Below are 112,843 nucleotides of genomic sequence, written 5' to 3'. Positions count from 1 at the left end.
TCGGCGAGGCGGTCGGCATCATCGCCGCCCAGTCGATCGGTGAGCCGGGTACGCAGCTGACGATGCGTACCTTCCACACCGGTGGTGTCGCGGGTGAGGACATCACCCAGGGTCTGCCGCGTGTCCAGGAAATCTTCGAGGCTCGGGTCCCGAAGGGTAAGGCGCCCATCGCCGACACCCCGGGTCGGATCCGGATCGAGGACGGCGAGCGTTCGCGGAAGATCATCGTGGTGCCGGACGACGGCAGCGACGAGATCGTCTACGACAAGATCTCCAAGCGGGTTCGGCTGCGGACCCACGACGGTGGTCACGTCGAGGTCGGCGAGAAGCTCACCGAGGGCACCATCGACCCGCACGAGTTGCTGCGCATCCTCGGTCCGCGCGCGGTCCAGGTCCACCTGACCCAGGAGGTCCAGGAGGTCTACCGCTCGCAGGGCGTGCTCATCCACGACAAGCACATCGAGATCATCATCCGCCAGATGCTCAAGCGGGTGACGGTCATCGACTCCGGCTCGACCGAGTTCCTGCCGGGTGTGCTGGTCGACCGGGCGCTGTTCGAGTCGGAGAACCGCCGGCTCGTCTCGGAGGGCGGCGAGCCCGCCGCCGGTCGTCCGGTGCTGATGGGTATCACCAAGGCCTCGCTGGCCACCGACTCCTGGCTCTCGGCGGCCTCCTTCCAGGAGACCACCCGGGTGCTGACCGACGCTGCGATCAACTCGCGCAGCGACTCGCTGGTCGGCCTCAAGGAGAACGTGATCATCGGCAAGCTCATCCCGGCTGGTACCGGCATCAGCAAGTACCGCAACGTCCGGGTGGAGCCGACCGAGGAGGCCAAGGCCAAGGTCTACTCGATGACCGGGTACCCGGAGACCGACTACGGGTTCGGGCCGGCCAGTGGGCAGGCCGTGCCGCTGGACGACTTCGACTTCGGGTCGTACCGCTAAGCACCAACCACACGACGAGGCCCCCGGCGAATGCCGGGGGCCTCGTCGTGTCCGGAGCGGCGCACCCGCGGACCGGGTTCGGCATGATGGAGGCATGACGACCGCACCCGGTCAGGTGTCCGTCGCGCAGCAGGGCCTGCGCCACCCGCTTGACCCCGACCCGGTCCGCGCCAGCAAGGCGCGGGCGGTCTTCGCGCTGGGGCTGCTCGGCATGCTGACCGGCCTGTTCATCGGCGGGGTGGTGCCCGCCACGGTGGCACTCCACCTGGCACGGCAGGCGCGCCGGGAGGCGTACGCCTCGGGGGGTTTCCTGACCGGTGGCGCCTGGCTGCGGCGGGGGGAGCGGCTGGCCTGGGCCGGTCTGGTGCTGGTCGCGGTCAGCGTGGTGGCCGCGGTGGTGATCGGGGTGGTCCGGTTGGCCGGCGCGCCGTTCGGTCACGACTACCCCGCGAACATGGACTGAGCCGCCCGCGGCCGCGCCCGGCGGGGGCGACTGCGCCTCCGGCGGTAGCCTGGCGGTGTCCGCCGCCCGGCGGTGGCTGCCCTGTCGACAGGAGGACCTCGTGACGGAACCGGCGCGGCCCCCGGCGGACGATCCGGCCGGGCACCCTGGCGCGTCGGCCGCCGGCCCGGGCGGGTCCGAGCCGAGCGGCTGGGCGCGACCCGACCCGAGCAGGCAGCCCGGTTCGCCGCCCCCTCCCACGTCGTCCTCCGGTTGGGGCGCACCAGAGCCCGGCTGGGGTGCGACCCCGCCTGGTTCCGTCCAGCCGTACCCGGCGTCGGCGCCGCACGGCTGGGGGCAGCCGTCATCCGGCCCGGCGGGCGGGCATGGTGCGCCGGCGGGATGGGGGCCTCCGATGCCGGGTCATGGCCCCGGCTGGGGCATGGTGCCGGGGCGGCCGGTGCCGCCACCGCCCACCGACGACCAGCGCCGGCCGCCGACGCGGGTGGAGTCGGTGTCGGGCACCCCGTTCGGTGTCGTCTACCTGGACGTGCCCCCGGTCACCTCGGGTCTGGCCGTCGGGGCGCTGGTGGCCGGGATCGCGTCGATCCTGGTCTCACTGCTGGTGATCTGTTTCGGGGTGCTCGGCGCGAACGCCGGCGGGGTCTGGGCGTCCGGGGCGTTCACCGTGCTCGGCGTGCTGGCCGGGGTGGCGGCGACCGGCGCCGGCCTGCTCGGTCAGCGGCAGATCCGCCGGCCAGCGCGACCGCCTGCGGTCCGCTTCACCGGCCGGGGCCTGGCGGTGGCGGGGATCAGCTGCGGCGCGGCGGGGGCGCTGCTGAGCCTGCTGGGACTCTGCCTGGCACTGGTGATCTCCCTGGCGTGAGGCCGATCACCTCCCGGGCGGGCACCTGGCCTGGTCGACGCAGGTCGCGCACCGGGTCGTGGGGTGCCCTCCCCGGGGGCGACGGGTGGTCCGCTGGCGAAGCCGGTACACTTGCATCCGTAGGTGCCCATCGCGGGCGACGGGGCAGGACGAGATCCGACCGGCGGGTGTGAGACGTTCGCCGGGCCATTCCGTTTTGACCTGGGCGGCTCTGGTAGGTATTCTTTCCCCTTGTGCCCGGGCGTGCCCGGGCAACTCGTGCGTGCGCTGGATCCGGAGTGCGGACGGCGGCACGACAAGCCAAAGATCCGGGGCGGGGCGACTCGCGCGCCGGTGACAGAACCTGGTGCGTCCGCGCAAGCGTCCGCACCGGGACCGTGAGTTGGGCGACACGCCCGACCGCGGGTGCCGGGACCTCCGCAAGGTGGCCCTGGTCGGAATGTAGGAGAGCCGGTCATCAGGCCGGCTAACGAGCAGACGGCGCGGCCGCAGGACTGCGGCCGAAGGGAGCGGAGAAACCCGGTGCCCACGATCCAGCAGCTGGTCCGAAAGGGCCGCCAGGCGAAGACGAGCAAGACCAAGACCCCGGCGCTGAAGGGTTCCCCTCAGCGGCGCGGCGTGTGCACCCGCGTGTACACCACCACCCCGAAGAAGCCGAACTCGGCGCTGCGCAAGGTCGCTCGTGTGAAGCTCAGCAGCCAGATCGAGGTGACCGCCTACATCCCGGGCGTCGGTCACAACCTGCAGGAGCACTCGATCGTGCTCGTTCGCGGCGGCCGGGTGAAGGACCTCCCCGGCGTGCGTTACAAGATCGTTCGCGGCTCGCTGGACACCCAGGGTGTCCGCAACCGCAAGCAGGCGCGCAGCCGTTACGGCGCGAAGAAGGAGAAGAGCTGACATGCCGCGTAAGGGACCCGCTCCGCGGCGGCCGCTGGTCGCTGACCCGGTGTACAACTCGCCGCTGGTCACCCAGCTGGTGAACAAGATCCTGCTGCGCGGCAAGCGCCAGCTCGCCGAGTCCATCGTGTACGCGGCCCTCGAGGGCTGCCGCGAGAAGTCCGGCACCGACCCGGTCGTCACCCTCAAGCGGGCGATGGACAACGTCAAGCCGACCCTCGAGGTGCGTAGCCGTCGTGTCGGTGGCGCCACCTACCAGGTCCCGGTCGAGGTTCGCCCCACCCGGGCGACCACCCTGGGTCTGCGTTGGCTGGTCACGTACTCCCGCGCCCGGCGCGAGAAGACCATGGTCGAGCGGCTGATGAACGAGCTGCTGGACGCGAGCAACGGCCTCGGTGCCGCCGTCAAGCGGCGCGAGGACACGCACAAGATGGCCGAGTCCAACAAGGCCTTCGCGCACTACCGCTGGTAACACCCTGGTTCCGGCGCCCTCGGGCGCCGGAACCGCCACCAGTTGAGTCGAGACGACGATAAGTAGGGATTGAAGTGGCCGCCGCAGACGCGCTCGCCAACGTACGCAACATCGGCATCATGGCGCACATCGATGCCGGTAAGACCACGACCACCGAGCGGATCCTGTTCTACACCGGCATCACGTACAAGATCGGTGAGGTCCACGAGGGCGCTGCCGTCATGGACTGGATGGAGCAGGAGCAGGAGCGTGGTATCACCATCACCTCCGCTGCTACCAAGTGTGAGTGGAAGGGCCACACGATCCAGATCATCGACACGCCTGGCCACGTCGACTTCACGGTCGAGGTCGAGCGGTCGCTGCGGGTGCTGGATGGTGCGGTCGCGGTCTACGACGGTGTCGCCGGCGTGGAGCCGCAGACGGAGAACGTCTGGCGGCAGGCCGACAAGTACAACGTCCCGCGGATGTGCTTCGTCAACAAGCTCGACCGGACCGGCGCCGACTTCTTCCGCTGCGTGCAGATGATGATCGACCGGCTCAACGCCACCCCGCTGGTGCTCCAGATCCCGATCGGGCTCGAGGGCGACCACATCGGCGTCGTCGACCTGATCGGTATGCGCGCCCTCACCTGGCGCGGGGAGACCCAGAAGGGTGAGGACTACGCGATCGAGGAGATCCCGGCCGAGCTGGCCGACTCCGCGGCCGAGTGGCGCGAGAAGCTGATGGAGACCCTGGCCGACGTCGACGACGCGGTGATGGAGAAGTACCTGGAAGGCGACGAGGTCTCCCCGGAGGAGATCAAGGCCGCCATCCGGCGCGCCACCATCGCCGGCAAGGCCAACCCGGTGCTGTGCGGCTCGGCGTTCAAGAACAAGGGCGTCCAGCCGATGCTCGACGCCGTGGTCGACTTCCTGCCGTCGCCGCTGGACGTTCCGGCGATCGAGGGTACGGCCACCGACGGCGAGACCCCGCTGCTGCGGAAGCCCTCCAAGTCGGAGCCGTTCTCGGGCCTGGCGTTCAAGATCCAGACCGACAAGCACCTTGGCAAGCTCACCTACGTCCGGGTCTACTCGGGCGTGGTCGAGACCGGCACCCAGGTGGTCAACTCCACCAAGGACCGCAAGGAGCGGATCGGCAAGATCTACCAGATGCACGCCAACAAGCGGGAAGAGCGCAGCTCGGCCCAGGCTGGCGACATCATCGCGGTGCAGGGTCTCAAGCAGACCACCACCGGTGACACCCTGTCCGACCCGGCGAACCCGGTCATCCTCGAGTCGATGACCTTCCCCGAGCCGGTCATCGAGGTGGCCATCGAGCCGAAGACCAAGGCCGACCAGGAGAAGCTCAGCACCGCCATCCAGCGGCTGGCCGAGGAGGACCCGACCTTCCGCGTCAAGCTGGACGAGGAGACCGGTCAGACGGTCATCTCCGGCATGGGCGAGCTGCACCTGGACATCCTGGTCGACCGGATGCGCCGCGAGTTCAACGTCGAGGCCAACATCGGTAAGCCGCAGGTGGCGTACCGCGAGACCATCCGCCGCAAGGTGGACAAGGTCGAGTACACCCACAAGAAGCAGACCGGTGGTTCCGGCCAGTACGCCCGCGTCATCGTGAGTGTCGAGCCGCTGCCGCTGGACAACGACTCGCCGACCTACGAGTTCGCCAACGCCGTCAGCGGTGGCCGCATCCCCCGGGAGTTCATCCCATCGGTGGACGCGGGCGCGCAGGACGCGATGCAGTACGGCATCCTCGCCGGCTTCCCGCTGGTCGGTGTCAAGCTGACCCTGCTGGACGGCCAGTACCACGAGGTCGACTCGTCGGAAATGGCATTCAAGATCGCCGGCTCGATGGTGATGAAGGACGCGGCCCGCAAGGCCGACCCGGCATTGCTCGAGCCGATGATGGCCGTTGAGGTCACCACTCCTGAGGAGAACATGGGTGACGTCATCGGCGACCTCAACTCCCGCCGCGGCCTGATCCAGGCGATGGAGGAGCGCAGTGGCGCCCGCATCGTCAAGGCTCTGGTGCCGTTGTCGGAGATGTTCGGCTACGTCGGCGACCTGCGGTCGAAGACCCAGGGCCGGGCTAGCTACAGCATGCAGTTCGACTCCTACGCCGAGGTTCCGCAGAGCGTCGCGAAGGAGATCATCGCGAAGGCAACGGGCGAGTAACGTCCCCGAGCAGGTGATTCGTGGTCGGTCGCGGGAGGTTTCACCCGCCCGCGGCCACCACGATCGGATTGCGTGAGACCGGGCCTGTAGGCTTCATCGCCGCAGAACCCACAAAAGCTCTCCGGCCGTCAGGCCGGAAAGGCTGTCGACAGAGTCCTAAGCGCCGACCGGCGCGCCGGGCGTACGAACCAAGAAGTCCACAGGAGGACACCAGTGGCGAAGGCGAAGTTCGAGCGGACTAAGCCGCACGTCAACATCGGCACCATTGGTCACATCGACCACGGTAAGACGACGCTGACGGCGGCCATCACCAAGGTCCTGCATGACCAGCACCCGGACCTGAACCCTTACACGCCGTTCGACGAGATCGACAAGGCGCCGGAGGAGAAGGCCCGCGGCATCACGATCTCGATCGCGCACGTCGAGTACCAGACCGAGGCGCGGCACTACGCGCACGTCGACTGCCCCGGCCACGCGGACTACATCAAGAACATGATCACCGGTGCCGCGCAGATGGACGGCGCGATCCTGGTGGTCGCGGCGACCGACGGCCCGATGCCGCAGACCCGCGAGCACGTGCTGCTGGCCCGTCAGGTCGGTGTGCCGTACATCGTCGTGGCGCTCAACAAGAGCGACATGGTCGACGACGAGGAGCTCCTGGAGCTCGTCGAGCTCGAGGTCCGCGAGCTGCTCTCCTCGCAGGAGTACCCGGGTGACGACCTGCCGGTCGTTCGGGTTTCGGCGCTGAAGGCCCTCGAGGGTGACCCCGAGTGGACCGGCAAGCTCCTCGACCTGATGACCGCGGTCGACACCTCGATCCCGCAGCCGGAGCGCGATGTTGACAAGCCGTTCCTGATGCCGGTCGAGGACGTGTTCACGATCACCGGTCGTGGCACCGTCGTCACCGGTCGCGTGGAGCGCGGCGTTCTCCTGCCGAACGAGGATGTTGAGCTCGTTGGCATCCGGGAGAAGAGCTTCAAGACCAAGGTCACCGCGATCGAGATGTTCCGGAAGACCCTGGACGACGCCCGCGCAGGCGAGAACGTCGGCCTGCTGCTGCGTGGCACCAAGCGCGACGAGGTCGAGCGCGGCATGGTCGTGGTGAAGCCGGGCTCGAACACCCCGCACACGGAGTTCGAGGCGACGGTCTACATCCTCTCCAAGGAGGAGGGCGGCCGGCACACCCCGTTCTTCCAGAACTACCGTCCGCAGTTCTACTTCCGGACCACGGACGTCACCGGTGTCGTCACTCTCCCCGAGGGCACCGAGATGGTCATGCCGGGTGACAACACCACCATGACGGTGAAGCTGATCCAGCCCATCGCCATGGAGGAGAACCTCAAGTTCGCGATCCGCGAGGGTGGCCGCACCGTCGGCGCCGGGTTCGTCACCAAGATCATGAAGTGAGCTAGGTAACCCCGATTAGACCCGCCGCCGGTCGTGCGGCATACTAGTCAGGTTGCGTAACGACAGTTCGTCGCCTGTGTTCGGCTTCCGCTGAACCTCCGGGTGACAGGACAGTCGAGCGTGGGGTGGTTGGCGGCTCGCCGCCAACCACCCTCGCACGGCGTTCCGGTCGCGGTAATGCGATCGGCGCCTTGACCCACCGCGCGGTCAGCACCGTTCTGGAGTCCCAGGGCGGAGCCCGGCCCGAGGGCGCGACACGCCCGACCGCGGGGGTCGGCGAAGTGGGCCTGTGCCAGCCGGTACAGGCGCCCGCAACACAGCGGCATCGAGAGAAGGAACAGAAGCCACCATGGCGGGACAGAAGATCCGCATCCGGCTCAAGGCCTATGACCACGAGGTCGTCGACTCCTCGGCTCGGAAGATCGTCGAGACGGTGACGCGCACCGGGGCGCAGGTCGCGGGCCCGGTGCCGCTGCCCACGGAGATCAACCGTTTCTGCGTTATCCGCTCGCCGCACAAGTACAAGGACTCGCGCGAGCACTTCGAGATGCGCACGCACAAGCGGCTGATCGACATCATCGACCCGACCCCGAAGACGGTCGACTCGCTCATGCGCCTCGACCTGCCGGCTGGCGTCGACATCGAGATCAAGCTGTAGGGACCGGACAAATGGACAGGCAAGTCAAGGGGATCCTGGGCGCCAAGCTCGGCATGACCCAGGTCTGGGACAACAACCGTGTTGTTCCCGTGACCGTGGTCGAGGCCGGCCCGTGCGTCATCAGTCAGGTTCGTAGCGCCGAGAAGGACGGTTACTCCGCGGTCCAGCTGGCGTACGGCAACATCGACCCGCGCAAGGTCAAGAAGCCGATCAGCGGGCACTACGCGAAGGCGGACGTGGCGCCGCGCCGGCACATCGTCGAGTTGCGCACCACGGACGCGGGGGAGTACTCGCTGGGCCAGGAGGTCACGGTCGAGGAGTTCCCGGCCGGCGTCGCGATCGACGTCACCGGCAAGACCAAGGGCAAGGGCTACGCCGGCCCGATGAAGCGGCACGGCTTCCACGGTCTGCGCGCCAGCCACGGTGTCGAGCGCAAGCACCGCTCGCCCGGCTCCATCGGCGCCTGCGCCACTCCGGGTCGTGTCTTCAAGGGCACCCGGATGGCCGGCCGGATGGGTGGCGTGCGGTACACCGTGCAGAACCTCACCGTCCAGGCGGTCGACACCGAGAACAACCTGCTGCTCGTCCGGGGTGCCATTCCTGGTCCCAAGGGCGCGCTGGTTCTGGTCCGTACCGCGGCCAAGAGCAAGGTGAAGAAGGGCGGTGCGGCCAAGTGACCACCGTTGACGTGCGCACCGTCGAAGGCAGCACCAGCGGCTCCGTCGAGCTGCCGGCTGACATCTTCGACGTGCAGGCCAACGTCGCGCTGATGCACCAGGTCGTGGTGGCCCAGCTCGCGGCGGCCCGACAGGGCACGCACAAGACCAAGACCCGCGGCGAGGTTGCCGGCGGCGGCAAGAAGCCGTACAAGCAGAAGGGCACCGGTCGCGCCCGGCAGGGCTCGATCCGCGCGCCGCAGTTCGCCGGCGGTGGCGTGGTGCACGGTCCCGTGCCGCGCGACTACAGCCAGCGGACCCCGAAGAAGATGAAGGCCGCCGCGCTGCGGGGTGCCCTCTCCGACCGGGCCCGCGCCGGGCAGGTGCACGTCGTCGAGGCGTTCGTCTCGGGCGAGAAGCCGTCGACCAAGGCGGCCCTGGCCACGCTGACCAAGCTCACCGAGGCCCGTCGGGTCCTGGTCGTGCTGAGCAGCACCGACGAGCTGAACTGGGTGTCGCTGCGCAACGAGCCGCGGGTGCACCTGATCGAGTCCGGCCAGCTGAACACGTATGACGTGCTGGTGGCCGACGACGTGGTCTTCACCAAGGACGCCCTGGACGAGTTCCTGGGCGTGCCCGCCGAGACCACCGAGGAGGGTGGCAAGTGAGCACGATCGCCGACCCGCGCGACATCATCGTGGCGCCGGTCGTCTCGGAGAAGAGCTACAGCGAGCTGAACCGGAACTGGTACACCTTCCTGGTGCACCCGGACGCGAACAAGACCGAGATCAAGATCGCTATCCAGCAGATCTTCAACGTCCGCGTCCTGACGGTCAACACGCTCAACCGCCAGGGTAAGCGCAAGCGCACCAAGACCGGCTTCGGTCAGCGCAAGGCGACCAAGCGGGCGATCGTGAAGCTGGCTGACGGTGACCGCATCGAGGCCTTCGGCGGCCCGGTCAGCTGAGGGGTGTAGACAATGGCTATCCGTAAGTACAAGCCGACGACGCCGGGCCGACGTGGCTCCAGTGTCGCCGACTTCGCCGAGATCACCCGGTCCACGCCGGAGAAGTCGCTGCTGGCTCCGTTGCCGAAGAAGGGCGGGCGTAACGCCCACGGCCGGATCACCACGCGGCACCACGGTGGCGGTCACAAGCGCCAGTACCGTCTGATCGACTTCAAGCGGGTCGACAAGGACGGCGTGCCGGCGAAGGTCGCTCACATCGAGTACGACCCGAACCGCACGGCGCGCATCGCGCTGCTGCACTACGCCGACGGCGAGAAGCGGTACATCCTCGCGCCGAAGGACATGAAGCAGGGCGACCGCGTCGAGTCCGGCCCGGGCGCCGACATCAAGCCGGGTAACAACCTGCCACTGCGCAACATCCCGGTCGGTACCACCATCCACAACGTGGAGCTGCGTCCGGGTGGCGGGGCCAAGCTGGCCCGTTCCGCCGGCGTCGGCATCCAGCTGCTCGGCCGTGAGGGCGCATACGCGACCCTGCGTATGCCGTCCGGTGAGATCCGGCGGGTGGACGTGCGCTGCCGCGCCAGCGTCGGCGAGATCGGCAACGCCGATCAGTCGAACATCAACTGGGGTAAGGCCGGCCGTATGCGGTGGAAGGGCAAGCGCCCGACCGTCCGTGGTGTCGCCATGAACCCGGTCGACCACCCGCACGGTGGTGGTGAGGGTAAGACCTCCGGTGGTCGCCACCCGGTCAACCCGCAGGGTAAGCCCGAGGGCCGCACCCGCCGTAAGGGCCAGCCGAGTGACCGGCTGATCGTTCGCCGCCGCTACGCCACGCGTAAGCGCGGCTGAGGGAGATAAGACATGCCTCGCAGCCTGAAGAAGGGCCCGTTCGTAGACGACCACCTGCTCAAGAAGGTGGAAGTGCAGAACGAAAAGGGCTCGAAGAACGTGATCAAGACCTGGTCGCGGCGCTCGACGATCATCCCGGAGATGCTCGGGCACACGATCGCGGTGCACGACGGACGCAAGCACGTCCCGGTGTTCGTGACCGAGGCGATGGTCGGGCACAAGCTCGGCGAGTTCGCGCTGACCCGCACGTTCAAGGGTCACGAGAAGGACGACCGGAAGAGCCGTCGGCGCTGACGCCGCGGGCATACGGATAGAGGGAACAAGGGGTTACAGCGATGCCAGGAAAGGGCGACGCTCCGGTGCTTCCGGGCGCGCGGGCGGTTGCGCGGCACGTGCGCATCTCGCCGATGAAGGCGCGCCGGGTGGTCAACCTCGTCCGCGGCCTGCCCGCGAAGGAGGCTCTCACGGTGCTGCAGTTCGCGCCGCAGGCTGCGAGCGAGCAGGTGTACAAGGTGCTCGCTAGCGCGATCGCCAACGCGGAGAACAACGAGCGGCTGGACCCCGACGCGTTGCTCGTGAGCGAGGCGTTCGTGGACGAGGGCCCGACGATGAAGCGGTTCCAGCCGCGGGCGCAGGGCCGGGCGTACCGGATCCGCAAGCGCACCTGCCACATCACCGTGGCGGTCGAGGCGGTCGCGCCGGCAGCGCCGAGGAAGGCCGCGGCGAAGAAGGCCGCCCCGGCTACGGAGGCCGCACCGGCCGAAGCGCAGAGCAAGACGGAGGACGCCGAGTAATGGGTCAGAAGGTTCACCCCACTGGGTTCCGGCTCGGCATCTCGACCGACTGGAAGTCCCGCTGGTTCGCGGACAAGCTCTACAAGGACTACATCGGCGAGGATGTCAAGATCCGCCGCATGATGTCCAAGGGCCTCGAGCGCGCCGGCATCTCCAAGGTCGACATCGAGCGCACCCGCGACCGGGTCCGCGTCGACATCCACACCGCCCGGCCGGGCATCGTCATCGGCCGTAAGGGTGCGGAGGCCGACCGGATCCGCGGCGAGCTCGAGAAGCTCACCGGCAAGCAGGTGCAGCTGAACATCATCGAGGTGAAGAACCCCGAGTCGGACGCGCAGCTCGTCGCGCAGGGCGTGGCCGAGCAGCTGTCCAGCCGGGTCAGCTTCCGTCGGGCGATGCGCAAGGCCATGCAGTCCGCGATGAAGAACCCGGTCTGCAAGGGCATCCGTGTGCAGGTCTCGGGTCGTCTCGGCGGCGCCGAGATGAGCCGGACCGAGTTCTACCGCGAGGGCCGGGTTCCGCTGCACACGCTGCGGGCCAACATCGAGTACGGCTTCTTCGAGGCCCGTACCACCTTCGGCCGGATCGGCGTGAAGGTCTGGATCTACAAGGGCGACGCGGTTCCGGGCCGGGAGGCTCCGGCCGAGGCCGGTCCGTCCCGCCCGCGTCGTGGTGAGCGTGGCGACCGTCCGGAGCGGCCGCGCCGTGGTCGGTCCGGTTCGTCCGGCACGACCGCCGGTGGCACCGAGGCCGGCCGGGCTGCCGCGACCACCATCGCGCAGCAGGCCGAGACGCCGAGCGGCGAGCCGGTCGACAGCGCTGCTGTCGCCGCCACGGCTTCCGCTCCGGCAGAAACGCAGCAGGAGGGCTGACAGATGCTGATGCCGCGCAAGCCCCCGAAGGGCTTCCGCAAGCCGCACCACCCGGACCGGAGTGGCGCGTCCAAGGGTGGTAACCGGGTGGTGTTCGGCGAGTTCGGGATCCAGGCTCTCGAGCCGGCGTACGTGACCAACCGCCAGATCGAGTCGGCGCGTATCGCGATGACCCGTCACATCAAGCGTGGTGGCAAGGTCTGGATCACGATCTTCCCGGACCAGGCCCTCACCAAGAAGCCGGCCGAGACCCGGATGGGTTCCGGTAAGGGCTCACCGGAGTGGTGGGTCGCCAACGTCAAGCCGGGGCGGGTTCTCTTCGAGATGTCCTTCCCCAACGAGCAGATTGCGCGAGAGGCCATGCGTCGCGCGATCCACAAGCTCCCGATGAAGTGCCGCATTGTTACGCGCGAAGTGGGTGAATCCTGATGGCAGCGGGCGTTAAGGCGACCGAGCTGCGTGAGCTCTCCGAGGAGGAGCTGGTCACGAAGCTGCGGGAGGCCAAGGCGGAGCTGTTCAACCTCCGCGTGCAGGCCGCAACCGGGCAGCTGGACAACAACCGGCGGCTGCAGGTCATCCGTCGGGAGATCGCCCGGATCTACACGATCATGCGTGAGCGTGAGCTGGGGCTCTCGGCCGCGCCGACTGAGGTGACTGCATCATGACCGACGAGAACACCACCGCCACCGTGCGGGCTCGCCGCAAGGTCCGTGAGGGCCTCGTGGTGAGCGACAAGATGGACAAGACCGTCGTGGTCGAGGTCGAGGACCGGGTTCGGCACGCGCTGTACGGCAAGATCATGCGCCGTACCAGCAAGCTGAAGGTGCACGACGAGCAGAACGCCGCCGGCACCGGTGACCGGGTCCTGATCATGGAGACCCGGCCGCTGAGCGCCACCAAGCGTTGGCGGATCGTGGAGATCCTGGAAAAGGCCAAGTAGCGAAGGCTCGAGCTCGCCCGGCGTTGCGTCGGGCGTAGGTTCCGCCAGGCTCCGGCCGGCCGCTACGGCGGCCGGAGAACCGGCAGACATAGGAGATAGACGTGATTCAGCAGGAGTCGCGACTGCGCGTCGCCGACAACACGGGTGCTCGGGAGATCCTGTGCATCCGGGTTCTCGGTGGCTCCGGTCGGCGCTACGCGAGCATCGGCGACGTCATCGTGGCCACCGTCAAGGACGCGATCCCGGGTGCCGGTGTGAAGAAGGGCGACGTCGTCAAGGCGGTCATCGTCCGCACCGCCAAGGAGAAGCGGCGTCCGGACGGCTCGTACATCCGCTTCGACGAGAACGCCGCCGTCATCATCAAGGACGGTGGGGACCCGCGCGGTACCCGCATCTTCGGCCCGGTGGGCCGGGAGCTGCGGGACAAGCGGTTCATGAAGATCATTTCCCTCGCGCCGGAGGTGTTGTGACCGTGAAGGTCAAGAAGGGCGACACGGTCGTCGTCATCGCCGGCAAGGACAAGGGTGCCAAGGGCAAGGTCATTCAGGCCTACCCGCGGCAGGACAAGGTCCTGGTCGAGGGCGTGAACCGGGTCAAGAAGCACACCCGCATCAGCACCACCCAGCGTGGCGCCAAGACCGGCGGCATCGTCACCCAGGAGGCCCCGATCCACGTCTCGAACGTGCAGGTCCTGGACTCCGACGGCAAGCCGACCCGCGTCGGTTACCGGATCGACGACAACGGCCAGAAGGTCCGCATCGCGCGTAGCACCGGTAAGGACCTGTGATGACCACGGCTACCGAAAAGACCATGCCGCGCCTCAAGGAGCGGTACCGCAACGAGATCGTGGCCCAGCTGCGTGAGCAGCACAGCTACGGCAACCCCATGCAGGTGCCGCGGCTGGTCAAGATCGTCGTCAACATGGGTGTCGGCGAGGCTGCTCGCGACGCCAAGCTGATCGACGGCGCGGTCCGCGACCTCGCCACGATCACCGGCCAGAAGCCGCAGGTGCGGCGGGCGACCAAGTCCATCGCGCAGTTCAAGCTCCGCGAGGGCATGCCGATCGGCGCGAAGGTGACCCTTCGCGGCGACCGGATGTGGGAGTTCCTGGACCGGCTGCTGTCCATCGCGCTGCCGCGTATCCGCGACTTCCGCGGTCTGGACGGGCGCAAGCTCGACGGGCACGGCAACTACACGTTCGGTCTGACCGAGCAGTCGGTGTTCCACGAGATCGATCAGGACCGGATCGATCGCCAGCGGGGCATGGACATCACGGTGGTCACCACCGCCACGACTGACGACGAGGGCCGGGCGCTGCTCAAGCTCCTGGGCTTCCCGTTCAAGGAGAACTGAGATGGCCAAGAAGGCGCTGATCATCAAGGCGGCCGCGAAGCCGAAGTTCTCGGTTCGCGCGTACACCCGCTGCCAGCGGTGCGGGCGTCCGAAGGCGGTCTACCGCAAGTTCGGTCTCTGCCGGGTGTGCCTCCGGGAGATGGCCCACCGCGGTGAGCTGCCGGGCGTGTCCAAGGCTTCCTGGTAAGGGCGACCGCGTCCCGGCTGTCGGCCGGGAACTCCTGCACCGATTAGGTATTGCTCTTCGCCGTAGGCCCGGGGCTGATGCCCCGGGAACCCCGGCGAGAAAGGCTGACGAAATCCATGACGATGACCGACCCGATCGCAGACATGCTCACGCGTCTGCGTAACGCCAACCAGGCGTACCACGATCAGGTGAAGATGCCCTACTCCAAGATCAAGGCGAACATCGCCGAGGTCCTGAAGGCCGAGGGTTACATCGCCACCTGGTCGGTCGAGGAGCCCGAGGAGGGCGCCGTCGGCAAGCGACTGGTCGTCGAGCTGAAGTACGGCCAGAACCGGGAGCGGAGCCTGGCCGGCATCAAGCGCGTGTCCAAGCCCGGGCTCCGGGTGTACGCCAAGTCGGACGGGCTCCCGCGGGTGCTCGGCGGGCTGGGCGTGGCGATCATTTCGACGTCCCAGGGGCTGCTCACCGACCGGCAGGCCCGCAAGCGGAGTGTTGGCGGGGAAGTCCTCGCCTTCGTCTGGTAACGGGAGACAGGTAGAAATGTCGCGAATTGGACGTAAGTCGATCCCGGTACCAGCCGGCGTCGACATCACGATCGACGGGCAGACCGTCAAGGTCAAGGGCCCGAAGGGCCAGCTCCAGCACACCATCGCCGAGCCGATCACGATCGAGCGGGCCGAGGACGGGCAGCTGAGCGTCAACCGCCCGAACGACGAGCGCAAGGCCAAGGAACTGCACGGCCTGAGCCGTACGCTGGTAGCCAACATGATCGTTGGCGTGACCGAGGGCTACCGCAAGAGCCTGGAGATCGCCGGCACCGGTTACCGGGTCACCGCCAAGGGCGCGGATCTCGAGTTCGCGCTCGGGTTCTCGCACCCGGTGCTGGTTCCCGCACCGGCGGGCATCACCTTCACGGTGGAGCGGCCGACCCTGTTCCACGTGGCCGGCATCGACAAGCAGCAGGTCGGTGAGGTCGCCGCCAACATCCGGAAGATCCGCCCGCCGGAGCCCTACAAGGGCAAGGGCGTGAAGTACCAGGGCGAGGTCATCCGCCGCAAGGCTGGAAAGGCAGGTAAGAAGTGACCGCCACGCTGCTCAAGCGCCGCCGCGGCGTCGCCGCCAAGCGCGCCGTCGGGCGGGCGCGTCGGCACTTCCGGGTCCGCAAGAACGTCAGCGGTACGGCCGAGCGTCCGCGCCTGGTCGTCACCCGTTCGCTGCGGCACATGGTCGCCCAGATCGTCGACGACACCAAGGGTCACACCCTGGTGTCGGCGTCGACCCTGGACGCCTCGCTGCGCGGTGCGGAGGGCGACAAGAGCGCCCTCGCCGGCAAGGTGGGCGCGCTGCTCGCCGAGCGGGCCAAGGCCGCCGGCGTCTCCAAGGTCGTCTTCGACCGCGGTGGCAACCGGTACGCGGGGCGAGTCGCCGCGCTTGCCGACGCCGCCCGCGAAGCCGGGCTCGAGTTCTAACAACCCCGTCACGAGAGATAAGGAAGGCTGCTGATGCCAGGTCAACAGCGCCGTGGCGGCGGGTCCGGTGGCAACGAGGGTGGTCGCCGCGACAACCGCCGTGAGGGCGGCCGCGGAAACGCGCCCGTCGAGAAGACCCCGCACCTCGAGCGGGTCGTCGCGATCAACCGCGTCGCCAAGGTCGTGAAGGGTGGTCGTCGCTTCAGCTTCACCGCCCTGGTGATCGTTGGTGACGGCGACGGCACGGTCGGCGTGGGCTACGGAAAGGCCAAGGAGGTGCCCGCGGCGATCGCCAAGGGTGTCGAGGAGGCCAAGAAGCACTTCTTCAAGGTCCCGCGGATCGGCCAGTCGATCCCGCACCCGGTGACGGGGGAGGACGCCGCTGGTGTGGTGCTGCTCAAGCCGGCCTCCGCCGGTACGGGTGTCATCGCCGGTGGTCCGGTGCGCGCCGTGCTGGAGTGCGCCGGTATCCACGACGTGCTCTCCAAGAGCCTCGGCTCGTCGAACCCGATCAACATCGTGCACGCCACCGTGGCGGCCCTGAAGGGGCTTGAGTCCCCCGAGCAGGTCGCGGCGCGTCGTGGCCTGCCGGTGGAGGACGTCGCGCCGGCCGCCATGCTGGCGTCGCGTGCGGGGGTGGCGCACTGATGGCACGTCTGAAGGTCACCCAGGTCCGATCCGGCATCGGGACCAAGCAGAACCAGCGTGATTCGCTGCGTTCGCTCGGTCTCAAGCGGATCAACGACGTGGTGGTCAAGGAGGACCGGCCCGAGATCCGCGGCATGATCTTCACTGTGAACCACCTCGTGAAGGTCGAGGAGGTCGAGTAATGACGATCAAGGTGCACCACCTGCGCCCGGCGCCCGGTTCCAAGACCGCGAAGACCCGTGTGGGTCGCGGTGAGGGTTCCAAGGGCAAGACCGCTGGTCGCGGTACCAAGGGTTCCAAGGCCCGCAAGAACATCTCGGCGGCGTTCGAGGGTGGGCAGATGCCCATCCACATGCGCCTGCCGAAGTTGAAGGGCTTCAAGAACAAGTTCAAGGTGGTCTTCCAGGTGGTCAACCTGGACCGGCTCGCCGAGCTGTTCCCGAACGGCGGCCAGGTCGGCCCGCTGGAGCTGGTCGAGTCCGGCGCGGTCCGCAAGGGTCACCCGGTCAAGGTCCTCGGCACCGGGGACCTCGGCGGGGTGGCGCTCCAGGTGTCGGCGCACGCGTTCAGTGCGTCGGCCAAGGAGAAGATCGCCGCCGCCGGTGGCTCCGTCACCGAGCTGTAAGGAGTACGACCCATGGCGCCCGTCCAGTTGTGACCAACTGGCGGGCGCCATGGTCTGCCTGGGGCGTGTGCGCCCGGTAATATCGGAATCGGTTTATGTAGCCGGGCGCATCTGCCCGGACCGGGATGGGGCTGTTAGAGTCCCATCCCAGCCATGGATTCCGGGCGCTCGCCCGGGATCCACCCCGACCCGCCAGGGATCACCGGCGGCCCGCCTCGCGCAGGAGGAAGAAGTTGCTGTCCGCCTTTCTCAGTGCGTTCCGTACGCCTGACCTGCGCAAGAAGCTGCTGTTCACAGTAGGCATCATCGCGGTCTACCGGCTGGGTGCCACGCTCCCCAGCCCGGGCGTCTCGTACGGCAACGTGCAGAAGTGCCTCGACAGCATCCAGGGTGACACCACCGGGGTGCTGAACCTGCTCAACCTCTTCTCCGGCGGAGCGCTGCTACAGCTCTCGGTCTTCGCGCTGGGCATCATGCCCTACATCACCGCGTCGATCATCCTGCAGCTGCTGACCGTCGTGATTCCGCGTCTGGAGCAGCTCCGCAAGGAGGGCCAGGCCGGCCAGGCGAAGATCACCCAGTACACCCGCTACCTGACCCTTGGTCTCGGTGTGCTGCAGGCGTCGGCGTTCGTGGCGCTGGCCCGTTCGGGCCAGCTCTTCCAGAACCGCTGCGACGAGTTCCCGATCATCCCGCGGGGCACCGGCATCCCGGACTGGCTGACCCTGAGCATCCTGGTGATGACCATGACCGCCGGTACCGGCATGGTCATGTGGCTCGGTGAGCTGATCACCGACCGGGGCGTCGGCAACGGCATGTCCGTCCTGATCTTCACCTCGATCGCCGCGCGACTGCCCAGCGAGGGCTGGCAGATCAAGACCAGCAAGGGCTGGGACATGTTCGCCCTGGTCATCGCGCTGGTCCTGGTGGTCATCACCGCGGTCACCTTCATCGAGCAGGCGCAGCGCCGCATCCCGGTGCAGTACGCCAAGCGGATGATCGGCCGGCGGATGTACGGCGGCACGTCCACCTACATCCCGCTCAAGGTCAACCAGGCTGGTGTGATCCCGGTCATCTTCGGCTCGTCGCTGCTCTACCTGCCGCAGCTGGCCCTGCAGTTCTTCGACCAGACCGACCCGGGCAAGACCCAGGCCTGGATCCAGAACAACCTGGTCAACCCGAGCAGCCCGATCTACATCTCGGTCTACTTCCTGCTGATCATCTTCTTCACGTACTTCTACGTCTCGATCACGTTCAACCCGACCGAGGTCGCGGACAACATGAAGAAGTACGGCGGGTTCGTGCCGGGCATCCGCCCGGGCAAGCCGACGGCCGACTACCTGGACTTCATCCTCAGCCGGATCACCCTGCCGGGCGCGCTCTACCTCGGCGTGATCTCGATCCTGCCGAACTTCTTCTTCATCTGGCTGGACAACCAGCAGTACCAGAACTTCCCGTTCGGCGGCACCGCTGTGCTCATCATGGTCGGCGTCGGTCTGGAGACCGTGAAGCAGATCGAGAGCCAACTCATGCAGCGGAACTACGAAGGGTTCCTGCGGTAGATGAGACTCGTTCTGGTTGGCCCGCCGGGCGCGGGCAAGGGCACGCAGGCCGAGTTCGTCGCCGCGCACCTGTCGGTGCCCAAGATCTCGACCGGGGACATCTTCCGGTCGAACGTCACCCAGGGCACGCCACTCGGTGTCGAGGCGAAGCGGTACATGGACGCCGGCGAGCTGGTCCCGGACGAGGTCACCATCAACATGGTCCGGGACCGGCTGGCGGAGCCCGACGCCAGCGAGGGATTTCTGCTCGACGGTTTCCCGCGGACCACTCCGCAGGCCGCCGCACTGGACAAGCTCCTCGCCGACCTGGGCACCGCGCTGGATCTGGTCCTGGAGCTGGTGGTCGACGACGACGAGGTGATCCGGCGACTCTCCGGCCGGCGTACCTGCCGGGGCTGCGGCAAGATCTGGCACGTCGAGTTCGACGCCACCACCCGGCCCGGCATCTGTGACCGGTGCGGCGCCGAGCTCTTCCAGCGCGACGATGACAAGCCGGAGACCATCGCCACGCGGCTGCGCGAATACAGCGAGAAGACGGCTCCGCTGGTCGACTACTACGGTGCCCAGGGCAAGCTGGTCGGGATCGACGCCACCGGCCCGGTGGAGGACGTCACCACCCGGGCCATAGACGCGCTGCGGTCGTACGGCGGCTGAGGTCCGGCCGGGCCACGGCGGATAGAGTGCGATCAGCGGGGTACGTGCGACGTGCCCCGCTGATCGGCAACGAAAGGTAATCGCTCCATGCGTCGTCCCCAGCTGGACATCCAGCTGAAGACCCCTGACCAGATCGAGAAGATGCGGGCCGCCGGGCTGGTGGTGGCCGAGGCGCTGCGCCGGATGCGCGAGGCGGTTGCCCCCGGCGTGAGCACCGCCGACCTGGATGCCATCGCCGAGTCGACCATCCGCGAGGCGGGCGGTGTCCCGTCGTTCAAGGGCTACCACGGCTTCCCGGCGTCGATCTGCTCCTCGGTCAACGAGCAGATCGTGCACGCCATCCCCTCGCCGAAGCAGGTGCTGCGGGACGGCGATCTGATCTCCATCGACTGCGGTGCGGTGCTGAACGGGTGGCACGGCGACTCCGCGATCTCCGTCGCGGTCGGTGACGTCGATCCGGCGCTGCTCAAGATGGCCGAAGTGGCCGAGGACGCGATGTGGGCGGGCATCGCCGCCGCGGCGCGCGGCTCGGCCAGCGGCAAGGGGCGGCTCACCGACATCTCGCACGCGGTGGAGAGCGCCGTTCGCAAGGGCGGCCGGTACGGCATCGTCGACGGCTACGGCGGGCACGGCATCGGGACGGAGATGCACCAGGACCCGCACGTGCTCAACCACGGCCGGCCCGGTAAGGGCCCGCGGCTAGTCCCCGGCATGGCGCTGGCCATCGAGCCGATGATCACCATGGCCTCGCCGCGCACGGTCGAGCTGGCCGACGGCTGGACGGTGGTCACCCGGGACGGGTCGGTGGCGGCGCACGTCGAGCACTCGATGGCACTGCTGCCGGACGGCGTCTGGGTGCTCACCGCGTTCGACGGCGGCCGTGCCCGACTCGGCGACCTGGTCACCGCGCGGCAGCCGGCCGCCTCGACCGCGTCCTGACCGCCTCCGGCGCATTCCGGCCGGAGCAGGGCGTGTTTCAGAAGTGCTGGCCGGAATGGTCGACCGAAGCGGGTCAGCCCGGGGTGGATCAAGGCTGAAAGATCGGGGCCGACGCGGCTGGCGTGACGGTGGCATGCTTGCCGGCATGGACGGGCGCGACGGGATGCGAGCCGCGGACGCGGACCGTGAGGCGGTTGCCGACCGGTTGCGGGTGGCCCTCGGTGAGGGCCGACTGGACCTGCACGAGTACGACGAGCGGTTGCAGCGGGCCTATGCCGCGCGCACGTACGCGGAGCTGGACGCCCTGCTCACCGACCTGCCACCGGTGGCGCCCCCGGAGCGCTCGACGCTGGCGCCGGTCACCGCGCCGGCTGCCGGGCCGCTGGACGGCGGTGCGGGGGTCCGGCTCGCCCCGGGCAGGGACGGGGGCGTCGCCGCCCACTGGCTGGCCGAGGTGTGGCTGCCGTACCTGAAGGTGATCGCCATCGTGGTGACCATCTGGGCGGTGACCTCGCTGCTCAGCCGCGACCTGCTCTACTTCTGGCCGGCCTGGGTGGCCGGGCCGTGGGGCGCGGTGCTGGCGGTCCGCACGGTCACCGGGCTGGCCGGGGGAGAGCCCCGGCGTCAGGCGATCGAGCGCGAGCGCAGGCGGGCGAAGCGGGAACAGCGGCGCGAGTTGCGCGCCGGTGAACCGGACGAACGGGACGACCCGCGACCGGCCGGCTGACCCGCGGGGCAGGGCGGAGCCGACCGACCGGACCAACCGGCGATGCTCGGACCGAGATCATCGGGAGCCCGGACGGGGGAACGGCACCCGACACGGCGGCACGGTGGGTGGCCGGTTTGGCGACCGCCCGCAGGCCGGCGTACACTTTCTGATCGGCGCACAGCGTCCACTCCGGCATGCCCACCCTGCGCTTCGGTGGGAGCTGGAGCCGCGGCTGGCGCGGGCTTTCTGACCTTGGTCAGACACCCGTGTAAGACGTTGTGGGCCGCCCGGAGCAATCGACGTCAGGACAGCGGAGGACATGCCGAAAAAAGACGGAGCCATTGAGATCGAGGGTCGGGTCATCGAGCCCCTGCCGAACGCCATGTTCCGGGTGGAGCTCGCGAACGGCCACAAGGTGCTGGCTCACATCAGCGGCAAGATGCGGCAGCACTACATCCGCATCCTGCCGGAGGACCGGGTCGTCGTCGAACTCTCGCCGTACGACCTGACCCGCGGGCGCATCGTCTACCGCTACAAGTAGTCCTGACGGCGGCCGGGAAGTCCCGTGTCCGTCTTCGACGTCCGGTCTCGCGCTGCGCGCGTCCCCGGGCCAGATGGGAAGTAAGGCAACCGTGAAGGTCAAGCCGAGCGTCAAGAGGATCTGCAACAAGTGCCGGGTGATCCGCCGGCACGGCCGGGTCATGGTCATCTGCACCGACCCGCGCCACAAGCAGCGCCAGGGCTGATTCAGCTCACCCGGTCGGAACGCGGCCGGGTGACGTTGGCCCGGGCAGATCCCCAGCGCGACACACAACACACATGCTCGTCCCAGCCACGAGCGGTACGCGAGACGTACTCCTGCGTGGCTGACCCCCGGTCGGAGGCCGGGGCCCGCTCGGGCAGCGACCGATCCCGGTCGCCGGCGCTGACAGCGTCGGAAAGACGGGACGGCCGGTAGCGGGATGGGACGGGTCCACACCTCCGCCACACATGACGAGGAGTACGCCCGCACATGGCACGTCTAGCCGGCGTGGATCTCCCCCGCGAGAAGCGGATGGAGATCGCGCTCACCTACATCTTCGGGGTCGGTCGTACCCGCGCCCTGGAGACACTCGCCGCCACCGGCATCTCGCCGGACAAGCGCGCTCGGGACCTCACGGACGAGGAGCTCGTGCAGCTCCGCGACCACATCGAGGGCAACTACAAGGTTGAAGGCGACCTGCGCCGCGAGGTCGCCGCTGACATCCGCCGCAAGGTTGAGATCGGCGCCTACGCCGGCATCCGGCACCGCCGGGGCCTGCCCGTGCGTGGCCAGCGGACCAAGACCAATGCGCGGACCCGCAAGGGCCCGAAGCGGACCGTCGCCGGCAAGAAGAAGCCCGGCAAGAAGTAGTTCTTAACCGGATGACGGGTCGGCCGCCGCCGAGCTAGGCGAGGCCGCAACCTGATCCGGAAAGTCAACTAGGAGCGCACAGACTTATGCCACCGAAGGCTCGTGCCGGAGCCGCTGTCAAGAAGGTCCGGCGCAAGGAACGCAAGAACGTCGCCCACGGGCAGGCGCACATCAAGAGCACGTTCAACAACACCATCGTGTCCATCACGGACCCGACCGGTGCGGTCATCTCCTGGGCCTCCGCGGGCCAGGTGGGCTTCAAGGGCTCCCGTAAGTCGACTCCGTTCGCCGCGCAGCTGGCCGCTGAGGCCGCCGCGCGTCGGGCCATGGAGCACGGCATGCGCAAGGTCGACGTGTTCGTCAAGGGCCCCGGCTCCGGCCGGGAGACCGCCATCCGTTCGCTGCAGGCCGTGGGCCTCGAGGTCGGGCAGATCTCCGACGTCACCCCGCAGCCGCACAACGGGTGCCGTCCGCCGAAGCGTCGCCGGGTCTGAGAGGTAGAGAGAGATGGCTCGTTACACCGGTGCTGACTGCCGCCGTTGCCGGCGGGAGAAGATGAAGCTGTTCCTCAAGGGCAGCAAGTGCGATGGTCCGAAGTGCCCGTTCGAGTCCCGGCCGTTCCCGCCCGGGCAGCACGGCCGCGGCCGCACCAAGGAGACGGAGTACCTGCTCCAGCTCCGTGAGAAGCAGAAGGCCCGCCGCGTCTACGGCGTGCTGGAGAAGCAGTTCCGCGGTTACTACGAGGAAGCCGTTGGCAAGCAGGCCAAGACCGGTGAGGTCCTCCTGCAGATCCTCGAGTCGCGGCTCGACAACGTCGTCTACCGGGCCGGCTACGCCCACTCGCGGGACATGGCCCGCCAGCTGGTCAAGCACGGTCACTTCACGGTGAACGGCAAGAAGGTCGACATCCCGTCGTACCGCGTCAAGGAGCACGACATCATCGAGGTCCGGGGCAAGAGCAAGGAGCTCACCCCGTTCATCGTGGCGCAGGCTCAGGCGGGCTCGCGCTCGGTCCCGGCCTGGCTCGAGGCCATTCCCAGCCAGATGAAGATCCTGGTGCACTCGCTCCCGGCCCGGCAGGTCATCGACACGCAGGTCCAGGAGCAGCTGATCGTCGAGCTCTACTCCAAGTAGTCGGAGCTCGTTGCGGTGGCCCGCCCCGCGGGGCGGGCCACCGGAACAGTTTGTGTCGTGGGCGTCAAATAGCGGGCGTCCCGGAAGAGAAGAGAAAACATGCTCATCAGCCAGCGACCCTCCCTCTCCGAGGAGTCGATCAACGAGACCCGGTCGCGGTTCGCCATCGAGCCGCTGGAGCCGGGCTTCGGCTACACCCTGGGCAACTCGCTGCGGCGCACGCTGCTGTCGTCGATCCCGGGTGCGGCGGTCACCTCGATCAAGATCGACGGCGTGCTGCACGAGTTCACCACGATCCCCGGTGTCAAGGAGGACGTGGTCGAGCTCGTCATCAACATCAAGGAGCTGTGCGTCAGCTCCGAGCACGACGAGCCGGTCAGCATGTACCTGCGCAAGCAGGGCCCGGGCGACGTGACCGCGGGTGACATCCAGCCCCCGGCCGGCGTCTCGGTGCACAACCCGGATCTCAAGCTCGCCACCCTCAACGGCAAGGGCCGGCTCGACATGGAGCTGACCGTCGAGCGGGGTCGGGGCTACGTGACGGCCGCGCAGAACAAGCAGTCCGGCGCCGAGATCGGCCGGATCCCGGTCGACTCGATCTACTCGCCGGTGCTGAAGGTGACCTACCGCGTCGAGGCGACCCGCGTCGAGCAGCGCACCGACTTCGACCGGCTGATCATCGACGTCGAGACCAAGCCGTCGATGGGCCCGCGTACCGCGCTGGCCTCCGCCGGTTCGACGCTGGTGGAGCTGTTCGGTCTGGCCCGGGAGCTGGACGAGACCGCCGAGGGTATCGACATCGGGCCGTCCCCGCAGGACGCCCAGCTGGCGGCGGACCTCGCCCTGCCGATCGAGGAGCTGGACCTCACCGTCCGCTCCTACAACTGCCTCAAGCGCGAGGGCATCAACACCGTTGGTGAGCTCATCGGGCGTACCGAGGCCGACCTCCTCGACATCCGCAACTTCGGTCAGAAGTCGATCGACGAGGTCAAGATGAAGCTCGCCGGGATGGGTCTGGGGCTGAAGGACTCGGCCCCGAACTTCGACCCGGCGCACGTCGTGGACACCTTCGGCGAGGCCGACTACGACACCGACGACTACCGCGAGACCGAGCAGCTCTAGTCCGCGCTGCCGCCACAACTGAGGAGCACCAAGCATGCCCACGCCCACCAAGGGCCCCCGCCTCGGCGGCAGCCCCGCGCACGAGCGGCTGATGCTGGCCAACCTGGCCACCGCGCTGTTCCAGCACGGCAAGATCAAGACCACCGAGACGAAGGCCCGGCGGCTGCGTCCGCTGGCCGAGCAGCTCATCACCAAGGCCAAGCGCGGTGACCTGGCCGCGCGGCGGCGGGTGCTGGGCGTCGTCAAGGACAAGGACGTCGTCTACGCCCTGTTCGACCAGATCGCGCCCCGGTACGCCAACCGCCCCGGCGGTTACACCCGGATCGTGAAGACCGGTCCGCGCAAGGGTGACAACGCGCCAATGGTGGTCATCGAGCTGGTGGAGGAGCTTCAGGTCGCCGAGCCGAAGGCGAACAAGAAGACCGCCGCCCGCAAGGCCGCGCAGCAGGACAAGGTCGAGGCGCTCGCCCCGGACGAGGAGACCCCGCAGTCGGCCCCGGCCGACCAGGATTCCGAGCCGCCGGTGTCGGTGTCCGGTGACACCGACGCCGCCCGCGAGGACAGCGACGAGGCCACCGAGAACAAGGCCTGATCAAAGGGCAACTCGGGCCCGGCACCCCATCGGGGTGCCGGGCCCGACCCGTAACAGGAGGTACGAGGTGGACGAGCGGATCCGGCTGCGGCTGGATGTGTCGTACGACGGCACCGGCTTCTCCGGCTGGGCCGCCCAACCGACCCGGCGCACCGTCGCCGGGGTGCTCGTCGAGACCCTGGACCTGGTCCTCGGCGCCGGCACGGCCACCGGGTTGACCGTGGCCGGGCGGACCGACGCGGGGGTCCACGCCACCGGGCAGGTCTGCCACCTCGACCTTCCCGTCGAGGTGTGGCGGCAGCACGAGGGTCGGCTGCTGCGACGGTTGGCCCGACTGCTCCCCACCGACGTCCGGGTGCGGGAGATGACCGAGGTGCCGGCCGACTTCGACGCCCGGTTCTCGGCCACCTTCCGCCGCTACGAGTACCGGGTCACCGACGCCCGGTACGGCGCGGAGCCGCTGCGCCGGCACGAGGTGCTGGCCTGGCCGAAGCCCCTGGACCTGGCGGCGCTGAACGCCGCGGCGGCCGGCCTGGTCGGGGAGCACGACTTCGCCGCGTACTGCCGGCGCAAGGAGAACGCGACGACGCTGCGCGAGGTGACCCGGCTGGACTGGCGCCGCGACCCGGACGGCATCCTGGTCGCCACCGTGCAGGCGGACGCGTTCTGCCAGGCGATGGTGCGCAGCCTGGTGGGGGCGATGCTGGTGGCCGGGGACGGCCGCCGCCCGGTGGAGTGGCCGGGCAGCCTGCTGACCCGTCGGGAACGGTCCAGCGAGGTGACCGTGGCCCCGGCGCACGGGCTGACCCTGGTCGAGGTCGGCTACCCGGCCGATCCGACCGGGTACGCCCGCCGCGCCGACCTCACCCGCCGGCTGCGGGTCCCCGTCGAGGGCTGACCGCGCCGAGCGCCGCCTTCCGTTCGATGGTGACCGCCGCCGGCGGGTTGAGGTCAGTCGCCCGGTAGTTCGTCGTCGCCGGTGGTGCCGCTCTGGGTGCCGCTGCCCTCGGTCGGCGCTGCCGTCGGTTGCCCCGCCGTGCCGCCGTCGGCCCGCCGTTGCAGCACGCCCCGGCTGAGGTGCAGCTCGATCATGTCGAACAGGATCTCCCGGATCGTGGTGTCGCCGGACTTGACCGCCACCCCGTCCGTGCGGACCACCAACGCGTACGCCAGGTAGTGGCCGCGGACCTGCCAGCCGACCCGGGCCGGGGCGGTGGCAACCACCTCGGTGTCGTCGCCGTCCTTGCCGACCAGGCCCCGGAACCGGCCCTGCCGCTCGTCGAGCAGTTGCCGGATCCGGTCCCGGGCCCGTTCCGCGCTCACCTTGTCGGTGAGGTTGAACAGCCCGGTGGTGACCAGGTGGTCGCCGCTGGGAGCCCGCAGCGTGGCCCGGACCACCTGGTTGCAGCCGAGCCGGACCAGCAGGTCGGCCACCTCGCCGGTGGCGGCGACGGCGCAACTGCCGCTCGAGTGTGTCGTGAGCACCTGGTAGCCGGGCTGGCCGTCGGTGACCTTCAGCTCCTTGCCGGGGAAGAGTTCCTTGGCGGTGAGCGGGGCCTGGTCGGTGTCCCGGGAGTCGAGGTCCTGCCGTTCATCCGCGGGGGCTGACGCGGCGGCGTTCGGCTGGTACGTCGGGGTGGCCTCCGGCTGTGGGTCGCGGTCCACCAGCAGCGCGGCGGCGCCCAGGCCGCAGAGTGCGAGGAGGACGAGGACGGCCGCGCCGCCGATCAGCACCTGCCAGAGCCGGCCGCCGCCGCGCCGGGTGGGCGCCTCGATCGGCTCCGCCGAGCTGTAGACCTGGTCGCGGGGCGCGGCGGGTGGCGTGGCGGGCGGGATGTCTGCACGGGCCGGCGGCGGAGCGGACGACGGCAGTGCGATCTGGTTCGTCCGGCCCAGCGACGGGGTGGGGAAGCGCGACGGAGAGGGCCCGGCCGGCGGAGGCGGACCGGCACCGGGCACGGACAGGTCGGACCCGTCATCCGGGTACTCCGCGAATGCGTCCTCATCGGACTCGTACCGATACACCATGTCGCCCAGAGTAGGAGGCATTGTCCCTTTAGGGGGTAATAACAGGAAATGTAGGTGTGGGCCGTGTCGGGGCGTGCCTCGGTCGATGCGAGAATTGCCGGCGTGACCGGCGACCACTACTTCACCGCTCAGCCCGCCAGCGACGCCCCGCCGCGCGAGGTCGAGTTCTCCGTCGCCGACCGCGACTACCGGCTCGCCTCGGCCGGCGGGGTCTTCTCCGCCAGCCGCCTCGACCCGGGCACCGCCGTGCTCCTGCGCAAGGCCGAGCTGCCCACCGCCGCCACCACCGGCGACCTGCTCGACCTCGGCTGCGGGTTCGGGCCGATCACCTGCGTGCTGGCCGATCTGGCGCCGGCAAGCACCGTCTGGGCGGTCGACGTCAACGTCCGCGCCCGCGAGCTGACCACGGCCAACGCGACCCGGGTCGGCGCCGGCGAACGGGTCCGGGTCCGCCCACCGGACGACGTGCCGGCGGAGATCCGCTTCGCCCAGCTCTGGTCCAACCCGCCGATCCGGATCGGCAAGGACGGGTTGCACGACCTGCTGCTGCGCTGGCTGCCCCGGCTCGCCCCGGACGGCGTCGGCTGGCTGGTGGTCGCCCGGCACCTCGGTGGCGACTCGCTGCACCGCTGGCTCACCGACCAGAGCTGGCAGGTCGAGCGGCACGCCAGCCAGAAGGGCTTCCGGGTGCTGCGGGTCACCCGGTAATTGGATGTACCGCCCGGCCCTCGCTGGGCAGGATCCCGGCGTGGGATACGTGGACGTGGCAGCGGTCGGGCACATCCTGCCCGACGGTCGGGAACTCTTCGCCGACGTGTCGTTCCGGGTCGGGGAGGGCGGCAAGATCGCCCTGGTCGGCCCGAACGGCGCGGGTAAGACGACACTGCTGCGGATGGTCGCCGGTGACCTGCCGGTGCGTACCGGCGCTGTCGCACGGGCCGGCGGGCTGGGCGTGATGCGCCAGTTCATCGGCATGATCGGCGACGAGTCGACACTCGCCGACCTGGCGCTGTCGCTGGCCCCACCGCCGCTGCGCGAGGCCGGCCGCCGGCTCGGCGAAACCGAGGCGGCCATGCGGGCGGCCGAGGTCCGCGGCAAGTACAGCACCGCGGCCGGCAAGGCCCAGCTGGCGTACGCCGACGCGCTGGGCGCCTGGGGCGAGGCCGGCGGGTACGACGCCGAGGTGCTCTTCGACACCGTCTCGACCATCGTGCTCGACCAGCCCTGGGACGCCGTCCGGGACCGACCGGTCCGCACCCTCTCCGGTGGACAACAGAAGCGCTTCGCGCTGGAGCTGCTGCTGCGCGGCCCGGACGAGGTGCTGCTGCTCGACGAGCCGGACAACTTCCTCGACGTGCCCGGCAAGCGCTGGCTGGAGGCGCGGCTGCGCGAGTCGACCAAGTCCGTGCTCTACGTCTCGCACGACCGCGAGCTGCTGGCCCAGACCGCCGACCGGGTGGTCGCCGTGGAGGGCGGCAGCGCCTGGGTGCACCCGGGCGGCTTCGCCAGCTGGCACGAGGCGCGGGTGGCCCGGCACGCCCGCCTCGACGAGCTGCGCCGGCGCTGGGACGAGGAGCATCAGAAGCTGCGTGAGTTGATGCTGATGTACAAGCAGAAGGCGGCGTACAACGACGGGCTCGCCTCGCGGTACCAGGCCGCGCAGACCCGGCTGCGCAAGTTCGAGGAGGCCGGCCCGCCGCCCGTACCGCCGAAGGACCAGGACATCCGGATGCGGCTGACCGGCGGGCGGACCGGCAAGCGCGCGGTGGTCTGCGAGCAGCTGGAGCTGGACGGCCTGACCTACCCCTTCGACCTGGAGATCTGGTACGGCGACCGGGTGGCGGTGCTCGGGGCCAACGGCACCGGCAAGTCGCACTTCCTGCGGCTGCTGGCCCGGGGCGGCAGCGACCCCGACCCGGCCAACGGGCCGGTCGACGGGGCGGGCGCGCTCGCCCCGGTGGCGCACGACGGTATGGCCCGCCTCGGCGCCCGGGTGCGCCCGGGGCACTTCTCCCAGACCCACGACCGGCCCGAGCTGATGTCGAAGACACTGGTCGAGATCCTCTGGCGGGGCGACGAGCACCGGACCGGGATGGACCGGCACGCGGCGATGGGGGTGCTCAGCCGCTACGAGCTGGCCGGGCAGGGCGACCAGCGCTTCGGCACCCTCTCCGGCGGGCAGCAGGCCCGGTTCCTGGTGCTGCTGCTGGAGCTGTCCGGGGCGACCCTGCTGCTGCTCGACGAGCCCACCGACAACCTCGACCTGGCCAGCGCGGAGGCGTTGGAGGCGGGCCTGAACGCGTTCGAGGGGACGGTGATCGCCGTCACCCACTACCGCTGGTTCACCCGGTCCTTCGACCGGTTCGTGCTGTTCCGGGGCGACAGCGAGGTGGTGGAGACCCCGGAGCCGGTCTGGGACGTCAAGTGATCCCCGCCGATCTACCCGACCGGCTCTGCGCCGTCGACGGGGTGGCGCCGTTCAGGGGGACAGCGGGTACGTCGCCGGCTGTCTCTTCCGGGCGGTCGGCGTGCTCGCCCAGGTGCTGCACGCCCGCGCCGGACGATGGCTGATCAACGAGAAGGGCATGGTCGCGGCGACGGGCCGGCTGCCCGGCGCGCCACCGGACTTCAGCCGCCGGGCACAGGCACTGCTCGGTGCCGTCGGAGGTAGCCCCGCCGAGTTGGGTGTCACCCTCGCCGCCGCTCAGGAACTGGTCGGAGAGGTGGTCGGCTTCCGTGGGCATAGGGTGGATCTCGTGACTGAGATGACCTATCGCCGGCTGGGCGACTCCGGGCTCGTGGTGTCCGTGGTCGGCATCGGCTGCAACAACTTTGGCCGCAAGCTCGACCTCGACGGCACCCGCGCCGTGGTGGACGCCGCCCTGGACGCCGGGATCACCCTGTTCGACACCGCCGACATCTACGGCGAGCCGCAGGGCAGCTCCGAGGAACTGCTCGGGCAGGCGCTCAAGGGACGCCGGGACGACGTGGTGGTGGCCACCAAGTTCGGCATGGACATGAACGGCCTCAACGGGCCGGACTTCGGTGCCCGGGGGTCGCGGCGCTACATCGCCCGGGCCGTGGAGGCGTCGCTGCGCCGGCTCGGCACCGACCACATCGACCTGTACCAGATGCACGAGCCCGACCCGGGCACGCCGATCGACGAGACGCTCGCCGCCCTGGACGACCTGGTCCGCGACGGCAAGGTCCGTTACCTGGGCAACTCCAACTTCACCGGCTGGCAGATCGCCGACGCGGACTGGGTCGCCTCGTCCAACGGCCGGGCCCGTTTCATCAGCGCGCAGAACCACTACAGCCTGGTTGAGCGGTCGGTGGAGACCGAGGTCATCCCGGCCTGCGAGCGGTTCGGCCTCGGCATGCTGCCGTTCTTCCCGCTCGCCAACGGCCTACTCACCGGCAAGTACAAGCGCGAGGCGCAGCCGCCGGCCGGCAGTCGGCTCTCCGGCGGTGGCCGGTACGCGGAGCGACTCGCCGCGGCCGACTGGGACACCATCGAGGCGATCGAGGCGTACGCGGCCGAGCGGGGGGTGACCCTGCTCCAGGTGGCGATCGGCGGGCTGGCCGCCCAGCCGGCGGTGACCTCGGTGATCGCCGGCGCCACCACGCCCGAGCAGGTGCACGCCAACGCCGCCGCCGGCACCTGGGAGCCGTCCGAGGAGGACCTGGCCGCGCTGCGCGCCATTCTCTGAGCGCGGTGGGCATGATCCACTCGCGTTTCTTGAAGTTGGGGTGACTGTGGTCCGGGAAGCCCCGACTTCAGGGATGTCGAGTCGATCACGAGCCGACCAGACGACACGGGCCGGGCCGCTCGTCGCGGCCCGGCCCGGTCGCTGGATGGGTGCCGGAGCGCCGGTCGGTCAGCCGGTGCGGCGGCGGCCGAACAGCATGGCCACCCCCATCGCCGCGGCGACGAGCACGAGACCGGCCGCCGCGAACGGCCACCAGCCGGCATCCGCCCCGCGTGGTCTGTCCGCCGGCTTGGTCACAGCGACCGGTGCGGGCGCTGGCGGAGACTGTGCCGCCCGGGCCTGCACCGTGGCGGTGGCCTCGCTCTGAAGCGGAGCGGGGGAGTTCACCGTCACCTTCCACCTGCCGGCAGAAAGCACCGGGCCGCTGCTGTAGAAGCCCTGCCCCTCAGGTTGCGGTTCCAGCTGCGTCGGTCCGACCTTCTGCCCGTCCGGGCCGACGGCGGTGAGGGTCAACCGCACCACCTTGTCCAGCCGGCGACCATCGGCGTAGGTGGCCTGGATGGTGACCCCCTCGGCCCCGTCGCCGGCCACCGTCAGTTTGAGTTTGTCGGCCTGAGCGGCCGCCGGGGCAGCGGGAAGCAGGGTCAGTGCCAGCCCGACGACGACGGCGGCCAGCACCTTGCGGATACGCGTCACGGACGTCTCCTCACTACGGACGAGGGAGGCCCCTCCACGACGCCGGAGCGTCGGGGAGGGGCCCCGTCGGATCAGAGCTGGCGACCGGGGGCGAGCCGGGTGGCGTCGCCACCGAGCCGTCCGGCGCCCTTGACCGGCTCGCCGTCGTTCGCCCGTACCCCGGCCTTGCTGGCCGTGCCACCGAGCCGGACGATCATGGCGTCGGCGTCCCGGATCAGGACGTCCCGGATCTCCGCCTCGCCCACCAGGGTGGCGTCGGCGGCGAGCGTCCGGAACTCGGTCAGCTGCTTGACCGCCTTCTGGTCGTTGCCGGCCGCCTCGGCCTTACGGGCCGCGTCGAGCTTCGCCGTCAACTGCTTGTGCGCCTTGGCCGAGAGCCGCCCCGTCGCCTTGAACCGGTCGAGCAGGTTCTGCATGTCCCGGAAGGAGGTGGTGACGAAGAACCGGACCGTCGAGGTGGTCTTGTTGCCCGCCTTGTCGGTCGCGGTCACGGTCAGCTCGTGCAGGCCGAGCGGCAGCTCGTACATGGCCTGCAGGGTGCCGCTGGCGTACGCCCGGCCGTTCAACTGACCGACCACGGTCGCGATGCCCGAGGTGGGGTCGACGGCCTGCCAGGACACCCGGACGTCCTGGCTGTCCCCGTAGAGCTGGCCGTCGGCGATCCCGGAGACCAGCAGCGTCGGCCTGGTGCCGTCGATCCGCAGCACCGCCGACTTGAGCGTCTCGGCGTTGCCCGCCTTGTCGGTGGAGCGGAACAGCAGCTCGTGCTGCCCGTCGCCGGTCACCTCGACCGGCGTCGAGTACGGCGTCCACGCGCCGCCGTCCAGTGACCACTCCACCGTCTTGACCCCGGAACCGGCGTCGGTCGAGGTCAGCACGACGGGGATGGTCCCGTCGTGCCAGCCGTCGTCGTTCGCCGGAGCGAACGTCGCCGAGGTGACCGGCGCGGTGGTGTCGATCTTGACCGCGACGGTCTTCGTCGACTCCACGTTGCCCGCCTCGTCGGTCGAGCGGAACCGCAGCTCGTGCTCGCCGTCCCCGCTGACCGCCACCGGAGCGGTGTAGTCCGTCCAGGTGGTGGCCCCGTCCAGCTGGTACGCCGTGCCGGCCAACCCGCTGCCGCCGGCCTCGTCGGCAGCGGTGAGGGTGACCGTCACCGGCCCGGTGTACCACCCGTCGGTCGGGGTGCCCGAGACCGCCGCCGTGGTGACCGGCGCGGTCTCGTCGGCCACCTCGGTGCTCAACCGGAAGTAGTCGAACGCGGCGGTCTTCGAGGCGGTCTGGTTGGCGCCGAGGGTGAACAGCCCGACCTTCGGGGTGGCCCCGACCGCGCTGTTGGTGAGCGTCGTCAACGCGGTCCAGGTCGTCCCGTCAGCCGAGTACGACGCGGTGAAGGTGTCGCCGCTGCGGGCCAGCCGCAGATGCCACACCGCACTGGTCAGGTTGCCGGCCTCCGGCTGCGGGTTCTGGACCGCCCCACCGATCTCGCTGCGGAACTCGATCCGCCGCGTCACCGGCTGGCCGGCCTGGTTGTCCGCGATGTAGTCGAACTTCAGGTAGTTGTCGTCGTCCGCCTGCACGATCAGGCCGGCCTGCTGGTACTGCTCGTCCAGCAGGCTGCCGTCGACCTTCGTCTCCAGGGTCCAGTCGCCCGACGGCGCGGTCTGGAGGATGAAGTTCTTCGGCCCGGTGTTGTCGGCGCCGTAGATGTCACCGTTGGGCACGTCGACCCGCAGCGCGCCACCGGTGACCCGGTAACCGTTCGGGTCCTCCCGCAGGATCGCGTTCCACCGGCACTTGTCCAGCGTGTCGCCGGTGAACTCGTCCGACGGTACGACCGGCCGGGCCGGGGCGTCCGGCGTGATCTGGAACCAGTCGAAGCTGGCGTCCACCACCGGCGCCTCGGTGCCGCCGTTGAGCGCGAAGAGCCCGATCCGCGGGTTGGTGATGCCGTCGAGCGCGGCCGACCGGCCGACCGGGGTGAAGGTCTGCCCGTCGGCCGAGACGGCCGCGGTCAGGTTCGTCCCGTCGCTGGTGATCCGCAGGTGCACGGTGTCACCCGCCGGTGCGGCGGTGCTGTCGGCGGCCTCGTTGCGCGGCGTGCCGGCCGTCTCCCGGATGAACTCCACCCGCCGGCTGCCGTTGTACAGCAGGTCCAGCTTCGCGTAGTTGTCGTCGTCGCCGTACACCAGCAGGCCGGCCTGCTGGTAGTTGGCCGTCACCGGCAGGGTGAACCGGGTGGTCGCCTGCCAGGCCCCGGTCGGAGCCGGCTGGAGCACCAGGTTGCTGGCGTCGTTGCGGGCGCCGTAGAGGTCGCCCACCGCGGTGGGCAGCCGCAGCGCGCCGCCGGAGACCGAATAGAGCTGGTTCTCCCGCACCACGCTGGACCATCGGCCCTTGTCGAGGCTGGTGCCGTTGAAGTCGTCCGAGCGCGCCCCCAGGCAGGACGTGTTCGGCGCGTCCACCCGCACCGGCACCGTGGCGTACGACTTCGCGCCCTTGCTGTCCGTCACCGTCAGGGTGGCGGTGAAGGTGCCCGGGCTGGTGTAGGTGTGGCTGGCGTCCAGGGTGGTCGCCGTGCCGCCGTCACCGAAGTCCCAGGCGTACGTCAGCGGGGTGTTTCCCTCGGCGTCGGTGGCCGTGCCGTCGAAGGTGACGGTGACCGGCGCGGTGCCGCTGGCCGGGTTGGCGGTGGCGCTGACCACCGGCGGCGCGTTCTCGGTGACGCCGCGGCCGAGGAAGTCCATCCAGTTGACGTTGAACAGCGACCCCGCGCCGCCGTTCGGGTCCCGGGCCACGAAGTACAGCGTGCCGCTCGTGGCGCCGGTCACCGGCGCGGTCACGTCCGTGTACGTCTGCCACCCGCCGGTGCCCGGCACGGTGGCCGTGGCGACCACCGGTCCGTCCACCGCGCCGGCACGGACCTCGACCCGACCACCGGCGACGGCCGAGGCGGCCCGGAATCGGATGTCGGTGACATTGGTCAGGTTCGCCGGGGCGAGTGACCACCAGTCGCCGTCCTCGATGAACCCGATGTTCTGGCCACCGCCGGCGCTGTCGCCGCCGGTCTCCCGCTGCACGCCGGCGTCTCCGCCGCCGGTGCTCACCGGCGCCCGCCCGGTGGCCGTGAAGTACTCGGCCTGCTTGCGCTTGGGCTGCAACTGCTCGATCGCCCGACCGGTGAGCGGGCCGGCCCCGCCAGCGCCGCCCTCGTCGGTGTAGGTGGCCTCGAAGACCGCGAAGACGTTCGCCTCGGCGCCGTGCCCGGAGGCGAGCGACGTCTGGACGGTGCCGGTGCAGCCGGTGTGCTGCTCCAGCGGGTGGGCGTGCTCGTCGTGACCGAGCAGCACCTGGAGCTGCACCTGGTCGCAGTCGATCTGCCCGTCCTCCGGGTCGGTGACCGTGACGGTGTAGCGGACCTGGTCACCCCAGTCGAAGAAGCCGCCGTCCGGCGGGAACTCGATGGTCACCGTCGGCGCGGTGTTGCCCACGGTGACCGGCACGTTGGCCACCGCGGTGCGCCCCTTCGGGTTGGTGACGGTGAGCTGGGCGGTGAAGCTGCCCGCCGTGGCGTAGGTGTGCGTCGGGTTGGCCTCGGTGGAGGTCTGCCCGTCGCCGAAGGCCCAGGCGTAGGTGAGCGTGCCACCGTCCGGGTCCCGCGAGCCGGCGCTGGAGAAGGTGACCGTCAACGGCGCGGGCCCCGACGTCGGGGTGGCCGCCGCCGCCGCGATCGGTGCGCGGTCACCGGCGATGTAGTCGATCCGGTAGACGCCGGAGTTGTCGTTGTTGCCGCCGAAGCCGCTGCCCCACTCGATCAGGTAGAGGGCGCCGTCCGGGCCGAACTCGAAGTCCATCGGCCGGATCATGCTCATCCCGGTGAGCAGCTGGTTGATGTCCACCAACGACCTGCCGTCGACGGTCACCTGCATGGTGTACATCTTCGACTGGTTCCACTCGCCGAGCAGCGCCTTGCCGTCGTAGTACGCCGGCCACTTCCGGTCGGAGGCGAGGTCGGCGTCGTACCGGTAGACCGGGCCACCCATCGGGGCACCGCCGCCGCCGATCTCCGGGTACCGCGCGTCACCGGCGTAGCCGTAGTCGACGGTCGCCGGGACGACCGGCGGGAGGCTGGTCAGGCCGGTGTTGTTGGGTGAGTTGTTCACCGGAGCCGCGCAGTCGAACTTCGCCCCGCTCGGGCCGGACGGGAACGTGTAGTCGTTGTACGCCTCGTTCGTCCCGGTGCAGTACGGCCAGCCGTAGTTGCCGGGGGTGACGATGTTCCACTCGACCAGGCCCCGGGGACCCCGGTTCGGGTTGTCCGCGTTGGCGTCCGGCCCGTAGTCGGCGACGTACAGGGTGTTGGTGCCCGGGTCGGTGCCGATCCGGAACGGGTTGCGGAAGCCCATCGCGTAGATCTCGGGACGGGTCTTCTCGGTGCCCGGCGCGAAGAGGTTGCCCGCCGGGACGGTGTACGTCCCGTCGTCCTCCGGGTGGATCCGGATCACCTTGCCGCGCAGGTCGTTGGTGTTGCCGGAGGTGCGCTGCGCGTCGAAGTCCTGGCGTCCCGGCCGCTCGTCGATGGGCGTGTACGCGCTCGACTCGAACGGGTTGGTGTTGTCACCGGTGGCCAGGTAGAGGTTGCCGTCGCCGTCGAACGCCATGCTGCCGCCGGCGTGGCAGCAGGTGTTGCGCTGGGTGTCGACCCGCAGCACCTGCTTCTCGCTGGCCGGGTCGATGGTGTCGCCGGTCACCGTGAACCGGGACAGCAGGTTGCGCGCGACGCCGTCGTTCGGGGCGTGGTAGAGGTAGACCCACTTGTTGGTGGCGAAGTCCGGGTCGAGCCGGATGCCGATGAGGCCGTCCTCGTTGCCGGTGAAGACATCCAGGTCGACGGCGGTGACGGTGCTGCCGGTGTCCGGCTTCACGATCTGCACCCGGCCGTCGCGCTCGATGTAGAAGACCCGCCCGTCCGGGGCGATGTCCAGCTCCATCGGGTTGCTGGTGTTGCTGTCCAGGGCGACCTTCTCGAAGCTCGCGGTCTTCGAGGCGCCGCAGTCGGCGTCCGCCACGCCGGCGGCGGTCCGGATGCCGCCGAGCAGGTGGTTGAGAAACTCCGGCTCGGCGTACGACTCCCGGGTGTGCCCGCCCCCGGTGTACCAGGAACGGCCGCCGTCGAAGTCCTGGCACCAGGCGATCGGGTGGTCGGCGCCCATCGCGCCCGCGCCGGGGGTGTAGCTCTTCTCGTCCAGGGTGGCCAGCACGTGCACGTCCGGCCGCGGGTTGGTCTGGTAGTTGTACCACTCGTCGAACCGGGACCAGCGGTCCGGCAGTTCGGCGGTGGACGGGTGGGCGTGGTCCTCCACCTTGACCGTGGCCTGCTGGTTCGCCGGGTGGTTGGCGAAGTACGCGCCCACCAGGTCGCCGTACCAGGCCCAGCTGTACTCGGTGTCCGAGGCGGCGTGGATGCCGACGTAACCGCCGCCCGCCCGCACGTAACGCTCGAACGCCGCCTGCTGCTCGGCGTCCAGGACGTCGCCCGTGGTGGAGAGCCAGATCACCGCCTTGTACTTCGCCAGATTGGCGTCGGTGAACGCGCCACCGTCTTCGGAACTGTCCACGGTGAATCCGTTGGCCGCGCCGAGTTGTTGGATGGCGGCGAGACCGGTGGGAATGGAGTCGTGCCGGAAGCCGGCCGTCTTGGAGAACACCAGGACGGAGAAGGGCTCGTCGGCGGCCTTCGCCGCCTTCGGCACCACCTGGGTGACCGGGGCGGCGGCTTGCGCCTCCCGCGGGGGGACCTGCGCGGCTGCGGGTGCCGCCTGCGCGGGCAGACCGAAGAGGGTGGTCGAGGCCAGGGCCAGGGAGATCAGGGTCGCGGTGATGGGTACGCGGGCACGACGAGAATGGTGCACGCCGCCTCCTATGTCGCGGTGGACAGGGATCGCGGGGGCCGGCTCGCCGAAGACCGTCCCAGATGGAGCCGGTGGGGATGCCGTGCCAGGGCCTCCACGCCAGCATTTTGTCGAATCGCTGAACAAATTAATTCGGTTGGATCAATGTCCGGCAAGATGCCGACGGGTAACGGTTCTGCAACGGGGGGCGACATTCCGAACAGGACCGCATGAAGCGCCCAGCGGATCTCGCCGAGCGGAGGGGTTCTCGCCCGTCGGTCGCCGCCTTGGCACGCGGCCGGATCTGTCGTACGGTGACACGCAAGTAACCCACGGGAGCCCGGTGTACCGGGCTGAGAGGGGGGCTGACAGCCCCCGACCGTCGAACCTGATCCGGGTAATGCCGGCGCAGGGAGGAGCGTTGCCGTGCCTTTCCTTGGGCGACTGCATCTGATCACCGACACCCGACGCGGGCGGGACCCACTCACCGTGGTCCGGGCCGCCCTCACCGCGGCCCGCGCCGACCTGGTGGTGCAGGTCCGGGTCGAGGACTCCGCCACCGACCGCGAGGCGCACGACCTGGCCCGCCGGGTGCTCGCGCTCTGCGCGCCGTACGGGGCGACGTGCCTGGTCAACGACCGGCTGCACGTGGCGCTGGCGGTGGGCGCCGCCGGTGGGCACGTCGGTGCCGACGACCTGCCCGTCGCCGCCGCCCGCCGGGTGCTCGGCCCCACCGGCGTACTCGGGGCCACCGCCCGGGCCCCGGAGACGGCGATCCAGGCGGTCGCCGCGGGGGCCAGCTACCTGGGCGTCGGGCCGTGCCACGCCACCAGCACAAAGTCCGGGTTGCCGGACCCGATCGGCCCGCCGGGGGTACGCGCGGTCAGCGGCGCGGTCGACGTCCCGGTCATCGCGATCGGTGGGGTGAACGCCGCGCGGGTGCCGGCGCTGCGGGCCGCCGGGGCGTACGGGGTGGCGGTGGTCGGGGCTATCTCCGCCGCCGCCGACCCGGCCCGGGCCACCGCCGAGCTGCTTGGGGCCCTGACGTGTTGACAGGGGGCCCTTCCACTACAGAATCCGTTAACAAGGTGCCCTTCCTTGCAGACGTGGCGGTGGTGGGGGCGGGGCCGATCGGGTTGGCGATCGCCTGGCGGTGCGCCCTCCGCGGGCTTCGGGTGGTGGTGCACGATCCGGCACCCGGCTCGGGGGCGTCGGCCGTGGCCGCCGGAATGCTCTCCCCGGTGGCCGAGGCGTACTTCGGTGAGCGGCACCTGACCGGACTGCTGCTGGCGTCCGCCGCCCGCTGGCCCGCGTTCGCGGACGAGCTGACCGAGGCGAGCGGCGCCGATCTGGGCTACCGGACCGAGGGCACCCTGATGGTCGGGCTGACCGCAGACGACCTGGCCGAGGCCCGCCGGCTCTGGGCGTACCAGCAGGGGCTGGGTCTGCCGGTCACCCCGCTGCGCCCCACCGAGCTACGCGACCAGGAGCCGGCGCTCGCGCCGCGGGTGCGCGGCGGTGCCCTCGCGCCCACCGACCACCAGGTCGACCCACGGTTGCTGGTGCCGGCGCTGCGCACGGCCGCGCAGCGGGCCGGCGCGGTGCTCGTCCCGCAGGCGGTCGGTCATCTCTCCGAGGTGGACGCACGGGTCACCGTGGTCACCGCAGGCTGCGGCGCCGCCGCCCTCACCGGCCTGCCCGTGCGGCCGGTGAAGGGCCAGATCCTCCGGCTGCGCGCGCCCGGTGGCGCCGCGCCGGGCTTCCGGCACGTGATCCGCGGGTACGCCGACGGCGAGCAGGTCTACGTGGTGCCCCGCGCTGACGGGGAGGTGGTGCTCGGCGCGACGGTCGAGGAGCGGTCGGACACCACGGTCACCGCCGGTGCGGTGCTGCGACTGCTCCGTGCCGGCGTCGACCTGCTGCCCGAGCTCGCCGAGTACGACCTGGTCGAGACGGTCGCCGGGCTGCGCCCGGGCACCCCGGACAACGCGCCGATCCTCGGGCCGCTGCCCGACCGGCCGGATGTGCTGGCCGCCACCGGGCACCACCGGCACGGCATCGTGCTCACCCCGGTCACCGCCGACCTGATCACCGACCTGGTCACCACCGGCATGGCCGACCCGCTGCTCACGCCCTTCGATCCCGGCCGGTTCGTCGCTGCCGCCCCGGATCCGAGCAGCGCGGCCGGTCCCGGCGCCGACGGATCCGGCGAAAAAGGTGGTGGCCGGGTGGCCGGTCCTGGTCCTGACGGGTCGGCCGGGCACGGCACCGGATGGCGGGCCGCGCCCGGTGCGGCCGATGTCGGTGGAGCCGATCGGACGACGGAGGAGGACCGGTGGAGCTGACGGTGAACGGGACTGGACGCAGCGTCCCCGGTGGCGCGTCGGTGGCCGACCTGGTCAGCGACATCGCCCCGCAGCAGCGCGGGGTGGCGGTCGCGGTCAACGGCGAGGTGGTGCCCCGGACCAGCTGGTCGACCACGGCGCTGCGCGACGGCGACCGGGTCGAGGTGCTCACCGCGGCGCAGGGCGGGTGAGGGGCGTGCCGTTCGAACTGGGTGGGGCGACGTTCACCTCACGGCTGATCCTCGGCACCGGCGGCGCCGCGAACCTGCACGTGCTGGAGCAGGCGATCCGGGCGTCCGGCACCGAGCTGGTCACTCTGGCGCTGCGCCGGGTGGACACCGCGCCGGGCTCCGCCGGTGGGCTGCTGGAGCTGCTGGACCGGTGCGGGGTGCGGCTGCTGCCGAACACCGCCGGCTGCCACACCGCGACCGAGGCGGTGAAGGTGGCCCGGCTGGCCAGGGACGCGTTCGACACCGACTGGATCAAGCTGGAGGTGATCGGTGACGAGCGGACCCTGCTGCCCGACGGGGTCGAGCTGCTCCGCGCCGCCGAGGAACTGGTCGCCGACGGCTTCACCGTGCTGCCGTACACCAGTGACGACCCGGTGCTCGCCCGCCGGCTGGCCGACGTGGGCTGCGCCGCGGTGATGCCGGCCGGCGCGCCGATCGGCTCGGGGCTCGGCATCGGCAACCCGCACCACATCCGGCTGATCCGGCAGACCGTGGACGTGCCGGTGATCCTGGACGCCGGCATCGGCACCGCCTCCGACGCGGCGCTGGCGATGGAGCTCGGCTGCGACGCGGTGCTGCTGGCCAGCGCGGTCACCCGGGCAGCCGACCCGGTCGCGATGGCGACCGCGATGCGGTACGCGGTCGAGGCCGGTCGGCTGGCCGCCGGCGCAGGCCGGATAGCCCGCCGCTTCCACGCCCTCCCGTCCACCCCCGACGAGGGAAGACCCGACCTGTGACCCCGCCGTCCGGGGTTGTCCTGTTGACCGATCGACTGGTCGCGCGGGGTGGGCTCGACCGGGTGGTGGCCGCAGCCGTGGCCGGGGGAGTGCGCTGGGTGGTGTTGCGGGAGAAGGACCTGCCCCGCGCCGACCGCGCCGCCCTCGCCGCCGACCTGCGCGCGATCCTCGCCGGGGTCGACGGGACCCTCATCGTGGCCGGCCCCGACGCGCTCGGCGGCGACGCCGTGCACCTGCCCGCCGCCGGCCCGTACCCGCCGCCAACCCACGGCCTGGTCGGCCGCTCCTGCCACCACCAACCCGAGCTGAACCGCCTGACCACCGAGCACTACGCCACCATCTCCCCGGTCTGGCCCACAAAAACAAAGCCGGGCTACGGCCCACCCCTGGGCATTGCGGGGCTGCGCAGCTTGATCCGCGCCAGTCCGGTGCCACTGCTGGCGCTAGGCGGAGTGGAGACCCCAGACCAGGTAACCGCCTGCGTCCAAGCCGGAGCCACCGGGGTGGCGGTGCTGGGCGCACTCATGCGAGCAGAAGACCCCACCGAAACAGCCGCCACCCTGACCAGCGCTTATGTCGAGGCGGTCACCCCCAAGCTCGCCGCCCCCAACCGCAACCAAGGAAAGAAAATGACCCCGCGAACACTGCTGACCATCGCCGGCTCCGACTCCGGCGGCGGCGCCGGCATCCAGGCCGATCTCAAGGTCTTCGCAGCGCTCGGCGCGTACGGCACCAGCGTCCTCACCGCGATCACCGCGCAGAACACCCGGGGCGTCGACGCCGTCCTGCCGCTGCCCCCGCGCACGGTCACCGAACAGCTGGACAGCGTGCTCGCCGACTTCACGGTCTGCGCGGTCAAGACCGGGATGCTCGGCAATCCCGCTGTCGCCGACGCCGTGGCCGAGGCCGCCCGGGACGGCCGGCTGCCCCAGCTTGTCGTCGACCCGGTGCTGGTCGCCACCAGCGGCCACCGGCTCGGCGTGGTGGGTGCGGTCGAGCGGCTCCTCCCGTACGCCAGGGTGGCGACGCCGAACTGCGCGGAGGCCGCCGCCATCACCGGGCGCCCGGTGGACGACGTCGCCGGGATGGTCTCGGCCGCCGAGGCCCTCGCGGCGGGCGGTCCGGAGTACGTGGTGGTCACCGGCGGCGACCTGGACGGGGGCGAGGCGGTCGACGTGCTGCACGGCGGCGGCAGCAGCACCCTGTTGCGCGCGCCTCGGGTGGACACCCGGCACACCCACGGCACCGGGTGCTCGTTCTCGGCGGCGATCGCCGTGCGGCTCGCGCTGGGCGATCCGGTGCCGGCGGCGGTCGGGGTCGCCAAGGAGTACGTGCTCCGCGCACTGACCGGAGCGCGGGGTTGGGAGCTGGGCGCGGGCCGCGGACCGCTGGATCACTTCGGCTGGTCCGCTTGATCACCAGGGAGGCTGTCATGCAGGCACGAGGCAAGGTGTACGTCGAGGGGTCGCGGCCGGATGTCCGGGTGCCGTTCGCCGAGGTGGCGTTGACCGGTGACCATCCGCCGGTGCGGCTCTACGACACGTCCGGTCCCGGCTCGGACCCGGAGGTGGGGCTGCCGCCGCTGCGCGGGCCGTGGATCGCCGAACGGGGTGACGTCGCCCCGGCGCGGGGCGCGGGTACGCCGCTGGCCGGGGTGGCCGGGCGCCGGCCGACCCAGCTCGCCTACGCGCGGGCCGGCGTGGTGACGCCGGAGATGGAGTTCGTGGCGATCCGGGAGAACGTCGACCCGGAGCTCGTCCGGGCCGAGATCGCCGCCGGTCGGGCGGTGCTGCCGCTCAACGTCAACCACCCGGAGTGCGAGCCGGCGATCATCGGCAAGGCGTTCCTGGTCAAGGTCAACGCCAACATCGGCACCTCGGCGGTCAGCTCGTCCGTCGCCGAGGAGGTGGAGAAGCTGACCTGGGCCACCCGCTGGGGTGCGGACACGGTGATGGACCTGTCCACCGGCAAGCGGATCCACGAGACCCGCGAGGCGATCGTGCGGAACTCGCCGGTGCCGATCGGCACTGTGCCGATCTACCAGGCGCTGGAGAAGGTCGGCGGCGACCCGGTGAAGCTGAGCTGGGAGGTGTTCCGGGACACCGTGATCGAGCAGGCCGAGCAGGGCGTGGACTACATGACGGTGCACGCCGGGGTGCTGCTGCCGTACGTGCCGCTGGCGGTGGACCGGGTGACCGGGATCGTGTCCCGGGGCGGCTCCATCATGGCGGCCTGGTGCCTGGCGCACCACGAGGAGAACTTCCTCTACACCAACTTCGCCGAGCTGTGTTCGCTGCTCGCGAAGTACGACGTGACGTTCTCCCTCGGCGACGGGCTGCGCCCCGGCTCGATCGCCGACGCCAACGACGAGGCGCAGTTCGCCGAGCTGCGCACCCTCGGTGAGCTGACGAAGGTCGCCTGGGAGCACGACGTCCAGGTGATGATCGAGGGCCCGGGCCACGTGCCGATGCACAAGATCAAGGAGAACGTGGACCTCCAGCAGGAGTGGTGCCACGAGGCGCCCTTCTACACGCTCGGCCCGCTGACCACCGACATCGCGCCGGCGTACGACCACATCACCTCGGCGATCGGCGCCGCGATGATCGGCATGTTCGGCACCGCGATGCTCTGCTACGTCACTCCGAAGGAGCATCTCGGCCTGCCGGACCGCGACGACGTCAAGGCGGGCGTGATCGCGTACAAGATCGCGGCACACGCGGCGGATCTGGCCAAGGGGCACCCCGGCGCGCAGGCGTGGGACGACGCGCTGTCCAAGGCGCGGTTCGAGTTCCGCTGGGAGGACCAGTTCAACCTGTCGCTGGACCCGGAGACGGCGCGCTCGTACCACGACGCCACGCTGCCCGCCGAGCCGGCGAAGACGGCGCACTTCTGCTCGATGTGCGGCCCGAAGTTCTGCTCCATGAAGATCACGCAGGAGCTCAAGGAGTACGCGGCCCGGGGCATGAAGGACAAGTCGGAGGAGTTCGTCTCCGGCGGCGGCCGGGTCTACCTCCCGCTGGCCTGATCCGCCTGCCCTGCGCCGGCCTACCCGTGCGCGGGTGAGCCAGCGCAGGGCTGCGGATCAGTCGCGGTGGTGTCGCCCGGTGGAGCGCAGCGAGCGGCGACCGTTCTCCTGCTCCGGTTCGTTGTCCGCCACCGGCTTGCTCAGGCCGGAGACCCAGTCGACGAACTCCTCGTCCTGTGCAGGCAGCGGCTCGGTCGCATCCGACGCGGTCTGGCTCTCCTCCTCGGCGCGGGACCGGTTGCGGCGGAACAGGCCGCCGAGCCGTCCCCGGCGGGAGGGCTGCTCCGCGTCGTTCCCAGCAGCCGGTGCGGCCGGTACGGCTTCGGCGCTCGCCGGACCGCCGGTATCGGTGCCGGCCTCGGTGCCAACGGGGGTCTGCTCCGGCACCAGCGGAGCGGTCGGGCCGGCCGGTCCCGGCGGGGCGGCCGGGCCAGCCTCGGCGGCCGGGTCCGGCGTGCCGGCCGCCCGTCGCCATCGGGTGGCCGCTCGGGCCGATGCGCTGCGCGGGCCGGTCGGTGTGGCGGGGCCGGTCGGGCTCGATGATCCGGTGGAAGATGCCGGGTCGTCGGCCGTGGGCGAGTCGGTCGACGCCGGCCGCGCGGCGCCCGTCGAGCTCCGCTGCGGCTCTGCCGCCCCCTCGCGGCGTGCGGTGGTGAAGGCGTCCCAGGTGCTGGCCCGGCTCAGGTCCGGCAGGGGTGCCCGGTGCCGGGGGCGGGGTGTCCGCTCGGTCGGCTCCTCCGGACCGGTCGGGGCGTCCGATGCGGTCGGCTCCGGGTCACCGGCCTGTGCGGGTGCCGTCCACGCCGGGGTGACCGGCCAGGCCGGCGCGGCCGGCGTCCAGCGATCCGCCTCCGGGGCGGCGGCTGCCGCCACCCCGAACAGAGGCCCGGCGGGACCACCCGCGGTAGCGGGGCGCTCGGTGTCGGTGGTCCGGTCGGTCCCGGGCGCGACGGCCGTTGCGGAATCGGCAGCCGGCTCGGCCGCTGCCGGTTCGGTGGTGGCGGCGGGGGTCGCCGCAGGCGTGCTGGGTCCCCGACCGGGCCCGGCACCCGGGGCGTCCTTGCCCTGGCGGGATCCGTCGGTGGCCGTACCGGACCCGGTGCCGTCGGTGACCTTGGCGGGCCGGGTGGTCCTTCTGGCGCGTCCGGCCGTCTTGGACCTGGCCGGGTCGGCGGCGGCCTCCGGGCCGGACGGCGTCGCGCCGTCGACCAGGTCCGTGGTCGTGACGGCCGGGGCCGACTTCGGCTTGCGGGTCCGGCGCGGCTTGGGCGCTGGCGCGTCGGCCGGGCCGTTACCGGCCGCGCCCGCGCTCTCGCTGGTCGTTTCCGCGCTGGTCGTTTCCGCGCTGGTCGTTTCCGCGCTGGTCGTGGCCGCGCTCTTGCTCGCCGTGCCCGCGCTCCCCGTCGCCGTGCTCGCGCTGGTCGCGGTGGCCGTGCCGTCGTTGGTCGGGCCGATGCTCGCGGCGTCTCCGCCGGTCGGCTGGGCCGTCCCCGTCGTGGCCGTCGCCGCGGTGCTGGTCGAGCCCTCGTCGCCCGGGCCGCCCGTCGGAACGGCGGGGTCGACGCCGGTCCGGAGGGAGTCGCTCGGGCCGGTGCCGTCGGTGGTGGCCGCCCGGGTCGGCTCGGCGGGACCGGCCACGTCGGCGGCGGACCTGCGGGTGCCGCGTACCGGCCGGGCGGCATCGGCCGGCCCGGTCTCGCGGTGGTCGACGCCGACCGGACCGTCCTGGGCCGGCCCGCTGGTGCTCGGCCCGCCCGTGGCGGCGGTCGTCGCGGGGTCACCTGGGTCGTCGGTGTGGTGGCGGGAGCGGCCGGCCGGTCGGGGCACGGGGGTGCCGGTCGGGTGGGCGGGCACCGGGCCGTGCTGGCCGATCCCCGAGGCCGCCGGCCAGTCCCAGTGGGCCGGGACGGTGCGGACGGCACCGGTGCCATCGGCGGTCCGCAGGTCGTGCCCCGCGCCGATGCTGTCGGCGGCGCGCGGGTCGTGCCCGGCGCTGGTGCCGGCCAGGTCCGAGCCGGTGGGCTTGGCGCTGGTGCCGGCCAGGTCCGCGCCGGTGGGCTCGGCGGCGTCCCGGTCGTCCGCCGAGTTCGCCGGGTCGGCGCCGGGTAGGGCCGGTCCGGTGGGCAACGGGCGCAGGATGTCGCTGGGCTCGATCGCCCGTGGACCGGCGGTGCGGGCACGCACCGGCCAGCGCAGCAGGGCCGCGGCAGCCGCGCCGAGCGCGCCGGCGAGGATCGCGATCAGCGCGCCGTAGTAGGGGGTGGTCTGGTAGCGGTCCACCGCGTCGCCGGGGCCGGCGGTCAGGTAGGCGAACGCCACCAGCACCGGGCCGGCCACCCCGGTGGCCCCGCTGACCAGTGGGACCTGGCCCCGCCAGCGGGCCAGCCCGGCGGTCGCCGCACCGGCCAGCAGCGCCGTGAGGGGCAGCAGCACCAGCGCCAGCCGTTGTGCCGCGCCGTCGTCCAGCCAGCTCGGCTCGAGGACGCCGAGCCGGACCGTGGGCAGCGGGCCGACCGTACCGAGCGACGGCAGGACGGAGATCAGTGCCAGCACCCAGATCGCGCCGGCCACCGCCGCCATGTTCCAGCCCAGCTCGGGCCGGAGCAGTACGGCGGTCGCCGCGCCAGCCCCGATCACCGCGCCGAGCACGGCGCAGATGCCGACCGCCCAGACCGGGTCTACGGAGATCAGTTCGGCTGCCCGGGCGGGCTGCATGCAGAGTGGGGCGACGACGGTGGCGCCGAGCGCGGCCGCGGCGCCGATGGCCAACTGCCGGCCGGTGCTGGCCGGCACAGCGTCCCGGCGGGCCAGGCGTCCGGTCAGGACGGCACCGGCAACGGCGGCGTTCGCGGCGAACCAGCCCACCCAGACGAGCTGGGCCGGCCACTGATTGACGGTCGTGCCGGTGAAGGCGCCGGTGAGCCGGACGATGCCGAATCCGTACGCGACGCCGAGCTGGCCGGCTCCGGCCAGCACGCTCACCCCGAGCGCCGTGAGCAGCAGTCTGCCCCAGGTCCGAAAGGCCATGTCCGGCACGTTACGCACCTGGTACACCCGATCGCCACCGGCGCGCCGCGCGGCGCGCCGGCCCGCTCCCGGCGCGTCTACTTGAGTTCGACCAGCCGAGCCAGGTACGTCGTATCCCCGACATTGGTGAGCATGTGTACCGCTCCCGGGTCCCGGTAGACGACTCCGGCGGTGGGTTCGTCGGCGTCGATCCGGGTGCCGTCGACCGTCTGCACGACGTTCTTCGCGCCCTCGATCGCCACCACCAGGTAGGGGTGGTCGTGCCGGTGCAGCGGCTGCCGCTCGCCCGGTTCGAGCCGGATGTGCCAGACCCGGACCCGGTCGTTCTCGTACACGATCTCCTGGCCCACCGGCCCGAGTTCGGTCCCGTCGAACACGTCGGTCATCGTTCTCCGTCCAGTTGCGGAAGCACCTCGGCGGCGATCAGCTCGAGGTGGTCGAGGTCAGCGAAATCGATCAGGCGAAGGTGCACCCGGGTGGCGCCAACCGCGGCGAACTCGCCGATCCGCTGCACGAGCTGCGCGGGCGAGCCGACCACCGGGTCCTCCGGAGGCAGCGCGCTCTTCTCGTGCAGTGGCGCGGCCCGTCGCTGCGCCTCCGCGTCGGTCCGTCCGATGGCCACCACGATCCCGGCGGAGAGCACCAGCGGCGCCCGCCCGGACTCCGTCCGGCCGCTGCGGTCGCACGCCTCGCGCACCCGGTCGTACGCCTTGGCGGTCTCCGCCACGGACTTGAACGGCATGTTGAACTCATCGGCGTACCGGGCGGCCAGCTCGGGGGTGCGCTTGGGGCCGCGCCCGCCCACGATGATCGGCGGCCCGGGCACCTGCGCCGGCTTGGGCAGGGCCGGCGCGTCCACCAGCCGGTAGTGGTCGCCGGCGTAGCTGTACGTCGCGCCCGGCGGCGTCCGCCACAGCCCGGTGATCACCTCGAGCTGCTCGGCCAGCCGGTCGAAGCGTTCGCCGACCGCCGGGAACGGGATGCCGTACGAGGTGTGCTCGCGCTCGTACCAGCCGGCGCCGATGCCCAGCTCGACCCGGCCGCCGCTCATCTGGTCGACCTGCGCGACCATCACCGCCAGCGGGCCGGGAAGCCGGAAGGTGGCCGACGTGACCAGGGTGCCGAGCCGGATCCGCTCGGTCTCCCGGGCCAGCGCGGCGAGGGTCAGCCAGGCGTCCGTCGGGCCGGGCAGGCCCGGGTCGGTGCCCATCGACTGGTAGTGGTCGGCGCGGAGGAAGCCCTCGAAGCCGCCCGCCTCGACCATCCGCGCGAACCGGAGCTGGTCGTCGTAGCTGGCGCCCCGGTGCGGCTCGGTGAAGACCGACACCCGCATGCTCATCGTCCCTCCGCGCCGGCCGCGGCCGGCTGGTCGCGTTCCATCAACAGCTCATGCAGGTCGGCGCTGACGCGTGCGACGTCGGCGAGGTGGGCGTTGCGGCCCAGGGTGCGGGGCCGGGGGATGGTCACGTCGACGATCTTGCGGATCCGACCGGGGCGGGGGCTCAGCACGACCACCCGGTCGGCGAGCAGCACCGCCTCGTCGATCGAGTGGGTGACGAAGACGATGGTCGGCTTGTTCTCCATGTGCACCCGCTGGAGTTCGCCGGAGAGTTCCTCGCGGGTGAGCGCGTCCAGCGCGGAGAACGGCTCGTCCATCAGCATCACCCGGGGGTCGCCGATCAGCGACCGGCACAGCGACACGCGCTGCTGCATGCCACCGGACAGCTCGTGCGGCAGGCGCTTCTCGAAGCCGGCCAGCCCGGCCACGTCGAGCAGCTGCCGGGCGCGCTCGCGGTGCTTCGCGCGGCTCCAGCCGAAGATCTCCGCGGGCAGGAGCACGTTGTCCAGGACGGTGCGCCAGGGCAGCAGCGCCGGCTTCTGGAACAGCATGGCGATGTCCCGGCGGGGCCGGGTGATGGGCGTACCGGCCACGGTGATCTCGCCGGCGGTCAGCGGGAGCAGCCCGGCCACCAGCCGCAGCAGGGTGGACTTGCCGCAGCCGGAGCGGCCGAGCACGGCGACGAACTCGCCCTCGGCGACGTCGAGGTCGATGCCCCGCAGCGCCTCCACCCGGCCGGATCGGCCCTCGAAGGTACGGGACACCCCGGACAGTCGGATCATCTCCGGCGGACCTCCGCTGAGTGGACGGTCAGGAATCCGGCAAAGGCTAGCCCGGTCGTCTCCTAAACGCACCGTCCGGGGTGGTCGTCAGGTTGTTTCCGTTCCGCAACCCGATACGCCTGGCGTCGCAAAGGTGGGTTTCTCGTACGCTGTGCCCGCGAAGAGTCCCCTCACGATGGCGGTGCCCGGCTTCCACCCCTCCCGCCGGTTCCGCCGCGACAACCCCCTCCGGTGGCCCGCCGGCCCCGGTCGGAAAGGACATGGTGCACTGATGAGAAGGCTGACCCGTACGGTCGCTACGGCCGCGCTGGCCACTGCCCTCGCCCTTGTCTCCGCCTGCAGCAGCGGGTCGGACTCGTCCGACGACGCCAAGGGTGGCAACGGCGCGGCGCTGGAGAAGGTGACCTACCTCACCTCGTTCGGCAACTTCGGCCGTGACTCCTACGCCTGGGTGGCGAAGGAGAAGGGCTTCTTCAAGGAAGCTGGCTTCGACGTCGAGATCAAGGCCGGGCAGGGCACCGGTGGTGTGATCCAGACCGTCGTCGGCGGCCAGGCCGACTTCGGGCCGATCGACCTCACCGGCGGTCTGCTCCAGCTCGGCAACGGCCAGGCGCGGGACTTCGTCGCGGTGGCCGCGATCCAGCAGCGCACGATGGCCGGCATCGCCACCGTCGAGGGCAAGAACATCGCCTCCCCGAAGGACCTGGAGGGCAAGAAGCTCGCCGACACCCCCGGGTCCGTGGTCCGCAACCTGTTCCCGACGTACGCCCGGCTCGCCGGAGTGGACGCCAGCAAGGTGACCTGGGTCAACGGTGAGGCGCAGGCGCTGATCGGCACCCTGGCCTCCGGGTCGGTGGACGGCATCGGTCAGTTCGTCGTCGGCCAGCCGACCATCGAGGCGGTGGCCAAGAAGAAGGCCGTCATGCTGCCGTACAGCAACGTGATGCAGGACCTCTACGGCAACGTGCTGATCACCTCCTCGAAGATCGCCAAGGAGAAGCCCGAGATGGTGAAGCGGTTCACCGAGGCGCTGCTCAAGGGCCTGGAGTACAGCCTGGCGAACTCCAAGGAGGCCGCCGAGATCCTGAAGAAGAACGTGGACGCCACCAACCCGGCGTCCGCCTCCGCCGAGCTGGAGCTGATGGCCGCGTACGTGCGTTCCGGCAACTCCGGTACCGCCATCGGCACGCTGGACAGCGGCCGGGTCGCCAAGAGCATCGCGATCCTGCAGGGTGCTGGCGCGCTGAAGCAGAACATCACCCCCGAGCAGATCATCGACTTCAGCCTCGCGCCGAAGGCCTGATCGTCCGGTCGTCACCAGGGGGTACGTCCCGCCGACTCCGGTGGGGCGTACCCCCGTCGCTCGTCGGCCCCGTGGGGGCCGTGGCCTATCGAGGAGGACAAGATGACCGACGTCCGGTCAGCGGAGCCGGTGGCGGAGGTGCCCGCACCCCCGGGTGCCGGCACCGGGGCGGGGCGAGCGGGGCGGGGCGCCGGCCTGCGTACCGGGGCCGGAGCGGCGCTGTTGCCCGTGGCCGGCCTCCTGGTGGCCCTGGCGGCCTGGTGGCTGATCGCCAAGCTGGAGCTGGTCCACCCGGCCGCCCTGCCACCGCCGGGCGACGTGCTCACCGCATTCGTCGACAAGCCGGCCCGGATGCTGGAGCACACCTGGGACACCCTGTTGGAGATCGTGATCGGCTTCGCCCTGTCGGCGGCCGCCGGTGTCCTGATCGGACTCTCCCTGGCCAGCTCCCGCACCGTGGAGCGGATGTTCACCCCGCTGCTGGTCGCCGTCAACGCGGTGCCCAAGATCACGCTGGGTCCGCTGCTGGTGGTCGCGCTCGGTTGGGGTCAGAAGCCCATCCTGACCATGGTGTTCCTGCTCTGCTTCTTTCCGATCGTGCTCTCCACCGCGACCGGGCTGACCACGACCCCGGCCGACCTGGCCGAGCTGGTCCGCTCCTGGAACGCCTCCCGCTGGCAGGCGTTCCGCAAGGTGCGCTTCCCGGCCGCGCTGCCGCAGATCTTCGTCGGGCTCAAGGTGGCCATGCCGCTGGCCGCGATCGGCGCGGTGATCGGTGAGTTCCAGGCCGGCGAGAGCGGCCTGGGCTACGTCATCCTCCAGTACGCCGGCGTCGGCGACACCGCCACCGCCTGGGCGGCGATCATGCTGGTGGCACTGGTGAGCATCCTGCTTTACTCGGCGCTGGTGCTGGTCGAGCGGATCGCCCTGCCCTGGGTCCGGGAGACCACCAGCAGCCGCTGACCAGAGCAAAGACAAGATCTATCCCAGACGAAGGGCCGGCCCCCAACCAGGAGGCCGGCCCATTGCGTTGACCGTGACGCGCGGGAGTGTGGCCTACCGTGCCCGGCGGAGGGATCAAGCCTGACCGCCCGGAGCCGGGCACGGTAGGCGACACCCCACCCCGAGCACGACGACCAGGCGGACGAGCAGAACATGCGGCCCGCCGCGTCTACCCCGCCAACCGCCACCGTCCGTTACGGGCAACCAGCGTGGTGAGCGCCTGCGGCATCAGCCCGGAGTGGTTGTCCGGCGTCATCCGGATCGGGCCGGAGAGCCCGTCCATCTGGGACGTCTCCAGCACGTCCCGGATGCCGTCCCGGTCCACCTGCCCCGCCGGGCCGCCGGCACGCAGCTCGGCGTCCGCGATGAGCTGGACCGCGTCGGCGGCGAAGGACGAGGACCCGTTGTACCCGCCGAAGCGCGCGGTGTAGTCCTGGAACCATTGCCGCCGGGCCGCCTTCGCCGGCGTCGTGGCGATCACGTCGTCGATCACCATGGTCTGGGTGAAGATCAGCGTGGCCCGTTCGGTGGCCCGTGCCGCCGCGTCGAGGAAGAGGTCGCCGGCCGCTCCCGGGTCGAAGAAGAGCGACCCGCGGAAGGTGGTCTGCTGGGCGCTGGTGGCGGCCAGCGTCGCCTGCTCCGGCGGGGTCCAGATGACCAGCGCGTCGGGCTTCAGTTTGGCCAGCCGCCCGACCTGCTGGGCGACCTCGGTGTCGGTGGTCTTCACCGACTCCTCACCGACCGGCTTGATCGTGGTCTTGGCCAGTTCCCTGCGGAGCGCGACCGCGCCCTCCCGACCGTAGTCGTCGTCGCTGTAGAGCAGGCCCACCTTGCGGACGTTCTTGCGACGCAGTTCGGTGGTGAGTGCCGCGGCGCTGTCCACGGCGTTCGGGCCCAGCTTGAACACGTATCGCCGTTCCGCGACCGGGTTGGCGATCGCCCCGGAAGCGGCGAGCGCAATGGTGGGAATCCGCTTCTCGTTGATGGTCCCGACCGCGCCGACCGCGCATTCGTTGCAGCCACCCATGATGATGGCGCTGACCCGGGAATCACTGCTGAAGTCGGCGATGTTGCGCAACGACTCCGCAGCGTCGGAACGGTTGTCCTTCCACTTCAGTTCGATCTTCCGGCCGTTCAGCGAGCCGGAGGAGTTCAACTGCTCGACCTTGAGTTCCAGGGCCCGTTGGTATGCCCGGCCGACCGGGGCGGCGGCGCCGGAGAGTTCGAGGTCAGCGGCGATCACGATCGGACTCGTGTCCTGCTCCGCCCCGCCGAACTGACAGCCGGTGAGCGTGGTGGCCACTACGGCCGATGCGAGCGCCGCGATGGTCGCGGAGCGGATGGGGCTCAACTCAGTCCTCCAGGTGCGGGCGCGGGCGCTGCCCGGTCACCGCCGCTAATCCGTCCTCAGTGGAGGACGGGATCTCGTCTGCCGTACGGTGTGCGCGAAGCCTGCAAAACCTTGCCAATGGCCGGCGCTGTGGTCAAGCGCGGACGCGGGTCGCATTTTCGGGACGGCCATCCCACATGCTGGGGTAACGCAATGTTTGCAAAAGCTCACTTTGCATACACGCGCGACCACTCTGGAGTTACATGCCCTGTTCAGGGGCTTGCGGAAATGAAGGTATCAGTTGACCGGATCACGGGTTGCGTGCCGTCCGACCGTTTCCTACCCCACTGCGGCTTCCCAAACAGGACCTTCTCTGATGAAATCGCGGCCGTGCCGCGCGTGGTCCCCTCCGCTGGCGGCACGGTTCGGCGGGTCAGGCGGGGAAGAAACGACGGAGGCGATGTCGTGAGCACCGGACCGACGACCCTGCCCGCGCTCGGCGACACCGCTCGGCCCACGCGTCGACGGTTGCCGAGACTGCGCGACGCCCGGATCCGGTCCAAGCTGGCGCTGATCCTGGTCGTCCCGGTGGCGGCGGTGATCGCGCTGGCCACGGTCCGGCTGATCTCGGTGGGCGAGGGCGCCTTCGACGCCACCCGGGCCCGGTCGCTCACCGCACTCTCCATCGACGTCAGCGCGCTGACCCAGGACCTCCAGGTCGAGCGGATGGCCGCGGCGGCCTACCTGGCCGCTCCACAGCAGCCCGCCGACACGTACAACCTGCGGGTCCGCCAGACGCAGCAGCGGGTGGACGAGTACCGCGCCGAGCGGGGCCGGATCGGCGAGGTGCCGGCGGCCCTGCGGGACCGGCTGGCCGCGATCGACGAGCATCTGGCCACGTTGGACGGCACCCGCCAGGAGGTGCTCGACCGCCGGCAGATGGCCGTCGCCGAGGCGGTGCTGCGCTACGGCGTCATCCTCACCGATCTGGTCGCCTACGGTGACGGGCTGGCCCAGCTGCCTGGCGAGGAGAGCCTGTCGGACAGCCGCCGGGCGGTCGCCGCGTTCGCCCGGGCCAAGGCGTCCGTCGCCGAGGAGGAGGCGGTCGCCTTCACCGCGCTCAGCGCCGGTCAGCTCGACGAGGAACAGTTCTCCTCCTTCGTCGCCACGCTGACCAGCCAGCAGGAGGCCCTGGTCGCCTTCTCACTCGCCGCCGACCCGGTGCAGCGCGCCCTGGTCAACAGCACCGTCTCCGGTGACGCCGTCGGCCTGGCCGACCGGGTGGCCACCGACATCACCCGCTCGGTGGGGCAACAACCACTGGTCACCGCGCAGGACGCCACCGCCTCCATCGGCGCGGTCAACGACCTGATGCGCTGGGCCGAGACCCAACTCCAGAACCGCCTGCTCGAGCAGGCCGACGAGGCGCGCTCGAACGTCATCCGGCAGGCCGTGGTCGAGTCGGTGCTGGTGCTGCTGACGCTGATCATCGCCGTGTCGCTGGCCGTGGTGCTGGCCCGCTCGCTGAACCACTCGCTGCGCCGGCTGCGCGAGGGCGCGCTCTCGGTGGCCAACCACGACCTGCCGGACGCGGTGCGGCGGCTGCAGAACATGGGCAGCGTGGGCGACGGCGGGGTGGACGAGATCGTCCGCCAGGTCCGGGACCCGATCCAGCTCACCAACCGCGACGAGGTCGGTCAGGTCGCGTCGGCCTTCAACGTCGTACACCGGGAGGCGGTGCGAGTCGCCGCCGAGCAGGCCGCGCTGCGCACCAGCGTCTCGGCGATGTTCCTCAACCTGGCCCGCCGCAGTCAGACCCTGGTCGACCGGATGATCGGCGAGCTGGACGCGATCGAGCGCGGCGAGGAGGACCCGAAGCGGCTGGCGCAGCTCTTCGAGCTGGACCACCTGGCCACCCGGATGCGCCGCAACGACGAGAACCTGCTGGTCCTGGCCGGCGCCGACTCCGCCGTACCGCGCCGTGACGACGCCCTGGTGGTGGACGTCCTGCGCGCCGCCCAGTCCGAGGTCGAGCTGTACAACCGCATCGAGTTCGGCACCGTGGACACCGACATCTCGGTGGCCGCGCACGCGGTCAACGACGTCGTGCGGCTCGTCGCCGAACTGCTCGACAACGCCACCCGGTTCTCGCCACCGAACACCACGGTGGTCGCCGACGGTCGCCGGATCCGCGACTACGTGCTGATCCAGATTGAGGACCGTGGGCTCGGCCTCAGCGACGAGCAGCTCGACTCGCTCAACCGGCGGCTGGCCGCGCCGCCGAGCGTCGACGTCGCCGCGTTCCGGCTGATGGGTCTGGCCGTGGTGAGCCGGCTCGCCTCCCGCTACGGCATCCGGGTGGAGTTGCGCCGCAACATGGAGGGCGGCACTGTTGCCCAGGTGACGCTGCCCGCCGCAACCGTGGTGCTGCCCGCCAACCGGGGCCGCGAGCAGGTGCTGACCCGGCCACGCCAGCCGATGGCGGTCGAGCAGACGCCGCTCACCCCGGTCGGTCACGCCGAGCCGTTCGCCGGCGCCGCCACCTCGGCGGCGACGCTGCCCGACCAGTGGCGGACCAGCACGCCGGCGCCGGCGACCTGGCCGTCCCCGCTGGACGCCCGGAACACCGCCCCGGCCGTGCAGGCCGGTGGCTTCAGCGGAGCGCACGCGACGGTGCCGCCCGCCTCGGCCCCGGCCGCCCCGGTCCCGCCGGCCCGGACTCCGTTCACGGGCGGGGGTGCCTCGGTGGGCAGCCCGACCGTGGCCTACCCGACCGTCGGCCCGCTGCCCCGGCGCGGTGCGGACGCCGCCGACGCGCGGAGTGCCGCGGTGCTGCCGGTCGGGCCGGTCGCCGGCCCCGGTGCGGTCGCACCACCGGCCACCCCGCCGGCGCCGGCCGCGCCGGTCACCAACCGGCCCGACTTCCCCGCCGAGGCACCGATCTTCCGGGAGATGGAGGCGGTCTGGTTCCGGTCGCACGGCGACGACGCGACCGCGATCTTCACCCGGCCGAAGTTCGACTCGCCGCCACCGGCCGCCGGCGCCGGTCCGGCCGATGCCGGCCCGCGCCCGGGCGGCGGTCACCCGACGGCCACTGCCGCCGCGTCCGCGCCGGCGGCGACGCCGGCCCGACCGCCACTGCCGACCCGTACCCCGGGCGGTTCCGCCGCCGACGGCATCGGAACGCCGGGTACCGCGAGCACCGGTGGGCTCGGCGCCGCGACACCGCCGCCGCCGCCGCCGCCGTCGTGCAACCCGCCGCCGGCCTCCCGGCCCGCGCCGGCGACGCCCGCCGCCCCGGGCGCGCCCGCCGCTCCGGCGGTGGACCCGAACGCCTGGCGGACGGCGGCGGACGAGGGCTGGTCCCGGGCCAGCCGGGCGGCCGAGCCGGCCGCCGCTGGTACCACCCGCTCGGGGCTTCCCAAGCGGGTGCCGCAGGCGCAGCTCGTGCCGGGCGGCATCGAACCGAAGGGCGGCCGGGACCGCAGCCGGCGGACCCCCGATGAAGTACGCGGCCTGTTGTCGGCCTACCACCGTGGCGTGCAGCGCGGACGGACGGCCGGGACGGACCTGAACAGCACCTCGACCAAGGAGAGCCGATGAACAGGCCAGCTGCCATGCAGGACATGGGTTGGCTGCTCACCAACTTCGCCGACAGCGTGGCGGGTATCGCCCACGTGGTGGCGGTGTCCGCCGACGGGCTGCTGCTCGCCTCCTCCCGGGACCTCCCGGGAGACCGGGCGGACCAGCTCGCCGCGATCACCTCTGGCGTGGTGAGCCTGACCGAGGGCGCGGCCCGCATGTTCAGCGCGGGCGGGGTGTTGCAGACCGTCATCGAGATGGACAGCGGATACCTCTTCCTCATGTCGATCAGTGACGGCTCGTCGATGGCCGTGCTGGCCGCGCGCAGCTGCGACGTGGGCCAGGTGGGCTACGAGATGGCGCTGCTGGTCGAGCGGGTGGGTGCCGCGCTGGTGCCGCTGCCGCGCGACGCGGTGCGCTCGTAGCGACGAGACGACGGCGTGCCGACCGCACGCCGGACCAGGGAGGGGAGGCGGTGTGGACCGGCTCCACGGGGGACGAGGAGGTGATCCGGGATGGACCAACGACGCGCTGACCCGCGCGGCGAACTGGTGCGTCCCTATGCGGTCACCCGTGGTCGTACCGAACCCCGGCAGGACATCGCCCTCGAGGCGGTCCTCACGGCTTCTCCCACCCAGGTCGCCGAGTCCCGCTTCGCCGGGCATGACAAGCACCGAATCGCCACGGTCTGTGAAGGCCGGGCACAGTCGCTGGCGGAAATCGCCGCGTACACCCGGATGCCGCTCGGCGTCGCCCGGGTACTGGTCGCCGACATGGTGGCCGAGAGCCTGCTGACGTTACACACTGCTGCTCCCGCCGAGGGGTTCGAGGAGCGGATGGAACTGCTTGGAAGGGTGCTAAGTGGACTTCGCAGGCTATGACCCCGCCGGGGGGCGGCAGAGCCCGGGAATCGTCTCCGCGAAGATCGTCGTCGCGGGCGGCTTCGGCGTCGGTAAGACGACGCTGGTCGGGTCGATCTCCGAGATCACACCGCTGACCACCGAGGCGGTGATGACCGCGGCCGGTGTCGGCATCGACGACCCGTCCAAGGTGCCGGGCAAGGAGACCACCACGGTCGCCATGGACTTCGGCCGTATCACCATGGCTCAGGACCTGATCCTGTACCTCTTCGGCACACCTGGCCAGACCCGGTTCTGGTTCATGTGGGACGAGATCATCCGGGGGGCGGTGGGTGCTGCCGTGCTGGTGGACACCCGCCGGATCACGGACGCCTTCGCCCCCCTGGACTACTTCGAGAACCGCAACCTGCCGTACGTGGTGGCGCTGAACCGGTTCGACGGCGCTCCCCAGTACGAGCTGGAGGAGGTCCGCGAGGCGCTGGCCATCTCGCCGCAGGTGCCGCTGGTGATGACCGACGCCCGGCACCGGGAGTCGGTCAAGCAGGTGCTGGTGACGGTGGTCGAGCACGCCATGCTCCGGCTCCAGGCCGAGCACGGCCGGGGTTCCCCCACGCCGGTCGGCTGATCCGTCGCGGCCCGCGGCCGGCACACCCCGGCCGGCGGGGGGCCGCGACGCGTCAGTCGACCCGGAGCCGGTAGCCGCGCTTGACCACGGTCTGCACCACGTGGGGAGCGCGCAGGCCGGCCCGGAGTCGGGCCACGGCCATCTCCACCGCGTGCTCGTCCGCGCCCCGGGGCAGGGTCCGCAGCAGCGACGTGCGGGACAGCACCCGACCGGGGGACTGGGCCAGCGCACGCAGCACCGCCATCGGGGCGGGGGCGAGCGGGCGCAGCTCACCGTCGATCACCGCGGCGTGCCCACGCAGGGTGAGCAGGTGCCCGCCGGCCTTGAACGTCGTCGTCCGGCGGGGCAGTTCGTCGACGATGGTCCGCACCAGCGCGCCGAGCCGGGCCCGGCTGGGCGCGCTGACCGGCACCCCGAGCCGCAGCAGCGGCTCGGCGGTCACCGCGCCGACGCAGCTGGCCAGCACGTCGCCACGGAACGCGGACAGCACCGCGTCGGTACGGTCCCCGGCCGCCCGCAGCAGCGCCACGGCCGCCGGTGCCGAGGTGAACGTCACCGCGTCCACCAGCCGGCCGGCGATCAGGTCGATCAGCCGGTGCAGCGGCGCCGGGTCGGTCGGCGGCGCCCAGCGGTAGACCGGCACCTCGATCACCGTGGCCCCGGCCGCCTCCAGCGCGAGCGTGCAGTCCGGCTGCCGCTCGCCGTGCAGCTGCATGGCGATCACCTGCCCAGCCACCCCGCGCCGCCGCAGGTGGTCGACCACCTCGTCGCAGCTCTCCGAGGCGGGTGACCACTGGTCGTGCAGGCCGGCGGCCCGGATCGCGCCGCGCGCCTTCGGGCCTCGGGCCACCACGTACGACCCGGCCAGCACCGAGCGCAGTGGCTCGGCCAGCCCCCAGCCCTCGGCCGCCTCCAGCCACCCGCGCATGCCGATGCCGGTGTTGGCCATCAGGATGTCCGGCGGCCGGTTCAGGCAGGCGCGGGTCGCCTCGCGCAGCTCGGTGTCGTCGGACAACGGCACGATCCGCAGTGCCGGGGCGAGAACCACCCGGGCACCCCGCCGCTCGAGCAGCGTGGCCAACTCGTCGCGCCGCCGGTCGGCGGTCACCCCGATGGTGAAGCCGGCCAGTTCCTCCCGCATCAGGCCTCCTGCCGCAGCCGCACCTCGACCAGCCCGTCCCGGCAGCGCACGTCGTGCCGGGCCACGGCCACTCCGGGCAGGTCGAGGCAGCGCCCGGTGCGCAGGTCGTACACCTGCTTGTGCAGCGGCGAGGCGACGGTCGGCACCGCGCCGCGGCTGCCCACGATGCCGCGGGACAGCACGTACGCGCCGCTGACCGGGTCCTGGTTGTCGATGGCGAACAGCCCGTCCGCGGTCCGGAAGAGTGCCACCTGCACGCCGTCGACCAGGGCGGCGACGCCCCGGTCGGGCTCCAGCCGGTCGACCCGGCAGACCCGGGTCCAGGTCAGCGTGGCGGTCCCGCTCATCGCCGCACCTCCGGCAGGCCCAGCGCCACCGGCTGCCGCCGTCGGCCGGCCTCGGCCGGTTCCCGTTCCCGACCGCGCCGCCGCTCTTCGTTCGGAGCGGTAAGCGCCGGCACCGGTTGGCCCCGCTCCAGGGCGAAGGTGATCGACGGGTCGGGCACGTCCGGGGCGTTGACGAAGGAGGTGAACCGGCGCAGCCGCTCCGGGTCGTTCAACACGTCCCGCCACTCGTCCGAATACGACGCGACGTGCCGGGCCATCGCCGTGTCGAGGTCGGCGCAGAGCCCCAGCGAGTCGTCGACGATGACCGACCGCAGGTGGTCGAGGCCGCCGTCCATCGCCTCGATCCAGCCGGCGGTGCGTTGCAGCCGGTCGGCGGTGCGGACGTAGTACATCAGGAATCTGTCGATCAGCGTAACCAGCGCTTCTGTGGACAGGTCAGAGGCGAACAGGTCGGCGTGCCGGGGCCGGAAACCGCCGTTGCCGCCGACGTACAGGTTCCAGCCGGTCTCGGTGGCGATGACGCCGAAGTCCTTGCTGCGCGCCTCGGCGCACTCCCGGGCGCAGCCGGAGACCGCCGACTTGATCTTGTGCGGTGCGCGTAGCCCCCGGTAACGCAGCTCCAGCGCGACGGCCAGCCCCACCGAGTCCTGCACCCCGTACCGGCACCAGGTCTCGCCGACACAGGACTTCACCGTGCGCAGCGCCTTGCCGTACGCGTGGCCCGACTCGAAGCCGGCATCCACCAGCCGCCGCCAGATCTGCGGCAACTGCTCCACCCGGGCTCCGAACAGGTCGATCCGCTGGCCACCGGTGATCTTCGTGTAGAGCTTGAAGTCCCGGGCGACCTCGCCGATGACGATCAGCTTCTCCGGGGTGATTTCACCGCCGGGAACCCGGGGGACCACCGAGTAGCTACCGTCGCGTTGCAGGTTGGCCAGGAAGTGGTCGTTGGTGTCCTGTAGCGACGCCTGCTCACCGTCGAGCACGTGCCCCGCGCCCAACGAGGCGAGGATCGACGCCACCACGGGCTTGCAGATGTCGCAGCCGCGCCCCCGGCCGTGTTCGGCGACCAGCCGGGAGAAGGTGCGGATGCGGCGTACCCGGACGATCTCGAACAGCTCGCGCCGGCTGGCGTCGAAGTGCTCGCAGAGCGCGGTGGACTGCGCCACGCCGGCCGCGTCCAGGAGCTGCTTCAGCATCGGCACGCAGGAGCCGCAGCTGGTGCCGGCCCTGGTGCACGCCTTCAACGCCGGCACGTCCGCGCAGCCACCGGCGATGGCGGCGTCCACGTCGCTCCGGGTCACCGCGTTGCAGGAGCAGACCTGGGCAGCGGCGGGCAGCGCGCCGGCGTCCGCGCCACCGTCCGGCGCGAGCAGCGCCAGCGGGGCGGCCGGCAACGGGCCACCCACGCTGGCCCGCAGCGTCGGGTACGCGCTGGCGTCACCGACCAGCACCCCGCCGAGCAGGGTGCGCGCGTCGTCGGAGAGGACCAGCTTGGCGTAGACCCGGGTGGCCGGGTCGGTGAACGTGACATCCAGGCAGCCCGGGGTCGCGCCGTGCGCGTCGCCGAACGAGGCCACGTCGACGCCGAGCAGTTTCAGCTTGGTGGCGGTGTCCGCGCCCGGGAAGGTCGCCGTACCGCCGAGCAACCGGTCGGCCACCACCTCGGCCGTCGCGTACCCCGGGGCGACCAGGCCGTGGCAGGTGCCGTCGACCGCCGCGCACTCGCCGACCGCCCAGATCCGCTCGTCGGCGCTGCGGCAGGTCGCGTCGACCAGCACCCCGCCGCGCGGGCCCAGCGGCAGGCCAGCGGTCCGCGCCAGTTCGTCCCGGGGCCGGATGCCGGCGGCCACCACCACCAGCTCGGCGTCCACGGTGCGGCCGTCGGAGAGTTCCAGGGCGGCGACCGCGCCGTCCGGACCGGGCCGGATCGCGGTGGTGGCCACCCCGAGGTGGGTCCGCACGCCCAGCTCCTCGACGTAGCGGCGGAGCATCGCACCGCCGGCCGGGTCCACCTGCACCGGCATCAGCCGGGGTGCGAACTCGACCACGTCGGTGCTCAGGCCGAGCAGCCGCAGGGCGTTCGCCGCCTCCAGCCCCAGCAGCCCGCCGCCGATCACCGCCCCGGCCCGCCGGCCCCGCGCGTACGCCCGGATCGCCGCCAGGTCGTCCAGGGTGCGGTAGACGAAGACTCCGGGCAGCTCCGCGCCGGGCACCGGCGGCACGAACGGGTACGACCCGGTGGCCAGCACCAGCGCGTCGTACCGGTGTTCGCCGTTGGCCGTGCTGACCACCCGACGGTCGCGGTCGATCACGGTGGCCGGCTCGCCGAGGCGCAGCCGCACCCCGTCGTGCGGGGTGTGCAGGTTCAGCGCGTCCGCGTCCACGCCGTCGAAGAACGCCGAGAGCCGCACCCGGTCGTACGCCGGTCGGCTCTCCTCGGCGAGCACCGTCACCCGCCACCGCCCGTGCGGGTCGCGGGCCCGCAGCGCGTCCACGAAGCGCTGCCCGACCATGCCGTTGCCGATGACGATCAGATCGCCGCCGTTCATCGCGTCACCTCCACCGAATCCGCCTGCGAGAGCCAGTCGACGATGCCGGCGACGGCGTCCCGGCAGCCGCCGCAGCCCGTGCCGGCCCGGGTCGCCGCCAGCACGGCGTCGACGCTCCGGGCGCCGGAGCGCCAGCAGCTCACCAGGGCGCCCTTGGTCACGGTGTTGCACTGGCAGACCGTGGCCGAGTCCGGCATCAGCGCCGGAGAGGCGGCCGGCGCCGTGCCGGCGGTGCCAGAGGCGCGGCCCAGCAGCAGGGACCGCCGGTCGGTCGGAACCGGCTGGCCCCGGTCGAAGAGCTGGATCACCGTGCCGATCGACGGGTTGTCGCCGAGCAGGATGGCGCCGGTCAGCCGCTCGTCGCGGATGCGCAGCCGCGCGTACGTGCCCCGGGCCGGGTCGGTGAAGGTCAGCTCCTCGTCCGGACCGTCGCCGGTGGCGTCGCCCATCGCGGCCAGGTCGATCCCGGCCGCCTTGAGCCGGGTCACCGCCGGCCGGGGCCGGTAACGGGCCAGCGGTTCGGCGCCGCTGAGCACCTCGGCCAGCACCCGTGCCTGGGCCCAGGCGGGGGCGACCAGCCCGGTGAGTGCGCCGTCGTGCTCGGCGCAGTCGCCGATCGCCGAGATCCGCCGGTCACTGGTGCTCAGCCGGTCGTCCACCACCACGCCGCGACGCACGGTCAGGCCGGCTTCGGCGGCGAGCGTGGTGTCGGGGCGTACCCCGCAGGAGAGCACCAGCAGGTCGGCGTGGAGCGACCGGCCGTCGGCCAGTTCGAGGCGGACGCCGGCGGCGTGCGCGGCCACGCCGGTCGCCGGCACGGCCAGCTGGATGGTGACGCCCAGGCCGGCGAGCGTGCCGGCGAGCACCGCGCCGGCGGCCGGGTCCAGCTGCCGTTCCATCAGGTGCCCGGCGGGGTGGACCACGGTTGTCGCCAGCCCGCGGGTGGCCAGCCCGCGGGCGGCCTCCAGGCCGAGCAGTCCGCCGCCGAGGACCAGTGCGCTGCGCGCGCCGTCGGCCACCGCGAGGATCCGCCGGCAGTCGTCCAGGGTGCGGAACGGCACCACCCGGCGCGGCAGCTCCCGGGTCAGGCCGGGCAGCGGCGGCACCACCGCCCGGCTGCCGGTGGCCAGCACCAGGTGGTCGTAGCCGATCCGGTCGCCGTCGGCGGTGCGGAGCTCCCGGCAGGCCCGGTCGATGCCGGTCACCGGCACGCCGGAGCGCAGGTCGCTGCCGTGCCCGGCGGCCTCGGCCAGCTCCACGTCCTGCTCGCCGATCCGGCCGGCCAGCAGCGCGGAGAGCATGATGCGGTTGTACGCCCGGTGCGGTTCCGCCCCGAGCACGGTGACCTTCCGGTCGCCGGCGCGGGCGTGCAGCTCGGCGGCGAGCCGTGCGCCCGCCATCCCGTTGCCGACGATCACCACGCGTTCGGTCATGCCCTCTCCACCCGCACGGCGCAGATCTTGAACTCGGGCATCCCGGAGATCGGGTCCACCGCGTCGTTGGTGACCGAGTTGGCGCGGGCGGGGCCCGGCCAGTGGAACGGCGCGAAGACGGTGTCCGGCCGGATGGTCGGGCTGAGCCGCGCCGGCGCCCGCAGTTCGCCCCGCCGGGAGGTGACCCGCACCGGGTCCCCGTCACCGATGCCGAGCCGGGCGGCCAGGTCGGGATGCAGTTCGACGAAGGCGTCCGGGGCGGCCCGGCGCAGCCCGTCCACCCTGCGGGTCTGGGTGCCGGACTGGTACTGGGCGAGCACCCGACCGGTGGTGAAGTGCAGCGGGTACTCGTCGCAGACCGGCTCGGCGGCGGGGCGGTGGTCCACCGGATGGAACCGGGCCCGCCCGTCCGGGGTGGCGAACCGGTCGGTGAAGAGCCGTGGTGTGTCCGGCCCGTCCTCCGTGGGGCAGGGCCAGAAGACACCGTCGGCGGCGTCGATCCGGGACCAGCTGATTCCGGCGTAGTCGGCCGGCCCACCGGCGGAGGCCCGCCGCAGTTCCGCGAAGACGACGGCCGGATCGGCGTGATCCGCCGCGCCCGCCGCGTCGGGCTTCCCATTCGAGCCCCCGGTTAGGAAGGGCCCCTTCCTATGCTCAGGCCGATAAGAAGGGTCCCTTCCTTGCATCATCTGGAGGCGGGTGGTCAGGTCGGCGAGGATGGCCAGATCGGTGCGGACGCCCGGCGGGGGAGGGCGGAGCGCCCGTCGGCGCAGCACCCGGCCCTCCAGGTTGGTCATGGTGCCGTCCTCCTCGGCCCACTGCGCGGTGGGCAGCACCACGTCGGCCAGCGCGGCGGTCTCGGACAGCAGCAGGTCGGCCACGACCAGCAGGTCGAGCCCGCGCAGCCGGCGTTCGACGTGGGTCGCCCGGGGTGCGGACACCACCGGGTTGGAGCCGAGCACCAGCAGCGCCCGCGGCCCGCCCGGCGTGCCGAGCGAGTCGAGCAGCTGGTACGCCGGCACGCCCGGGCCGGGCAGCTCGTCGGCCGGTACGCCCCAGACCCGGGCGACGTGCTCCCGCGCGGCGGGGTCGTCGATGCGCCGGTAGCCGGGCAACTGGTCGGCCTTCTGCCCGTGCTCCCGTCCGCCCTGGCCGTTGCCCTGGCCGGTCAGGCAGCCGTACCCGGAGCCGGGGCGGCCGGGCAGGCCGAGGGCGAGGGCGAGGTTGACGTACGCGGTGACGGTGTCCACGCCCTTGGCGTGCTGTTCAGCGCCGCGCGCGGTGAGAATGATCGCCCGTCCGGCGGTGCCCAGGGCCCGGGCGGTCGCCTCCAGGTCGGCCACCGGCACGCCGGAGAGCTGTTCCGCGCGGGCCGGCCACCAGGCCGCCACGCTGCGCCGGACCGCCGCGAAGCCGGTGGTCCGCTCCGCGACGTACGGCCGGTCGATCCAGCCCTCGGTGAGCGCGATGTGCAGCAGCGCGTTGGCCACCGCTAGGTCGGTGCCCGGCAGCGGTTGCAGGTGCAGGTCGGCCTGGCGCGCGGTGGCGGTGGCCCGGGGGTCCACCACGATCAGCCGACCACCGTTGCGGCGCTGCTCGGTCAGCCAGCGGACCAGCGGCGGCATGGTCTCCGCCGGGTTGGCGCCGACCAGCAGCAACGTGTCGGCCCGGCCCAGGTCGGCGAGGGGGAACGGCAGCCCGCGGTCGACGCCGAAGGCGCGCAGGCCGGCGGCCGCCGCGGAGGACATGCAGAACCGTCCGTTGTAGTCGATGTGCCGGGTGCGCAACGCGACCCGGGCGAACTTCCCCAGCGCGTACGCCTTCTCGTTGGTGAGCCCGCCGCCGCCGAACACGGCGACCGCGTCGTGCCCGGACTCGGATTGGACGGCGCGGATGCCGGTGACGATCCGTTCCAGCGCGGCGTCCCAGCTGGCCGGGCGCAGTTCGCCGCTGGCCGGGTCGCGCAGCAACGGGGTGGTCAGTCGTTCGGGGTGGTCGAGCAGCTCGGCGGCGGTCCAGCCCTTCTGGCACAGCCCGCCCCGGTTGGTGGGGAACTGGCGGGGGAGCACCGTCACCCCGTCGGCATCCTCGCGCAGCAGCATGCCGCACTGGAGGGCGCAGTACGGGCAGTGCGTCGCCGCCTCCCGGGGTGGGAGCCCCGGGGGAGTTGCCGAGCGTGCACCGTCTGTCATGTCGGGAAAGCGTGCCGCCGAGCGGTTTCCGGTCCGGGTCCCGTCTGTTTCGGTCCTGTCAAGTGGGGCTCACACCGCACCGGGGCAGAGGGCCTGATGGTGGGGCGGCATCCACTGTCTGAAATGTGAGAAAGTTGTCTCGATGCTTGGGAGTGCGCGCGCTGACCCGTGCAACAACGCCGGAATGTGCGTTTCGACGCCGGTGGTGACCTGCACGGTCGCGAGGATGACTGACAGTCATGCCGATGGGTAGTCTCACCGGCATGACTGCCAAGGTGACCCTGTCGTTCACAGACGAGACGATCGAGGAGGCCCGACGGTTCGCCAAGCGCGAGGGGCTGTCGCTCTCCGCGTGGATGGACCAGGCCGCCCGGGAGAAGGCGCTGCGCGAGGTCTTCACCGCGCACGCCGCCGCCGTCAGCCGCGCCGGCCTGGACCTGGAATCCGCCGCCCTCGCCGACGCCCGCGAGGTGGGCATGGTCGACGACCTGCTCTTCCGCGGCCGGCCGCGTGCTGCGTAGGGGTGAGGTCTGGCGCATCGAGGGCGCCCGCGAACGCCTCGGACTCGTGATCAGCTCGGACGTCTACAACTCCACCGACGTGCCCATCGTGATCGTGGTCGAGGTGGTCGAGGAGTCGCTGCTGCGGGACTCCCCGCTCGCCGTGTCGATGGGCCGGTACGTGGTGATGCCCGACCGGCTCTCCTCGCCGATGAAGAAGTGGTTCACCGACTGCGTGGATGTCGCCGACACCGACACCATGCTCCGGGTCGGTCGCGCGCTGCGCATCCTCCAGCAGCTCTGACCGCGGACCGCGGCTCGCCGCCCGGCCGGGGTCGTGCCGCGCTGCCTCACCGTCGCCGCCGGCCCGCGGTGCGGCCCTCGTTTCCGCGCCGACCCGCGACGGGCACTGCCCGGTAACCCGGTGTTCCTAGCGTTCCCCCTGGTCACACCGACGAGGAGGAGCCGCAGTGAGCACGCTCACCAGCACCACAGTCACCGCCGCCCCGCCGGGCGTCGCCGGGCGCCGGCGCGACCTCGCCGACTGGCGCCCCGAGGACCCCGACTTCTGGCGGACGACGGGCGCGCCGATCGCCCGGCGCAACCTCTGGGTCTCGATCTTCGCCGAGCACGTCGGCTTCTCGGTGTGGAGCCTCTGGTCGGTGACCGTGCTCTTCCTCGGCCCCGAGTACGGCATCGACCCGGCCGGCAAGTTCCTGCTCACCGCCGTGCCAGCCGCGCTGGGCGCGGTGCTGAGGCTGCCGTACACGCTGGCGGTGGCCCGCTTCGGCGGGCGACGGTGGACCATCGTCAGCGCGCTGCTGCTGCTGGTGCCAACCGTGCCGATGACGGTGCTGCTGGAGCCGGGCGTGTCGTACCCGACCCTGATGGTGCTGGCCTGCCTGACCGGGGTCGGTGGCGGCAACTTCGCCTCCTCGATGGCGAACATCAACCTGTTCTATCCGCAGCGGCTCAAGGGCCGGGCCCTCGGGCTCAACGCGGGCGGCGGCAACCTGGGCGTACCCGCGGTGCAACTGGTCGGGCTGGCGGTGCTGGCCACCGCCGGGGCCGCGTACCCCCGGCTGGTGCCGGCGGTCTACCTGCCGCTGATCGTGCTGGCCGCGCTGGCGGCGGCCCGGTGGCTGGACACCGTCCCCGGGGCCCGGAACGAGCCCGGCGCGCTGCGCGCGGCGGCCCGCGACCCGCACACCTGGATCATGTCGGTGCTCTACATCGGCACCTTCGGGTCGTTCATCGGGTTCGGCTTCGCCTTCGGCCAGGTGCTCCAGCTTCAGTTCGCCGAACGCTTCCCCACCCCGGTCGACGCCGCCTGGCTGACCTTTCTCGGCCCGCTGGTCGGCTCGCTGGTCCGGCCGCTGGGCGGGCACCTCGCCGACCGGCTGGGCGGGGCCCGGGTGACCTTCTGGAACTTCGTGGCGATGGCGGCCGGCGCGGGCGCGGTCCTGTACGCGGCCCGGGAGCACTCGTTCGCGCTCCACCTGGCGGGGTTCCTCGCCCTGTTCGTCTTCTCCGGCGTCGGCAACGGCTCCACGTACAAGATGATCCCGGCGATCTTCCGGGCCCGGGCGGCCGAGGCGGTGTCCGGCGGCCGGTGCGATCCGGCGTCCGCCGCGCGCTGGGCGCGGCGGATGACCGGCGCGCTGATCGGCGTCGCGGGGGCGGTGGGCGCCTTCGGCGGGGTCCTGGTCAACGTGGCGTTCCGCCAGTCGTTCCTCACCTCCGGCACGGCCGACGCCGCCTATCTCGCGTTCATCGGGTGGTACGCGCTCTGTTTCGCGGTGACCTGGGTCGTCTACCGCCGGCGGGGGGCGGCCCGGCTGGCCGGCGTGTGAGCTGTGCCATGATGGGCTGCGCCGGCATACGCGGCCGTACCCCCGTTTTGACCTGCTGATGGGGCGCCGGGTATCGTTGCCTGCTGTTGTACGACATCCAGAGGCGTGCCCCATCAGGTACGCTTGGTCGTTCGTGCGCGCTGGTCCGGCCTGCAAGATCTGGTCACCTCGGCGCGCGACCCCAGACCGACGACGAGACAAGGTAGACCTGTGCGTACGTACAGCCCGAAGCCGGGTGAGATCGAGCGTCAGTGGCACGTCATCGACGCCTCTGATGTCGTGCTGGGCCGCCTGGCCACCCACGCCGCCACGTTGCTGCGTGGTAAGCACAAGCCGACTTTCGCGCCGCACGTCGACACGGGCGACTTTGTCGTCATCGTGAACGCGGGCAAGGTTGCGCTGACCGGCAACAAGCGCCAGACCAAGATCGCCTACCGCCACTCCGGTTACCCGGGTGGTCTGAAGCAGATCGGCTACGAGGAGCTGCTGACCAAGCGCCCCGAGCGGGCCATCGAGCTGGCCGTGAAGGGGATGCTCCCGCACAACAAGCTCGGCCGTCAGCTGATCAAGAAGCTGAAGGTCTACGCCGGTGCCGAGCATCCGCACGGCGCGCAGCAGCCGATGCCGTTCGAGATCAAGCAGATCGCGCAGTGAGCGCGGGCGAAGGAAGCAGCATGACCGACATCACCGAGACCGAGGTCGCCCCGGAAGCCCCCGAGGCCACCGAGGCGCCGGCGCCCGTCGCCCGCGCGCCTCGTGGTGACCGGCCGATCCAGACCGTGGGCCGCCGCAAGGAGGCCATCGTCCGGGTCCGTATCGTTCCGGGCACCGGCAAGATCACCTGCAACGGCCAGGACCTCGAGGCGTACTTCCCGAGCAAGGTGCACCAGCAGCTCATCAAGGACCCGCTGGTCACCGCCGAGAAGCCCGAGCAGTTCGACGTCATCGCCAACCTGCGTGGCGGCGGCACCACCGGGCAGGCCGGTGCGCTCCGGCTGGGCATCGCCCGCGCGCTGATCATCAACGATCCGGACGACCGCCCGGCCCTGAAGAAGGCCGGCTTCCTCACCCGGGACGCCCGGGTCAAGGAGAGCAAGAAGTACGGCCTCAAGAAGGCCCGTAAGGCTCCCCAGTACTCGAAGCGCTGATCTTCACCAGCGCGTTGTACTTCTGACGGACGGCCGGTCCGCCTCCCCTCGACCGGGGAGGTGGCCGGCCGTTCCGCTTTCTCCTCATCGGCAGTGCTCATCGGAGGTTGGCGGGTATGAGTCGGTTGTTCGGCACGGACGGCGTACGCGGGCGGGCGAACGCGGATCTCACCCCCGAGTTGGCGCTCGCGGTGGCGGTGGCCGCCGCGCACACGCTCGCCGAGACGGACCGTAGCCATCGGCCGCTCGCCGTGGTCGGCCGGGACACCCGGGCCAGTGGCGAGATGCTGGAGGCGGCCGTGGTTGCCGGGCTGACCAGCGCCGGCGCCAACGTCGTCCGGGTCGGCGTGCTGCCCACCCCGGCCGTGGCCTTCCTCACCGCGGAGGCCAAGGCCGACCTCGGCGTGGTGCTCTCGGCCTCGCACAACCCGATGCCGGACAACGGGATCAAGCTCTTCGCCGCCGGCGGCCACAAGCTGCCCGACGAGATCGAGTTGCAGATCGAGGCCGCCGTGGAGGCAAACGCCACCACCGCCTGGGACCGCCCGATCGGCGCCGGCATCGGCCGGGTGCACGACCTGCTCGACGGCGCGGACCACTACGTCCAGCACCTGGTCGGCGCCGTGCCGCACCGGCTGGACGGGATCAAGGTCGTGGTCGACTGCGCCAACGGCGCGGCGGCCGAGGTCGCACCGGTCGCCTACCGGGAGGCCGGCGCGGAGGTCGTGGCGATCCACGCCGAGCCGGACGGCCTGAACATCAACGACGACTGCGGCTCCAACCACATCGAGGCGCTGCGCGAGGCCGTGGTTGAGCACGGCGCCCACCTGGGCATCGCCCACGACGGTGACGCCGACCGCATCGTGGCGGTCACCGCCGACGGCGACGAGGTCGACGGCGACCAGGTGATGGCCATCCTCGCGCTGGCCATGCGGGATGCCGGCACGCTCACCCAGGACACCCTTGTCGCGACCGTGATGAGCAACCTCGGCCTGCGCCTGGCCATGTCCGCGCAGGGCATCCGGCTCATCGAGACGAAGGTCGGCGACCGGTACGTGCTGGAGGAGCTGCGCGCCTCCGGGCTGGCGCTCGGCGGCGAGCAGAGCGGCCACATCGTCATGCCCGCGCACGCCACCACCGGCGACGGGGTGCTCACCGGTCTGCACCTGATGGCCCGGATGGCGGCCACCGGCCGACCCCTGGCCGAGCTGGCCTCGGTCGTCACCAGGCTGCCCCAGGTGCTGATCAACGTGCCGGTCGGCGACCGCACCGTCGGCGCCGCCGCGCCGGCCGTCCGCGCCGAGGTCGAGCGGGCCGAGGCGGAGTTGGGTGAGACCGGTCGGGTGCTGCTGCGCCCGTCGGGCACCGAGCCGCTCGTCCGGGTCATGGTCGAGGCGGCCACCGAGCAGACCGCCCGGTCCGTCGCCGAGCGGATCGCCGAGCTGGTCCGCACCGCCAGCCCCGCCGGGGTGTAGCGCCTGCGGCCTCCGGGCCGTCCGGTCGAACGCGGGTCCTGTGGAGCTGAGTCGTCCACGACATCAGCTCCACAGCGACCCGACGGCGGGCACGCCGGCCAACCGGAGGGTGGGCGTCAGGTGGTCGAGAGCTGGCGGAGCCGGGTCACCGCCTCGGTCAGCACCTCGGGGCGCTTGCAGAAGGCGAACCGGACCAGTCGCCGTCCCGCCTCCTGATCGTCGTAGAAGACCTGCGTCGGCACCGCCACCACGCCGCAGCGCTCCGGCAGCGAACGGCAGAACTCCACCCCGTCCCGACCGCCGAGGGCGGTGACGTCGGCGGTGACGAAGTACGTCCCCTCCGGCACCAGCACCTCGAACCCGGCATCGGTGAGGCCGCCGACGAGTTGGTCGCGGCGCTGCTGGAGCCCGTCCCGGAAGCCGGTGTAGTAGTCGTCCGGCAGCGCCAGCGCCACGGCGACCGCCGGTTGCAGCGGTGCGGCGTTGACGAAGGTGAGGAACTGCTTCACCCGCAGCACCGCCGAGACCAGCGCCGCCGGACCGCTCGCCCAGCCGACCTTCCAGCCGGTGCAGGAGAACGTCTTGCCGGCCGAGGAGATGCGCAGCGTCCGTTCCCGCATCCCGGGCAGGCTGGCCAGCGGCACGTGCGGGCTCGCCGCGTCGGTGAAGACCAGGTGCTCGTACACCTCGTCGGTGACCGCGTACGCGCCGTGCTCCTGGCACAGCTCGGCGACCAGCGCCAGCTCGGTCGGGGTGAAGACCTTGCCGGTGGGGTTGTGCGGCGAGTTGAGCAGCACCAGCCGGGTACGTGGACCGAACGCCGCGCGCAGCTCGGCCGGGTCGAAGGCGTACCGGCCGTCGGCGGCGGGGCGCAGCGTGACCGGCCGCCGGACCGCGCCGGCCAGCGCGATCGAGGCGGCGTACGAGTCGTAGTACGGCTCGAAGCAGACCACCTCGTCGCCCGGCTCGCAGAGGGCGAGGATGCTGGCCGCGACCGCTTCGGTCGCGCCCGCGGTGACCACGATCTCGCCGTCCGGGTCGTACGCCAGGTCGTGGAACCGCCGCTGGTGAGCCGCGACCGCCGCACGCAGGGCGGGGATCCCCGGCCCGGGCGGGTACTGGTTCTGCCCGCCGCGCAGCGCCTCGGCCGCGGCGGCCAGCATCTCCGGCGGGCCGTCGGTGTCCGGGAAGCCCTGACCGAGGTTGACCGCACCGGTCCGTACGGCGAGGGCGGACATCTCGGCGAAGATCGTCGTGCCGAACGGCCGCATCCGGGCCACCAGCGGGTCGACATCGGTGCTCGTCGTCACCTGAGCCAGCCTACGTGCCGGCCGGTTGCGGCCGTGGTACGCGGGTAGGCAGGGGAGCGGTGAACGCCCGCGTTGTCGTACGCCTGGCCGGCGATCCGGCCAGGTAGGGGCAGTGCGTCGGACGTTCGCTCAAACGCAATGTTCGTTTAGCCGACTTTCGAGCAACCATCGTGAGCGAAACTGGGTTAGGCTGCGGGCCATGTGTGGAATCGTGGGATACGCGGGCGCGCGCCCCGCACTCGGCATCGTGCTCGACGGGCTGCGGCGGCTGGAATACCGCGGCTACGACTCGGCGGGCGTCGCGATCGTCTGCGACGACCAGCTGCTGACCGAGAAGAAGGCCGGCAAGCTGGCCAACCTGGAGAAGGTGCTCTCCGAGCGGGCCGCCGACGACCCGACCTCCTGCGCCTCCAGCCCGATCGGCATCGGTGACGGCACCACGGGCATCGGGCACACCCGCTGGGCCACCCACGGCGGCCCGACCGACCGCAACGCCCACCCGCACCTCGCTCCCGACGGGCGGGTCGCGGTGATCCACAACGGCATCATCGAAAACTTCGCCAAGCTGCGCGCCGAGCTCGAGGCCGACGGAGTCCAGTTCACCAGCGACACCGACACCGAGTGCGCCGCCCACCTGCTCTCCGCCGCGCTGGCCGACCTGCGCGCTGCCGGCCAGCCGGACAGCCCGCAACTGCTCGCCGCCGGCATGCGCGTGGTCTGCCAGCGGCTGGAGGGTGCGTTCACCCTGCTCGCGGTGGACGCCGCGGTGCCCGGTGCGGTCGTCGGCGCCCGGCGCAACTCTCCGCTGGTGGTCGGCCGGGGCGACGGGGAAAACTACCTGGCCAGCGACGTGGCCGCGTTCATCGAGCACACCCGGGACGCGGTGGAGCTGGGCCAGGACCAGATCGTCCTGATCACCGGCGACAGCATCGAGATCACCGACTTCGAGGGCCAGCCCGCCACCGGCAAGGACTTCCACATCGACTGGGACTCCTCCGCCGCAGAGAAGGGCGGATACGACTGGTTCATGCTCAAGGAGATCGAGGAGCAGCCGCAGGCCATCGCCGACACGCTGCTCGGCCGGCTCACCGAGACCGGTGAGATCGCCCTCGACGAGGTCCGCCTCAGCGACCAGGACCTGCGCGACGTCGACAAGATCTTCATCGTGGCCTGCGGCACCTCCTACCACGCCGGCCTGGTCGCCAAGTACGCCATCGAGCACTGGACCCGGATCCCCTGCGAGGTGGAGCTGGCCAGCGAGTTCCGCTACCGCGACCCGGTGCTCGACCGGTCCACGCTGATCGTGGTGATCTCGCAGTCCGGCGAGACCATGGACACCCTGATGGCGCTGCGGCACGCGAAGGAGCAGAAGGCCCGCGTGCTGGCCATCTGCAACACCAACGGCTCGACCATCCCGCGCGAGTCCGATGCCGTGCTCTACACGCACGGCGGGCCGGAGATCGCGGTCGCCTCCACGAAGGCGTTCCTCACCCAGGTGGTCGCCTGCTACCTGATCGGCCTGCACCTGGCCCAGGTGCGCGGGATCAAGTTCGCCGACGAGGTCGGCGCGGTGGTCGCGCAGCTCCAGGAGATGCCGGGCAAGCTGCGCGAGCTGCTGGACCGGATCGAGCCCGTCCGCGAGCTGGCCCGCGAGCTGAAGTCCGAGCCGACCGTGCTCTTCATCGGCCGGCACGTCGGCTACCCGGTGGCCCTGGAGGGCGCGCTGAAGCTCAAGGAGCTGGCGTACATGCACGCCGAGGGCTTCGCCGCCGGCGAGCTGAAGCACGGCCCGATCTCGCTGATCGACAAGGGCACGCCGGTGATCTGCGTGGTGCCCTCGCCGGTCGGCCGGGGCATGCTGCACGACAAGGTCGTCTCCAACATCCAGGAGGTGCGGGCGCGCGGCGCGCGGACCATCGTGATCGCGGAGGAGGGCGACGAGGCCGTCGTCCGGTACGCCGATCACCTGATCTACGTGCCGCGTACGCCGACCCTGCTGGCCCCGCTGGTCACCACGGTGCCGCTCCAGGTGCTCGCCGCCGAGATCGCCGCCGCCCGGGGGCACGACGTCGACCAGCCGCGCAACCTGGCCAAGTCCGTCACCGTCGAGTAGCCGACCCCGACCACCGACCCGGGCCCTGGACGTCGCACCACGCGGCGACCGGGGCCTTCGTCGTGCCTGACCTGGCCCGTCGCGCGATCAGCGGCCCAGGACGATGCGGGCCATGCCGTCCAGCGCCGGGTTGTCGGGGTCCCAGTAGCCGACATGGCCGTGCCGCCCACTGGGAAAGGTCCGCCCGCCGAAGCCCGGGCCGGCCGGGTCCCGACCGAACCACAGCTCGTGCTCGCCGCGCCCGGTCAGGCTGAGCGCGGCGGCAAGCGGTGACGTGTTGAGCAGCACCTGCCGGGCCAGGTCGTCGGGGGGACGGGTCAGCCGGATCACGTCGTCCGGTGCGCTACTCGCCCAGACCTGGCCGGGCGGAACGCCCAACTCGGCGGCCTGCGCGACGCCGACCCCCGGTGAGCCGACGAAGACCAGGGCGTCGGCGGCCAGCCCGTGGTCCCGGGCGGCCATGCCCACCACCAGCGACCCGTAGCTGTGCCCGAGCACGGTCTGCCGGGCCGGCGGCCCCTCGTGGCTGGCCCGCAGCCCCTCCTGGAAGCGGTGCAACGCCGGGCCGGCGTCCCGGGCCTGACCGGCCGTGGCCGCCTCGTGCAGGAAGTCCGGGGCGTCGTAGTCCAGCCAGAGCACCGCGGCGGTCTGCTCGCCCGGGTCGAGCGTGGCGCACCGGCCCAGCACGCGCGCCACCCGGGTCAGCTCGCCCGGCGCGTCATCGAGGCCGGCGGTCATCCCCGGCACGTAGGTCACCACCCGGTCGGCCTGGTCCGGGTCGCCGAGCGAGACCACCACCCGCCCCTCGCCGGTCGGGTCCAACCCGAGCAGGTAGGCCCGGGGGGCCTGCGGCCCGGCCAGCCGGTCGGCGAGCGCGTCCAGACCGGCCAGGCGCGCCTCGATCCGACGCAGCCGCAGCGCGCCGACCGGCCCGGGTGGCACGCGGGACAGCAGCCGCCGCCGCTCGGCGACGAGCTCCTCCCGCCGGGCCCCGAGCAGCAGCCGGTTGGCCTGGTCCCGAGCTGCGACCGGTACGCCGTCGAGCCGCCCGACCAGCGTCGGCTCGTGCCCCACCAGCCACCGGCGCTGCGCCGGGGTCAGCCCGGCCCACCACGCCCGGACCTCGACCGGGACCGCGCCCGGCGCAGGCCGGCCGGGCGGCGGCGGTGCCTGCCAGCCGTCGACGGCCGCCGCGGCCAGCTCGGCCAGCCGGGCCGTCGCGGCCCGGTCCGCCGCACCGGCCAGCTCCAGCGCCGCCCGTAGCGCCGCCGCGACCCGGGCTGCCGCCGCCCCGTCCCGCTCACTGGGTGGCCGTGACCGGGCCGGATCGGCGCCGACCCGCCCCTGCCGGTCGATCAGCAGCCCCGCTCCCTCCGCCAACGCCACCGCCGCGGCCAGCCGGCCCTTCGCCACCGCCAGCCGACCGGCGAACTCGGCGAGCACCTGATCGGCCTCGATCAGCGCGGGTGCGATTGACGCCAGCTCGCCGCGCAGCCCCGCGAGCCGCCCGTCGGCCGCCATCGCCGCCCGGCCCGACCAGGCGACGCGCAGCGCCCTCGCGTCCGTGCCCAGCTCGCCGGCCCGCCTCTCGACCAGCGTGGTCAGCCCGGCCCACGCGGCTCCGGCGGCCTGCCACGCCCCTGGATCGGCCGCCCAGAGCTGGGCGTAGCCGACCGCGAGCGCCGGCGGGTTGGCCCCCTCCACCGCGACACGTCCCCCGGCGCCCGCCGGCCCGGCGTCCGTGCGCAGGCGCGTCGGCGCGGTCACCGGGGTAGCGCGGCGAGCCGGCGGGCGGCCCGGTCGTCCACCGCCCGGTAGGACTCCACCGCCGTCCGGACCGCACCGCCCGTCACCGCCACCAGGCCGCCGAGTCGCCCCAGCCAGCCGTGCACCGCCGACTCCAGCCCCACCAGCGCCGCGCCGGCCGGCCAGTCAGGCGCCGACACCACCAGCCCGGGCACCCCGACCAGCCCGTGCGCCAGCCGGTACGCGTCGTCGTCCAGCGCCCGGGCCACCCCACGCAACAGCTCCGGTCGGACCGTCAACGGCTCCTCTGTCATCCCCACACCCCCGCGTGCGATCGGCATCGACGTGTCGACGGTAGGTGGGGCACGAACACCCCGGAGGGCCCTGTGGACAGCCTCCGGCGGCTGTCCACAGGCGTTGCCCACCGCGTGGCCGACGGCTAATCTGCCGCCCCCGCCGCCGGTAGGGTGGGTTGGTGATCGTCGCTGTCGGCATCGACGTCGTTCTGGTCGACCGGTTCGCCCGGTCCCTCGCGCGGACGCCGCTGCTCGCCGACCGGCTCTTCACCGAGGCCGAGCGGTACACCCGCTCCGGCAACCCGCGCTCACCGGAGTCGCTCGCCGCCCGCTTCGCCGCCAAGGAGGCCGTCGCCAAGGCGCTCGGCGCGCCCGCCGGGCTGAGCTGGCACGACTGCGAGATCGTGCCCGACCCGGACGGCCGCCCCTGGCTGACGGTCTCCGGCACGGTGGCGGCGGCGGCCGTGGAGCGTGGGGTCAACCGCTGGCATCTCTCGCTGTCGCACGACGGGGGGATCGCGTCGGCGATGGTGGTCGCGGAACGGTGACGTCGGCCGGGTTGGGCCGTCCCGGCCCGCCCGCGAGCGGAATGGGACGGTGGCATGAGATCGGTGTGGCGGGTGGCCGACGTACGGGCGGCCGAGGCGGGGCTGATGGGCACGCTGCCGGAGGGCACGCTGATGCAGCGGGCCGCCGCCGGGCTGGCCCGGCGGGCCGCGCTGCTGCTCGCCGAGCGGGGCGGGACGTACGGCGGGCGCGTGCTGCTGCTGGTCGGCTCCGGCGACAACGGTGGCGACGCGCTGTACGCCGGGGCGCGGCTGGCTCGTCGGGGCGTCACCGTGTCCGCCCTGCTGCTCACCCCCGGGCGGGCGCACGCCGCCGGGCTGGCCGCGCTGCGGGCCGCCGGCGGCCGGCTGGTGGACCGCCCGACCGGCCCGGTCGACCTGGTCCTGGACGGCATCGTCGGCATCGGTGGCACCGGCGGGCTGCGGACGAACGCGGACGAGGTGGTCCAGCGTCTCGGTGAGCTGCGGGGCCGGGACGGCGGTCGGGCCACCGTGCTGGCGGTGGACGTGCCGAGCGGCGTGGCGGTGGACACCGGGCACGTGCCGCTGGCCGCGTCCGGCCGGCCCACCGCGGTCGGCGCCGACGTGACGGTCACCTTCGGCGCGTTGAAGCCCGCCCTGGTGGTCGGGCCGGCGGCCCCGCTGGCCGGCCACGTGGAGCTGGTCGACATCGGGCTGCGGCCGTGGCTGCGGGGCACCCCCGCGCTGGAGGTCACCGAGTGGGCCGACCTGGTCGACTGGTGGCCGCGGCTGGGCCCGACGTCGGAGAAGTACAGCAGGGGCGTGGTCGGCGTGGCGACCGGCTCGGCGACCTACCCGGGTGCGGCGGTGCTCTCCGTCGGCGGGGCGCTGGCCGGGCCGACCGGCATGGTCCGCTACGCCGGCGGCGCCCGCGCCGAGGTGCTGCACCAGCACCCCTCGGTGATCGCCACCGGCCGGGTCGCCGACGCGGGCCGGGTCCAGGCCTGGGTCTGCGGCTCCGGGTTGGGCACCGGCGAGGACGCGGCCGCCGAACTGCGGGCCGTCCTGGCGGCGCCGGTGCCGGTGGTGCTCGACGCCGACGCCCTCACCCTGCTCGTCGACGGCTCGCTCGCGGACCGGCTGCGCAACCGGGACGCGCCGATCGTGGTCACCCCCCACGACCGGGAGTTCACCCGGCTCTGCGGGGAGGAGCCGGGAGCCGACCGGGTCGCCGCCGCGCTGCGGCTGGCCGCCTGGATGAACGCGGTGGTGCTGCTCAAGGGGGACCGCACGGTGATCGGCACGCCGGCCGGTCGGGCGTACGTCAATCCCACCGGCACTCCGGTGCTGGCCACCGGGGGCACCGGCGACGTACTGGCCGGGCTTCTCGGCTCGCTGCTGGCGGCGGGTGTGCCCGCGGACCGGGCGGCCGCCTCGGCCGCGTACCTGCATGGGCTGGCCGGCCGGGAGGCGGCCCGAGGCGGGCCGGTGACAGCGCCCGACGTGGCCACCGCGCTACGTCCGGTCGTCGCCCGGCTGGGCTGATCGCGCCGTTGCGGGCGGGATGGCCGGATCGGCGACCCGGGACGTGCGTCGCCGCCCGGGGTGATCACGGCGGAAAGTAGGCTGGGCGTATGTGGCAGGCCGAGGTGCGCGTCGATCTTGACGCGATCCGTGAGAACGTGAGCCGACTCCGGTCCGGCACCGACGCCGAGCTGATGGCGGTGGTGAAGGCCGACGGGTACGGCCACGGCATGATCCCGGCCGCCCGGGCGGCGGTCGACGCCGGGGCGGACTGGCTCGGTGTCTGCACCCTCGACGAGGCGCTCACCCTGCGTCGGGCCGGGGTGGCCGTGCCGGTGCTGGCCTGGCTGCTCGCGCCCGGGCTGCCGCTGCACGAGGGCGTCACCGCCGGGGTGGACCTGGCGGCGGCCAGCCTGCCGCAACTGAACGAGATGATCGAGGCGAGCCGGCGTGCCGAGCGCCCGGCCCGGCTGCACCTGAAGATCGACACCGGGTTGTCCCGGGGTGGGGCGACCGTCGCCGACTGGCCGGCGCTGCTGGACGCCGCCGCCAAGGCGCAGGCCGACGGCCTGGTCGAGGTGGTCGGTGTGTGGAGCCACTTCGTGTACGCGGACATGCCCGGCCACCCGACCACGGACCGCCAGTTGGCCGTCTTCCACGAGGGGCTGACGATGGTGGAGCGGGCCGGGCTGCGCCCGCGCTGGCGGCACCTGGCCAACTCGGCGGCCACCCTGACCCGGCCGGACACCCACTTCGACCTGGTCCGCCCCGGGCTGGCCGTCTACGGGCTCTCCCCGGTGGCCGGCGAGACGTACGGGCTGCGGCCCGCGATGACCGCGCGGGCCCGCGTGATGCTCACCAAGCGGGTGCCGTCGGGCACCGGCGTCTCCTACGGGCACACCTACACGACGGCGAACGACGCGAACCTGGCCGTGGTGCCGCTCGGCTACGCCGACGGGGTGCCCCGGCACGCGTCCAACAGCGGACCGGTGCAGCTCGCCGGCGCGCGGCGGACCATCTCCGGGCGGGTCTGCATGGACCAGTTCGTGCTGGACTGCGGCGACGACCCGGTGGCCGACGGCGACATCGCGACGCTGTTCGGCAGCGGCGCCGACGGCGAGCCGACGGCCGACGACTGGGCCGAGGCGGTCGGCACGATCAACTACGAGATCGTCACCCGGTTCGGCAGCACCCGGGTGCCCCGGGTCTATGACGGCGAGCGGCCATGAATTTGTACCGCATCCCGCGACCGCGGACCGCTGCCGGTCGGGTCGCCGGGCTGGTCGGCGCCGCGGTCGGGGTGGCCGCGGCCGGCCTGGCGGCCGGCGTCGCGACCGAGCGCACGCTGGTCCGTCGGCTCAAGGCCGACCCGACCGACCGCTACGCGCACGAGACGTTCGGGGAGCAGCGGTACGACGACGCGTTCCGGCTGGAGCTGCCGGACGGCACCGACATCCACGTCGAGGTGGTCGAGCCGACCAGGCCGGTGCCCGGGCGTCCGACGGTGGTGCTGGTGCACGGCTTCTGCCTGGACATGGGCACCTTCCACTTCCAGCGCCAGATGCTCGCCGCGCGCGGCGACTACCGGATCGTCGCGTACGACCAGCCCGGTCACGGCCGGTCCGGCCGGCTGGAGACCGGGGAGTACGACCTCGCCGCGCTCGGCCAGACGCTGCGCCGGGTGATCGACCGGACCACGCCCGAGGGGCCGCTGGTGCTGGTCGGCCACTCGATGGGCGGCATGACCATCATGGCGTTCGCCGAGTTGTTCCCGGAGCTGTTCGGTGACCGGGTGGTGGGCACCGTGCTGATGGCCACCTCGGGTGGTCTGATCGCGGAGACCAAGCTGGTCGCGCCGGCGTTGCTCGGCCGGGTCGGCGGCCCGGTGCTGTTCATGGTCAGCAACGCCACCCGGTACGGCGGGCCGGTGATCGACAAAGCCCGCAAGTCGACCTCGAACGTGGCCTGGCTGCTCACCCGCAAGTACGGCTTCGGCACCCGCAAGCCGAGCCCGGCGCTGGTGTCCTACGTGGAGACGATGAACTCCCGGACGTCGGCCGACACGGTGACCCGCTACCTGCGGACCCTGGCCACCCACTCGCGCTTCCCGGCGCTCGCGGCGCTGGCGGCGACTCCGGTGCTGGTGGTGGTCGGCGACAAGGACATGATCACGCCGGTGACCCACTCGGAGGAGATCGTCCGCCGGTTGCCGCACGCCGAGTTCGTGAAGATCAAGGACAGCGGTCACGTGGTGATGTTGGAGCACGCGGACGAGGTCAACGGCGCCCTGGCGCGGTTCCTGGAGTCATTGCAGAGCGTGGAGGAACGGTGAGTCACGTCGTCAAGCTGCCGACCGTCGAGGACACTCGGGACTTCGGCCGGCGGCTGGCCGGGCTGCTGCGCGCCGGCGACCTGGTGCTGTTGACCGGCCCGTTGGGCGCCGGCAAGACCGCCCTCACCCAGGGCATCGGCGCCGGGCTCGGTGTGCTCGGGGACATCACCTCGCCGACGTTCGTGATCGCCCGGGTGCACCGGCCCGACCCGGCGCGGGGCGGCCGGGTGGCCCTGGTGCACGCCGACGCGTACCGGCTGGGTGACGCCACGGACCCGCGCGCCGAGATCGACGACCTGGACCTGGACGCCTCGGTGGACGAGTCGGTGACCGTGGTGGAGTGGGGCGAGGGCCTGGTGGAGCAGTTGGTGGACGCGCACCTGCGGGTCCGCATCGACCGCCGCGACGACGACACCCGGATCGTCGAACTCGACCCGGTCGGTGGCGACTGGGCCCGGCGGCTCGCCGACCTGGCTTAGGCCGCCGGGTCGCTGTCGTACCGGATGCCTAGAGTGCGGGGACCGACCCGCGCTGTGAGAGGTTCCTGATGTCCGACGATGCCCCCGCCCTGGATCTGCTGGCTCTGCTGCCGGAGCAGTGGCGTGCCGTGCTCACACCCCACCTGGATCCGGCCCGCACCGCCGCGTTGGCCGAGTTCGTCGCCCGGGAGTACGCGACGCAGACCGTCTTCCCGCCGCTGACGGATCTGTTCTCCGCATTCCGGCTCTGCCCGCCGCAGGGCACCCGGGTGCTGATCCTCGGGCAGGATCCGTACCACCGGGCCGGCCAGGCGCACGGGCTGAGCTTCAGCGTCCGGGACGGGGTGACGGTGCCGCCGTCGCTGCGCAACGTCTTCAAGGAGTTGGGCGAGGACCTGGGCGTGCCCAAGCCGCGCAGTGGCAACCTCGACGGCTGGGCCGCGCAGGGCGTGCTGCTGCTCAATTCGGTGCTGACGGTCCGTCAGGCCACCCCGGGCTCGCATGCCAACTCCGGCTGGGAAGAGTTCACCGACGCCACGATCCGCGCGCTGGACGCGTCACCGGACCGGGTGGTCTTCCTGCTCTGGGGCGGGTACGCCCGCAAGAAGGCCGCCCTGGTCACCAACCCGCAGCACGTGGTGCTGGAGGCCGGTCACCCCAGCCCGATGAACCCGCGCGGCTTCCTCGGCAGCCGACCGTTCAGCGCTGCCAACAAGGCGCTCGCCGACGCCGGCCTGCCCACCATCGACTGGGACCGCACCGCCGGCTGACCTGCCCGGTCCCGGCCGCGCGACCGTCGTTCTGCCCTACTGCCCGGCCGGGCCGCTCCTGCTGCCACGCGGGTCTGCCCCGGCCTGGGCCGCCGGGTCAGTCCCGCCAATCAGTTGCCGAGTCCGGTAGCGGCGCAGCAGGTCGCCGGCCCGCGGCTCGGTCAGCTCAAGCTCGACCAGCGGCACGACCCGGTAACCCCGCCCGGCGTGGCGTACCTCGATCGTCTCGGGCAGCTCGTCGCACATCGTGGCCCTGATCTCGCCGTAGCGGGTCGTCCACAGGTGCTCGCCATGCTCCTCGGGCTCCAACCACACCCCGCCGAACTCACCCCAGCGGGCGTTCCACCGCTGGCCGCAGGCGGCCTCCAGCCAGCGGGTGAACCGTTTCGAGTCTTGCCAACGCACGGCGATCTCCAGCGCCTCAACCGGCACCGGCGCACCCTGCAACAGCGCCGCCATGCTTCCGGTGATCACCTGTGGGAAGTCGGTGAGCCGGTCCAGCATCCGGTGCAGGCCCAACTCGTCGATCCGCTCGGCGATCGGCCGGGCGGCCAGGTCGTCGATCCGGGCGTCGAGGTGTGCGTCCAGCGGCTCGATCCCGACGACCAGCTGCACGTCCATCGCGGCGAGCAGCGCCTCGAGCACGGCGATGCTGGGCGCGCGTTTACCGCATTCGATCCGGGCCACCGCCGCCTGGCTGACCCCGGCCAACTCGGCCAGCTCACATTGGCTCAGCTCGCGTAGGTGCCGTCGCTGTCGGATAGCGGTGCCGAGCACAGTGACAAGGCGCGTGGATGGCATCCCGGGATGATGGACCAGGCCGGGCGGTGACGGATACCGCTGAGGCGGATTGGCGACTGGCCGGCTTCCGTCCGAGACCCGGTGAGCGATGACGTGCCCTCGACGGCTGGGCACGCTCTGATGAGCGTTATACCTGTGAGTCATAACTATGACTCACAGGTATAACGCTCATTGGGGGCGTGGGCGTCCGGCGGGGCGTGGGCGTCCGGCGGGGCGTGGGCGCCCGGCGGGGGCGTGGCCGGGCGGTCACCCGCTTGCGGGCGGTAGCCCGGTTCGGGCGGCGGCATGGCAAGTGGCAGGGCGTGACCGGGGGTGGCGGCGGGGCGGCTAGGCTGGCTAACCGTGCTCGTACTCGTGGTGGACAGCTCGACCCCCGCGGTGACCGCCGCGCTGGTGGAGGTCTCGGCGGACGGTGTGGCGTCCCGGGCGCACCGGTGCACGGTCGACGCCCGCGCGCACGGCGAACTGCTGGCGCCCCAGGTCGACGCGGTCCTCGCCGACGCCGACGCGCGCCCACAGGACCTGGCTGCCATCGTCGCCGGGCTCGGGCCCGGGCCGTTCACCGGGCTGCGGGTCGGCCTGGTCACCGCCGCCACCATGGGCCAGGTACTCAACATCCCGACGTACGGCGTCTGCTCGCTGGACGGCATCGGCTACCCGGCGGCAGTCGGCGAGCCGGTGCTGGCCGCCAGTGACGCTCGCCGCAAGGAGCTCTACTGGGCCGTCTACGACGGCGCCGGCCAGCGGATCGTCGGACCCGAGGTGTCCACGCCCGTGGTGGCCGCCGCCCGCGCCCGGGAACTGGGAGCGACGGCCGCGATCGGCGACGGTGCCCACCGGTACGCCGAGACTCTGGGCCTGCCGGTCCGGGTCGAGCCGCGCTATCCGGACGCCACCGTGCTGGCGCTGCTCGCCGCCGAGCGGATCCGGGCCGGCGCACCCGGTGAGCGGCTCACCCCGCTCTACCTGCGCCGTCCGGACGCCGTGGTGGCGACCGGCCGCAAACCGGTCCTCCCGTGAGCGTGCGACTGGACCGGTTCCGCTGGTGGCACATCGACCAGGTGCTGCCGATCGAGGCGGACCTCTTCGGGGCCGAGCAGTGGTCGCCGGGCATGTTCTGGAGCGAGCTGGCCAACAGGCACCACTACCGGGTCGCCACCGACGACGACGGCACCGTGCTGGGCTACGCCGGGCTCGCCGGGGCCCCGCCGGACGAGGTGTGGGTGCAGAACATCGCGGTCCGCCGCGACGCCCAACGGCGCGGCGTCGGCCGTGCACTCCTGGAGGAGCTGCTCGCCGAGGCGGCCCGGGTCGGCGCCCGCAGCACCCTGCTGGAAGTCGCCGTGGACAACGCCCCCGCCCAGCGGCTCTACGCGACGTACGGATTCGAGCCGATCGGGGTGCGGCGCGGCTACTACCAACCGAGCAACACCGACGCGCTGGTCATGCAGCGCGTCGCCGAGCCGACCGGGAACGGACCACACGACCATGGCTGACGAACCGCTGATCCTGGGCATCGAGACCTCCTGCGACGAGACCGGCGTCGGCATCGTGCGGGGGCACACCCTGCTGGCCGACGCGCTCGCCTCCAGCGTCGAGGAGCACGCCCGGTTCGGGGGCGTGGTGCCCGAAGTGGCCAGCCGGGCCCACCTCGAGGCCATCGTGCCGACCATGGACCGGGCGCTGACCGAGGCCGGCGTCACCCTGGCCGACATCGACGCGATCGCGGTCACCTCCGGCCCCGGGCTGGCCGGCGCGCTGCTGGTCGGCGTCGCCGCCGCCAAGGGGTACGCGCTCGCCGCGGAAAAGCCGGTGTACGGCGTCAACCACCTGGCGGCGCACGTCGCCGTGGACACCCTCGAGCACGGTCCGCTGCCCGAACCCGCCATCGCGCTGCTGGTGTCCGGCGGGCACTCGTCCCTCCTGCTGGTCGACGACCTGGCCCGGGGCGTCACCCCGCTCGGTGCCACCATCGACGACGCGGCCGGCGAGGCGTTCGACAAGGTCGCCCGGCTGCTCGGACTGCCATTTCCGGGCGGCCCGCCCATCGACCGCGAGGCCCGGGCCGGCGACGCGGCCGCGATCGCCTTCCCGCGCGGGCTGACCGCCGCCAAGGACCTCGCCGCGCACCGGTACGACTTCTCGTTCTCCGGACTGAAGACGGCGGTGGCCCGCTGGGTCGAGGCGCGCCAGCGCGCCGGCGAGCCCGTGCCCGTGGCCGACGTGGCCGCGTCCTTCCAGGAGGCGGTCTGCGACGTGCTGACCACCAAGGCGCTCGCCGCCTGCCGCGCGAACGGAATCGAGACCCTGGTCATCGGCGGGGGCGTGGCGGCGAACTCCCGCCTGCGGGCGTTGGCCGAGCAGCGGGCCGAGAAGTACGGCATCCAGGTCCGGGTGCCCCGACCGAAGCTCTGCACCGACAACGGGGCGATGGTTGCCGCTCTCGGGTCGCACCTGGTCGCCGCCGGAGTCGCGCCCAGCCGGCTGGACCTGCCGGCCGACTCGGCGCTGCCGTTGACCACGGTCAGCGTGTGACGGGGGCGACGGACATGATCGTGCGGATGTGGGAGGCGCGCGCGGAGGCGTACGGCGTCGCCGACCTGATCACCTGGGTGTGCGACACCGCCCTGCCCGAGTTGGAGCACGACCCGCTGCACGTGTCCAGCGAGGTCTTCTCCTCCACCGACCACCGGGTCGTGGTCATCTCCAAGTGGCGCAGCAACCCGCGCCCGCTACCCGAGCCGCCCGCTCTGCTGGTGGCCCGCGCCCCGCACTCCTGGGACTTCACCCAGGTCGACCGCTGACCCCGCCGACCCGCTCATCGCAGTGAGCTGCGGCACCTTCGGGCGGTAATTGATTCGCCCGGGCCAGGGTCGCCGCCTAGCGTCGAGCCGCTATGCGCTTCTCACCGGCCGGCGAACCCGGCGTACCCGATACCCGGTCGGCGACCCGCTACCTGATCTGGTTGGCCGGCCGGCACAAGCGGCTGTTCACCGCCGGCATCGCGCTCGGCGTGGTGTGGATGGTGGCGCAGGCGCTGATGCCGGCCGCCGTCGGCCGGGCCGTCGACGGGTTGGCACGCCGCGACGAGGACGCCCTGCTCACCTGGGGTGTGGTGCTGCTCGGGCTGGGCGTGCTCCAGGCCGGAGCCGGGATCCTTCGGCACCGCTGCGCCGTGCACAACTTTCTGGCCGGGGCGTACCGGACGGTGCAGTTGACGGTGGAGGCGGCGAACCGGCTCGGCGCCGCGCTGCCCCGCCGGGTGGCCGCCGGCGAGGTGGTGAGCATCGGCACCTCCGACATCGGCCAGATCGGGAACGCCATCGACATCACCGCCCGGGGCACCGGTGCGCTGGTCGCGATCGCCACCGTCGCGGTGATCCTGCTGAACGCCTCCGTGCCGCTCGGGCTGGTCGTGGTGCTCGGCGTACCGTTGCTGATGGCGGTGGTGGCGCTGCTCATCCGGCCGCTGCACCGGCAGCAGCAGGCGTACCGGGACGCGGAGGGAGCGCTGACCACCCGGGCCGGCGACATCGTCTCCGGGCTGCGGGTGCTGCGCGGCGTCGGGGGCGAGCCGGTGCTCTCCGCCCGCTACCGGGCCCGGTCGCAGGAGCTGCGCACGCGTGGCCTGCGGGTGGCCCGGGTCGAGTCGCTGCTGGAGGCGGCGCAGGTGCTGCTGCCCGGCGCCTTCCTGGTGCTGGTGACCTGGCTGGGTGCCCGGTTCGCGCTGCGCGACCAGATCAGCGCCGGGCAACTGGTCGCCTTCTACGGCTACACCGCGTTCCTGGTCAACCCGCTGCGCAACCTCACCGAGGCGGTCGACAAGCTGACCCGTGGGCACGTGTCGGCCCGCCGGGTGGTCCGGCTGCTGCGACTCACCCCGGAGCTGGTCGACCCGGCGCAGCCGGTGACGCTGCCGGACGGGCCGGGGGAGCTGGCCGACCCCGGCTCCGGGGTGGTGCTGCTCCCCGGCCGGTTCACCGCGCTGGCCGCCACCGTCCCCGAGGACGCGGCCGCGATCGTGGACCGGCTCGGCCGGTACACCGATTCGGACGCCACGCTGCACGGCGTACCGCTGCGGTCGCTGGCGCTGGCGACGGTGCGCGCGCGGATCCTGGTGGCCGACAACGACGCACATCTGTTCACCGGCCGGCTCCGCACGGAGCTGGACCCGCACGACCGGGGCGACGACGCGGCACTCGCCGCGGCGCTGGTCGCGGCGAGCGCGATGGACATCGTCGATGCGCTGCCCGACGGGCTGGACAGCCCGGTGGCGGAGCGTGGCCGGGAGTTCTCCGGGGGCCAGCGGCAGCGGCTGCGGTTGGCCCGCGCGCTGGTCGCCGACCCGGAGACGTTGCTGCTGGTCGAGCCGACCAGCGCGGTCGACGCGCACACCGAAGCCCGGATCGCGCGGCGGTTGGCTGACGCGCGCGCCGGCCGGACCACCCTGGTCTGCACCACCAGCCCGCTGGTGCTCAGCCGAGCCGACCGGGTGATCTTCGTGGAGGACGGCAAGGTGGTGGCCGAGGGGACGCACGCCGAGCTGCTGGACGGCGAGCCGCGCTACCGGGCGACGGTCAGCCGGGAGGAGGACTGATGGCCACCGCACTGCCGGTCGCAGACGCGCGGCAGGTCCGCCGGTACGCGCGCACGCTGGTCCGCCGGCACCCGCGCGCGCTGGCCGCCGCGCTCGGCCTGCACGCGCTGGCCGCCGCCGCCGGGCTGGCCGCGCCGCGGCTGCTCGGCGACCTGGTGGAGGGCATCTCCCGAGGTGTCGGACAGTCCACCGTGGACCGGATCGCGCTGCTCATCGGCGGTTTCGTGCTGGCCCAGTCGGTGCTGGTCCGGTTCGCCCACCTGGCCTCGGCCCGGCTCGGTGAGCGGGTCCTCGCCGAGCTGCGTGAGGAGTTCGTGGACCGGGTCCTCGACCTGCCGCTGGCCACCGTCGAGCGGGCCGGCACCGGTGATCTGCTCACCCGCACCTCCCGGGACGTCTCCGCGCTGTCGCGGACCGTCCGCCTGGCGGTGCCCGAGACACTGATCGCGGTGGTCACCACCGGCTTCGTCATCGGCGCGCTGCTGTTGATCGGCCCGCTGCTCGCGCTGCCCTGCCTGCTGGCGGTGCCGCTGCTCTGGGCCGGCACCCGCTGGTACCTGCGTCGCGCCCCCGCCGGCTACCTGCGGGAGAACGCCGCGTACTCGGACATCACCGACGGGATCAGCGAGACCGTCGAGGGCTCGCGGACCACCGAGGCGTTGCGGCAGCAGGCGCGCCGCCGGGCCCGCACCGACGTGGACGTCCGCCGTTCGTACGCGGCGGAGCGGTACACCCTCAACCTGCGGACCGTCTTCTTCCCGGTGGCCGAGATCGGGTACGTGGTGCCGGTGGTCGCCACGCTGCTGATCGGCGGCTGGTTCTATCTGCGGGGCTGGGTCAGCCTCGGTCAGGTCACCGCGGCCACCCTCTACGTGCAGCAGCTGGTGGACCCGGTCGACCGGCTGCTGTCCTGGCTGGACGAGCTCCAGGTGGGTGGCGCCTCGATGGCCCGCCTGCTGGGTGTGGCCCGTACCGGCGACAGCCCCGCCGCCGACGCGCGGCCCGCCGGCACCGCCCCGGCCCCTGCCGCAGCCGTCGACGGCGGCGCGGACCAGCTCGCCGCCCGCGACGTCCGGTACGCGTACCGGACGGGGCGGGACGTGCTGCACGGGGTGACCCTGGTCCCGCGACCGGGGGAGAAGCTGGCCATGGTGGGGCCGTCCGGTGCCGGCAAGTCCACCCTGGGTCGGCTGCTGGCCGGGGTGCACGCCCCGCGCAGCGGGTCGGTGACCGTGGGCGGCCGACGGCTGGACGAGCTGCCGCTGGACGAGCTGCGCTCGCATGTCGCCCTGGTCACCCAGGAGCACCACGTCTTCATCGGCTCGCTGCGGGAGAACGTGGCCATGGTCCGGCCGGGCGCCGACCCGGCGCGGGTACGGGCGGCGCTCGCCGCGGTCGCCGCCCTGGACTGGGCCGAGGCGCTGCCCGACGGGCTGGACACCGTGGTCGGCGCCGGTGGCCACCCGCTCTCCCCGGCGCAGTCGCAGCAGGTGGCGCTGGCCCGGCTGGTGCTGGCCGACCCGCACACCCTGGTGCTGGACGAGGCGACCTCGCTGATCGACCCGCGTGCCGCCCGGGAGCTGGAACGCTCCCTGGCCGCCGTGCTGGCCGGCCGTACCGTGATCGCCATCGCGTACCGGCTCTTCTCCGCACACGACGCCGACCGGGTGGCGGTGGTGGAGGACGGCCGGATCACCGAGCTGGGCCCGCACGACGAGCTGGTGGCGGCCGGTGGCTCGTACGCGGCGCTGTGGCGCTCCTGGCACCACAGCGACGAGCCCGGCGACCGGCCCGCCACCGGCTAGGTGGCCACCAGCGAGGCGGCCGCCGACGGTCAGCTGCGGCGCAGCATCCGGTAGGTGGCGATCCCGCCGGTGCCCAGCGCGGCGAGGAAGACCAGCCAGACGACTGTGCTGCTGACCCCGACCTGGGGGCCGGTGTTCGCGGCGGCGGCGGCCAGCAGCCCGTCGTTGCCGGGGGCGGGCAGCGCCGCCGGCGGCAGCTCCGGCCAGCGGACCAGATTGGTGCTCTCCAACATCTGCATGTGGTGCAACACGAAGCGGTTGGCGTCGTCGCAGAGCTTGCGGACGGTGGCGTCCCGGGTGCTCGCCCGCACCGCGCCGATCACCGGGAAGATCTTGCCGTGGGCCACCCGGAGCCGGGTGACGAAGATCTGATCGAACCGGGCGCCGGAGGCGTTCTGCATCTCCGACAGCCAGCCCTTCTGCTCGGCGGTCGGTTCGGACGGGATGGCCGCGCCCAGCTTGTTGGCGGCGTTCACGACGAGCTGGTCGAGCTGCTGGTGCTCGTTGGCGATGCCCGCGCCGATCTCCCGGACCTTGGCCGACTGCCCCTTCTCGGCGGCCATCTGACCGGCCGGCATCTCCCACAACCCGGCCAGCCGCACACCGTTGAGCAGGGTCATGTCGGCGGCGTTGAGCTGCTGCCCGCCGGCGGGCGCGGCGACGGCCACGCCGGGCAGTACGCCGACCCCCGCGATGACGGCGATGAGCAGCATCGCCGCCCGGTGGGTCCGGTTGCCCAGCCGGCGACGGGGGGATCTGAGCGGTGCCATGTCTGCGGTGCCTCCTCGGTCCGGACAGAAACGCGTCTGGACCGGGCAGCCGCATGCCGCCGGCTGCCCGTCCGTCCACTGATACGGACTGACCGCCTGATCAGTTCACCGGTCGGCGGCGCGGATCAGCGGGTGACGGCGAGGAAGCCGCCGAGCAGCAGCAGGGTGAGCGCGGCGACGGCGAAGAGCACCAGCAGCTCCCGGCGGCCGTGCCCGGCGTGATCGCCGCCGGGCGACGCGTCGGCGGCCGGGCTGGGCAGGGCCGGCAGGTCGCGGGTCAGGGCGGCCAGGTCACCGAGGGTGCGGGAGGTCCACACCGCGCCGACCCGGTCGGAGAACTCGTCCAGGGTGAGCCGGCCCGCGGTGGTGTGCCGGTGCAGCTCGGCGACCACCCGGTTGCGGTCGTCGTCGGAGGCGCGCAGCTCGACATCCACGCCGGACAGGGTACGCGGATCAGCCCACATCGAGGGGGTCGGCGAGGAGCCGCTCGAAGGCCAGTTCGGCGGCGCCGATCAGGGGCGCGTTCGCACCCAACTTCGGGGTGCGCAACCGGACGTGTTCCAGGCAGGCGCCGAGCGCGTTGGAGTTGAGCCGGCTGCGGATCTGGGCCGCCGCGGCGAGGTAGAGGTCGCGCATGGTGCCGCCGAAGATGACCATCTCGGGGTTGAAGACGTTCACCAGGTTGGCCACCCCGAAGCCGAGCCAGTCACCGGCCTGACGGACCGCCGTCTGGGCCCGGGCGTCGCCCCGGTCGGCGGCGTCGAAGACCGCCAGCAGCGCGTCCCGGCCCCGGGCGTCGGAGCGTCCGGCCGCACGGAGCAGGCCGTGCTCGCCGATCTCGGTCTCCCAGCAGCCCCGGGAGCCGCACTCGCAGGGCATGCCGTCGCGGACCACCTTCATGTGGCCGACCTCGCCGCCGTACCCGCCGTGCCCGGTCAACCGACGTCCGCCGGCGATGATGCCGGCGCCCACGCCGACGTCGCCGTACAGGTAGATGACGTTGTCGCAGCCGGCGGCGACACCTCGCGCGTGCTCGGCGAACGCGGCCACGTCGGCCACATTGCCCACCGTGATGGGCACGTCGATGCCCAGCTCGGCGCCGAGCGCCGCGCCGATCGGCTCGTCCACCCAGCCGGTGGTCGGGCCGAGTCGGACCAGGCCGTCGTCGCGGCGGACCATGCCGCAGACCGCGACGCCGGCGCCCACGCAGATCGCGTCGTGCGGCACGCCCTGCTGCATCTCCTTGACCGCGCCGGCCAGCAGCGGCGCCGCCTCCGCGGCGAGCAGGCCGCGCGGTCGGTCCAGCTCCCGCTGGTCCAGCACCGCGCCGCCCAGGCCGATCCGGGCGGCGCGCAGCCGATCCACCTCCATGGAGTACGCGTACGCGAACACCCGGGCCGACTCGGGCCGGACGACCAGCGACGGTCGCCCGGCCCGGCCGGTCTCCCTCGGTGCTCCCTCGCTGACCAGCCCCACGCCGGCCAGGTCGGCGGTGAGCGCGCCGATGGTGCTCCGGTTCAGGCCCAGCGTGGTGGTGAGCTCGGCACGTGTGGTCGCCCCGTGGACGTGCACGTGTCGCAGCAGGGCCCCGAGGTTCTGCCGTCGGACCTCGTCCTGGCTTGGTGCCGGGCGCATCGCGGTGCCACCTACCGCGCGGTCAGCGGGTGCCGGTAGCGGCGGCGCGGCGGCGGGAGAGAGCGTCCACGCTGGCGGCGAGGAGGAGCACGACGCCGGTGACCACGTACTTGACTCCCGCGCTGTACCCCATCAGACCCATTCCGTTTTCGATGACCGCGACCACCGCGCCGCCGAGCACGGCGTCGAGGACGCGGCCCTTGCCGCCGAAGAGGCTCGTGCCGCCGATGACGGCCGCGCCGACCGCGTAGAGCAGTACGTTACTGCCACCCGTGTTCGGGTCGACCGAGTTGGCCCGACTGGCCGCCACGATGCCGCCGACGGCGGCCATGGACGAGCAGATCACGAACACCGAGATCCGGATCCGGTCGACGTTGATGCCGGCCCGGCGCGCCGCTTCCCGGTTACCGCCCACGGCGTAGATGTGCCGGCCGTAGCTGGTGCGTTGGAGCACGAAGGTCCAGACGATCAGCAGCACCGCGATGACCGGCACCACGATCGGCACACCCTTGAGCGAGACGATCAGTACGTTGCGGCTGCGCTCCAGATTGAGGACGTACACCGCCGTGCCGAGGATGATGGCGAGCCCGGCGATCCGGAGCGCCACCACCGCGATCGGGTCGGTGATCAGACCGAGGGCCACGCGGTTGCGGTGGCGCAGCAGTTGCACCGCCGCGTAGCCGACGACTGCGAGGACGGTCAACGCCCAGCCCAGGGTGGGGGCGAGGTTGCGGTTGGCGATGGCGACCAGCACCTCGTCCCGGACGGAGATGTTGGTGCCCTCCTTCACGAGCAGCAGCACGATGCCCTGGAAGGCGAGGAAGCCGGCGAGGGTGACCACGAAGGACGGAATTCCGATCTTCGCGACGAGCAGACCGAGGCCGGTGCCGATGACCAGACCGGTGGCGACCGCGGCGAGCACGGCCACCCACCAGGGGTAACCGAGCACGGTGACCACATTGGCCAGCACCGCGGCGCAGACCCCGCTGGCGAAGCCGGCGGAGAGGTCGATCTCGCCGAGCAGCAGCACGAAGACCAGGCCCATCGCGATCAGCGTGACTGCGGCGCCCTGGGTGAAGAGGTTGGCGAAGTTGCCGGCCGACAGGAACGACGACGGCCGCATGACCGCGAAGACCGTGCAGAGCACGAGCAGGCCCAGCACCGCCGGCAGGGCGCCGACATCACCGCCGCGTACCCGGCTCAGGTAGGTGCGGACGTGGCCTCCGACGGTCGGCGGCGGTGTGACGGCCGCGGGGCCGTCCTTCCGCACGGCGGTGGTGGTCATCGGTGGCCTCCTGAGGTCGAGTCGGCCGGCTGCGCGCCGTTGCCGTTGCCGCCCGTGCCCGCGTCGGTGGCGAGGCCGAGCCCGCCCGAGCGCCCGGCGGTGATCAGTTCGACCACCTGGGCGTGGGTGATGTCGGTGGTCTTCACCTGGGCGACCATCTGGCCGAGGTACAGCGCGGCGATCCGGTCGGAGACGGCGAAGACGTCGTTCATGTTGTGCGAGATGAGCACCACGGCCAGGCCGTTGTCGGCGAGCCTGCGGACCAGTTCGAGCACCTGGGCGGTCTGCGCGACGCCGAGCGCCGCGGTCGGCTCGTCCAGGATGACCAGCCTGCTGTTCCACAGCACCGCCTTGGCGATGGCCACGGTCTGGCGCTGACCGCCGGAGAGGCTGGAGACGTGCTGACGCAGCGAGGTGACGGTGCGGATGGAGAGACCGGCCAGCGTCTCGGCGGCGAGCTGTTCCATGGTCGGCTCGTCCAGGACGATGCCGCTGCGCTTCTCCCGGCCGAGGAACATGTTCTGCACGATGTCGAGGTTGTCGCAGAGCGCGAGGTCCTGGTAGACGACCTCGATGCCGAGCGCGGCGGCGTCGCGGGGGTTGCCGATGTGGACTGGTTCGCCGTTGAACAGGACCTCGCCGGCGTCGGTGGGGTGGATGCCGCTGATGCACTTCACCAGGGTCGACTTGCCAGCTCCGTTGTCGCCGACCAGTGCGGTCACCTCGCCTGGGTGGACGGTGAAGGCGACATCGCGGAGCACCTGGACGGGACCGAAGCTCTTGTCGATCCCGCGTAGCTCCAGCAGGGGGGTCGCGGACACGGGGATTCTCCTTCGCGAGGGAGGGGCGGGGCCCGTCCGGCGGGCGCCGCCCGGCACGGGAGGGGTGCTCCCGTGCCGGGCGGCGATGGTCGTCCCGGCGGGTACTGCGGCGTCGGTCAGCTGATGCCGGCGTCGGCGCAGAGCTTGGCGTACGTCCCGGTGCAGACCTCTTCCTTGGTCACGTAGCCGTCGGCGATGACGTCCTTGACGTTCTCCTTGTAGATGGCCTTGGGGGTGAGCAGCACCGAGGGGACGTCCCGGCCGCCCTCCGGGTCCTTCACCGTCTGGCCGGTGTCCTTCTTCTCACCCTTGGCGAGCGCGATGGCCAGGTCGGAGGCGGCCTTCGCCTCTTCCCGGACCGCCTTGTAGACGGTCATGCACTGGTCACCGACGAGGATGTTCTGCAGGCCCTCCGGGGTGGCGTCCTGCCCGGTCACCGGCACCTTGCCGTTGAGCTTGTTCTTCTTGAGCACCGAGATGGCCGCGTTGCCGAGACCGTCGTTGGCGGCCAGCACGCCGTCGATCTTGCCGTTGGCCTTGGTGAGTTGCTGCTCGAAGATCGTCGCCGCCTGCGCGTTGTCCCAGGCCGGCACGGCGTCCTCCGGGCCCTTGATGTACTCCTTGGCGTCGAACTTCGGCTTGAGCACCGAGTCGTAGCCGTTCTTGAACAGGGTGGCGTTGTTGTCGGTGGGGGAGCCGTTCAGGTACGCCACGACCGGGTTCTTGGCGCCCTGGTCGGTCAGGCACTTGGCCAGACCCTCGCCCTGGAGCTTGCCCACGGTCTCGTTGTCGAAGCTGACGTAGTACTGGGCCGAGCCGCCCAGGGTGAGCCGGTCGTAGTCGATGGTGGCGACGCCCTGCGACTTGGCCTTGTCGAGCACGGCCTTGCCGGTGCCGGAGTCCAGGTTGACGATCATCAGGGCGGTGACGCCGCTGGTGATCATCTGGTCGGCGATGGTCTGGAAGGCGGTCTTGTCGTTCTGGGCGTTCTGGATGTCGTACTGGACGCCGGCGGCCTTGAACGCCTCTTCCAGGAACCGACGGTCCGCGCTCTCCCAGCGGGCGGAGGACTTGCTGTCCGGAAGGATCACGCCGATCTTGGGGGTTTTGGCGGAGCTGGCCTGGTCGTCGCCGGAGTCGCCGCCGCAGGCGGTCATGCTGCCGGTCGTGAGCAGGCCCACGGCGGCGATGGTGAGGAGCCCCTTACGCATGTGCAGGGTCCTTTCGGGGGTGGGGGAGGTGTTGTTTTGTTGTGCCCGGCAACGTATTTCGCATCACACCGAATCCACAAGACCGGCGGTGCGTCAAGTTTGTTGGGAGCGATAACAATTCAGCAACGCGACTGTCACTCCCCGGCCATTCAGGGGAGATGACGATGGGCGGCAGCCGTCAGCGGGTCTGCAGCGCTGCCGTGCGCGCCTCGGCCAGCGCCACCAGATCCGCCGCGGCCAGTTCGAGATGCAGACCGCGCCGGCCAGCGGAGACATAGATCGTCGGCAGGTCGAGCGCGGAGACGTCCAGCACGGTGGGCAGTCGCCGGCGCTGCCCGAGCGGGCTGATCCCGCCCCGCACGTAGCCGGTCGCCCGCTCGGCGACCGTCCGATCGGCCAGCGCCGCCCGCTTGCCGCCGACGGCCGCCGCGAGCGCCTTGAGGTCGAGCTCGCCGGTGACCGGGACGACCGCCACGGTGAGCGCGCCGTCGACCTCGGTCACCAGCGACTTGAACACCCGCTCCGGGGGTACGCCGAGAGTCGCCGCCACCAGCGCGCCGTAGTTCGGCGCGTCCGGCGCCACCCGGTAGGGGTGGGTGCGATGCGCGATCCCGCGCTTGACCAGCAGTGCCGTCGCCGGAGTGCCCTGTCCCGCCACGCCGACGAACCTAGTCGACCGGCTGGCAGATCAGAACGGTCGGTGCCCCGGCGACCCGGGTGAGCACCAGGCTCGCCGCGGCGTCACCGGTCAGCCGCAGGTCCCGCCGGAGCTGCTCCGGGGTGAGCGCGGACCCCCGCTTGAGGATCTCCACCCGGCCGACCCGGCGGTCCCGCAGGAGAGCCCGCAGGCGCTTGAGCGAGAACGGCAGCACGTCGGTCACCTCCAGGCAGCGCGCGTACGGGGTGCGGGTCGGATGGTCGGCGTAGAGGTAGGCGATGCTCGCGTCGCCGAGGGTGGCGTCCAGCTCGCCGGCCAGCTCGGCGACGAGGTGCGCGCGGACCACCGCCGGATCCGGGTCGTACAGGTAGCGGCGCGCCGGGCCGACCGGAGCCTCAGCGGCACCCGAGCCGGTGAGCTGGTGGCGGCGGGTCTCGTCGCCGCCCGCTCCCTGCCGGTAGAGCGTGGCGCGGCGGGGCACCTCCGCCAGCTCGCCGCACCAGAGCGCCGCCTCGACCAGATCGCCGTCCACGCCGACCCACTCCGCCTCCGCGCCGGCCGGGATGAGCGCGTGATCCAGTCCCGGCGCCACCTTGACGACGGTGCGTGGCACCCTTTCGGCGAGCCCGGTGACAAAATCCCACGGCGGAGAGTAGGCGCGCGGGTCGAAGATCCGCCGCCCGGTCCCGGCCCGGCGCCGGGCCGGGTCGCAGAAGACCCCGTCGACCCGGGAGACGTCGAACGTGGTGGCGTCGCCGCACTCGACCGTGAACAGCTCGGCGAGCCCGGCCGCTGCGGCGTTGGCGGCGGCCATCGCGGCGGTCACCGGGTCGGCCTCCACCCCGTACACCCGGATGCCGGCGCGGGCGGCGGCGAGCGCGTCGGCGCCGAGACCGCACCCGAGGTCGGCCAGGGTGCGCACGCCGGCGTCGCGGAGCCGGGCGGCGCGGCGGTCGGCCACCACCCGGCGGGTGGCCTGCTCCAGCCCGGCGCGGGTGAGGAACATCCCGGCGGCGGCCGGGCCGAACTTGCCGACCGCCCGATGGCGCAGGTCGGCCTGGGTCAGCGCCGCCGAGGCCAGTGCCGGCGGCACGCCGGTCGCACGCAGGGCGGACGCCGCGGCCAGGGGGTCACCGCCGGTCAGCCCGGCCGCCGCCGCGAGCGCGGCCGACCCCTCGGGGGTACGCAGCGCCGCCAGCTGGTCGAGATCCACCCGGTCATTGTCCCGGGCGGGTCGGGCTGGCCGGACGGTGGTGTCAGTCGGTGGGCGTGGCGGCGACGAACGCCCGCCAGCTCGCCGGGGTGAAGGTGAGCGCCGGCCCGGTCGGGTCCTTGCTGTCGCGCACGGCGACCACGCCGGGCAGGTTGTCGGCGACCTCGACGCAGGCGCCGCCGTTGCTGTTGCTGCGGGATGCCTTGCGCCAGGTGGCGTGGGTCAGGTCCATGTCTGCACCACTTCCTCGATCAGCCGGGCGGACTGCCGGCATGGCAGCGCCTCGCCGGTCACAGTCTCCCAGCGCCGCTCCAGGGCGGCAACGTCGTTCGGGCTGTCCACGGTCTGCCCCCGGAGCTGGTTGTCCAGCTGGACCAGCTCGGCCCCGTTGTTGAGTCGGGCCAGGATGAAGGGACCGTTGAGCCCGACATGCCAGGGGGTGTCGGCGGGCACGACCCGGACCTGCACGTTCGGTGCGGTGCCCACGGCCAGCAGGTGCTGGAGCTGATCGCGCATGATCTCCCGGTCGCCGAGTTGCCGGCGCAGCGTGTGCTCCTCCAGCACCGCGACCAGGTGCGGACGCGGCTCGGCGGTCAGCAGGGACTGCCGGGCGAGCCGGGCCACCACGCGCGTCTCCACCTCCTCGGCGGTCAGCTCGCCGCCCACGCCGAGCATCGCCCGCGCGTATCCCTCGGTCTGGAGCAGGCCGGGGATCACCGTGGGGTCGTACCAGCGCAGCGCCACCGCCTCCCGCTCGTTCTCGTCCCACGGACGGAACCAGTCCGGCGCGGCGTGGAAGCGGATCAGCTCCAGCATGCCGACGAAGAGACCGCCGGTGTCCAGGGTCGAGTCGATGCGGCCGACGTAGTCCGGCTTGACCGGGCTCTGCCCGGTCTCGACCGCACTCACGTACGACGATGAGTAGTTGACCAGCTTTCCCAGCTCCTCCTGGCTGAGCCCGCGCGCCTGGCGTGCCCGGCGTAGCTGTTCGTGCAGGAACGTCAGTGTCGGTATCCGGGACACCCGGCTCCGCTTTCCGCGGCTTCCGGTGGTGGCAACCGACGGTAGGGAGACGGCCACTCCATGACGAGGTGCTCCCGGCGTGTTGCGGTAACGACTGGCGGAACTGTGGCGACACGTCGGACGGTGCGTTGGCACTCTCCTTGACGGAGTGCTAGCCACGGAATAACCTGCGATTAGCACTCTCACCCTGAGGGTGCCAGCTTCCGGGTCTCGCGACCCGGGTGCGAAACGCCAGGCGGACCGGCACCCGCGACGACGGTCCCGCCCGGTGGCATGTGGCAGATTGACGCTGGTCGGCCCCGCCGGCCGGCAACGAAACCAGTACCCCAGGAGGGTATGCCCGTGACTACCGCGACCAAGGTTGCGATCAAGCCGCTCGAGGACCGGATCGTGGTCCAGGCGAACGAGGCTGAGACCACCACGGCGTCGGGCATCGTGATCCCCGACACCGCCAAGGAGAAGCCGCAGGAGGGCACCGTCCTCGCTGTCGGCCCGGGCCGGATCGACGACAACGGCAACCGTGTGCCGCTCGACGTCAAGGTCGGCGACACCGTTCTCTACTCGAAGTACGGCGGCACCGAGGTCAAGTACGCCGGCGAGGAGTACCTGGTGCTCTCCGCCCGCGACGTCCTCGCGGTCATCGAGAAGTAAGCAACCGATCAGTGCCATTGCCCCGGTCCGGCTCGCCGGGCCGGGGCAGTGGCACTTCGAAGGGACATTCATGGCGAAGATCCTGAGCTTCTCGGACGACGCCCGGCACCTGCTGGAGCACGGTGTCAACGCCCTCGCGGACGCGGTCAAGGTCACCCTCGGCCCGCGCGGGCGCAACGTCGTCCTGGACAAGAAATTCGGTGCGCCGACGATCACCAACGATGGTGTGACCATCGCCAAGGAGATCGAGCTCACCAACCCCTACGAGAACCTCGGCGCGCAGCTGGTCAAGGAGGTGGCGACCAAGACCAACGACGTCGCCGGCGACGGGACCACCACCGCGACCGTGCTGGCCCAGGCGATGGTCCGCGAGGGCCTGCGCAACGTGACCGCCGGGACCAACCCGGCCGGGCTCAAGCGGGGCATCGACGCGGCGGCCACCAAGATCTCTGAGGCGCTGCTCGGTCGGGCCGCGGAGGTCACCGGCAAGGAGTCGATCGCGAACGTGGCGACGATCTCCGCGCAGGACTCCACCATCGGCGAGCTGATCGCCGAGGCGATGGAGCGGGTCGGCCGCGACGGCGTCATCACCGTCGAGGAGGGCTCCGCGCTCACCACCGAGCTGGACGTGACCGAGGGTCTCCAGTTCGACAAGGGCTTCATCTCGCCGAACTTCGTCACCGACCTGGAGGGTCAGGAGTCCGTCCTCGAGGACGCGTACATCCTGGTCACCACCCAGAAGATCTCGGCGATCGAGGAGCTGCTGCCGCTGCTGGAGAAGGTCCTGCAGAACAGCAAGCCCCTGCTGATCATCGCCGAGGACGTGGACGGTCAGGCGCTCTCCACGCTGGTGGTCAACTCGCTGCGCAAGACCCTCAAGGTCTGCGCGGTGAAGGCCCCGGGCTTCGGCGATCGGCGCAAGGCGATGCTCCAGGACATCGCGATCTCCACGGGCGCCGAGCTGGTCGCCCCGGAGCTGGGCTACAAGCTCGACCAGGTCGGCCTGGAGGTGCTCGGCACCGCCCGGCGCGTGGTGGTCGACAAGGAGAACACCACGATCGTCGACGGTGGCGGCCAGAAGGCCGACGTCGCCGACCGGGTGGCCCAGATCCGCAAGGAGATCGAGGCCTCCGACTCCGACTGGGACCGGGAGAAGCTGGCCGAGCGGCTGGCGAAGCTCTCCGGCGGCATCGCCGTGATCAAGGTGGGCGCGGCGACCGAGGTCGAGATGAAGGAGCGCAAGCACCGCATCGAGGACGCCATCGCGGCGACCAAGGCCGCGGTCGAGGAGGGCACCGTGCCCGGCGGCGGCGCCGCCCTGGTGCAGATCCTCCCGGTGCTCGACGACGACCTGGGCTTCACCGGTGACGAGAAGGTCGGCGTCTCGATCGTGCGCAAGGCGCTGGTCGAGCCGCTGCGCTGGATCGCGCAGAACGCCGGTCACGACGGCTACGTCGTGACCCAGAAGGTCGCCGGCATGGAGTGGGGCAACGGCCTCGACGCGGCCGCGGGCGAGTACGTCGACCTCGTCAAGGCCGGCATCATCGACCCGGTGAAGGTGACCCGCAACGCGGTCACCAACGCCGCGTCGATCGCCGGCCTGCTGCTCACCACGGAGAGCCTCGTGGTGGAGAAGCCGGAGCAGGCCGAGCCGGCCGCCGCCGGTGGGCACGGCCACGGTCACGGCCACCAGCACGGCCCGGGCTTCTGATCCGGTAGCGGTACGTCCCGGGGCACACCGTCGTACGGCGGTGTGCCCCGGTCCGTTCCCAGATCATTACCGGACGCTGACATGGTTGGCGACCCGGCGAGTTGATCGCGCACACTGGGCCGATGAGCACCACGTCGCGGCGGTACGCCGCGCTGGCCGGAGTCACCGCAGCTGCCATCGCGATCGGGATCGCGGAACCGGTGGCGGTTCTGACCGGGCCCCGGTCGGCGCCGCTGGTCGCGGTCGGCGGGGTGGTCGTCGACGCCGTCCCCGAGTCGCTGAAGCAGCTCGCCATCGACATCTTCGGCACCGCCGACAAGATCGCCCTGCTGGTCGGCACCGCGCTGCTGCTGGCCGCGTTCGCCGCGCTGCTCGGGATGTTGGCGGCACGCCGGTTGGCCCTCGGCCTGGCCGGGATCGCGGCGTTCGCCGCCGTCGGTGTGGCCGCCGCGCTGACCCGTTCCGGCGCGGACGCCGCCGACGCGTTGCCGTCGCTGGCCGGCGGCGGTCTCGGAGCCCTGGTGCTCTGGCTGTTCATCGCCGGTCCGCTGGAGCTGGACCCCTGGCCCTGGTCCTCGCCGACGCCGACCGCGCCCCGCGCGGGGGCACCGCAGGCGCCGGTGTCGCCGGCCGGCCCGATGACGTCCGACGACCGGCCGGTGCCGGTCACCCCTGCCGCGCCGCCGGAGCCGGCCGTGCCGAGCGGGCGGGCGCCGGGCGAGGGGGTCGATCCGGAGTCACGACGGCGGTTCCTCACCGGTGCCGGAGTGCTGCTCGGCACGGCCACGGTGGCCGGTCTCGGCGGGCGCTGGCTGGCCGGCCGGCGCGGGGTGTCCGCCGCCCGGGAGGCGATCCGCCTGCCCGCGCCGGTCGCCCCCGCACCGGCCCTGCCGGCCGGCGCGGACCTCTCGATGGCCCAGCTCGCGCCGTACGTCACCCCGAACTTCGGGTTCTACCGGATCGACACCGCGCTGGTGGTGCCGCAGGTCGACCCGGCGACCTGGCGGCTGCGGATCCACGGGCGGGTCCGTACCGAGCGCACCTACAGCTACGCCGACCTGCTGGCCCGGCCGCTGGTCGAGCGGTACATCACGCTGGCCTGCGTCTCCAACGAGGTGGGCGGAGACCTGATCGGCAACGCCCGCTGGCTCGGCGTACCCCTGCGTGAGCTGCTGGACGAGGTCGAGCCGGAGGAGGACGCCGACCAGGTCGTCGGCCGGTCGGTCGACGGCTGGACGTGTGGCACCCCAACCGCCGTGCTGCGCGACGGGCGGGACGCGCTGCTGGCGATCGGCATGAACGGCGAGCCGCTACCGGTCGAGCACGGCTTCCCGGTCCGGGTGGTGGTGCCCGGCCTCTACGGCTACGTGTCCGCCTGCAAGTGGGTGACCGAGCTGGAGCTGACCCGGTTCGCCGACTTCGACGCGTACTGGGTGCCGCGGGGCTGGTCCGCCCAGGGGCCGATCAAGACCCAGTCGCGGATCGACGCGCCCCGGGCGCGCAACCGGCTGACCACCGGCCCGGTCACCGTGGCCGGCGTCGCGTGGGCGCAGCACCGGGGCATCCGCCGGGTCGAGGTACGCGTCGACGGCGGGCCCTGGCAGGAGGCGGAACTGGCCCCGACGGTGTCGGTGGACACCTGGGTCCAGTGGTCGTGGCGCTGGGACGCCACGCCGGGCGAGCACCGGCTCCAGGTCCGGGCGACCGACGAGACCGGCGAGACCCAGACCGAGCGCACCCAGGGCGTCGTCCCGGACGGGGCCACCGGCTGGCACACGGTCACCGTCAACGTCCGCTGACCGCGGTCCCGCACCCCGGTTGGCTACGCGTGAACCGCGCCCCCGGTCGGGGGCGCGGTTCACGGTATGTCGGGGTGTGGCTGGTCAGGCGACGTTGCGCTGGGCTGGCACGGTCGACTTGTGCGGGCGGCCCAGCCGGGCCTCCAGGCGGGCCACGTCGACCCGGGCCTGCCGGCGGTCCGCCAGGTCCTCCCAGCCGACGGCGAGCAGGCGCAGCCGCTCCGACTCGCTGAAGCCGCCCCACACGCCGTACGGCTCGCGGACCGACAGCGCGTGCGCGGCGCACTCGGCGCGGACCGGGCAGGTGCGGCAGACGGTCTTGGCGGCGGACTCCCGACGCAGTCGGGAGGAGCCCCGCTCGCCGTCGGGGTGGAAGAACTGAGCGCTGTCCCGCCCTCGGCAGGCACCGAGCCGCTGCCAGTCCCAGAGATCGACGATGGGTCCGGGCAGTCTACGTACGTTCGACATCAGCACCCCTCCTCCCGCGCGGCACCGCGAGATCCTTGTGGCCGGCTTCCGGGCGGCGGGCCGCGCAGGCGCACCGTTCCCGGCCTGGACTTCTCGGTACCCGGACTGTCCCCGACTCACACGTCTGTGATCGAGAACGCGCCGGAAGTTGCGGCTTTTGCCCTATCTGTCGGAAAAGTTCGGAGGATTGCCGGGAACCCCCTCCCCAGCCGACCCCGTCATGGTCTGCTCGTTGGCGGAGAGGAGATCACAGTGCGTACCGTTCTTGTGTGCGTTCGGACACCACTCGCGGCCCAGCACCTGACTTCGGCCGCAGCGCGGCTGGGGTTGTCCGCGATCGTTCGTACCGCCGTCTCCGATCCCGAGGTGATGCTGCGACTGGCCGAGCGGCCGGCCGACGTGGTGCTCGCCGACACGGCCCTCACCCGGCCCGACAGCGCGGGCTTCGTCCGCCGGGTCCTGGCCCGCGCGCCGCAGGCCGCGGTGGTGCTGCTCGGCGCCGAGGAGTCCGAGGCGGCGGCGGCCACCATCAGCGCCGGCGCCCGGGGCCTCATCCAGAATGCCGACCACGACCTGACCAGCGCCGTGGCCAAGGCCCTGCTGCTGCTCACCGCGCCCGGCCGGGCCTCCCGGCAACGGGTCACCGACCCGGCCCGGGACACCGCGGCGGTCGGCGGGCGTTCCGCGCCGTCGCTGCGCGGCTCGGGCGAGCCCAACTGGGGCGCCGTGCCCGGCGAGGGGCCGGCGGGTGTGCCGTCGGTGCCCGTGCAGCGGGGCGAGGACGAGGTCGAGTCGGCAACCGGTGAGCCGGAAGCAGAGCAGACCGACCCGCCCCGACCCGCCCCGAGTGCCCGGCCCGCCCGGGCGTCGATCGGGCTCACCGAGCGGGAGCTCCAGGTGCTGCTGGGGATGGCCGAGGGCAAGAGCAACGCGGAGATCGGCCGGGAGCTGTTCGTCTCGGAGGACACCGTCAAGACCCACGCCCGTCGGCTGTTCCGCAAGCTCGGCGCTCGGGACCGGGCACACGCGGTGGCCGCCGGGTTCCGCGCTGGTCTGGTCGCCTGATCCCGGCCCGCTCGCACCCGCCCCGCTGATCGTGCTCGACCCAGGATGTGGTGGCTTCCCGGAACAGGGAGGCCACCACATCGTCGTTGCAGCACGATCCTGCCGGCCGGAACGCGGGGCCGGGCGGGCGGACCGGGTCAGTCGGCGGCGGCGGTGGGGGTGCCCGGTTCGTCCTCGGTGCCCTCGGTCAGGGTGTCGTGCACCCCGTCGGCGTACCCGCGGGCGTAGTCCCAGGTCACGTAGTGGTCCGGGTCCGGGTCGTAGGCCGGCTCGTGCACCCGGGGCCGGCCCGAGTTGAGCAGGTGTCGCAGGTTGCCCCGGAGCAGGTCCCAGTCGAAGTAGTGCGGCTCCCGGCAGTCCTCGCACTCGATCACCAGCCCCCGGACCCCGATGGGTGCCAGCAGCGCCTGGTAGATCTCCAGGTCGGCGAGGTCCTCCAGCACATCCTGCCGCTCGACGTCGGTCAGTGGATCCGGCGTCGCGTCGTCGCCCGGGTCGTCCAGCCCCGCGGTCGGATCGGCCGGGTCGCCGTTGAACGGGTCGATGGGCTCGTCGTGCACCCCCTCACCGTAGACCCAAGACGGCGGGAGCGTCCGCCCCCCCGGCTCCGCGACGGGCCGGCCCGCCACCGGAGGAGTCGCCCAGCTCACTGGGTACGATGGGACGACGCGCCGGCACCGTGGCGCGTTCCGGTGCCCGCCCGCGCCACCTCGCTGAAGCCCATCCGAGCAGCTCAGGGGAGCAATCGTGGAGAATTCGCCCAGCACCGACCTTCCGGCCGGCGCCGAGCACGCCGAGCTGGGCGGCCACCTGCCCGAGATGCCCGCGGGCTCGGCCCGGGTGGTTCCGCTCGGGCTCACCTTCGACGACGTGCTGCTGCAGCCGGGCGAGTCGGACGTGGTTCCCAGCCGGGTCAACACCCGTACCCGGCTCACCCGCCGGATCGAACTGACCATCCCGCTGCTCTCCAGCGCCATGGACACCGTCACCGAGGCGCGGATGGCGATCGCCATGGCCCGCCAGGGCGGCATCGGCGTGCTGCACCGCAACCTCTCCCTGGAGGACCAGGCCCTCCAGGTCGACCTGGTCAAGCGCTCCGAGTCCGGGATGATCACCAACCCGGTGACCGCCAGCCCGAACGACATCCTGCGCGAGGTCGACGAGCTCTGCGGGCGGTACCGGATCTCCGGCGTGCCGGTGGTGGACGGCGACGGCCAGCTCGTCGGCATCGTCACCAACCGCGACATGCGCTTCGTCTCCGAGCCGGACACCCCGGTGCACGAGATCATGACCCGGCCCCCGCTGGTCACCGCGCGGGTCGGGGTGAGCAAGGACGAGGCGCTGGAGCTGCTGCGCAAGCACAAGGTCGAGAAGCTGCCGATCGTCGACGACTCGGGCCGGCTGCGCGGGCTGATCACCGTCAAGGACTTCACCAAGAGCGAGCAGTACCCGAACGCCACCAAGGACGAGGCGGGCCGGCTGCGGGTGGCCGCCGCCGTGGGGGTCGGCGAGGACGCGTACAAGCGGGCCCGCACCCTGGTCGACGCGGGCGTGGACGTGCTGATCGTGGACACCGCGCACGGCCACCAGCGGGCCGTGCTGGACATGGTCCGCCAGCTCAAGAAGGACGTCGGCATCGACATCGTGGGCGGCAACGTGGCCACGTACGCCGGCGCGAAGGCGCTGGTCGACGCGGGCGCGGACGGCATCAAGGTCGGTGTGGGTCCGGGCGCGATCTGCACCACCCGGATCGTCGCCGGGGTCGGCGTCCCGCAGATCACCGCGATCATGGAGGCGGCCCGGGCCGCCCGCCCGGCCGGCGTGCCGGTGATCGGCGACGGCGGCATCCAATACTCCGGCGACATCGCCAAGGCGCTGGTGGCCGGTGCCGACACGGTGATGCTCGGCAGCCTGCTGGCCGGCTGCGAGGAGAGCCCCGGCGAGCTGATCTTCATCAACGGCAAGCAGTACAAGGCGTACCGCGGGATGGGCTCGCTCGGCGCGATGCAGTCCCGGGGGCAGGCCAAGTCGTACTCGAAGGACCGGTACTTCCAGCAGGACGTGCTCGCCGAGGACAAGCTGGTCCCCGAGGGCGTCGAGGGTCAGGTGCCCTACCGGGGCCCCCTGTCCGCCGTCGCCCACCAGCTCACCGGCGGGCTGCGGGCCGCGATGGGGTACGTCGGCGCGGAGAGCATCCCCGAGCTGCACCGGCGTGGCCAGCTGATCCGGATCACGGCGGCCGGGCTCAAGGAGAGCCACCCGCACGACATCCAGATGACCGTCGAGGCGCCCAACTACCACTCCCGCTGACCATCCCCCAACAACCTGGAGTCCCCCATGCGTGACGTGGTCGAGATCGGGCTGGGCAAGACCGCGCAGCGCGGCTACCACCTGGACGACATCGCCATCGTGCCGAGCCGCCGGACCAGGGACGTCGACGACGTCTCGACCGCCTGGCAGCTGGACGCGTACCCGTTCGGCATCCCGTGCGTCGGGCACCCCTCCGACGCCACGATGAGCCCCGCGTCGGTCGTCCGGCTCGGTCAGCTCGGCGGCCTCGGCGTGCTCAACGTCGAGGGGCTGTGGACCCGCTACGAGAACCCGACCAAGGTGCTGGAGGAGTTGGCCGGCCTCGACGAGGACGCCCGCGCCACCAAGCGGCTCCAGGAGGTGTACGCCGAGCCGATCCGCCCCGACCTGATCGCCGAGCGGGTCCGTGAGCTGCGGGCCGGTGGCGGCACGGTGGCGGTGCGGGTCTCCCCGCAGCACACCCTGGCGCTGGCCCCGGTGATCCTGGACGCCGGGGTGGACATCCTGGTCATCCAGGGCACCATCGTCTCGGCCGAGCACGTGTCGACCACCGACGAGCCGCTGAACCTCAAGGAGTTCATCGCCGACCTCGACCTGCCGGTGATCGTCGGCGGCTGCACCGACTACAAGACCGCGCTGCACCTGATGCGTACCGGCGCGGCCGGCGTGATCGTGGGCATCGGCGGCGACGAGTGGTCGACCACCGAGTCGGTGCTGGGCATCCGCGTGCCGATGGCCACCGCGATCGCCGACGCCGCGGCGGCCCGCCGGGACTACCTCGACGAGACCGGCGGCCGGTACGTGCACCTGATCGCCGACGGCGACATCCAGACCTCGGGCGACATCGCCAAGGCGCTCGGCTGCGGCGCGGACGCGGTGATGCTCGGCGAGCCGCTGTCGCTCTGCGACGAGGCGCCCGCCGGTGGTGCCTGGTGGCACTCGGCGGCCAGCCACCCGTCGCTGCCCCGGGGCGCCTTCGAGGTCTCCGGTGAGCCGATCGGCTCGATGGAGCAGCTCCTCTTCGGTCCGGCCGACGAGGCCGACGGCCAGCTCAACCTGTTCGGCGGGCTGCGCCGGGCGATGGCCAAGTGCGGTTACCGCGACCTCAAGGAGTTCCAGAAGGTCGGCCTGGTCCTCGACCGCTGACCCGTTCCCCGTACGCCGGAAGGCCGGCCCCGCGACGATGCGGGGCCGGCCTCCGTCGTACCGGGGGCGTCAGCCCTCGGTGAACTCGACCCAGTTGAGGTTGCCCAGGCTGCTGGTCGGTCCGCCGGGTACGGCGGTGTAGACCAGGTAGAGCCGGTGCGCTCCGGCCGGCTGGTCCATCGGCACCGTGGTGCTGGTGAAGGCCGAGTTGCCGGTGGTCGCGTTCAGCGTCGCCGTGGCGACGACCGGGCCGGTCGTCGAGTCGAGCCGCAGCTCCACCTGAGCACGGGGGGTGCCGGCGGTGGCGGCCGAACCGCCGGAGTGCCGCAGCGTCACGGTGGAGACACCGCCCAGGTTGATCGGGTCGAAGGCGATGTGGTCGCCCGGGTCGATCCCGCTGACGTGCTGACCGCCGCCGGTGTCGCCGGTGGTCGCCACCTCCACACCCTGCTTGACCTGGGCGTTCTCGGCCTGCTGGCGAGGGGTCTGGATGATCGCCTGGCCGACCGTGGTGAGTGCGGCCTGGCCGCCGCCGCCGAGGTCCGTGTACGAGGCGCTGATTCCGCCGTACAGGTAGCCGCCGGCGTGGTCACCGCCGTCGGCCGGGGTGGCGAGGGTGCCGGTGCAGCCGGTGGTGGAGCTGTCCGGGTGGCCGTGGCTGTCGTGGCCGAGGACGAAGGTGACGGTCACCCGCGAGCAGTCCACCGGCCCGTCCTCCGGGTCGGTCACCGTGACGGTGAACGGCACGGTCTCGCCCCAGGTGAAGAAGCTGCCGGACACCGGGGAGGTGACGGTCACCGTGGGCGCGGTGTTGCCGACCACGATCTCCTTGGTGAGGACCGCGGTCCTACCGCTGGAGTCGGTCACCGTCAGCTTCGCGGTGTACGTCCCGTTCGCGGTGTAGGTGAACGACGGGTTCGGGTCGGCCGAGTCGACCGTGCCGTCGCTGGTGAAGTCCCAGGCGTACGAGATGGACTCGCCCGGGTCCGGGTCGTAACTGCCGGCCGAGGAGAACCGCACGGTCAGCGGCGCGGTCCCCGACGTCGGAGTGGCGTCGAGCTTCGCCACCGGCGACCGCTTGCCCTTGACGTACCGGATCACCGACAGCTGCGCGTCCGGGTTGGCCCGGAAGAAGCCGTCGCCGTACTCCAGCAGGTAGAGCGAGCCGTCCGGACCGAACTCCATGTCCATCGGGTTGTCGAAGACGACGCCCGGGAGGAACTGCTCGACCCCGGTCAGGGAGCCCCGGCCGTCGGTACGCATCATGAAGATCTTGTCCCGGGTGAACTCACCGAACACCACCGCGTTCTGGTAGTACTCGGGGAACTTCACCTCGGAGGTCGACGCCGGGTCGTACGAGTAGATCGGACCGCCCATCGGGCCGACACCGCCGGTGCCGATCACCGGCCACTTGAAGTCACAGCCGACCGGCGGGTTCTCCAGGTACGACCCGGCGCACGGGGTGCGTCCGTCGAAGGTGTACCAGAACTGCGGCTGCTCGACCTTCGGCAGCACCCGCAGGCCGGTGTTGCGCGGCGAGTCGTTGACCGGGGCGCCGCAGTTGAACGGGGCGCCGGAGGTCCGGCGGAGTGGGGCGCGGCCGGCGTCGGACGGATGCCGGCCGCGCCGGGGATCACTTCTTGAGGTAGATAGTCAGGTCGGACATGTTGCGGTAGCTGGACGCCGCGAAGTCGAGCGACTGACTCTTGTTCTCGGTGCCGCCGGGAGCGGTGTCCATCTCCCAGTTGGCGTGGTGGAAGTTCTGCTCGCCGATGGTCTGGAAGAACTGCTGGAAGTTGATGTCGCCGTCGCCCAGCGGGGTCATCTGGTAGCCGTTGGGCACGCCGGTGTCGCGGTCGCCGTCCTTGGCGTGGAAGAGCGGGAACCGGGTGGTCCGGTCGGCCACGGTGAGGATCGGGTCGAACAGGTCGGTCACCTCCTGGCCGGCCGGGTTGACGTACTTCTGGTGCTTGTGGCGGGCCACGTAGGCCCAGTAGATGTCGAGCTCGAAGAAGACGTAGCCCGGGTCGGTGATCTCGAAGAAGTACTCCAGTCGCCGGATGCCGGAGGATCGGGTCTGCCGACCCTGCGCGTCGCGCGGGCCACGGTCGATCAGGAAGCTGTACGCGGCGTCGTGGTTGTGCGTGTAGAGCCGCATGCCCCGGGCCCGGGCCTGCCGGCCCAACTCGTTCCAGATGTCCGCGGCGGCGTCCCACTCGGCCTTGTACGCGCTGTTGGTGGGGTCGCTGCCGGTGCCGATGTTCTTCATGCCGAGTTCCTCGGCGATGTCCAACTGCTGTTGGAAGGTGGCCGTCTGGATCGAGGCGTGGGTGCCGTTGGCGACCAGGCCGTTGTCGTCGAGGATCTTGCGGATCTCGGTCGGGGTGATCTGCCGGCCGAGGATCTCGGTGCTCTGGGTGTAGCCGGCGAACTCGATCTCCTTGTAGCCGATCTCCGCGAGCCGGGCGAGGACGCGCTCGAAGCCGTACGGCACTCCGCTGTCGTCGGGCGCGGCGGTGATCCGGTCCCGGACGCTGTAGAGGATGATGCCGCGGTTCTTCGCCGGGATCAGTGGTTCGACCCGCAGCTTGCTCTTGTTCTTCGGATCGGCGAGCGCGGGGGTGCCGGTCGCGAGGACCGGCAGGCCGGCTGCGCCGAGCGCGGCGGCCGCGCCGGCGGACGCGGCGAGCAGTGACCGGCGGCTGAGCCGGCCGGCGGAGGGGGCGTCGGATGCGGTGTGGTCTGGCATTGTTCCACCTTTCGCGACGGCGGTTTGCCGTCGATGACGATCAGCAGAGGTACGACGAGGGTCCGGTCGCGGGCGCCGCCGAGCGCCCGTTCCGCGTCCCCGGCGGGGGCCGGGCGTGTGCGGTGCCGCGCAGTCGAAGGGGCCGGTCCACGCCGCCGCCACGGCGTGTGGAGTCGGGAGAAAGCCCGCCTCCGGCAGCGGTCGGCTTGAATGTTCCGACGCGTTACATCTTGGAGACAGACACTAACGTCGGTCGAAGCCAAAAGAAAGTATCGATCGAAGCCAACTTTTGTCTGTTTCGACGAAAGTGACTGATGATCGTCGATACGCGCGTCGCGTCGGGCGGCGCTGGCTACGCTCGTCGTGACCCGGGAGGCCGACAGGAGGAGTGTGCATGGTCCTGACCGGACGGACGCCCGCCCGCCACCGGCTTGCCGCCGCCCTCACCGCGCTGACCTGTGCGATCGCGGTGGCCGCAGCCGGCTGCACCCGCGACGACGACGGGTTCCGGCCCGGTGCCGCCGACGCCGGAGACCCGTACGTCCCAGGAAGCGGCAACGGCGGCTACGACGTCACGCACTACGGCCTGGGCGTCCGCTACGACCCGGCGACCGACCGGCTGACCGGCCGGGCCACCATCACGGCGACGGCCACCCAGGACCTGTCCCGGTTCAACCTGGACCTGGCCGGGCTCGACGTCGGCGCGGTCACCGTCGCCGACGCGCCGGCCGAGCACCGCCGCGACGACGGCGAGCTGGTGGTGACACCGCACGACGGGCTGCCGCGCGGCCGGCCGTTCACGGTGACGGTGGAGTACGCGGGCGTGCCCACCGCCATCGCCGACGGGGAACTGGGCAGCGGCGGTTTCCTGCACACCCCCGACGGAGCGGTCGCGCTGGGCCAGCCGGACTCCGCCGCCACCTGGTTCCCGGTCAACGACCACCCGTCCGACAAGGCCAGCTACGACCTCGCGGTGACCGTCCCGGACGGCCTGTCCGCGCTGAGCAACGGGGTGCCCGGGCCGAAGAGCAGCGCCGACGGCTGGACCACCTGGCGCTGGTCGGAGCGCACCCCGATGGCCAGCTACCTGACCACGCTGGTCATCGGCAACTACCGGGTCGTGAGCGGCAGTCACGCCGGCCGGCCGATGGTCACCGCGGTGGCGGCGAGCATGCCGGCGACCGGTGGCGCGGCCGGCTCGCTGGCCCGTACCGGTGCGATCGTCGACTTCCTGGCCAGCCGCTTCGGCCCGTACCCGTTCGACTCGTACGGCGGGATCGTGGTCGCCGACGACCGGATCGGCTACGCGCTGGAGACCCAGTCCCGACCGGTCTACGGGCCGGCCTTCTTCGCCGACGACCGGCCCAACCTCGGCGTTGTCGCACACGAGCTGGCCCACCAGTGGTTCGGCGACAGCGTGTCGCTCAGCAGATGGGGCGACATCTGGCTCAACGAGGGCTTCGCCAGCTACGCCGAGTGGCTGTGGGAGGAGCACGACGGCGGCCGCACCGCGCAGCGCAACTTCGAGCTCCAGTACGCGGCGACCGACTGGTCGCAGCCGTCGGTCGAGCCGGGCCGGGAGCGGATGTTCGGCACCGCCGTCTACAAGCGCGGCGCGCTCACCGTGCACGCGCTGCGCCGAACCGTCGGCGACGACACCTTCTTCCGCATCCTGCGCACCTGGACCGCCGAGCGGGCGGGGGGCAACGCCACCACCTCCGACTTCGTGGCGCTGGCCGAGCGGGTGGCGGATCGGCAGCTACGCCCGCTCTTCGACGCCTGGTTGGTGGGCGGTGCCGCACCCACCCTGCCGTGACGGGGCCGCGATGATCGGTCGATAGGCTGCCGCCTGCGATCGGCGGGCGGACGCCGTTCGCGTGGAGCGGCGCAGGCCGCCTCCGCCGCCGTAAGGGGGAGGGCTCGTGATGTGGGTGACGCGGCACAGGCTGCGGGTGGGTGCCGGTCTGCTGGTGACCGGGGCGCTCGCACTGTCCGGATGCGACTCGACCGCACCGGAGGCGGCGCCGTCAGCGAGCGTTTCTCCGACGCCGTCGCGGACGTTCAAGCCCGGCGCGGCCGGGGTCGGTGACGCCTACTTCCCCACCTACGGCAACGGCGGCTACGACGTCGGCCGGTACACCGTCAAGGTGCGGTACGACCCGGCGGAGGACCAGCTGGCCGGCACGGCCACGGTGCAGGCCACCGCGACTGCCGACCTGTCGACGTTCAACCTCGACCTGGCCGGCCTGACCGTCAGGACGGTCACCGTGGACGGCGCCCCGGCAACCCACACCCGGCAGAAGAACGAGCTGGTGATCAAGCCGGCCGCCGGCCTGATCACGGGCAACGGCTTCGTCGCCGAGATCGGGTACGAGGGGAAACCGAAGCCGTTGAAGAACGAGGTGCTCGGTGACGGCGGGTTCCTGCACACCTCCGACGGCGCCATCGCACTGGGCCAGCCCGAGTCGGCGAGCACCTGGTTCCCGGTCAACGACCACCCGTCCGACAAGGCGGCCTACGACTTCGAGATCACGGTCCCGGACGGTGTGACCGCCGTCAGCAACGGCGTACCGGGTGGCAGGACGAGCAAGGACGGCTGGACCACCTGGAAGTGGTCGGAGAAGTCGCCGATGGCCAGCTACCTGAGCACGCTGGTCATCGGCAAGTTCCGGATCACCACCGGTGAGCACAAGGGACGGCCGGTGTACAGCGCGGTCACCACGAAGGTGGCCAAGGGCGCGGCGGACGCGTCGATCGCGAAGACCGTCAAGGTGGCCGACTACCTGGAGAGCGTGTTCGGGCCGTACCCGTTCGACGCGTACGGCGGTGTGGTGGTCTCCGACAGCCGGATCAGCTACGCGCTGGAGACGCAGAGCCGCCCGGTCTACTCCGCCGGCTTCTTCCGTCAGGGCGAGAACACCGAGGTGGTCGCGCACGAGCTGGCCCACCAGTGGTTCGGCGACAGCGTGGCGCTGGCCAGGTGGGAGGACATCTGGCTCAACGAGGGCTTCGCCACGTACGCGGAGTGGCTCTGGGCCGAGCACACCAAGGAGTACACCGCCGAGCAGGCGTTCGACATCCGGTACGCCCGGGTGCCGGCACAGGTGTGGAGGACGCCGCCGGGCAAGCCCGAGGTGAAGGGGCTGTTCAGCGAGTCGGTCTACCAGCGCGGCGGGATGACCCTGCACGCGCTGCGGGTGGCCGTCGGCGACAAGGCGTTCTTCGAGATCATCAAGACCTGGGCGGCCGAGAAGCGCAACGGCACCGCCACCACCGCCGAGTTCGTGGCCCTAGCCGAGCGCGTCTCCGGTAAGCAACTGGACGAGGTCTTCGACACCTGGCTCTACGGCACGAAGAAGCCCCCCACCCCCAAACCCCTCTAACCCCAGTGTTCCCACCTCCCCGAAGGCCCCCCTCCCCGCGCCCACCACCATCCTCGTCGATCTAGGGCATATAACCGTGAGTTGATCTCCCACAGCAGCGATATCCCCTAGATCGACGGGGGCGGGGGCGGGCGGCGGCGGGGGGTG

113 protein-coding genes, 1 pseudogene and 1 riboswitch (1 of these 115 cut by a window edge) are annotated in these 112,843 nt (G+C 71.9%); of the genes and pseudogenes, 83 read left to right on the top strand and 31 right to left on the bottom strand.

What is annotated here, in order from left to right:
• The 40 genes from KBX63_RS23450 to truA form a co-directional block, all read left to right on the top strand.
• Positions 1-944: the 3' portion of a DNA-directed RNA polymerase subunit beta' gene (locus KBX63_RS23450; RefSeq protein ID WP_210914145.1), read on the top strand. It extends 2,947 nt beyond the left edge of the window; only the last 944 of its 3,891 coding nucleotides appear in the window; its start codon lies off the left edge, out of view; its stop codon occupies positions 942-944.
• Between the two features lie 94 nt (positions 945-1,038).
• Entirely contained in the window at positions 1,039-1,407 is a 369-nt protein-coding gene (locus tag KBX63_RS23445) for a hypothetical protein (RefSeq protein WP_210914143.1), read from the top strand.
• A gap of 484 nt (positions 1,408-1,891) precedes the next feature.
• Entirely contained in the window at positions 1,892-2,272 is a 381-nt protein-coding gene (locus tag KBX63_RS23440) for a hypothetical protein (protein ID WP_210914216.1), read from the top strand.
• 522 nt (positions 2,273-2,794) lie between these two features.
• The gene (rpsL, locus tag KBX63_RS23435) at positions 2,795-3,169 is read left to right on the top strand and encodes a 30S ribosomal protein S12 (RefSeq protein ID WP_014440718.1); all 375 of its coding nucleotides are present in this window, start codon (positions 2,795-2,797) and stop codon (positions 3,167-3,169) included.
• Between the two features lies 1 nt (position 3,170).
• Positions 3,171-3,641 (top strand): 30S ribosomal protein S7, encoded by a 471-nt coding sequence (gene rpsG, locus KBX63_RS23430; RefSeq protein WP_007465317.1) that lies wholly within the window; start codon positions 3,171-3,173, stop codon positions 3,639-3,641.
• A gap of 74 nt (positions 3,642-3,715) precedes the next feature.
• Complete coding sequence (gene fusA / locus KBX63_RS23425) at positions 3,716-5,812, top strand: elongation factor G (protein WP_210914142.1); 2,097 nt, start codon at positions 3,716-3,718, stop codon at positions 5,810-5,812.
• Positions 5,813-6,025: 213 nt separating this feature from the next.
• Positions 6,026-7,219, top strand: coding sequence for an elongation factor Tu (gene tuf, locus KBX63_RS23420; protein ID WP_074314609.1), 1,194 nt, complete (start codon positions 6,026-6,028; stop codon positions 7,217-7,219).
• Positions 7,220-7,568: 349 nt separating this feature from the next.
• Complete coding sequence (rpsJ, locus tag KBX63_RS23415; protein ID WP_007073037.1) at positions 7,569-7,877, top strand: 30S ribosomal protein S10; 309 nt, start codon at positions 7,569-7,571, stop codon at positions 7,875-7,877.
• Positions 7,878-7,888: 11 nt separating this feature from the next.
• On the top strand, positions 7,889-8,554 hold the full coding sequence (gene rplC / locus KBX63_RS23410) for a 50S ribosomal protein L3 (RefSeq protein ID WP_210914135.1): 666 nt from the start codon (positions 7,889-7,891) through the stop codon (positions 8,552-8,554).
• Entirely contained in the window at positions 8,551-9,201 is a 651-nt protein-coding gene (gene rplD / locus KBX63_RS23405) for a 50S ribosomal protein L4 (RefSeq protein ID WP_053653946.1), read from the top strand. The genes rplC and rplD overlap by 4 nt, the downstream gene beginning before the upstream one ends.
• Entirely contained in the window at positions 9,198-9,500 is a 303-nt protein-coding gene (rplW, locus tag KBX63_RS23400) for a 50S ribosomal protein L23 (protein ID WP_007465304.1), read from the top strand. Before rplD ends, rplW begins: the two co-directional genes overlap by 4 nt.
• A gap of 12 nt (positions 9,501-9,512) precedes the next feature.
• Positions 9,513-10,352 (top strand): 50S ribosomal protein L2, encoded by an 840-nt coding sequence (rplB, locus tag KBX63_RS23395; protein WP_053653944.1) that lies wholly within the window; start codon positions 9,513-9,515, stop codon positions 10,350-10,352.
• Between the two features lie 12 nt (positions 10,353-10,364).
• Positions 10,365-10,646: a 30S ribosomal protein S19 gene (gene rpsS / locus KBX63_RS23390; RefSeq protein WP_210914133.1), complete on the top strand. Its 282-nt coding sequence runs from the start codon at positions 10,365-10,367 to the stop codon at positions 10,644-10,646.
• A gap of 41 nt (positions 10,647-10,687) precedes the next feature.
• Positions 10,688-11,146: a 50S ribosomal protein L22 gene (rplV, locus tag KBX63_RS23385; protein WP_007465297.1), complete on the top strand. Its 459-nt coding sequence runs from the start codon at positions 10,688-10,690 to the stop codon at positions 11,144-11,146.
• Positions 11,146-12,018, top strand: a complete 873-nt coding sequence (gene rpsC, locus KBX63_RS23380; RefSeq protein ID WP_210914129.1) for a 30S ribosomal protein S3 — start codon at positions 11,146-11,148, stop codon at positions 12,016-12,018. The genes rplV and rpsC overlap by 1 nt, the downstream gene beginning before the upstream one ends.
• Before the next feature lie 3 nt (positions 12,019-12,021).
• A complete protein-coding gene (rplP, locus tag KBX63_RS23375; protein ID WP_007465292.1) occupies positions 12,022-12,447 on the top strand; it encodes a 50S ribosomal protein L16 in 426 nt (141 codons plus the stop codon).
• Complete coding sequence (rpmC, locus tag KBX63_RS23370) at positions 12,447-12,683, top strand: 50S ribosomal protein L29 (RefSeq protein ID WP_007465283.1); 237 nt, start codon at positions 12,447-12,449, stop codon at positions 12,681-12,683. Before rplP ends, rpmC begins: the two co-directional genes overlap by 1 nt.
• Positions 12,680-12,958 (top strand): 30S ribosomal protein S17, encoded by a 279-nt coding sequence (gene rpsQ / locus KBX63_RS23365; protein ID WP_089018945.1) that lies wholly within the window; start codon positions 12,680-12,682, stop codon positions 12,956-12,958. The genes rpmC and rpsQ overlap by 4 nt, the downstream gene beginning before the upstream one ends.
• Positions 12,959-13,059: 101 nt before the next feature.
• A complete protein-coding gene (gene rplN / locus KBX63_RS23360; protein WP_015619002.1) occupies positions 13,060-13,428 on the top strand; it encodes a 50S ribosomal protein L14 in 369 nt (122 codons plus the stop codon).
• Positions 13,425-13,745: a 50S ribosomal protein L24 gene (gene rplX / locus KBX63_RS23355; protein ID WP_172899047.1), complete on the top strand. Its 321-nt coding sequence runs from the start codon at positions 13,425-13,427 to the stop codon at positions 13,743-13,745. The genes rplN and rplX overlap by 4 nt, the downstream gene beginning before the upstream one ends.
• Positions 13,745-14,311 carry a 50S ribosomal protein L5 gene (rplE, locus tag KBX63_RS23350; RefSeq protein ID WP_074314595.1) on the top strand — a complete coding sequence of 189 codons (567 nt, stop codon included), beginning with the start codon at positions 13,745-13,747 and terminating at the stop codon, positions 14,309-14,311. The genes rplX and rplE overlap by 1 nt, the downstream gene beginning before the upstream one ends.
• Before the next feature lies 1 nt (position 14,312).
• On the top strand, positions 14,313-14,498 hold the full coding sequence (locus tag KBX63_RS23345; RefSeq protein WP_074314593.1) for a type Z 30S ribosomal protein S14: 186 nt from the start codon (positions 14,313-14,315) through the stop codon (positions 14,496-14,498).
• Between the two features lie 116 nt (positions 14,499-14,614).
• Positions 14,615-15,022, top strand: coding sequence for a 30S ribosomal protein S8 (gene rpsH, locus KBX63_RS23340; RefSeq protein WP_007465270.1), 408 nt, complete (start codon positions 14,615-14,617; stop codon positions 15,020-15,022).
• A gap of 16 nt (positions 15,023-15,038) precedes the next feature.
• On the top strand, positions 15,039-15,581 hold the full coding sequence (gene rplF / locus KBX63_RS23335) for a 50S ribosomal protein L6 (protein ID WP_210914127.1): 543 nt from the start codon (positions 15,039-15,041) through the stop codon (positions 15,579-15,581).
• Complete coding sequence (gene rplR / locus KBX63_RS23330) at positions 15,578-15,967, top strand: 50S ribosomal protein L18 (protein WP_210914126.1); 390 nt, start codon at positions 15,578-15,580, stop codon at positions 15,965-15,967. The genes rplF and rplR overlap by 4 nt, the downstream gene beginning before the upstream one ends.
• Positions 15,968-16,000: 33 nt before the next feature.
• Entirely contained in the window at positions 16,001-16,615 is a 615-nt protein-coding gene (gene rpsE, locus KBX63_RS23325; protein WP_074314587.1) for a 30S ribosomal protein S5, read from the top strand.
• Complete coding sequence (gene rpmD / locus KBX63_RS23320) at positions 16,615-16,797, top strand: 50S ribosomal protein L30 (RefSeq protein WP_074314584.1); 183 nt, start codon at positions 16,615-16,617, stop codon at positions 16,795-16,797. The genes rpsE and rpmD overlap by 1 nt, the downstream gene beginning before the upstream one ends.
• Positions 16,797-17,240: a 50S ribosomal protein L15 gene (gene rplO, locus KBX63_RS23315; protein ID WP_074314582.1), complete on the top strand. Its 444-nt coding sequence runs from the start codon at positions 16,797-16,799 to the stop codon at positions 17,238-17,240. Before rpmD ends, rplO begins: the two co-directional genes overlap by 1 nt.
• Positions 17,241-17,473: 233 nt before the next feature.
• Positions 17,474-18,802, top strand: coding sequence for a preprotein translocase subunit SecY (gene secY, locus KBX63_RS23310; RefSeq protein ID WP_210914123.1), 1,329 nt, complete (start codon positions 17,474-17,476; stop codon positions 18,800-18,802).
• The gene (locus tag KBX63_RS23305; RefSeq protein WP_007465256.1) at positions 18,803-19,456 is read left to right on the top strand and encodes an adenylate kinase; all 654 of its coding nucleotides are present in this window, start codon (positions 18,803-18,805) and stop codon (positions 19,454-19,456) included.
• 87 nt (positions 19,457-19,543) lie between these two features.
• Positions 19,544-20,395, top strand: coding sequence for a type I methionyl aminopeptidase (gene map / locus KBX63_RS23300; RefSeq protein WP_210914121.1), 852 nt, complete (start codon positions 19,544-19,546; stop codon positions 20,393-20,395).
• 145 nt (positions 20,396-20,540) lie between these two features.
• Complete coding sequence (locus KBX63_RS23295; RefSeq protein WP_210914120.1) at positions 20,541-21,122, top strand: DUF1707 domain-containing protein; 582 nt, start codon at positions 20,541-20,543, stop codon at positions 21,120-21,122.
• A gap of 301 nt (positions 21,123-21,423) precedes the next feature.
• Positions 21,424-21,645 (top strand): translation initiation factor IF-1, encoded by a 222-nt coding sequence (gene infA, locus KBX63_RS23290; RefSeq protein WP_007073013.1) that lies wholly within the window; start codon positions 21,424-21,426, stop codon positions 21,643-21,645.
• A 91-nt stretch (positions 21,646-21,736) separates the two neighbouring features.
• Complete coding sequence (gene rpmJ, locus KBX63_RS23285; protein ID WP_012184307.1) at positions 21,737-21,850, top strand: 50S ribosomal protein L36; 114 nt, start codon at positions 21,737-21,739, stop codon at positions 21,848-21,850.
• Positions 21,851-22,116: 266 nt separating this feature from the next.
• A complete protein-coding gene (rpsM, locus tag KBX63_RS23280) occupies positions 22,117-22,497 on the top strand; it encodes a 30S ribosomal protein S13 (protein WP_210914111.1) in 381 nt (126 codons plus the stop codon).
• 86 nt (positions 22,498-22,583) lie between these two features.
• Entirely contained in the window at positions 22,584-22,991 is a 408-nt protein-coding gene (gene rpsK, locus KBX63_RS23275; protein ID WP_007073011.1) for a 30S ribosomal protein S11, read from the top strand.
• 13 nt (positions 22,992-23,004) lie between these two features.
• A complete protein-coding gene (rpsD, locus tag KBX63_RS23270) occupies positions 23,005-23,631 on the top strand; it encodes a 30S ribosomal protein S4 (RefSeq protein WP_074314576.1) in 627 nt (208 codons plus the stop codon).
• A 99-nt stretch (positions 23,632-23,730) separates the two neighbouring features.
• Positions 23,731-24,753 (top strand): DNA-directed RNA polymerase subunit alpha, encoded by a 1,023-nt coding sequence (locus tag KBX63_RS23265; protein ID WP_210914101.1) that lies wholly within the window; start codon positions 23,731-23,733, stop codon positions 24,751-24,753.
• Between the two features lie 34 nt (positions 24,754-24,787).
• The gene (gene rplQ / locus KBX63_RS23260) at positions 24,788-25,345 is read left to right on the top strand and encodes a 50S ribosomal protein L17 (protein ID WP_210914100.1); all 558 of its coding nucleotides are present in this window, start codon (positions 24,788-24,790) and stop codon (positions 25,343-25,345) included.
• A 67-nt stretch (positions 25,346-25,412) separates the two neighbouring features.
• Complete coding sequence (gene truA, locus KBX63_RS23255; protein WP_210914098.1) at positions 25,413-26,243, top strand: tRNA pseudouridine(38-40) synthase TruA; 831 nt, start codon at positions 25,413-25,415, stop codon at positions 26,241-26,243.
• Between the two features lie 53 nt (positions 26,244-26,296).
• On the opposite strand, the gene KBX63_RS23250 is transcribed toward truA, so the two are convergent.
• Complete coding sequence (locus tag KBX63_RS23250; RefSeq protein WP_247662921.1) at positions 26,297-27,373, bottom strand: hypothetical protein; 1,077 nt, start codon at positions 27,371-27,373, stop codon at positions 26,297-26,299.
• 102 nt (positions 27,374-27,475) lie between these two features.
• Between KBX63_RS23250 and KBX63_RS23245 the strand changes: the two genes are divergently transcribed.
• The 3 genes from KBX63_RS23245 (at position 27,476) to KBX63_RS23235 (ending at position 31,083) form a co-directional block, all read left to right on the top strand.
• The gene (locus KBX63_RS23245) at positions 27,476-28,081 is read left to right on the top strand and encodes a class I SAM-dependent methyltransferase (protein WP_210914092.1); all 606 of its coding nucleotides are present in this window, start codon (positions 27,476-27,478) and stop codon (positions 28,079-28,081) included.
• A gap of 40 nt (positions 28,082-28,121) precedes the next feature.
• Positions 28,122-29,801: an ABC-F family ATP-binding cassette domain-containing protein gene (locus tag KBX63_RS23240; protein WP_210914091.1), complete on the top strand. Its 1,680-nt coding sequence runs from the start codon at positions 28,122-28,124 to the stop codon at positions 29,799-29,801.
• A 319-nt stretch (positions 29,802-30,120) separates the two neighbouring features.
• Positions 30,121-31,083 carry an aldo/keto reductase gene (locus KBX63_RS23235; RefSeq protein WP_210914211.1) on the top strand — a complete coding sequence of 321 codons (963 nt, stop codon included), beginning with the start codon at positions 30,121-30,123 and terminating at the stop codon, positions 31,081-31,083.
• A 168-nt stretch (positions 31,084-31,251) separates the two neighbouring features.
• Here the strand turns inward: KBX63_RS23235 and KBX63_RS23230 are convergent, their stop codons facing one another.
• The gene (locus KBX63_RS23230; protein ID WP_210914087.1) at positions 31,252-31,779 is read right to left on the bottom strand and encodes a hypothetical protein; all 528 of its coding nucleotides are present in this window, start codon (positions 31,777-31,779) and stop codon (positions 31,252-31,254) included.
• A gap of 71 nt (positions 31,780-31,850) precedes the next feature.
• Positions 31,851-37,691, bottom strand: coding sequence for a ThuA domain-containing protein (locus tag KBX63_RS23225; protein WP_210914085.1), 5,841 nt, complete (start codon positions 37,689-37,691; stop codon positions 31,851-31,853).
• A 301-nt stretch (positions 37,692-37,992) separates the two neighbouring features.
• Positions 37,993-38,102: riboswitch (TPP riboswitch) on the top strand.
• On the opposite strand from KBX63_RS23225, the gene thiE reads away from it, so the two are divergent.
• From thiE to thiC, 7 genes and pseudogenes are all read left to right on the top strand, one after another.
• Positions 38,097-38,723, top strand: a complete 627-nt coding sequence (gene thiE, locus KBX63_RS23220; RefSeq protein WP_210914083.1) for a thiamine phosphate synthase — start codon at positions 38,097-38,099, stop codon at positions 38,721-38,723. (Overlaps the previous riboswitch by 6 nt.)
• On the top strand, positions 38,717-40,015 hold the full coding sequence (gene thiO / locus KBX63_RS23215) for a glycine oxidase ThiO (RefSeq protein WP_210914080.1): 1,299 nt from the start codon (positions 38,717-38,719) through the stop codon (positions 40,013-40,015). The genes thiE and thiO overlap by 7 nt, the downstream gene beginning before the upstream one ends.
• Positions 40,006-40,206 carry a sulfur carrier protein ThiS gene (gene thiS / locus KBX63_RS23210; RefSeq protein ID WP_210914078.1) on the top strand — a complete coding sequence of 67 codons (201 nt, stop codon included), beginning with the start codon at positions 40,006-40,008 and terminating at the stop codon, positions 40,204-40,206. The genes thiO and thiS overlap by 10 nt, the downstream gene beginning before the upstream one ends.
• Entirely contained in the window at positions 40,203-40,982 is a 780-nt protein-coding gene (locus tag KBX63_RS23205; protein WP_210914075.1) for a thiazole synthase, read from the top strand. The genes thiS and KBX63_RS23205 overlap by 4 nt, the downstream gene beginning before the upstream one ends.
• A pseudogene (locus KBX63_RS23200) lies at positions 40,979-41,566 on the top strand (thiamine phosphate synthase); the annotation flags it as partial. The gene KBX63_RS23205 and the pseudogene KBX63_RS23200, both read left to right, overlap by 4 nt.
• A 45-nt stretch (positions 41,567-41,611) precedes the next feature.
• The gene (gene thiD, locus KBX63_RS23195; protein WP_210914206.1) at positions 41,612-42,397 is read left to right on the top strand and encodes a bifunctional hydroxymethylpyrimidine kinase/phosphomethylpyrimidine kinase; all 786 of its coding nucleotides are present in this window, start codon (positions 41,612-41,614) and stop codon (positions 42,395-42,397) included.
• A gap of 17 nt (positions 42,398-42,414) precedes the next feature.
• Positions 42,415-44,007, top strand: a complete 1,593-nt coding sequence (gene thiC, locus KBX63_RS23190) for a phosphomethylpyrimidine synthase ThiC (protein ID WP_210914073.1) — start codon at positions 42,415-42,417, stop codon at positions 44,005-44,007.
• Between the two features lie 57 nt (positions 44,008-44,064).
• On the opposite strand, the gene KBX63_RS23185 is transcribed toward thiC, so the two are convergent.
• From KBX63_RS23185 to KBX63_RS23170, 4 genes are all read right to left on the bottom strand, one after another.
• The gene (locus tag KBX63_RS23185; protein ID WP_210914072.1) at positions 44,065-47,034 is read right to left on the bottom strand and encodes a hypothetical protein; all 2,970 of its coding nucleotides are present in this window, start codon (positions 47,032-47,034) and stop codon (positions 44,065-44,067) included.
• Between the two features lie 77 nt (positions 47,035-47,111).
• Positions 47,112-47,420 (bottom strand): cupin, encoded by a 309-nt coding sequence (locus KBX63_RS23180; protein WP_210914071.1) that lies wholly within the window; start codon positions 47,418-47,420, stop codon positions 47,112-47,114.
• Complete coding sequence (locus tag KBX63_RS23175; RefSeq protein ID WP_210914198.1) at positions 47,417-48,367, bottom strand: LLM class F420-dependent oxidoreductase; 951 nt, start codon at positions 48,365-48,367, stop codon at positions 47,417-47,419. Before KBX63_RS23175 ends, KBX63_RS23180 begins: the two co-directional genes overlap by 4 nt.
• Positions 48,368-48,369: 2 nt before the next feature.
• Positions 48,370-49,155 (bottom strand): ABC transporter ATP-binding protein, encoded by a 786-nt coding sequence (locus KBX63_RS23170; protein WP_210914067.1) that lies wholly within the window; start codon positions 49,153-49,155, stop codon positions 48,370-48,372.
• A gap of 271 nt (positions 49,156-49,426) precedes the next feature.
• Between KBX63_RS23170 and KBX63_RS23165 the strand changes: the two genes are divergently transcribed.
• On the top strand, positions 49,427-50,458 hold the full coding sequence (locus KBX63_RS23165; protein ID WP_210914063.1) for an ABC transporter substrate-binding protein: 1,032 nt from the start codon (positions 49,427-49,429) through the stop codon (positions 50,456-50,458).
• Between the two features lie 102 nt (positions 50,459-50,560).
• Positions 50,561-51,421, top strand: coding sequence for an ABC transporter permease (locus KBX63_RS23160; protein WP_210914059.1), 861 nt, complete (start codon positions 50,561-50,563; stop codon positions 51,419-51,421).
• 208 nt (positions 51,422-51,629) lie between these two features.
• Here the strand turns inward: KBX63_RS23160 and KBX63_RS23155 are convergent, their stop codons facing one another.
• Positions 51,630-52,811 carry an ABC transporter substrate-binding protein gene (locus KBX63_RS23155; protein ID WP_210914058.1) on the bottom strand — a complete coding sequence of 394 codons (1,182 nt, stop codon included), beginning with the start codon at positions 52,809-52,811 and terminating at the stop codon, positions 51,630-51,632.
• 444 nt (positions 52,812-53,255) lie between these two features.
• Between KBX63_RS23155 and KBX63_RS23150 the strand changes: the two genes are divergently transcribed.
• The 4 genes from KBX63_RS23150 (at position 53,256) to KBX63_RS23135 (ending at position 57,857) form a co-directional block, all read left to right on the top strand.
• Positions 53,256-56,393, top strand: coding sequence for a nitrate- and nitrite sensing domain-containing protein (locus KBX63_RS23150; protein ID WP_210914053.1), 3,138 nt, complete (start codon positions 53,256-53,258; stop codon positions 56,391-56,393).
• Positions 56,390-56,797, top strand: coding sequence for a roadblock/LC7 domain-containing protein (locus KBX63_RS23145; protein ID WP_007465177.1), 408 nt, complete (start codon positions 56,390-56,392; stop codon positions 56,795-56,797). The genes KBX63_RS23150 and KBX63_RS23145 overlap by 4 nt, the downstream gene beginning before the upstream one ends.
• Positions 56,798-56,887: 90 nt before the next feature.
• The gene (locus KBX63_RS23140) at positions 56,888-57,253 is read left to right on the top strand and encodes a DUF742 domain-containing protein (protein WP_210914050.1); all 366 of its coding nucleotides are present in this window, start codon (positions 56,888-56,890) and stop codon (positions 57,251-57,253) included.
• A complete protein-coding gene (locus tag KBX63_RS23135; RefSeq protein ID WP_210914049.1) occupies positions 57,234-57,857 on the top strand; it encodes an ATP/GTP-binding protein in 624 nt (207 codons plus the stop codon). The genes KBX63_RS23140 and KBX63_RS23135 overlap by 20 nt, the downstream gene beginning before the upstream one ends.
• 52 nt (positions 57,858-57,909) lie before the next feature.
• Here KBX63_RS23135 and KBX63_RS23130 read toward each other — a convergent pair whose 3' ends face one another.
• The 5 genes from KBX63_RS23130 to KBX63_RS23110 are packed head-to-tail and all read right to left on the bottom strand — an operon-like array spanning position 57,910 to position 65,432.
• On the bottom strand, positions 57,910-58,998 hold the full coding sequence (locus KBX63_RS23130; protein WP_210914046.1) for a uroporphyrinogen-III synthase: 1,089 nt from the start codon (positions 58,996-58,998) through the stop codon (positions 57,910-57,912).
• Entirely contained in the window at positions 58,998-59,345 is a 348-nt protein-coding gene (nirD, locus tag KBX63_RS23125; RefSeq protein ID WP_210914045.1) for a nitrite reductase small subunit NirD, read from the bottom strand. Before nirD ends, KBX63_RS23130 begins: the two co-directional genes overlap by 1 nt.
• Complete coding sequence (gene nirB, locus KBX63_RS23120; protein ID WP_210914041.1) at positions 59,342-61,897, bottom strand: nitrite reductase large subunit NirB; 2,556 nt, start codon at positions 61,895-61,897, stop codon at positions 59,342-59,344. Before nirB ends, nirD begins: the two co-directional genes overlap by 4 nt.
• Positions 61,894-63,330 (bottom strand): FAD-dependent oxidoreductase, encoded by a 1,437-nt coding sequence (locus KBX63_RS23115; RefSeq protein ID WP_210914036.1) that lies wholly within the window; start codon positions 63,328-63,330, stop codon positions 61,894-61,896. Before KBX63_RS23115 ends, nirB begins: the two co-directional genes overlap by 4 nt.
• Positions 63,327-65,432 (bottom strand): molybdopterin oxidoreductase family protein, encoded by a 2,106-nt coding sequence (locus tag KBX63_RS23110; protein ID WP_247662939.1) that lies wholly within the window; start codon positions 65,430-65,432, stop codon positions 63,327-63,329. Before KBX63_RS23110 ends, KBX63_RS23115 begins: the two co-directional genes overlap by 4 nt.
• 353 nt (positions 65,433-65,785) lie before the next feature.
• Between KBX63_RS23110 and KBX63_RS23105 the strand changes: the two genes are divergently transcribed.
• The 6 genes from KBX63_RS23105 to glmM all read left to right on the top strand — a co-directional run bounded on the left by KBX63_RS23105 (position 65,786) and on the right by glmM (position 70,498).
• Positions 65,786-66,043, top strand: coding sequence for a DUF6364 family protein (locus tag KBX63_RS23105; RefSeq protein WP_210914027.1), 258 nt, complete (start codon positions 65,786-65,788; stop codon positions 66,041-66,043).
• Complete coding sequence (locus KBX63_RS23100; RefSeq protein WP_074314529.1) at positions 66,033-66,326, top strand: hypothetical protein; 294 nt, start codon at positions 66,033-66,035, stop codon at positions 66,324-66,326. The genes KBX63_RS23105 and KBX63_RS23100 overlap by 11 nt, the downstream gene beginning before the upstream one ends.
• 166 nt (positions 66,327-66,492) lie before the next feature.
• Positions 66,493-67,875, top strand: a complete 1,383-nt coding sequence (locus tag KBX63_RS23095) for an MFS transporter (RefSeq protein WP_210914023.1) — start codon at positions 66,493-66,495, stop codon at positions 67,873-67,875.
• 210 nt (positions 67,876-68,085) lie between these two features.
• Positions 68,086-68,529 carry a 50S ribosomal protein L13 gene (rplM, locus tag KBX63_RS23090; RefSeq protein ID WP_210914021.1) on the top strand — a complete coding sequence of 148 codons (444 nt, stop codon included), beginning with the start codon at positions 68,086-68,088 and terminating at the stop codon, positions 68,527-68,529.
• 20 nt (positions 68,530-68,549) lie between these two features.
• The gene (gene rpsI / locus KBX63_RS23085) at positions 68,550-69,023 is read left to right on the top strand and encodes a 30S ribosomal protein S9 (RefSeq protein ID WP_074314527.1); all 474 of its coding nucleotides are present in this window, start codon (positions 68,550-68,552) and stop codon (positions 69,021-69,023) included.
• Positions 69,024-69,139: 116 nt separating this feature from the next.
• The gene (glmM, locus tag KBX63_RS23080; RefSeq protein ID WP_210914015.1) at positions 69,140-70,498 is read left to right on the top strand and encodes a phosphoglucosamine mutase; all 1,359 of its coding nucleotides are present in this window, start codon (positions 69,140-69,142) and stop codon (positions 70,496-70,498) included.
• Between the two features lie 116 nt (positions 70,499-70,614).
• Here glmM and KBX63_RS23075 read toward each other — a convergent pair whose 3' ends face one another.
• Entirely contained in the window at positions 70,615-71,808 is a 1,194-nt protein-coding gene (locus KBX63_RS23075; RefSeq protein WP_210914012.1) for a pyridoxal phosphate-dependent aminotransferase, read from the bottom strand.
• A 199-nt stretch (positions 71,809-72,007) separates the two neighbouring features.
• On the opposite strand from KBX63_RS23075, the gene glmS reads away from it, so the two are divergent.
• On the top strand, positions 72,008-73,921 hold the full coding sequence (gene glmS, locus KBX63_RS23070) for a glutamine--fructose-6-phosphate transaminase (isomerizing) (RefSeq protein ID WP_210914007.1): 1,914 nt from the start codon (positions 72,008-72,010) through the stop codon (positions 73,919-73,921).
• An 87-nt stretch (positions 73,922-74,008) separates the two neighbouring features.
• On the opposite strand, the gene KBX63_RS23065 is transcribed toward glmS, so the two are convergent.
• Both KBX63_RS23065 and KBX63_RS23060 read right to left on the bottom strand, forming a co-directional pair.
• Positions 74,009-75,688, bottom strand: coding sequence for an alpha/beta hydrolase (locus KBX63_RS23065; protein WP_307871806.1), 1,680 nt, complete (start codon positions 75,686-75,688; stop codon positions 74,009-74,011).
• On the bottom strand, positions 75,685-75,981 hold the full coding sequence (locus KBX63_RS23060; protein WP_210913996.1) for a hypothetical protein: 297 nt from the start codon (positions 75,979-75,981) through the stop codon (positions 75,685-75,687). The genes KBX63_RS23065 and KBX63_RS23060 overlap by 4 nt, the downstream gene beginning before the upstream one ends.
• Positions 75,982-76,142: 161 nt before the next feature.
• Here KBX63_RS23060 and KBX63_RS23055 point away from each other — a divergent pair, with 161 nt between their 5' ends.
• The 6 genes from KBX63_RS23055 (at position 76,143) to ung (ending at position 81,595) form a co-directional block, all read left to right on the top strand.
• Positions 76,143-76,511 carry a holo-ACP synthase gene (locus KBX63_RS23055; RefSeq protein ID WP_210913994.1) on the top strand — a complete coding sequence of 123 codons (369 nt, stop codon included), beginning with the start codon at positions 76,143-76,145 and terminating at the stop codon, positions 76,509-76,511.
• A gap of 54 nt (positions 76,512-76,565) precedes the next feature.
• Positions 76,566-78,035 (top strand): NAD(P)H-hydrate dehydratase, encoded by a 1,470-nt coding sequence (locus KBX63_RS23050; RefSeq protein ID WP_210913989.1) that lies wholly within the window; start codon positions 76,566-76,568, stop codon positions 78,033-78,035.
• An 89-nt stretch (positions 78,036-78,124) separates the two neighbouring features.
• Positions 78,125-79,243, top strand: coding sequence for an alanine racemase (alr, locus tag KBX63_RS23045; RefSeq protein ID WP_210913984.1), 1,119 nt, complete (start codon positions 78,125-78,127; stop codon positions 79,241-79,243).
• Positions 79,240-80,346, top strand: coding sequence for an alpha/beta fold hydrolase (locus KBX63_RS23040; RefSeq protein ID WP_210913981.1), 1,107 nt, complete (start codon positions 79,240-79,242; stop codon positions 80,344-80,346). Before alr ends, KBX63_RS23040 begins: the two co-directional genes overlap by 4 nt.
• Positions 80,343-80,825, top strand: a complete 483-nt coding sequence (gene tsaE, locus KBX63_RS23035) for a tRNA (adenosine(37)-N6)-threonylcarbamoyltransferase complex ATPase subunit type 1 TsaE (RefSeq protein ID WP_210913977.1) — start codon at positions 80,343-80,345, stop codon at positions 80,823-80,825. The genes KBX63_RS23040 and tsaE overlap by 4 nt, the downstream gene beginning before the upstream one ends.
• Before the next feature lie 68 nt (positions 80,826-80,893).
• Positions 80,894-81,595 (top strand): uracil-DNA glycosylase, encoded by a 702-nt coding sequence (gene ung / locus KBX63_RS23030; protein ID WP_210913971.1) that lies wholly within the window; start codon positions 80,894-80,896, stop codon positions 81,593-81,595.
• 36 nt (positions 81,596-81,631) lie between these two features.
• Here the strand turns inward: ung and KBX63_RS23025 are convergent, their stop codons facing one another.
• A complete protein-coding gene (locus tag KBX63_RS23025; RefSeq protein WP_210913970.1) occupies positions 81,632-82,396 on the bottom strand; it encodes a helix-turn-helix domain-containing protein in 765 nt (254 codons plus the stop codon).
• A 342-nt stretch (positions 82,397-82,738) separates the two neighbouring features.
• On the opposite strand from KBX63_RS23025, the gene tsaB reads away from it, so the two are divergent.
• From tsaB to KBX63_RS22995, 6 genes are all read left to right on the top strand, one after another.
• Positions 82,739-83,416, top strand: a complete 678-nt coding sequence (tsaB, locus tag KBX63_RS23020; RefSeq protein ID WP_210913964.1) for a tRNA (adenosine(37)-N6)-threonylcarbamoyltransferase complex dimerization subunit type 1 TsaB — start codon at positions 82,739-82,741, stop codon at positions 83,414-83,416.
• Positions 83,417-83,418: 2 nt separating this feature from the next.
• On the top strand, positions 83,419-83,892 hold the full coding sequence (gene rimI / locus KBX63_RS23015; RefSeq protein WP_210914193.1) for a ribosomal protein S18-alanine N-acetyltransferase: 474 nt from the start codon (positions 83,419-83,421) through the stop codon (positions 83,890-83,892).
• A complete protein-coding gene (tsaD, locus tag KBX63_RS23010; protein WP_210913957.1) occupies positions 83,885-84,931 on the top strand; it encodes a tRNA (adenosine(37)-N6)-threonylcarbamoyltransferase complex transferase subunit TsaD in 1,047 nt (348 codons plus the stop codon). Before rimI ends, tsaD begins: the two co-directional genes overlap by 8 nt.
• 14 nt (positions 84,932-84,945) lie before the next feature.
• Positions 84,946-85,200: a hypothetical protein gene (locus tag KBX63_RS23005; RefSeq protein ID WP_074314499.1), complete on the top strand. Its 255-nt coding sequence runs from the start codon at positions 84,946-84,948 to the stop codon at positions 85,198-85,200.
• A gap of 92 nt (positions 85,201-85,292) precedes the next feature.
• Positions 85,293-86,993, top strand: a complete 1,701-nt coding sequence (locus KBX63_RS23000; protein ID WP_210913956.1) for an ABC transporter ATP-binding protein — start codon at positions 85,293-85,295, stop codon at positions 86,991-86,993.
• Entirely contained in the window at positions 86,993-88,798 is a 1,806-nt protein-coding gene (locus tag KBX63_RS22995) for an ABC transporter ATP-binding protein (RefSeq protein ID WP_210913952.1), read from the top strand. Before KBX63_RS23000 ends, KBX63_RS22995 begins: the two co-directional genes overlap by 1 nt.
• A gap of 29 nt (positions 88,799-88,827) precedes the next feature.
• Here the strand turns inward: KBX63_RS22995 and KBX63_RS22990 are convergent, their stop codons facing one another.
• From KBX63_RS22990 to KBX63_RS22945, 10 genes are all read right to left on the bottom strand, one after another.
• A complete protein-coding gene (locus tag KBX63_RS22990) occupies positions 88,828-89,568 on the bottom strand; it encodes a DUF4142 domain-containing protein (RefSeq protein ID WP_210913950.1) in 741 nt (246 codons plus the stop codon).
• 125 nt (positions 89,569-89,693) lie between these two features.
• Positions 89,694-90,002, bottom strand: a complete 309-nt coding sequence (locus KBX63_RS22985) for a DUF1707 domain-containing protein (RefSeq protein ID WP_210913949.1) — start codon at positions 90,000-90,002, stop codon at positions 89,694-89,696.
• A gap of 19 nt (positions 90,003-90,021) precedes the next feature.
• Complete coding sequence (locus KBX63_RS22980; RefSeq protein WP_210913947.1) at positions 90,022-91,203, bottom strand: ROK family protein; 1,182 nt, start codon at positions 91,201-91,203, stop codon at positions 90,022-90,024.
• Positions 91,204-91,225: 22 nt separating this feature from the next.
• Positions 91,226-92,488, bottom strand: coding sequence for a sugar ABC transporter permease (locus tag KBX63_RS22975; RefSeq protein WP_210913942.1), 1,263 nt, complete (start codon positions 92,486-92,488; stop codon positions 91,226-91,228).
• Positions 92,485-93,309 (bottom strand): ATP-binding cassette domain-containing protein, encoded by an 825-nt coding sequence (locus tag KBX63_RS22970; protein WP_210913938.1) that lies wholly within the window; start codon positions 93,307-93,309, stop codon positions 92,485-92,487. Before KBX63_RS22970 ends, KBX63_RS22975 begins: the two co-directional genes overlap by 4 nt.
• Positions 93,310-93,425: 116 nt before the next feature.
• Positions 93,426-94,520 (bottom strand): sugar ABC transporter substrate-binding protein, encoded by a 1,095-nt coding sequence (locus KBX63_RS22965; RefSeq protein WP_210913935.1) that lies wholly within the window; start codon positions 94,518-94,520, stop codon positions 93,426-93,428.
• Positions 94,521-94,698: 178 nt separating this feature from the next.
• The gene (ybaK, locus tag KBX63_RS22960; RefSeq protein ID WP_210913933.1) at positions 94,699-95,178 is read right to left on the bottom strand and encodes a Cys-tRNA(Pro) deacylase; all 480 of its coding nucleotides are present in this window, start codon (positions 95,176-95,178) and stop codon (positions 94,699-94,701) included.
• 10 nt (positions 95,179-95,188) lie between these two features.
• Positions 95,189-96,391: a methyltransferase domain-containing protein gene (locus tag KBX63_RS22955; protein WP_210913919.1), complete on the bottom strand. Its 1,203-nt coding sequence runs from the start codon at positions 96,389-96,391 to the stop codon at positions 95,189-95,191.
• 43 nt (positions 96,392-96,434) lie between these two features.
• Entirely contained in the window at positions 96,435-96,623 is a 189-nt protein-coding gene (locus KBX63_RS22950) for a DUF397 domain-containing protein (protein ID WP_210913918.1), read from the bottom strand.
• Positions 96,614-97,414: a helix-turn-helix transcriptional regulator gene (locus KBX63_RS22945; protein ID WP_210913913.1), complete on the bottom strand. Its 801-nt coding sequence runs from the start codon at positions 97,412-97,414 to the stop codon at positions 96,614-96,616. Before KBX63_RS22945 ends, KBX63_RS22950 begins: the two co-directional genes overlap by 10 nt.
• Before the next feature lie 336 nt (positions 97,415-97,750).
• Here KBX63_RS22945 and groES point away from each other — a divergent pair, with 336 nt between their 5' ends.
• The 3 genes from groES (at position 97,751) to KBX63_RS22930 (ending at position 101,575) form a co-directional block, all read left to right on the top strand.
• A complete protein-coding gene (groES, locus tag KBX63_RS22940; RefSeq protein WP_084757526.1) occupies positions 97,751-98,065 on the top strand; it encodes a co-chaperone GroES in 315 nt (104 codons plus the stop codon).
• Positions 98,066-98,135: 70 nt separating this feature from the next.
• Positions 98,136-99,776 carry a chaperonin GroEL gene (gene groL / locus KBX63_RS22935; RefSeq protein ID WP_210913910.1) on the top strand — a complete coding sequence of 547 codons (1,641 nt, stop codon included), beginning with the start codon at positions 98,136-98,138 and terminating at the stop codon, positions 99,774-99,776.
• Positions 99,777-99,898: 122 nt separating this feature from the next.
• Entirely contained in the window at positions 99,899-101,575 is a 1,677-nt protein-coding gene (locus KBX63_RS22930; RefSeq protein WP_210913891.1) for a molybdopterin-dependent oxidoreductase, read from the top strand.
• 84 nt (positions 101,576-101,659) lie between these two features.
• Here the strand turns inward: KBX63_RS22930 and KBX63_RS22925 are convergent, their stop codons facing one another.
• A complete protein-coding gene (locus tag KBX63_RS22925; RefSeq protein ID WP_210913871.1) occupies positions 101,660-102,043 on the bottom strand; it encodes a WhiB family transcriptional regulator in 384 nt (127 codons plus the stop codon).
• Positions 102,044-102,295: 252 nt separating this feature from the next.
• Here KBX63_RS22925 and KBX63_RS22920 point away from each other — a divergent pair, with 252 nt between their 5' ends.
• The gene (locus KBX63_RS22920) at positions 102,296-103,108 is read left to right on the top strand and encodes a LuxR family transcriptional regulator (RefSeq protein WP_210913859.1); all 813 of its coding nucleotides are present in this window, start codon (positions 102,296-102,298) and stop codon (positions 103,106-103,108) included.
• Positions 103,109-103,245: 137 nt separating this feature from the next.
• Here the strand turns inward: KBX63_RS22920 and KBX63_RS22915 are convergent, their stop codons facing one another.
• Positions 103,246-103,668: a DUF5319 domain-containing protein gene (locus KBX63_RS22915; protein ID WP_210913858.1), complete on the bottom strand. Its 423-nt coding sequence runs from the start codon at positions 103,666-103,668 to the stop codon at positions 103,246-103,248.
• A gap of 187 nt (positions 103,669-103,855) precedes the next feature.
• Here KBX63_RS22915 and guaB point away from each other — a divergent pair, with 187 nt between their 5' ends.
• Positions 103,856-105,418: an IMP dehydrogenase gene (gene guaB, locus KBX63_RS22910; protein WP_210913856.1), complete on the top strand. Its 1,563-nt coding sequence runs from the start codon at positions 103,856-103,858 to the stop codon at positions 105,416-105,418.
• Positions 105,419-105,445: 27 nt separating this feature from the next.
• Positions 105,446-106,564 (top strand): GuaB3 family IMP dehydrogenase-related protein, encoded by a 1,119-nt coding sequence (locus KBX63_RS22905; RefSeq protein WP_210913852.1) that lies wholly within the window; start codon positions 105,446-105,448, stop codon positions 106,562-106,564.
• A 69-nt stretch (positions 106,565-106,633) separates the two neighbouring features.
• On the opposite strand, the gene KBX63_RS22900 is transcribed toward KBX63_RS22905, so the two are convergent.
• Both KBX63_RS22900 and KBX63_RS22895 read right to left on the bottom strand, forming a co-directional pair.
• Entirely contained in the window at positions 106,634-108,079 is a 1,446-nt protein-coding gene (locus KBX63_RS22900; RefSeq protein ID WP_210913851.1) for a carbohydrate-binding protein, read from the bottom strand.
• Between the two features lie 118 nt (positions 108,080-108,197).
• On the bottom strand, positions 108,198-109,313 hold the full coding sequence (locus KBX63_RS22895) for a sugar phosphate isomerase/epimerase (RefSeq protein WP_210913850.1): 1,116 nt from the start codon (positions 109,311-109,313) through the stop codon (positions 108,198-108,200).
• A gap of 394 nt (positions 109,314-109,707) precedes the next feature.
• On the opposite strand from KBX63_RS22895, the gene KBX63_RS22890 reads away from it, so the two are divergent.
• Positions 109,708-111,129 carry a M1 family metallopeptidase gene (locus KBX63_RS22890; protein ID WP_210913849.1) on the top strand — a complete coding sequence of 474 codons (1,422 nt, stop codon included), beginning with the start codon at positions 109,708-109,710 and terminating at the stop codon, positions 111,127-111,129.
• 109 nt (positions 111,130-111,238) lie between these two features.
• The gene (locus KBX63_RS22885) at positions 111,239-112,696 is read left to right on the top strand and encodes a M1 family metallopeptidase (protein WP_210914183.1); all 1,458 of its coding nucleotides are present in this window, start codon (positions 111,239-111,241) and stop codon (positions 112,694-112,696) included.
• The last annotated feature ends 147 nt before the right edge of the window (positions 112,697-112,843 follow it).

Origin of the sequence: Micromonospora sp. U21, assembly GCF_018070045.1 — a bacterium.
GTDB lineage: Bacteria > Actinomycetota > Actinomycetes > Mycobacteriales > Micromonosporaceae > Micromonospora.
Note: the sequence above shows the minus strand (reverse complement) of the source record. Positions and strands in the feature narration are given on the sequence as shown.

What these genes read in the sequence shown, in the direction of transcription:
- KBX63_RS23445 (WP_210914143.1), top strand. Translation starts at nt 1,039, where the DNA reads ATGACGACCGCACCCGGTCAGGTGTCCGTCGCGCAGCAGGGCCTGCGC.
- rpsG (WP_007465317.1), top strand. Translation starts at nt 3,171, where the DNA reads ATGCCGCGTAAGGGACCCGCTCCGCGGCGGCCGCTGGTCGCTGACCCG.
- rpsJ (WP_007073037.1), top strand. Translation starts at nt 7,569, where the DNA reads ATGGCGGGACAGAAGATCCGCATCCGGCTCAAGGCCTATGACCACGAG.
- rplC (WP_210914135.1), top strand. Translation starts at nt 7,889, where the DNA reads ATGGACAGGCAAGTCAAGGGGATCCTGGGCGCCAAGCTCGGCATGACC.
- rplB (WP_053653944.1), top strand. Translation starts at nt 9,513, where the DNA reads ATGGCTATCCGTAAGTACAAGCCGACGACGCCGGGCCGACGTGGCTCC.
- rpsS (WP_210914133.1), top strand. Translation starts at nt 10,365, where the DNA reads ATGCCTCGCAGCCTGAAGAAGGGCCCGTTCGTAGACGACCACCTGCTC.
- rplV (WP_007465297.1), top strand. Translation starts at nt 10,688, where the DNA reads ATGCCAGGAAAGGGCGACGCTCCGGTGCTTCCGGGCGCGCGGGCGGTT.
- rpsC (WP_210914129.1), top strand. Translation starts at nt 11,146, where the DNA reads ATGGGTCAGAAGGTTCACCCCACTGGGTTCCGGCTCGGCATCTCGACC.
- rplP (WP_007465292.1), top strand. Translation starts at nt 12,022, where the DNA reads ATGCTGATGCCGCGCAAGCCCCCGAAGGGCTTCCGCAAGCCGCACCAC.
- rpmC (WP_007465283.1), top strand. Translation starts at nt 12,447, where the DNA reads ATGGCAGCGGGCGTTAAGGCGACCGAGCTGCGTGAGCTCTCCGAGGAG.
- rpsQ (WP_089018945.1), top strand. Translation starts at nt 12,680, where the DNA reads ATGACCGACGAGAACACCACCGCCACCGTGCGGGCTCGCCGCAAGGTC.
- rplE (WP_074314595.1), top strand. Translation starts at nt 13,745, where the DNA reads ATGACCACGGCTACCGAAAAGACCATGCCGCGCCTCAAGGAGCGGTAC.
- KBX63_RS23345 (WP_074314593.1), top strand. Translation starts at nt 14,313, where the DNA reads ATGGCCAAGAAGGCGCTGATCATCAAGGCGGCCGCGAAGCCGAAGTTC.
- rpsH (WP_007465270.1), top strand. Translation starts at nt 14,615, where the DNA reads ATGACGATGACCGACCCGATCGCAGACATGCTCACGCGTCTGCGTAAC.
- rplF (WP_210914127.1), top strand. Translation starts at nt 15,039, where the DNA reads ATGTCGCGAATTGGACGTAAGTCGATCCCGGTACCAGCCGGCGTCGAC.
- rpsE (WP_074314587.1), top strand. Translation starts at nt 16,001, where the DNA reads ATGCCAGGTCAACAGCGCCGTGGCGGCGGGTCCGGTGGCAACGAGGGT.
- rpmD (WP_074314584.1), top strand. Translation starts at nt 16,615, where the DNA reads ATGGCACGTCTGAAGGTCACCCAGGTCCGATCCGGCATCGGGACCAAG.
- rplO (WP_074314582.1), top strand. Translation starts at nt 16,797, where the DNA reads ATGACGATCAAGGTGCACCACCTGCGCCCGGCGCCCGGTTCCAAGACC.
- KBX63_RS23305 (WP_007465256.1), top strand. Translation starts at nt 18,803, where the DNA reads ATGAGACTCGTTCTGGTTGGCCCGCCGGGCGCGGGCAAGGGCACGCAG.
- map (WP_210914121.1), top strand. Translation starts at nt 19,544, where the DNA reads ATGCGTCGTCCCCAGCTGGACATCCAGCTGAAGACCCCTGACCAGATC.
- KBX63_RS23295 (WP_210914120.1), top strand. Translation starts at nt 20,541, where the DNA reads ATGGACGGGCGCGACGGGATGCGAGCCGCGGACGCGGACCGTGAGGCG.
- infA (WP_007073013.1), top strand. Translation starts at nt 21,424, where the DNA reads ATGCCGAAAAAAGACGGAGCCATTGAGATCGAGGGTCGGGTCATCGAG.
- rpsM (WP_210914111.1), top strand. Translation starts at nt 22,117, where the DNA reads ATGGCACGTCTAGCCGGCGTGGATCTCCCCCGCGAGAAGCGGATGGAG.
- rpsK (WP_007073011.1), top strand. Translation starts at nt 22,584, where the DNA reads ATGCCACCGAAGGCTCGTGCCGGAGCCGCTGTCAAGAAGGTCCGGCGC.
- rpsD (WP_074314576.1), top strand. Translation starts at nt 23,005, where the DNA reads ATGGCTCGTTACACCGGTGCTGACTGCCGCCGTTGCCGGCGGGAGAAG.
- KBX63_RS23265 (WP_210914101.1), top strand. Translation starts at nt 23,731, where the DNA reads ATGCTCATCAGCCAGCGACCCTCCCTCTCCGAGGAGTCGATCAACGAG.
- rplQ (WP_210914100.1), top strand. Translation starts at nt 24,788, where the DNA reads ATGCCCACGCCCACCAAGGGCCCCCGCCTCGGCGGCAGCCCCGCGCAC.
- KBX63_RS23250 (WP_247662921.1), bottom strand. Translation starts at nt 27,373, where the DNA reads ATGGTGTATCGGTACGAGTCCGATGAGGACGCATTCGCGGAGTACCCG.
- thiD (WP_210914206.1), top strand. Translation starts at nt 41,612, where the DNA reads ATGACCCCGCGAACACTGCTGACCATCGCCGGCTCCGACTCCGGCGGC.
- thiC (WP_210914073.1), top strand. Translation starts at nt 42,415, where the DNA reads ATGCAGGCACGAGGCAAGGTGTACGTCGAGGGGTCGCGGCCGGATGTC.
- KBX63_RS23185 (WP_210914072.1), bottom strand. Translation starts at nt 47,034, where the DNA reads ATGGCCTTTCGGACCTGGGGCAGACTGCTGCTCACGGCGCTCGGGGTG.
- KBX63_RS23180 (WP_210914071.1), bottom strand. Translation starts at nt 47,420, where the DNA reads ATGACCGACGTGTTCGACGGGACCGAACTCGGGCCGGTGGGCCAGGAG.
- KBX63_RS23175 (WP_210914198.1), bottom strand. Translation starts at nt 48,367, where the DNA reads ATGCGGGTGTCGGTCTTCACCGAGCCGCACCGGGGCGCCAGCTACGAC.
- KBX63_RS23170 (WP_210914067.1), bottom strand. Translation starts at nt 49,155, where the DNA reads ATGATCCGACTGTCCGGGGTGTCCCGTACCTTCGAGGGCCGATCCGGC.
- KBX63_RS23165 (WP_210914063.1), top strand. Translation starts at nt 49,427, where the DNA reads ATGAGAAGGCTGACCCGTACGGTCGCTACGGCCGCGCTGGCCACTGCC.
- KBX63_RS23160 (WP_210914059.1), top strand. Translation starts at nt 50,561, where the DNA reads ATGACCGACGTCCGGTCAGCGGAGCCGGTGGCGGAGGTGCCCGCACCC.
- KBX63_RS23145 (WP_007465177.1), top strand. Translation starts at nt 56,390, where the DNA reads ATGAACAGGCCAGCTGCCATGCAGGACATGGGTTGGCTGCTCACCAAC.
- KBX63_RS23140 (WP_210914050.1), top strand. Translation starts at nt 56,888, where the DNA reads ATGGACCAACGACGCGCTGACCCGCGCGGCGAACTGGTGCGTCCCTAT.
- KBX63_RS23130 (WP_210914046.1), bottom strand. Translation starts at nt 58,998, where the DNA reads ATGCGGGAGGAACTGGCCGGCTTCACCATCGGGGTGACCGCCGACCGG.
- nirD (WP_210914045.1), bottom strand. Translation starts at nt 59,345, where the DNA reads ATGAGCGGGACCGCCACGCTGACCTGGACCCGGGTCTGCCGGGTCGAC.
- nirB (WP_210914041.1), bottom strand. Translation starts at nt 61,897, where the DNA reads ATGAACGGCGGCGATCTGATCGTCATCGGCAACGGCATGGTCGGGCAG.
- KBX63_RS23115 (WP_210914036.1), bottom strand. Translation starts at nt 63,330, where the DNA reads ATGACCGAACGCGTGGTGATCGTCGGCAACGGGATGGCGGGCGCACGG.
- KBX63_RS23110 (WP_247662939.1), bottom strand. Translation starts at nt 65,432, where the DNA reads ATGCTGCTGCGCGAGGATGCCGACGGGGTGACGGTGCTCCCCCGCCAG.
- KBX63_RS23105 (WP_210914027.1), top strand. Translation starts at nt 65,786, where the DNA reads ATGACTGCCAAGGTGACCCTGTCGTTCACAGACGAGACGATCGAGGAG.
- rpsI (WP_074314527.1), top strand. Translation starts at nt 68,550, where the DNA reads ATGACCGACATCACCGAGACCGAGGTCGCCCCGGAAGCCCCCGAGGCC.
- glmM (WP_210914015.1), top strand. Translation starts at nt 69,140, where the DNA reads ATGAGTCGGTTGTTCGGCACGGACGGCGTACGCGGGCGGGCGAACGCG.
- glmS (WP_210914007.1), top strand. Translation starts at nt 72,008, where the DNA reads ATGTGTGGAATCGTGGGATACGCGGGCGCGCGCCCCGCACTCGGCATC.
- KBX63_RS23060 (WP_210913996.1), bottom strand. Translation starts at nt 75,981, where the DNA reads ATGACAGAGGAGCCGTTGACGGTCCGACCGGAGCTGTTGCGTGGGGTG.
- KBX63_RS23050 (WP_210913989.1), top strand. Translation starts at nt 76,566, where the DNA reads ATGAGATCGGTGTGGCGGGTGGCCGACGTACGGGCGGCCGAGGCGGGG.
- alr (WP_210913984.1), top strand. Translation starts at nt 78,125, where the DNA reads ATGTGGCAGGCCGAGGTGCGCGTCGATCTTGACGCGATCCGTGAGAAC.
- KBX63_RS23040 (WP_210913981.1), top strand. Translation starts at nt 79,240, where the DNA reads ATGAATTTGTACCGCATCCCGCGACCGCGGACCGCTGCCGGTCGGGTC.
- ung (WP_210913971.1), top strand. Translation starts at nt 80,894, where the DNA reads ATGTCCGACGATGCCCCCGCCCTGGATCTGCTGGCTCTGCTGCCGGAG.
- KBX63_RS23025 (WP_210913970.1), bottom strand. Translation starts at nt 82,396, where the DNA reads ATGCCATCCACGCGCCTTGTCACTGTGCTCGGCACCGCTATCCGACAG.
- tsaD (WP_210913957.1), top strand. Translation starts at nt 83,885, where the DNA reads ATGGCTGACGAACCGCTGATCCTGGGCATCGAGACCTCCTGCGACGAG.
- KBX63_RS23005 (WP_074314499.1), top strand. Translation starts at nt 84,946, where the DNA reads ATGATCGTGCGGATGTGGGAGGCGCGCGCGGAGGCGTACGGCGTCGCC.
- KBX63_RS23000 (WP_210913956.1), top strand. Translation starts at nt 85,293, where the DNA reads ATGCGCTTCTCACCGGCCGGCGAACCCGGCGTACCCGATACCCGGTCG.
- KBX63_RS22995 (WP_210913952.1), top strand. Translation starts at nt 86,993, where the DNA reads ATGGCCACCGCACTGCCGGTCGCAGACGCGCGGCAGGTCCGCCGGTAC.
- KBX63_RS22990 (WP_210913950.1), bottom strand. Translation starts at nt 89,568, where the DNA reads ATGGCACCGCTCAGATCCCCCCGTCGCCGGCTGGGCAACCGGACCCAC.
- KBX63_RS22980 (WP_210913947.1), bottom strand. Translation starts at nt 91,203, where the DNA reads ATGCGCCCGGCACCAAGCCAGGACGAGGTCCGACGGCAGAACCTCGGG.
- KBX63_RS22975 (WP_210913942.1), bottom strand. Translation starts at nt 92,488, where the DNA reads ATGACCACCACCGCCGTGCGGAAGGACGGCCCCGCGGCCGTCACACCG.
- KBX63_RS22965 (WP_210913935.1), bottom strand. Translation starts at nt 94,520, where the DNA reads ATGCGTAAGGGGCTCCTCACCATCGCCGCCGTGGGCCTGCTCACGACC.
- KBX63_RS22950 (WP_210913918.1), bottom strand. Translation starts at nt 96,623, where the DNA reads ATGGACCTGACCCACGCCACCTGGCGCAAGGCATCCCGCAGCAACAGC.
- groES (WP_084757526.1), top strand. Translation starts at nt 97,751, where the DNA reads ATGCCCGTGACTACCGCGACCAAGGTTGCGATCAAGCCGCTCGAGGAC.
- groL (WP_210913910.1), top strand. Translation starts at nt 98,136, where the DNA reads ATGGCGAAGATCCTGAGCTTCTCGGACGACGCCCGGCACCTGCTGGAG.
- KBX63_RS22930 (WP_210913891.1), top strand. Translation starts at nt 99,899, where the DNA reads ATGAGCACCACGTCGCGGCGGTACGCCGCGCTGGCCGGAGTCACCGCA.
- KBX63_RS22925 (WP_210913871.1), bottom strand. Translation starts at nt 102,043, where the DNA reads ATGTCGAACGTACGTAGACTGCCCGGACCCATCGTCGATCTCTGGGAC.
- KBX63_RS22905 (WP_210913852.1), top strand. Translation starts at nt 105,446, where the DNA reads ATGCGTGACGTGGTCGAGATCGGGCTGGGCAAGACCGCGCAGCGCGGC.
- KBX63_RS22895 (WP_210913850.1), bottom strand. Translation starts at nt 109,313, where the DNA reads ATGCCAGACCACACCGCATCCGACGCCCCCTCCGCCGGCCGGCTCAGC.
- KBX63_RS22890 (WP_210913849.1), top strand. Translation starts at nt 109,708, where the DNA reads ATGGTCCTGACCGGACGGACGCCCGCCCGCCACCGGCTTGCCGCCGCC.
- KBX63_RS22885 (WP_210914183.1), top strand. Translation starts at nt 111,239, where the DNA reads ATGTGGGTGACGCGGCACAGGCTGCGGGTGGGTGCCGGTCTGCTGGTG.